Source organism: Castellaniella sp. (assembly GCF_049673105.1).
In the GTDB taxonomy this organism is placed as follows: Bacteria; Pseudomonadota; Gammaproteobacteria; order Burkholderiales; family Burkholderiaceae_B; genus Castellaniella.
This window is the reverse complement of record NZ_JBATXG010000021.1, coordinates 1-112,653: the sequence shown is the minus strand read 5'-3', so window position 1 is coordinate 112,653 and position 112,653 is coordinate 1. Positions and strand designations below refer to the sequence as shown.

Sequence of the window (112,653 nt, the reverse complement as noted above, 5' to 3'; positions counted from 1 at the left end):
TGATAAGATCGTGTTCAGGTCGCTGGATAACGGTCAGCCTGCCTCGCATGCTGACAACAGCGACTTCGCTGTCAAGAGCATTACCTTCTTGGGAACATCCGAAGCTCAGCCCATTGCATACGCGCATGGCACCATTGCGCTGGCGTATGGTGCAGATGGCCCTGGTGATCTGAATCTGACCGGCGCCGAAGCCGGTCTCAAGACGGCCAGCGGCCTTGATGTCACGTCGACAGTGTCGGCGAACGGCAACACCATCACCGGTCGAGATTCCAATGGGAATCTGGTCTACGAGATCCGTCTGACGCCCGCTGATGGAAAATGGGAGTTCTATCAGTACCAGGCAATGGACAAGACCACCGATGGTCATGTCGATTTCAACTACTCGCTATCTGATCGTGATGGCGACGGTGCACCGGGTCATGTGTCTATTGTTGTTAACACCGCGCCGGAGTTCCTCAGCGGTACCGACACAGTGGATACACTGCCCAATACTGATGCCTATCACTTTGAGTCTGTGGATCCCCAGTCTGGTTCGCCTGTTGTGGGCCAGGTGCGAGCTCATGATTCGGATAATGATTCGCTGACCTACGAAATCACGGGTGGCAATCCCAACGGGGTCTACAGCATCGATTCGTCGACAGGAAAGATCCGTGTTGATTCTAGCAAGGACGGCAACCTGTTTAATTCTGAACGTACGGATCAAATCCAGGTTCAAGTATCCGATGGTAGAGGAGGGGTGGATACAGCCACCGTGGATGTTCACCTGGTGGGCGATCAGATCAGGATTGGCGCTAATGGTGTGGACAATTTGTCCGGGAATATTGGATCGGATATTCTCCTGGGTGACCCCGGTGGGATTAAGCAGAATATTGAGAAGGGTACCAGTTATAACATTGCATTGGTGCTGGATCTATCAGGCTCCATGGGTGATAAGTGGGGTTCTGGGTCGGATGAGGAATCTCGCTTGGCTACGGCTAAAAAGGCCTTGATTTCCTTGCTGCAGAATCATCTGGCGGATCATGATGGCACCATTAATGTTTCTTTGATTACATTCGCTGGATCTTCTAGTAAGACTGTCTATGAAATTGACGGCTTGAACAGCGGTAATGTTGATCAGATGGTCGCGAAGATCAATGGCCTGAGTGCTGATGGTTCCACTCCCTACGGAGCCGCTTTCAAGGAAACCAAGTCCTGGTTTGATGGGCAGCCGTCAACGGATGGTAGTAATGATAATAAACCATTTAAGAATGTGACTTTCTTTCTGACGGATGGGGAGCCGACCGATAATGCGAATAATCGAGATAGTGCGTTCAGTTTGTTGAGTAACAAGAGTGATGTTTATGCGATTGGGATCGGGGATGGTGTCTCGGTTTCCACTTTGGATAAATATGACGATACTGGCAGCACCTTTACAACTGGAGGGGCTACTCTTGTCGATTTCGAAGGTAGTAATGGACGTAATAATCTGAATGCATGGGTTCGAGGTGGTGGCCAAGGGTCTCTGAGTAAAGTTGATAAGGCCCCCTCTTGGGCGTGGTGGGAAGAGAATAGTATGCGCATCACTGACACATCATCCAGTGATGGTAAGGCCGTGGTTGTCTCAATGGCCGAATCTCAGAAAATCACCGTCACAGAAGCAAATGGCGTATCTTTCGGATTTGACGCAACATTAAACAACTATAAGGCTGGCGACTCTTTCAAATGGAATCTTTTGATGTGGGATGCTCAGTCTGCCAAGTGGGAGGTTGCCGAGAGCGGGACGAATGCTGATACGGTGACGCAGATCCATGGTCCTGGAGAATATCGCTTCTCGTTCGAGGTGAACGATGGTAGTAACGGGGGTACGTTCTCTGTAGATATTGATAATATCCGGACTTACACTTCTGGCAAGGTAGGGGCATCCGAGGTTGTGCTGGACCCTTCTGACTTGAGCGCAGCCCTCGTCGGCGGGACTCATCATACCGAGCCAGCCCCGGTCGGCAATGATCATTTGTCAGGTGGTGCAGGTGATGACATTCTGTTCGGTGACGTCATCAATACCGACAGCCTGACTTGGGCAGGGCGTCCGGCCAATCTGCCCGATGGTTCAGGTCTGGATGCGCTGAAGGCCTATCTGAAGGCTGATCTCGGTCATGATGCCACTAGCCAGGACATCTACGACTACATCAAGGGTCACGCCGATCAGTTCAACGTCGCTGGCGATACTCGCGGCGGGAACGACACCCTGGATGGCGGCGCTGGCAACGACACCCTCTATGGACAGGGCGGCAATGACACCCTGATTGGTGGCGCAGGGAACGACACGCTGTACGGTGGCGAGGGCTACGATGTATTCCAGTGGAGACTCGGTGATCAGGCCGAAGCCGGGCAGCCAGCGGCGGTGGACCATGTCAAGGATTTCGGCGTAGGGAATACATACGGCATCGGCGGGGATACGGACAAGTCTCATCAGGACGTGCTTGATCTGAGCGACTTGTTGTCGGAACATACGTCGAGTGGTGATTTGACTCAGTATCTGCAGATTACTGGTGATGGTAGCAAGACGACCATCAATGTGAAGGTTGACGCAAACGGCGACGCTTCCAGTACGGTGACTCAGCAGATCGTTATCGACAACGTTGATTTGACCGTGGGCCATGACAATCTGGATACGACCAGCGGCCAAGCAGCATTGATCAACAGCCTCATCAACGATGGTAAGTTGAAGGTCGAACAGTAAGCCTCACCGCTTTTTTTGCCAGACCTTGCACCCGCGCCCCGGTTTTCCGGGGCGCGGGCGTTTTGAGTGTCGTTTTGTGGAAATGGGCAAGAGGAGAGGATAGCCCCCAAGGCATCAGGACAGCCGGGTGGCCGTCAGGTCGTTACCCTGTCTTTCCCGCCAATAGGCGCTCCGGATCCATGCCGTTAACATGGTCTTTTGCGTGGAACGCGCGTCCATCTTCCGGCACGGCTTCCTCTCAGTCGGGTTTTGTATCAAAATCTATGAATGTCTGATCGTCGGCCGGCTTCCGCCAGGTTCCGGGGCCTGCTGCAGGGGCTGACCGTTCTGGTTTTTGGACTGGCGTTGGCCTGGGGGTCGGCGCCAGCCCTGACGTTCGACCCCGATCAACTGGCCCAATATGCCCGCCAGCACTATGGCGCCAAGGCCGAGCGGGGGGTCAAGGCCTGGCAGGCCATGCTGACTCAGTCCGCCGGGCTGGACGAACAAGAAAAACTACGCGCGGTCAACGACTTCTGGAACAACATCTTGATCGGTGGGGAAGACATCACCATCTGGGGCCAGACCGATTATTGGGCGACGCCGCTGGAATCACTGGGAAAAGGGACAGGAGACTGTGAAGATTATGTCACCGGGAAATATTTTTCCCTGCTGCGCCTGGGGGTGTCGCCCAGCAAATTGCGCTTCGTCTATGTCCGGGCCCAGATCGGCAGCCAGAGCATTGCGCACATGGTATTGGGCTATTACCCGACGCCGCAGGCGGAACCTTTAGTGCTGGACAGCTTGGTGGACCGGATCCAGCGGGCCGGTCATCGGCCCGATCTGACGCCGGTCTTCAGTTTCAATGCCGAAGGGGTCTATGTGCCCGGCGGCGCCCGGCGCTCTGTCGATCAGATCGGGCGCTGGCGTGATTTGATTGGCAAAATGCGGGCCGAAGGTTTTCAGCCCTGATTGTGTGGAAAAGGAATGTCATGTCCTTGTTAAGACAATTGCTGTTGAGTGTGACGCTGGCGATTCTGGTGATTCTGGTCGGGGCGACGGTGTTCAGCATCGGATCGGCCCGCCAGTATCTGGATGCGCAGCTACAGGCGCAAAGCGACTCGACAGCGACGTCGCTGGCGCTGACTTTGTCGCAGCCGTCCAATCAGGATCCGACGGTGCGGGAATTGCTGATTTCCGTGTTGTTCGACAGCGGCCAGTTTCAGGTGGTGGAATTTCTGGACCCGACCGGGCGGATTCTGATCCGTCGGGAAATCGGCGATGGCCAGGCAGAACAGGTCAATGCGCCGGGGTGGTTCAGTCATCTCTTGCCGCTGCAGCGTCACGAGGCTCAGCGCCAAGTCACGAATGGCTGGTCGCAATTGGGCGTGGTGCGTCTGCAGGCCAACGATGCCTATGCGCGCGAGGCCTTGTGGACCAGCACGGAACGGATCGTGGCCCTGACTGTGGGCGCCGGGATTTTATGGGGGCTGTTCGTCAGCCTGTTGATGCGTTGGCTGCGCCGGTCTTTGCATGACGATGTGATGGCCAGGGTGCGTGCGTTGGCGGATTCAGGCGGGCAGGCGGATTTGCCGCCGGTGCGCCATCCGGTGATCGCCGAACTGGAAGAGGTCTCTCAGGCCATTGTGCGCACGCATGAACAGGTCAGGGCGACGGTCAGCGAACGGGAAGCCCGGATCGAATCCCTGCAACTGGAATTGAATCAGGATCCGGTCACGGGCCTGGCCAATCGCAAATATTTCATGAATGAATTGCGGCGTGTGCTGGAACTGCCCGCCAATCAGGATGGCAGCAGCGGTCACGTGATGCTGTTTCGGCAGTGTGATCTGCAGGCGGTGAATCAGTCCATGAGCCGCGCAGTGGTCGACCAGTGGCTGCGCAACGTCGGTCAGTTGGTGCTGGAATTGCTGCGCGCGCGGGTTGGGCGGCAGGCCTGGCTGGCGCGGCTCAATGGATCGGATTTTGCCTTTGTGCTGCCGATGATGCCAGGGCCTGTCGCCGTGCGGATCGCCAAGGCGGTGGCTGACATGTTGCAGGCTCAGCGCATCCAGTTGGGGCAGGCGGGCTTGTGCCGCTGGCGCATGGTCCTGACGGACTACGAACCGACAGAAGACATGGTGGATGTGCTGGCGCGCCTGGACGAAGCCCTGATGCGGGCGGAAAGCGCCGGCAGCAACGAGGTCGAATATCTGCCCAGCCAGGATCTGCGCCGCGATGCGGGCCGGATGGGGGGCGAACAGGCCTGGCGCGGCTTGTTGCGCAACGCGCTGGACGAGGGCTGGTTTTCCCTGTCGATGCAGCGGGATGAGTCCGCCGTGGCAGGCACAGACTGCATGATGGGCACGCTGATGCTGCAAGAACCCAGTGCATCGGAACCCTTGTCCGGATATTTGTTCATGCCGCCCGCCGTGCGCCTGGGCATGTCGGGGGCCTGCGATGCGCAGGCGATCAGTCTGGGATTGAATTGGCTGTCGACCCACCCCGGCGACCTGACTCTGCGCATGTCCCTGGCGTCGATTCTGCAGGACGATTTCTGCGCCGAAATCGCCACCCGTTTGACGGGGCGCCCGGATCAGAGCGCCTGCATGATCGTCGAACTCGATTCCTATGGTCTGGTGTCGTATCGGACGCAGATCATCAAATTCGCCGGCATGCTGCGGGATCACGGTGTGCGTCTGGGCTTGCGGCGCTTTGCCGAACAGCCCGAAGCCCTGTTGTATCTGCATGAACTCAAGCCCGATTACGTGCGGATATCAGGCGCCCTGATGTCCGCGCAGGCGGACAGCCCCGGTGCGCGCAGGCTGCTGGAAGCCGTGCTGGAAACCGCCCGAGATATCGGCGCAAAAGTCGATCTGGAGACAGCGCGGGGGTAGGGCTGAGTGTGGCCGCCGCCCCGTGATTTATACTAGCGGACTTCGCCTGTCAGGCGACCGTTGTCTCCTTAGTTAAATGGATATAACTTTCCCCTCCTAAGGGAAGATTGCAGGTTCGATTCCTGCAGGAGACGCCAGAACCCTTGCCGCAGGGCATGGCTACCCAGCGTGATCCGCGTCGGATCCCAGCGCTACTTCCACCGGCTTCGCCCCTAATGCCCCCGTCAGCACGTCGGCAGCCACGCTGATCAGGTAACCCCGCCGCCCGCCGTTCAGGTAGACGGTGTCGTAGTCCAGCAGCGTCTTTTCCACCCAGACCGGCATGCGCTTGCGCGTGGCGAATGGGGACGTGCCTCCCACCTGATAACCCGAGTTGCGCTGGGCGGTATCCGGGGAGCAGGGGCTGATTTTTTTGGCGCCCGTCTGGCGCGCCAGGTTTTTGGTCGAGACCTCGCAATCCCCGTGCATCAGCACCACCAGCGGGTGGCCGTGTTCGTCTTCCATGATCAGCGTCTTGGCGACTTGATGCAGCGGGACGCCTAGCTGATGCGCGGCTTCGCGCGCGCCGCCATGATCCACGTAGTCATAGGGGTGCTCGCCAAAGGCGATTTTCTGCTGCCGCAGCCAGTGTGTGGCGGGTGTCTCGGATGTGTGCTTTGTTTTCGACATGACGGTGCCTGATGGACGGGAATTTCGCATCACGCCCGCGGATGATGCTGGGCGTGCAGGGCTTTCAGCCGTTCGCGGGCGACGTGGGTGTAGATCTGGGTGGTGGAAATGTCGGCGTGGCCCAGCAGCATCTGCACCACGCGCAGGTCGGCGCCGTGGTTCAGCAGGTGGGTGGCGAAGGCGTGGCGCAGCACGTGCGGCGACAGGGGGACGCGGATGTCGGCCTGCTGGGCGTATTTGCGGATCAGCAGCCAGAACGCCTGGCGCGTCATGGCGCCGCCGCGGGCGGTGGCGAACAGGGCATCGCAGGCGCGGGCGCCCAGGATGGCGGGCCGGCTTTCGCGCAGATAGCGTTCGATCCAGTGCAGGGCCTCGTCGCCCAGCGGAACCAGGCGATCCTTGGCGCCTTTGCCCATGATCACGCGCGCCACGCCGTCGCTCAGGCTGGTGTCGTGCACGTTCAGGTGGACCAGTTCGCTGACGCGCAGGCCGGTGGCGTACAGCGTTTCCAGCATGGCGCGGTCGCGCAGGCCCAGGGTGGTATCGGTATCCGGCGCGTTCAGCAGGTCGTCGACCTGGTTTTCGGACAGTGTTTTGGGAAAACGGGCCGGCTGCCGGGCGCTGTGCAGGCCCAGACAGGGGTCTTCCTGGCACAGGTTGCGGCGTAGCGCCCACAGGTAGAAACGCCGCAGTGCGGCCAGGCGGCGGTTGGCCGTGCTGGCCTTGGTCTGCAGGTATTGGCCTGCCATCCAGGCCTGGATGTCTTCCTTATGTGCGGATTCCGGCGAGCGTTTGCGTTCGGCCATCAGCCAGCCGGCAAAGGCATTCAGGTCACGCCGATAGGCGGCCAGCGTATTGTCCGCCAGGCCGTCTTCCAGCCATAGGGCATCCAGGAAGGCATTGATCGCGGGAAAGGGCGAAGCTTGGGTGGCCACGGCGTTCAGGGATTCTGCATGGTCATGAGCAGGATTTTACCTGCCTTGCTCACCCGTATGGGCGAATGCCTCTGATTGTCATCAAGGATCGATGATGATCATGAGCATTTGTTTCACGTCAAATTTCCGGTATTTTCGATAGCGGAATATACCTATATATATTACGATGACTTTACCTAATTCATAGGAGTGCCAAGATGTCGTTTCGCCGTGTATTGATCGCCTGCGCCTTGTCCTGCGTCGTGGCGCCCGTCCTGGCCGGTGAGGTGCTGGTGTCGGCTGCCGCCAGCCTGACCAACGCCTTCAAGGACCTGGCCGTTCAGTACGAGACTGCCCATCCGGATACCAGGATTTTGACGACGTTCGGCGCGTCGGACGTGGTGCTGCGCCAGATCACCGAAGGCGCTCCCGCCGACATCTTTGCGTCCGCCGATCAAAAGGCCATGGACAAGGCCGCCGCCGCGCAGGCCATCGATCCGGCCAGCCGGGTGAATTTCGTGCGCAACGAGGTCGTGCTGGTGGTGCCGTCCGACAATCCGCGCGGGATTCAGTCCCTGCGGGATCTGGCCAAGCCGGACGTGCAGCGGATCGCGCTGGGCAACCCGGATTCCGTACCGGTGGGGCGCTACACGCGGGCCGCGCTGGAACGGGCCGGGTCCTGGGATGTCGTTCAGGCGCATCAGATCCTGGGTCAGAACGTGCGCCAGGTGCTCAGCTACGTGGAACGCGGCGAGGTCGATGCCGGGTTCGTCTTCGCCACCGATGCCGCCATCATGAAGGGCAAGGTCAAGGTCGTGCAGGTGGTGGACACCCCGGAACCGGTGGTGTATCCGATCGCCCTGGTGAACCGCGAGGGCCGCGCGCCGGAAGCCACCAGCTTCCTGGACTATGTGGTGTCCCCAGAAGGGCAGGCGGTGCTGGCGCGATACGGTTTTGCCAAGCCGTGATGCGGGCTTTGAGAGCAGCCTTTCTGCCGGGGCTCTCCGGTGCAGCCGGTGCCGGTCATGGCTGAACTCTGGATTCCTTTGCTGCTGTCCCTGAAGGTCGCGGGTTGGGCCACGGCGCTGGCCTCTGTGGGGGGCATTGCGGTGGCCTATGGACTGTCGCGCTGGTCGTCGCGCTGGTGCGACGTGGTCGATGCCTTTTTGACCTTGCCGATGGTGCTGCCGCCCACCGTCACCGGGTATTACCTGCTGGTGCTGTTTGGCCGGCGCGGCTGGCTGGGGGCCTGGCTGCAGTCGCATGGGATCGAGCTGGTCTTTACCTGGCAGGGCGCGGTGGTGGCGGCGTCCGTGGTGGCGTTTCCCATGGTGCTCAAGGCCGCCAGGGCGGCATTTCTGGACGTGGATCATCGCCTGGAGCAGGCGGCAGCGGTGCTGGGGGTGTCGCCTGCCGCGGTGTTTTTCCGGGTCAGCCTGCCGCTGGCCGCCAGGGGTATTCTGGCCGGGGTCCTGCTGGCGTTCGCCAGGGCGCTGGGTGAATTTGGGGCCACCCTGATGGTGGCGGGCAATATTCCCGGCAAGACACAGACGCTGTCGATCGCCATCTACGAGGCCGTGCAGGCCGGCAATGACGAGACGGCCAATATTCTGGTGCTGGTCACATCGGCCACCTGCGTGGCGGTGCTGTGTCTGGCCGCCTGGCTGATGCCGGGGGGGCGTCGCGCGCGCCGTTCGCGGAGTGCGGCATGAGCCTGATCGTGGACATCCGCTGCCGCGTCGGCGGCCCCGACGGCTTTCTGCTGCAGCCTGTTTGGCAGACAGACGGGCGCCGGGTGGCACTGTTCGGGCCGTCCGGATCCGGCAAGAGTCTGACCATGCAGGCGATCGCCGGCCTGCTGCGCCCGGACGCTGGGCGGATCGTGGTCGATGGCCGCGTCCTGTTCGATCATGCAGCCGGCATCGATGTGCCGCCCCGCGCCCGGCGTCTGGCCTATCTATTTCAGGACTACGCCCTGTTTCCGCACCTGACGGTGCGTCAGAACATCGGTTTCGGCTTGCAGCGCGGCTGGTTGAACTGGCATGGCTGGGGCCGGCCTGCCGCGGACGGCGGCGTGGGCCGCTGGCTGCGCCGCCGGGATCTGCCGCCTGCCGCGATGCGCTGGGTGCGGGCGTTTCACCTGGGCGGCTTGCTGGATCGCTATCCGGCTGAACTGTCCGGGGGGCAGCGCCAGCGGGTGGCCTTGGCGCGGGCCTTGTCCACCGATCCTGGCCTGTTGTTGCTGGACGAACCCCTATCGGCGCTGGATGCGGATCTGCGCACGCAGATGCGCGGAGAGTTGCTTCAGTTGCAGCGCGACATCGACATTCCCACCATTTTGATCACCCATGACCCGGCGGATGTGCAGGCTTTGGCTGATCAGGTGTTTCAGATTGCCGAGGGCCGGATCCTGGGCCAGAAGGCGGTGGTCTGATCCGTATTTGGCCTGCCGTCCGGTTTGGCGGGGCCGACCGGATCAGTCCAGCGTGCAGATCAGCACGTCGGATGCCTGAAAGCAGGCGCGGGCGGGTGATCCCGGCACCAGATCAGCGGGGGCGGGAGTTCCGCGTGCGGGGGCTGCGGCAAGTCCGGTGATGCGGATGCGCGGCGTCACATCCAGGCTGATTTCTCTTAGGCCGTCACCCGCCACGAGATGGCTGACGCATCCGGCCCAGCAGGTATTTTCTGTGGCGGGATCGGCTGCATCCGGCTCGTCGGGCAGGATGCGCACGGCCTGGGCCTTGATGAAGGCGAGCGCGCGTCGATCCGGGGCCAGACCCAGCCGTTCGGTGCTGGCATGGGTCAGGGTGGCCGTCAGGGCGATGCCGGCGTCCAATGCCAGCGTCAGACGGTCATTCACCGGGCCGGACTCGATCCGCTGGATCACGCCTTCGAAGCGGTTGCGGGCAGAGGTCTGCAGCGCCATGCTGTGCAACAGATCCAGATGACGAGTGCTGTCGGGGCCAAAGCGCGACAGGACGTCCATGAAGCGCTGGTGTTCGGCCTGAACGGCCTGGTACCAGGCCACCAGTTCGCGGGCGCGGGCGGTCAGCAGGGCGCCGCCGCCGCGCTTGCCGCCCGTGACCCGTTCGACCAGCAGATCGCCGGCAGCGTTGTTCATCATGTCCACGGCATCCCAGGCGGCTTTGTAGCTCAGGCCAACCTTGCGGGCAGCGGCGCTGATCGAGCCTTCGGTGCCGATGGCGGCCAGCAGCGCCATGCGGCGTTCCGACCCCCAGCTCTGATCGCCGCTGCGCAGGCTCAGGGTCGTGCTCAGTTCAAGCGGCGATGTCGGGGTGCTGTTGCTCATGGAAGGCAGTGTACGCGGCGTAGTCGGGGCGGCTCAAGATTGAAAGGGGGCGGTCCGCCGTGTTCAGGGCCGGTGCGCGGCTGACGGGTTCAGGCAGGCTGCGTATCCGTCGATCGCGTCGGGCCAGGCGGGCGTCCAGCCGCTGGCCTTCAGTCGTGCATTGGACAGGCGCTTACCGTCGGGCGGGCGGTGTTCCCGGGCAGGCGGTGGTCCGCCCGCCATCCGGGCCAGGGCATCGTAGAGCGCCGCCATGGGCATCGGGTGGTCGTCGGTGCCGATATAGCAGGGCAACGGATCGGCCAGGGAGAGCAGGTGGGCGCAGGCACGCGCCGCATCATCGATGTGGATCCGGTTGGCCCAGTGGCCAGGGCCGTCCGGCACGGCGATCCGTCCGGCGCGCAGACCGTCCAGCAGGCGCAAGCGCTCCGGGCCGTACAGGCCCGACAGACGCAGGGCGACGCCGCGCCCAGGCAGCCGGGCCTGCAGCAGGGCTTCGGCTTCCAGCATGGCGGTTCCGCGAAAGTCCGCCGGATCGGGGGGGGTCTCTTCGTCCACCAGCCGATCGGCGGTGTCCGGCCCCCAGACGGCGGAAGAATCCACCAGCACGCAGCGCTGCAGTTGGTCAATATTGGGCAGTGCGTCCAGCAGGGCTTGCAGCCCCTGCGGATAGGCGCGGGCATAGGCCTCGGGAGCGCGGGTGTCGGGCGCCGGCGCGTACAGGATGTGAGTGATGGGGGCGGCGGCGATGTCCGGGATGGCGCCTAACGCCAGGGCCAGACCGCCCGCGTCGCCCAGATCGGCCTGCAGCCAGCGGATGCGCTCGCCGGGGCGTGAGTGCATGGCCCGCCGTCGCAGACCGATGCAGGCCCAGCGATCCGGGGCCAGTGCGTCCGCTGCGCGCAGGCACAGGTCGCCGCCCACCAACAGCAGGGTGTGCGCCGCCAGCGGGCGCGTACCTAATAGAATGTCTGTTTCCATGTCCGCACAGTCTATCCCATGAGCGATTCCTTTCCCTTGCAGCGCAGCCATCCCGATGAGCTGATCGTCGGCCTCGTATCGGTGTCCGACCGGGCCTCGTCGGGCGTCTATCAGGATCAGGGCATTCCGGCGCTGTCGGACTGGCTGCAGCGGGCCGTGACGCGGCCCCCGCGCATCGTGTCGCGGCTGATCCCCGATGACCGGGCGGGCATCGCCGCCACCCTGCGCGAACTGGTGGACCAGGCCCGCTGCGATCTGGTGTTGACCACCGGCGGCACCGGGCCGGCCCGCCGCGATGTGACGCCGGAAGCCACCCTGGACGTGGCCACGCGCGAACTTCCCGGCTTTGGCGAGCAGATGCGCCAGGTCAGCCTGGCCTTTGTGCCGACTGCCATCCTGTCGCGTCAGGTGGCGGTGATCCGCGAACTGGCGGATCATGCGGCCCTGATCATCAATCTGCCGGGTCAGCCCAAGGCCATCCAGGAAACGCTGGAAGGCTTGCGCGGGGATGATGGCGCCGTGCGGATTCCAGGCATTTTTGCTGCCGTACCCTATTGCCTGGACCTGATCGGCGGCCCGCATGTCGAGACGCATGGCGCGGTGGTCAAGGCTTTCCGGCCCAAGTCGGCCCGGCGGGACGGTGATCAGCAGTAATTCCCATTCCGCCTTAAAATCCCGGCAATCGGGTTTTTTCCACTATTTCATCCTTTGGAGGTTCAGCCATGGCCCTGGTTTCCATGCGTCAGCTTCTTGATCACGCCGCCGAACACGGCTACGGGATCCCCGCCTTCAACGTCAACAACCTGGAACAAGTCCAGGCCATCATGGAGGCTGCCGATCAGACCAACAGCCCTGTGATCATGCAGGCCTCGGCGGGCGCCCGCAAATACGCCGGCGAAGGTTTCCTGAAACTGCTGATTCAGGCGGCGGTCGATTCCTACCCGCACATCCCCGTCGTCATGCACCAGGATCACGGCCAATCGCCGGCAGTCTGCCAGGGTGCCATCGACCTGGGTTTTTCCAGCGTCATGATGGACGGCTCGCTGATGGCCGACGGCAAGACGATTGCCTCCTATGAATACAATCTTGACGTCACCCGTCAGGTCGTTCAGATCGCGCACAAGCTTGGCATCACGGTCGAAGGCGAATTGGGTTGCCTGGGGTCCCTGGAAACCATGAAGGGCGACAAGGAAGACGGCCACGGCGCCGAAGGCACCATGACGCGTGAACAGCTGCTGACCGATCCCGAACAGGCTGCCGATTTCGTCAAGCAGACCCAGCTGGACGCCCTGGCCATCGCCGTGGGCACCAGCCACGGCGCCTATAAATTCACGCGCAAGCCCACCGGCGACATCCTGTCGATCCAGCGGGTCAAGGAAATCCACGCCCGTCTGCCCAATACCCACCTGGTCATGCATGGCAGCTCCAGCGTGCCCCAGGAACTGCTGGCGGAAATCCGCCAGTTCGGCGGCGACATGAAGGAAACCTACGGCGTGCCCGTCGAAGAACTCCAGGAAGCCATCAAGCACGGCGTGCGCAAGGTCAATATCGATACCGATATTCGCCTGGCCATGACGGGCGCCATCCGCCGCTTCATGGCGGAAAACCCGTCCAAGTTCGATCCGCGCGAATATCTGAAGCCCGCTCGCGAGGCCGCGAAAAAGATCTGCGTGGCTCGTTACGAGCAATTCGGCACGGCAGGCAATGCGTCCAAGATCAAGGCGATTCCTTTGTCCGACATGGCGGCCCGCTATGCGTCGGGCGAGCTCAAACAACTGGTGAACTAAGCCGATGAAGGCCCTGCTCGAATCCACTATCCAGTCGCTGCCCCTGCTGGGGCGCGGCAAAGTCCGCGACATGTATGCCGTGGGTGAAGACAAACTGCTTATCGTCGCCACCGACCGGATCTCGGCCTTTGACGTGATTCTGGACGACCCGATTCCGGGCAAGGGCAAGGTCCTGACCGCCTTGACGGAATTCTGGCTGCAGCGCCTGGGCCATCTGGTGCCCACCCACGTCACGGGTATTGCACCCGAGGACGTGGTGTCGCCGGACGAACGCGAGCAGGTGGCGGGGCGGGCCATGGTGGTCAAGCGCCTGGACCCTGTTTTGGTCGAAGCCGTGGCGCGCGGCTACCTGATCGGGTCAGGCTGGAAGGACTACCAGGCCAGCGGTGCGGTGTGCGGGGTGGCGCTGCCACCCGGCCTGCGCCAGGCGCAGAAACTGGCCGAACCCATTTTCACGCCGGCGGCCAAGGCCGAATTCGGCCAGCATGACGAAAACGTGGATTTCAACTACGTGGTGGCTCAGGTCGGCGCCGACCTGGCGGCGGAAATCCGTCGCGTCACGCTGGCGCTGTATGCCGAGGCAGCCGACTATGCCGGTCGCCAGGGCATCCTGATCGCCGATACCAAATTCGAATTCGGTTTGGATGCGCGTGGCACGCTGCATCTGATGGACGAGGTCCTGACGCCGGATTCCTCGCGCTTCTGGCCGGCTGACGGCTATGCGCTGGGCATCAGCCCGCCGTCGTTCGATAAGCAGTTCGTGCGCGACTGGCTGGAAAGTCAGCATTGGAACAAGACGCCGCCGGCCCCGCGCCTGCCGGCTGACGTGTTGGAACGCACCGCTGCCAAATACCGCGAAGCCCAGGATCGTCTGACCCAGGGGGCGAAATGACAGGACCGGACGCTGCCCCCGTGGTTGGCCTGATCATGGGTTCGTCCAGCGACTGGGACGTCATGCGCCATGCGGCAGCTGTTTTCGATGAATTCGACATTGCCCATGAAACCCGCGTGGTGTCTGCGCACCGCATGCCGTTGGACATGGTCGAATACGGCGCTCAGGCTGTGGCGCGAGGCCTGCGGGCCATCGTGGCCGGGGCGGGCGGGGCGGCCCATTTGCCAGGCATGATGGCGGCCTTGACGCCGGTGCCTGTGTTTGGCGTGCCGGTGCCGTCGCGCTATCTGCGCGGCGAAGATTCCCTGCTGTCCATCGTGCAGATGCCCAAAGGGGTGCCGGTCGGCACCTTTGCGATCGGCGAGGCCGGGGCGGCCAATGCGGCGCTGCACGTCGTCGCCAATCTGGCCATGACGGACATCGATCTGTTGCAGCGCCTGCAGGCTTACCGGGCGCGCCAGACGCAGGCGGCCCGCGCCATGGTCGTGCCGCCGGAGGCTTCCTGATGGATGCCGGCAGCCTGCCGGCAGCGCCGGGATCCTGGCTGGGGGTATTGGGCGGCGGGCAATTGGGCCGCATGTTCTGTCATGCCGCCCAGGCGCTGGGCTACCGTGTGGCCGTGCTGGACCCCGACGAATCCAGCCCCGCCGGCATGGTGGCTGATCGCCACATTCGCGCCGCCTATGACGATCCACAGGCGCTGGATGCGCTGGGCCGCCTGTGCGTAGCGGTCACGACCGAATTCGAAAACGTGCCGGCGGGCAGTTTGCGCCGCCTGGCTGAACTGTGCCGGACGGCGCCGTCGGGGGACGCCGTGGCCATCGCCCAGGATCGCCTGGCTGAAAAGGCCTATCTGCAGGCCTCGGGGGTGCCCGTGGCCGCGCACGCGGGGGTGCGTCAGATCTCCGATCTGGATGCCTGCCCCGATACCCTGTTTCCCGGCATTTTGAAGACCGCCCGCCTGGGTTACGACGGCAAAGGCCAGGTCCGGGTGACGTCCCGCGAGCAGGCCCGCCAGGCCTTCGAGTCCCTGAACGCCGTGGATTGCGTCCTGGAAGCTCTGCAGCCTTTGTCCTACGAGATTTCCGTAGTGGTGGCGCGCGGCCTGGACGGCCACGCGGTCAGCTACCCGCCCTCGCGCAACGTGCATCGGGACGGCATTCTGGCGCTGTCCACGGTCGATGACACGATCGCGCCTGCCGTAGCGGATCTGGCCCGCGAATCCGCCTTGCGGGTGGCGCAGCATCTGGATTATCACGGTGTGCTGTGCGTCGAGTTTTTCGTGTTGAGCGATGGAGCCGTCATCGCCAACGAAATGGCGCCGCGCCCCCACAACAGTGGCCACTATACGCAGGACGGCTGTCTGGTCAGCCAGTTCGAACAGCAGGCCCGCATCATGGCCGGCCTGCCGCTGGGGGATACGGATGCCCTGCGTCCTGCCGCCATGTTGAATCTGTTGGGGGATTTGTGGTTCGGGGCCGATGGGCAGCGGCGCGAACCGGATTGGGCCGGCGTGTTGGCCGTGCCCGGCACCCGCCTGCATCTGTATGCCAAGGCCGATGCCCGCCCAGGGCGCAAGATGGGCCACATCAATATTCTGGGAGCTTCGGCAGCCGAATTGCTGGCGCGCATCGCCCTGGTCAGGGGCATACTGGGATTGCCGGATGCCTGATTCCATTCAGGCCCGGATCATCCAGGCCGCGCATCGGCTGGACCAGGGCCGCCTGGTGGCTTTTCCCACCGAGACGGTCTACGGTCTGGGCGCCGATGCTGAAAATCCTCAGGCCGTGGCCCGTATTTATGCGGCCAAGCGCCGTCCCGCCGATCATCCCGTGATTGTCCATCTGGCGCCCGATACGGACCCGGCCTACTGGGCGGCGGCAGTGCCGCCCCAGGCCCAGCAGCTGATGGCGATGTTCTGGCCAGGGCCATTGACCTTGATTCTGCCGCGCGCGCAGCGGATTCCGGACGCGGTCAGCGGTGGGCAGGCCAGCATCGGCCTGCGCTGCCCTGCGCATCCGGTGGCGCAGACCTTGCTGCATGTGTTTGCCTCGCTCAAGCCGCATGGTTGTGGCGGAGTGGCGGCGCCGTCGGCCAATCAGTTCGGCCAGGTCTCACCCACGCGGGCGGATCATGTGCGCCAGGAATTCCCGGACCTGGACGAGCAGGCCCTGATGATCCTGGAAGGTGGAGAATCGCAGGTGGGGATCGAATCGACGATCCTGGACCTGTCGCGCCTGGATCAGGGGGTCGGCCCTGTGTTGCTGCGCCCCGGCCAGATCACGATCTTGCAATTGGCGGAAGTGCTGGGCGATCTGCCCGCGCTGCCCGATGCGGCGGCGCCCAGGGTGTCGGGATCGCTGAAAGCGCACTATGCGCCGCGCACTCCGGTTGTCCTGGTCGATGCTGCTGCGCTGGCGACCTGGGCGGCGGCCGGCTCCGGCTCGGGGTTGGCGGATCCGGCAGGCCTTGCGCTGTCCGGGCGCCAGGCCGTCGTGGTGCTGGGCGATCCTCCGGGTCCTGCTCCGCAGGGCGTGGAATGGGTGGTCGTGCGGGCCGAACCGGCCCATTATGCCCGGCGCCTGTATGCTCTGTTGCGCGAACTGGATGCTGGCGGCTATGCCCGCATCGTGCTGCAACGCCCGCCGGATGAGCCGGCTTGGCAAGGGGTCAACGACCGGATCAGTCGGGCGGCTGCCGCCTTTTCACCTGGAAAATTGCAATGAAGTTCAAGGAATTCGAACCCGGCATGGTGATCCATCATGGGCCGGTGACGGTGCTGCAGGACGAGATGCTGGCCTTTGCCCGCGCCTATGACCCGCAGTGGTTCCATGTGGATGTCGAGCGCGCCGAATCCGGGCGCTGGGGCGGTCTGATCGCCAGCGGCTGGATGACCTGCGGCCTGGCGATGCGCATGGCGGTGGAATGCGCCCTGCATGATTCCGAATCCTTTGGTTCGCCGGGCTTGGAACGTCTGCGTTGGATGAATCCCGTACGGCCTGACGATCAGCTGCGCCTGGAAGCCACCGTGGATTCGAAACGGGTATCGTCGTCGCGCGATGATCTGGGGATTCTGCGCTGGACCTGGCGTCTGTTCAACCAGTTGGATCAGCAAGTGCTGGAAGTCGAAGCCACCAGCCTGTTCGAACTGGAACTGCCCGCCGGCTCGGACTGACGATCCGCCTGGCCCGGCGCGATGTCCGGGTGGTGATCTTAGCGGAACACCACCGTGCGCCGGCCATTGAGCAGGATGCGGTGTTCCACGTGCCAGCGCACCGCGCGCGACAGCACCACGGATTCGACGTCGCTGCCGATGCGGGTCAGGTCCTGCGGACTCATGGCGTGATCGACCCGTTCAATGTCCTGTTCGATGATGGGGCCTTCGTCCAGGTCCTGGGTCACGTAGTGGGCGGTGGCGCCGATGATCTTGACCCCACGGGCATGGGCCTGATAGTAGGGGCGGGCGCCCTTGAAGCTGGGCAGAAAGCTGTGGTGGATGTTGATGGCGCGACCCGTCAGCGCCTGACACAGATCGGATGACAGGATCTGCATGTAGCGGGCCAGCACAACCAGGTCCGCCTGTTCGCGTTCGACCAGATCCAGGATTTGCTGTTCTTGCGCCGCGCGGGTGTCGGCGGACACCGGCAGATGATGAAACGGTAGCCCGTGCGCCTGGGCCAGCGGCTGGAAATCAGGGTGATTGGAGACCACCCCGACGATTTCCGCCGGCATCTGCCCGCTGTGCACGCGAAATAGCAGATCGTTCAGGCAGTGTCCCTGTTTGCTGACCAGGATCAGCAGCCGCGCCTTGCGGCGGGCATCGTGAATCTGGAACTGCATGTCGAATCGTGCGGCGATCGGGGCGAAATCCTGCTGCAGCGCGTCGAGCGCGTCATCCGAAGGCAGAGAAAAATGCACCCGCAGAAAGAACTGCTGGCTGTCGGGATCGCCGAATTGCTGGGCGTGGACGATGTTGCCGTGGCGGGTCAGCAGCCAGCTGCTGACGGAATGAACGATGCCCATGCGATCTGGGCAGGAAAGTGTCAGGATGTAGTCGTGCATGGGCAGCGCCCAGAGGGCGTGTCTTTCAGTTGCGGGATAAAGGCTCACTGGCCTGGGTCAGTTCAAAATCCCCGGCGTGATAGATCAGGGGCGATAGCAACTGGCGCTGGCAGTGTTCCACCTGGCCGACGAAGATCGTGTGATCTCCCGCCTGGTGCTGCTGGGTATTATGGCATTCGAACCAGGCGGCGCAGCGCGTATCGCCCAGCATCAGGGTGCCGTTAGGGGCGTGTTCCAGCGGCAGGCCGGCGAACCGCTCGGTTTGCGGGCCTTTGGCGAAACGGCGGGCCAGATCGACCTGGCTGGCCGACAGGACGTGAATGACATAGCGATCCAGGGCCAGGAAGGCCGCCAGCGACGAGGCCGTGTGGGTCAAGGTCCACAGGACCATGGGCGGTTCCAGAGACACCGAGCTAAACGAGCTGATGGTCAGGCCCAGCGGGGCGCCGGTGTCCGGGTGTTCGGCGGTGACGATGGTCACGCCGGTCGGAAAACGGCCTAGCGCGGAACGGAAATACAGAGAGGGGAATTTCGCCGGGGTCGGAGATGAGGTCATGTCGCTGATCAGGGGGCCAGGCGATCCAGGACCCAGCCGCCGGCGGCGTCCAGGGAGTAGACCAGGCGGTCGTGCAGCCGGGATGGCCGGCCCTGCCAGAATTCGATGCGCTGCGCCTGCAGGCGGTAGCCGCCCCAGTGGGGCGGGCGCGAGGGCGTATCGCCCAGCGTCTGGGTCAGGTCCCGGACCCGTTGCGCCAGCGTCTCGTGATCGATGGGCTGGCTTTGGGGCGACGCCCAGGCGCCGATGCGCGACCCCAGGGGCCGACTGGCGTAGTAGTCGTCGGATTCGGCGGCGGACACGGGCGCGACGCTGCCTTCGATGCGCACCTGGCGTTCCAGTTCGGGCCAGAAGAACAGCAGACTGGCCTGCGGATTGACGCTCAGTTCCCGGCCTTTGCGCGATTGGTAGTTGGTGTAGAACACAAAGCCCTGGGCGTCGAAGCCTTTCAGCAGCACGATCCGGGACGAGGGGCGTCCGGCCTCATCGGCGGTGGCCAGCATCATGGCCGTCGGTTCGCGGACCTCGCTGTGCAGGGCCTGTTGAAACCATTGCTCGAATTGCGCGTAGGGGTCTGCGGCGGCGGCAGATTCCAGCAGTTCGAATTTTTGATAGGTTTGGCGGATATCGGCGATGGACATGAAGCCAGCTCAAGAAAAGGAGGAGAGAGAGGATTGCAGCGCCTGGGCGATGGCTCGTAGCCGCTGGTCGGGGATGCCGGCGGCGGTCAGGGCCTGGGCGGTCTGCAGCACGTAGTCGGTGCAAGCGCCGTATCGCCCGTGGCCCTGTCGCACGGCGTCCAGGATCTGTTCCAGCGACAAGCCCGAGGCATAGCCTGTGTCCTGACGGTTCATGGTGAACACCAGCCCTGGCACAATGCCGTCGGTCGTGTGGCAGCGCAGCCAGCGTGGAATATAGGCGGCGCTGGGCATTTCGCGCCGCCACAGGGCCAGCAGGGTATCGGGCGCCTGGGTGGCGGCGATACGAAAGACGCGACCGGTGCAGGAACCCCCCAGATCCAGCCCGAAGACCAGGCCGGGTTGTTCGGGGGTGCCGCGGTTGATGCGTGACCACAGGCACAGCGCCCGGTGGTAGCCGTGGATCCGTGCCTGGCGGGATTCGAGAAAATCGAATTCGGGCCGCCAGATCAGCGAGCCATAGCCAAACACCCACAAATCGTTGCGACCGTTCCAGTGCTGCAGGGTCTGCTGGATGGACGCCGCGTGCCAAGCATCGTCCCGCAGCCGGAATGCCTCGGGCGGCGGGGGCTGTCGGGAGGAGCGTTGCGCGGAGGCGTTCACAGGACAGAAGGCAGTGGAAAGGGAATGCATCCTATTGTAGAGGACTTGTACGGAATCTGAAGTCGGGGCCGTGGCAAAATGCCGTATTCCCGATTCGTCTTGCGCTACTGTCATCATGTCTGATCCCGATCTCATCGCGACTGCCTTGCCCGCATCCGCACCGTCCGGTGCCGATCTGGCGCGCCGATTTGGCGGATTGGACAGGCTCTACGGCGAAGGCGCCTGGCAGGCGCTGTCAGCGTTGCATGTGGTAGTGGCCGGGATCGGCGGGGTGGGCGCCTGGTGCGCCGAGGCCTTGGCGCGTTCCGGGGTGGGGGCGCTGACCCTGGTGGATATGGACCATGTGGCCGAATCCAATATCAACCGCCAGGCGCATGCCCTGGGCAGCACCCTGGGGATGGCCAAGATCCGTGCCATGGCGGATCGCGTGCGCGACATCCACCCCGGCTGCCGGGTCACGGAAATCGATGATTTCGTTAGCGCGGACAATCTGGATCAGATCTTGTCGGCGGGGCCGGCGGGCATCTTGCTGGACTGCACCGATCAGGTGCCTGCCAAGGTCGCCATGATTTTGCAGGCGCGCGCCAAAGGCTGGCCTTTGCTGGTATGCGGCGGGGCGGGCGGCAAGACGGATCCGCTGACGCTGCGCGCCGGGGATCTGTCGGCATCCGTGCACGATGCCTTGCTGGGCCGCATCCGCCAGGAACTGCGCCAGCGTCATGGCTATCCCAAAGGCGGCGCCGCCGGCGGCAAGCCCAAGCGCCGGGTGCCGCGCATGGGTGTGCCCTGCTTGTGGTTCGATCAGCCTGCCATCTTGCCGTCGGCGTGGACACAGTCGACGGCGCCTGATGCAGCGGCAGCGCCGCAGGGGCTGTCCTGCGCCGGCTATGGATCCGTGGTGACCGTGACGGCCAGCATGGGCCTGGCAGCCGCCAATTGGGCCCTGCAGCAGGGTTTGGCCCGGCTCGGCGGCTAGGCACACCGCCGTCGGCTGGCGGTCGGGACGGGCATCTGTCAGCCTCGTGTCAGCGAGCTCCTGTACGTTCTGCTGGTGTAGCATGTGGGCAGAAAAAATAATTCAGGAATCATCCGTAGTCCAGGTACCTGACACAATGCCTGTACTGCAGGATGGCAGGAGACGACATCATGCAGAAAATCCGCGAGTTCCACCGTCAATCGGTGCAGGACCGTGATGCTTTCTGGGCTCAAGAAGCTCGACGTATCCATTGGGAAACCCCCTTTACTCAGGTGCTGGATTTTTCCCGCCCGCCATTTGCGCGCTGGTTCGTGGGCGGGCGCACCAACCTGTGCTACAACGCGGTCGACCGCTGGCTGGATACCCAGGCGGATCAGCCCGCCCTGATCTGGGTCTCGACCGAAGTCGAACAGGAAATCGTCTATACCCGTTCCGATCTGGCGCGTGAAGTCAACGCCGCCGCCGCCATCTTGCAGCAGCTGGGGGTGGTGCAGGGCGATCGCGTGCTGATCTATCTGCCCATGATTCCCCAGGCGGCGTTTTTCATGCTGGCCTGTGCACGCATCGGCGCCATCCATTCGGTGGTGTTTGGCGGTTTTGCATCCCACAACCTGGCGCAGCGCATCGATGATGCCGAACCCAAGGTCATCATCTCGACGGATGCGGGGTCGCGCGGCGGGCGGGCCATTGCTTACAAGCCCCTGCTGGATCAGGCCATCGCGCAAAGCGCGCACGCGCCCGAACACGTCGTGCTGGTCAATCGCGGCCTGGCGCCCATGGACATGACCGCCGGTCGCGACCTGGACTACGCCACCCTGCGCGCTCGGCACCTGGATGCGCAGGTGCCGGTGGTCTGGCTGGAATCCAATGCGCCCAGCTATATCCTGTACACCTCGGGCACGACCGGCAACCCCAAAGGCGTGCAGCGCGATGTGGGCGGCTACGCCGTCGCCCTGTGCGCTTCCATGGAATACATATTCGGCGGCAAGCCGGGCGACGTCTATTTTTCCAGCAGCGACGTGGGCTGGGTGGTGGGACACTCTTACGTGGTCTACGGGCCGCTGCTGAACGGCCAGGCCACCGTCATGTACGAGGGCACGCCGGTGCGTCCGGATGCAGCCATCCTGTGGCGCATCGTCGAAACCTACCGGGTCAACGCCCTGTTTTCCGCACCGACCGCGATCCGGGTGCTGAAAAAACACGATCCGGCTTTGCTGACGCGCCATGACCTGTCCAGCCTGGACCGCATCTATCTGGCGGGCGAACCGCTGGATGAACTGACCGGGCAGTGGCTGTCTGAAGCCCTGGGCAAGCCGGTGATCGACAATTACTGGCAGACCGAAACCGGCTGGCCGATCCTGTCGGCGCAACCGGGGATCGAGGAAATTCCCCCGCGTTTCGGCAGCCCCACCGTGCCGGTCTACGGCTTTGACGTGCGGGCCGTCGACGAGGCCACCGGGCAGGATTGCGGCCCGAATCAAAAGGGGGTCGTGGCGATCGAACCGCCCCTGCCGCCCGGCGCCATGAGCACCATCTGGGGCGACGATGAGCGCTTCGTGCGAACGTATTTCCAGTCTTTTCCCGGTCGTCTGACCTACTCCACGTCCGATTGGGGCCTGGTGGATAAGGACGGCTACTGGTTCATTCTGGGGCGTACCGACGACGTGATCAACGTTGCCGGTCACCGCCTGGGCACTCGCGAAATCGAGGAATCCGTCAATACGCACCCTGCCGTGGCCGAATCCGCCGTGGTGGGGGTGGCGGATCAGTTGAAAGGCCAGGAAGCGATGGCCTTCGCGGTGCTACGCGATCCCGCCATGCTGGACGAGGCCGGCAGCCGCGACCGGCTGGAAGCTGAAATCAAGCGTGTGATCGAGCAGCGCAATGGCGCTGTGGCCCGGCCCGCCCGCATCCTGTTCGTCAACAATCTGCCGAAGACGCGGTCGGGCAAAGTTCTGCGTCGCGCCATTGTGGCCTTGTGCGAAGGACGCGATCCAGGCGATCTGACCACGATCGAGGACCCTGGCGCCCTCGAGCAGATCCGCTCAGCCCTGTGAGCACTGCCCAGAACCGGAGGCGTCCACTCGCAACAGGGGCGCCCGGTATCCTGATGCCCGGCGTGGGGCGGCGCGAGGTCTGGTCCTGGGCCATGTACGACTTCGCCAATTCCGGCTACACCACGGTCGTGCTGACGGCGGTGTTCAATGCCTATTTCGTCGGCGTCGTGGCGGCGGGTCATGCCTGGGGCACCTTGGCGCTGACGGCGGCGCTGTCGGTCTCGTATTTGATCGTGATGCTGATCATGCCGGGTCTGGGGGCGCGCGCCGATGCCCGCGCCGGACATCGGCGCTTGCTGTTCAGCAGCACGATTGGCTGCGTGCTGGCGACGGCTGTCCTGGTCTCGGTCGGGCCCGGCGATATCGCCTGGGGCCTGTTCTGGCTGGCCTTGTCGAATGCCTTTTACTGCATCGGTGAATCCGCCGTTGCCTCGTTTTTGCCCGGACTGGCCCGCCCGGAATCCATGGGACGCGTGTCTGGCTGGGGCTGGAGTTTCGGCTATTGCGGCGGCATGCTGACGTTGGGGCTGGCGTTGTGGGTGGCCGGGTCGGCGGCGGCGATGGATCTGCCCGCTCAGGCTTATGTGCCCTGGATCATGGCTTTGACGGCGGGGGTCTTCGCCCTGGCGGCGCTGCCCTCGTTTCTGTGGCTGCGCGAGCCGCGGCAGACAGCGGCTGCGCCGACGCCGGCGCCGGCGATGCTGGCGCAATTGCGCCGCGCCTGGCTGGAAACCCGCCGGGACTACCCGGATTTTCGGCGCCTGCTGATGTGCATCGCCTGCTATCAGGCGGGCATCGCCGTCGTGATCACGCTGTCGGCGGTCTATGCAACCGAGGTCATAGGCTTCGATATGCGCCAGACCATGTTGCTGGTGTTCCTGGTCAATATCGCGGCGGCAGTCGGCGCTTTTGGTTTCGGCTATCTGCAGGACCGCATCGGACACAAGCGGGCGCTGACCCTGACCTTGTGCGGCTGGTTGCTGATGGTGGGGCTGGCCGTCTCGGCGCAGACCCTGCCGGTGTTCTGGGCGGCTGCCGCGTTGGCCGGCCTGTGCATGGGCACCAGCCAGAGTGCGGGGCGGGCCATGGTGGGGGTGCTGGCTCCCACCCGGCGACCCGCGGAATTCTTTGCTTTGTGGACCTTTTCCGTGCAATTGGCGGCGGTCGTGGGGCCGCTGAGCTACGGCCTGCTGGTGTGGTTGACGCAGGGCAACCATCGGGCCGCGTTGTTGACGACAGGGCTGTTCTTTCTGGCGGGGCTCTGGTTGCTGGCGCGCCTGGATTTTGCCCGAGGCGAGCGGGACCGGGATATCGTGCGTCCGTCTGACCGCATTCCGTTGGCTTGATGGCCGCCGACGAGCGAGTTGCATTTGTCAGAATCAAGTAAGACTCGTGCAGTACGGTGACAGGTAACACAATTCAAACATGATGTGAATGACATCACTCAAAAGGAGCGAGCAAAATGGCTACGGAGATTGAATCCATATTGGTGGAGAATCGAGTATTCCCGCCTCCCGCCGATCTGGTCAAACAGGCCAACGTATCCGGGATGGAAGGCTACAAGGCCTTGTGCGACGAAGCCAATCGGGATCCGGATGCATTTTGGGCGCGGCTGGCCAATGAAAATCTGGTCTGGGACAAACCCTTTACCCAGGTGATAGATGAATCCAACAAGCCGTTCTACAAGTTCTATCCCGATGGGAAACTGAACGTCTCGGCCAACTGTCTGGACAAACACCTGGGTACGCCCGCCGAAAATCGCATCGCTCTGATTTTCGAAGCGGATGACGGCAAGGTCACCAAAGTCACCTATAAAGAACTGCATGCGCTCGTGTCGCAGTTCGCCAATGCGCTCAAGGCGCAGGGTTTCAAGACCGGCGAACGCGCCGTGCTGTACCTGCCGATGTCCATCGAGGCTGTGGTGGCCATGCAGGCCTGCGCTCGCCTGGGCATCATCCATTCCGTGGTGTTCGGCGGCTTCTCGGCCAAGAGCATCCACGAACGCGTGGTGGACGTGGGCGCGACCCTGATCATCACGGCCGACGCGCAAGCCCGCGGCGGCAAGATCATCCCCCTGAAGAACGCGGTGGACGAGGCCCTGGCCATGGGCGATTGCGAAGCCGTGCGCAAGGTCATCACCTACAAGCGCGCAGGCTCCGACGTCCAATGGGATGCCAGCCGCGACGTGTGGTGGCACGATGCGATCCAGGGTCAATCCTTTGACTGCCCGCCCGTGCCGGTCGATGCCGACCATCCGTTGTTCATTCTGTACACGTCCGGTTCCACCGGCAAGCCCAAAGGCGTACAGCATTCCAGCGCTGGCTATTTGCTGTGGTCCTTCATGACCATGCGATGGACCTTCGATGCCAAGCCCACGGACGTGTTCTGGTGTACCGCCGACGTGGGTTGGGTCACGGGCCACTCTTACGTCACCTACGGCCCCTTGGCGGCGGGCGTGACGCAGGTGGTCTTCGAAGGCGTTCCCACCTATCCGGATGCGGGCCGTTTCTGGAAGATGATCCAGGAGCACAAGGTCTCGGTGTTCTACACGGCGCCGACGGCGATCCGTTCGCTGACCAAGGCCTCCGAGGCCGACGCCAAGGTGCACCCGAAATCCTTCGACCTCAGTTCCCTACGCATCATCGGTTCGGTGGGCGAGCCCATCAACCCCGAAGCCTGGGTCTGGTATTACAACAACGTCGGCGGCCAGCGCTGCCCGGTGATCGACACCTGGTGGCAGACGGAAACCGGCGCCCACATGATCACGCCGCTGCCGGGCGTGACGCCGCTGAAGCCGGGTTCCTGCACGCTGCCGCTGCCCGGCATCGATGCCGCCATCGTGGATGAAACCGGCGAAGAAGTCGAACGCGGCAAGGGCGGCTTCCTGGTGGTGCGCCGCCCGTGGCCGTCCATGATCCGCACGGTCTGGGGCGATCCGGAACGTTTCAAGAAAACCTATTTCCCGGAAGAACTCAAAGGCTATTACCTGGCGGGCGACGGCGCCCAGCGCGACAAGGACGGCTATTTCTGGATCATGGGCCGCATCGACGATGTGCTGAACGTCTCGGGCCACCGCCTGGGCACGATGGAAGTCGAATCCGCCCTGGTGGCGCACGAACTGGTGGCGGAAGCCGCCGTCGTGGGTCGTCCGGATGCCACCACCGGTGAAGCCGTGGTGGCCTTTGTGGTGCTCAACGGCCCGCTGCCCCAAGGCGATGCCGCCGCCGCGATGGCCAAACAGCTGCGCGACTGGGTCGCCAAGGAAATCGGCCCCATCGCCAAACCGCGTGAAATCCGTTTCGGGGAAAACCTGCCCAAGACCCGTTCGGGCAAGATCATGCGCCGTCTGCTGCGCGTGGTCGCCAAGGGTGAACCCATCACCCAGGACGTCTCTACGCTGGAGAACCCCGGCATCCTGGATCAACTGTCCCAGGTGCAGTAAAGAGTGTTGAACGATGCCCTGTGATCCAGGGCACCGGACACAGCCAAAGGGGCGGGATGACATTCCCGCCCCTTTTTATTGGGTGCTTTGCAGGCTTCAGTCTGCGTGGCGGAATCCTGCGCCTGACGGCTACGCCAGGCCTGGCAGCAGGGCGCGCACGCCCGCAAACAGCATTTCGACGGCAATGGCCGCCAGGATGATGCCCATGACGCGGGCCATGATGACGCGCATTTTGGTGGACATCAGGCGGCCAATGGAGGCCGCAAAATACAGCACGACGAATAGCGCGGCCAGCACGGCGATCAGGACGACGCCAAAGCCGACGATGCGGGCCGAATCCCGCGCCTGGGCGCTGTAAATGATCAAGGTGGCGATCGTTCCGGGACCCACGATCATGGGGAAGGTCAAGGGATAGAAAGCGGGGTTGTCATCCGTGCCCTCGGCGGCAGCGGCGGCGGTGTTGGCACTTTTTTCCTGAGTGGCGCGTTCGTGCGAGGTAATCGGCTGGCCATTCAACATCGACATGGCGATGCCGATCAGTACCAGACCGCCGGCCACCCTGAAGGAATCCAGGCTGACGCCGAAAAAATCGATGATATGGCTGCCGGCCAGGGCGATGACCAGGCACATGACGGTGGTATAGCCCAGAATGGCAACCGCCAGGCTGCGTTGCTCGGCTACGGATTTGTGGGTGGTCAGGGCCAGGAACAGCGGCAAGGTGATGAAAGGGTTCATGATGGCGAACAAAGCGCCCAGGAACTTGGTGGCGAAGGTGATGTCCATCATGAGCGGGCCGTCGCCCGAAATCCTTGAGTCATAGAGACCGGGCGCTGCGTGGCGCTGCGCCCGGATCGCATTTTACATGCCGTTGTAGACGGGGCCTTCGCCGCCCTGAGGCGTGACCCAGACGATATTCTGTGTGGGGTCCTTGATGTCGCAGGTCTTGCAGTGCACGCAGTTCTGGGCGTTGATCTGCAGCTTGTCCTCGCCGGTTTCCGTCTTGACGAATTCATAGACCCCCGCCGGACAGAAGCGGGCTTCCGGACCGCCGAATTTCGCCAGATTGACCTTGACCGGCACCGCGTCATCCTTCAGGGTCAGGTGGACGGGCTCGTTTTCGTCGTGGTTGGTGTTCGAGATGAAGACGGAACTGAGCCGGTCAAAGGTCAGCTTGCCGTCGGGTTTCGGGTAGTCGATGCGCGCGCATTCGGCCGCCGGCTGCAGACAGGCATGGTCGGGCTTGGTGCGGTGAATGGTCCAGGGGATGTTGCCCCGCAGCAGCCATTGTTCGATGCCGGTCATCAGGGTGCCGACGGTGCGGCCCTTTTTGAACCACTGCTTGAAATTGCGCGATTTGTTCAATTCGGCATGCAGCCAGGACGATTCGAAGGCGGTCGGGTAGGCCGTCAGTTCGTCGTGGCGACGGTCGGCGATCAGCGCGTCGAAAGCGGCCTCGGCGGCCAGCGCGCCGGTCTTGATGGCGGCGTGGCTGCCCTTGATGCGCGAAGCGTTCAGCACACCGGCCTCGCAGCCCACCATCACCCCGCCGGGGAAGGTCATTTTGGGCAGCGACAGCAGACCGCCCGCCGTCAGCGAACGGGCGCCGTAGGCGACGCGCTTGCCGCCTTCCAGGGTGGCGCGGATGGCTGGGTGGGTCTTGTAGCGCTGGAATTCTTCAAAGGGCGACAGCCAGGGGTTGGCGTAGTCCAGACCGACCACCAGGCCGACGGCCACCAGGTTGTCACCCAGGTGATACAGGAAGGACCCGCCGTAGGTGTCGGAATCCAGCGGCCAGCCTGCCGTGTGCATGACCATGCCGGGGCGGGCCTGCGCGGGATCGACTTCCCACAGTTCCTTGATGCCGATGGCGTAGCTTTGCGGGTCACGCCCGGCATCCAGGCGGTATTTTTCAATCAGCTGGCGACCCAGGTGGCCGCGCGATCCCTCGGCGAAGATCGTGTAGCGGGCCAGCAGTTCCATGCCCGGCTGATAGGCATCGGTGTGGCTGCCGTCGCGGGCCACGCCCATGTCGCCGGTCAGCACGCCGCGCACCGCGCCCGATTCCGAGTACAGGATTTCAGCGGCGGCAAAGCCGGGGAAGACATCCACGCCCAGGGCTTCGGCCTGTTCGCCCAGCCAGCGGGTCACGTGACCCAGGCGGACGATGTAGTTGCCGTGGTTCTTGAAGCAATCCGGCAGCAACCAGGCTGGCGTGCTGCGGGACCCTGTTTCCGTCAGGAACAGGAATCGGTCTTCCTGCACCTGGACGCCCATCGGCGCGCCTTTTTCTTGCCAGTCGGGGATCAGTTCGGTGATGGCCCTGGGGTCCATCACACAGCCCGACAGGATGTGGGCGCCGATTTCGGCTGCCTTTTCCAGGACACAGACGCTGGTTTCCTGGCCGCGTTCGGCAGCCAGTTGCTTCAGCCGGATGGCGGCTGCCAGGCCGGCTGGCCCCCCTCCGACGATCACGACGTCGTATTCCATGGATTCACGTTCAGTCATGTGGATGGCTCCCGTATTCTGATGCTTCGATTGCCGGCCATTGTATTGCAGATCGGTATACTGCATGGTTGATTCGGGGCGGTTCGCGCGCCGGGAACCGGAGGTCGCATGTCCACGGAAAGCGTTGATATTCAAACTCATTCAGGAACGTTTGAAATTCCTGTCGAGGTTCGCTGGGGGGATATGGACGCCCTGCGCCACGTGAACAACGTCGCCTACTTCCGATATTTTGAAGAGGGCCGCGTACGTTTGTTTTCCGCCCTGCAGATGGAAGGCGGACAAGGCCGTTACGGCGTGTTGGCCCACGCCTCGTGTGATTTTCTCAAACCGCTGTTGTATCCTGGCCGTATCGTTGTGGGCATGGCCCTGTTGCGGATTGGGCGCACCAGTCTCGAATTGGATTCCTGGATCGCCGCAGAAGATGATGCGCGAAACCTGTATGCCAAAGGCCGAAGCGTGCTGGTTTGCACAGACAGCGCGACAGGCCGGCCCGTACCCTGGACCGATGCCGACCGGCAGGCGCTGATCCGCTGCTTTTCGGCATGAGCCGTATTTTTCAGTTCGTCTCAAAGGAAACGTCGTATGGATAAAGTCTATGAAAGCGCCGCAGCTGCCCTGCAGGGCATTGTGGCCGACGATCAGATGATCGCCGTCGGCGGCTTCGGGCTGTGCGGTATCCCCGAAGCCCTGATCGCCGCGTTGCGGGATTCCGGGGTGCAGGGCCTGACCTGCGTCAGCAACAATGCCGGGGTTGATGATTTCGGCCTGGGGCAGTTGCTGACCACGCGCCAGATTAAAAAAATGATCGCGTCGTACGTCGGCGAGAACAAGGAATTCGCCCGCCAGTACATGGCGAACGAATTGGAACTGGAATTCACGCCGCAGGGCACCCTGGCGGAAAAACTGCGGGCGGGCGGCGCCGGCATTCCGGCTTTCTTTACCCCCACCGGGGTGGGCACGGTCGTCGCCGAGGGCAAGGAAACCCGCGAATTCAATGGCCGCACCTATCTGATGGAACGATCGCTGACGCCGGACGTGTCCCTGGTCAAGGCCTGGAAGGCCGATCGCAGCGGCAATCTGGTGTTTCGCCGCACGGCGCGCAACTTCAATCCCAACGTCGCGATGGCGGGCAAGATCACCGTAGCCGAGGTCGAGGAAATCGTCCCCACCGGAACCTTCGATCCGGATGAAATCCACCTGCCGGGCATCTACGTGCACCGCATCGTCCTCAATGCGCATCCGGAAAAGCGCATCGAACAACGCACCATCCGTCAATAAGGGGGCACACAATGGCTTGGGATCGTGAACAGATGGCGGCGCGCGCCGCCAAAGAATTGAAAGACGGGTTCTATGTGAATCTGGGTATCGGCCTGCCGACCATGGTGGCCAACTATGTGCCCGACGGCATGGAAGTCTGGCTGCAGTCGGAAAACGGCCTGTTGGGCATCGGCCCGTTTCCCTCTGATGATCAGGTCGATGCCGATCTGATCAATGCGGGCAAGCAGACCGTCACCACGCTGCCGGGCTCGTCGATTTTCGCGTCCGCCGATTCCTTCGGCATGATCCGGGGCGGCAAGATCAATCTGGCCATTCTGGGCGCCATGCAGGTCTCCGAAAAGGGCGATCTGGCTAATTGGATGATTCCCGGCAAGATGATCAAGGGCATGGGCGGCGCCATGGACCTGGTGGCGGGCGTGGGCAAGGTCGTGGTCCTGATGGAACACGTCGCCAAAGGCAAGGACGGCACCGAATCCCTGAAACTGCTGCCGGAATGCACCCTGCCGCTGACCGGTGTGGGGGTGGTCAATCTGATCATCACCGATCTGGGCGTCATGGAAGTCACCGATGATGGTCTGCGCCTGACCGAACTGGCGCCGGGCGTGACGGTCGCCGACATTCAGGCCAAGACCACCGCCAAACTGGATATCTCCGCCGTCGCCTGAAGGAAACATCGTGACTTTGCAGCTTTCCCCGACGACGCCCGCTGAACGCATTGTCGCCCTGCGCGGGCAACTGGCCCTGTCGGGCCTGCAGGCCTGCCTGATTCCCACCGCCGATCCGCATTTGTCGGAATATCTGCCGGAACACTGGGCCGCCCGCGAATGGTTGTCGGGCTTCGACGGCTCGGCGGGCAGCCTGCTGGTGACGGCGGAATTTGCCGGGCTGTGGACCGACAGCCGCTATTGGGCGCAGGCCGAATCCCAGTTGCAGGGCTCGGGCATCACGCTGATGCGGGCAGGGGCGGCGGACGTGCCCGATATGCTGGACTGGGCCGCCGAACATCTGCGCCAGGGAGACCGGCTGGCAGTCGATGGCAGGGTGCTGGACTGGGGCGCCGCCGCGCGCTGGCGCGCGGGGCTGGATGCCGCAGGCGTGGCCTTGGTGCTGAATCAGGACCCGATCGGTCTCATCTGGTCCGATCGCCCGGCGCTGCCGATGGCGGCGGTATTCGAGCATGTGCCGCCGCATGCCTGCCGCAGTCGGGCCGAGAACCTGGAGGCGGTGCGCCGCGCCATGCAGGCGCATGGCGCCGACCATCATCTGCTGTCCTCGCTGGACGATATTGCCTGGCTGCTGAATGTGCGCGGCGCCGATGTGGATTACAACCCCGTCTTCCTGGCGCATGCGCTGCTGGATGCCGACCGGGTGCGCCTGTATGTGGCGCCTGGCAAGATCCCGGCGGATCTGGCGGCCCGTCTGGCCGCTGACGGGGTTGAGCTGCGCGCTGACACGGCGCTGGCCGCCGATCTGGCGGCGCTGGCGCTCAATGCCACGCTGCTGATAGACCCGGCGCGGGTGACGGCAGGCACGCTGTCGCACGCTCCCCAGGTCAATCTGATCGAGGCCATCAATCCGTCGCAATTGCTGAAATCGCTTAAAAACGCCGCCGAGGCCGACAATATCCGTCAAACCATGGCCCAGGACGGCGCGGCCCTATGCGAATTCTTCGCCTGGTTCGAATCGGCCTTGTCAGCCGGCGAGCGCATCACCGAAATCGATGTGGACGCCCATCTGTCCGCCGCCCGCGCCCGGCGACCGGGTTTCGTCAGTCTCAGTTTTGCCACCATTGCGGGCTTCAATGCCAATGGCGCCATGCCGCATTACCGGGCGACCGACGCGTCGCATGCGGTGATCCAGGGCGACGGCCTGCTGCTGATCGATTCGGGCGGGCAGTACCTGGGCGGCACCACCGACATCACCCGCGTGGTGCCGGTGGGCGCGCCATCCGCCGCTCAGCGGGCGGACTATACCGCCGTGCTGCAGGCTCATATCGCTTTGGCGCGAGCGCAGTTTCCGGTGGATACGGCGTCCTCGGTGCTGGACGCGGTCGCCCGCATGCCCTTGTGGCGCCGGGGGCTGGACTACGGCCACGGGACCGGGCACGGGGTGGGGTATTTCCTGAATGTGCACGAAGGCCCGCAGTCGATTTCCGTGCGGGCGCATGCGCGACCGCATCAGGGCATGCAGGCCGGCATGCTGACGTCCAACGAACCCGGCTTGTATCGCGACGGAAAATGGGGCATCCGCATCGAAAACCTGGTGCTCGCTGTACCTGCGGCCCAGACCGCCTTTGGGTCCTTCCTGGGTTTCGAGACCGTCACCTTGTGTCCCATCGATACCCGCTGCGTGGTGCGCGAACTGTTGTCGGCGGACGAAATCGACTGGCTGAACGGTTATCACCATCAGGTACGCGAGCGCTTGCTGCCCCTGGTGGACGGTGCGGCCAAGGATTGGCTGCTGGCGCGGACGGAACCGGTCTGATCTGAACCGCCGCGCCGGCGGTCTTGCCGATGGGCAGCCGGCGCAGCGCTGTGCCGGGTCAGGCGGCCCCTTGCGCCGCATCCCTGAAAAATTTCCAGAGCGCTGGATTCGCTGAATACGCCACATTGAAACGGAACCAGCCCTCGTCACGGCGGTCGGGGTGGAAATAGGCGCCGGGCGCCAGCCAGATGCCTGCTTTCAGCGCCTGCGCGGCCAGGCCGATGACCCCGTTCGGGTGATCGATGGCGGTGCGGGGCCGCGCCCATAGGAATAGACCCGCGCCAGGCTCGTGGGCGATCTCGAAGTCGGCCTCGTGCATCATCTGGCAGACCTGGTCGTGGGCCTGGCTCAGGCGTTCCCGCACACTGCGCAGGTAGGCGGCTTGGCGACCGTCGCGCAGCACCTGGCAGGCCGTGCGTTCCATGATTTCCGCAGACGTCAGCCCCAGCGACATCTTGGTCTGGGCGCAGCGCTGCAGCAGAGCGGGCTCGCACAGCAGGTAGCCGACCCGCAGCGACGGCATCACGCTTTTGGCGAAGCCCGACACATAGACCACGCGCCGTGTGCCGGCCAGCGCGGCCAGCAGGGGGGCGGAACCCTGCAGCAGCTCGCGCGACACGTCGTCTTCCACCACCAGCAGATCGTGGCGTTCCGCCAGTTGCAGCAGCCGGAAGGCGCCCGCCATGCTGAAGCTGGCGCCGGTCGGATTCTGCAGGACAGTGGTGACAAAGACGGCGCGCAGCGGATGCGTGCGGGCCAGCGTGTCCAGAATGTCTTCGTCCAGGCCATCGGCGGTGCGCGGGACGCCGTGCGTGACGATGCCGTTCATGGTCAGGATCTGCAACAGGTTGGCGTAGCAGGGGACCTCGACAGCCACGTGATCGCCCGGCTTGAGCGCGGTCCGGATCACGATGTCCAGCGCCTGCGTCGCCCCGTGGGTCAGCAGGACTTGCCCCGTATCTGCGTCCAGGCCGTAGCCGTTCAGGTGGCGGGCGATGTGTTCGCGCAGCGGGTGATAGCCCAGCGGATGGCCGTACGAGGCCATCTGGCCGATCGGCACCCGTACCAGCTGGCGCAGTGCGTGTTGCAGGCCGGTTTCGTTGTGCCAGTCCGGGGGCAACCAGCCGCAGCCCGCCTTGATCGAAATCGAATGGTCGGCGAAGACATCGGACAGCAGCCAGGCAGGGCCTACTTGCGGGGCTTCCCAGGCGGTTGGGGGGCGGTCGGGTTGCTGTCGGGCGACGCGGTAATCGATGCCGGGCCGGGACTGCAGCTGTCCTTGAGCCACCAGGCGGTTGTAGGCGGCCATGACCGTAAAGGTGGACAGGTGGTGGGCGCGTGCGAATTGCCGGATCGACGGCATGACCATGCCGGGGCGCAGGACGCGATCCCGAATGGCCTGATCGATGGCGTCGACCGTCTGGTTGACCAGGGAGTAGCCATCGGGCGAGCGGCGCCGGGGGGTGAACAGGATCATGGCCTGTGCCTGTTGCGATAGAGGACCTGGCTGCAGCCGGCACGGTGGACCAATACAGCAGGCTGGATGCGGCCAATACAGTTATGGACTCATCCTAACACCGTGACTGTCTTTTACGCCACTGTCACTCCAGAATGGATTTCATCCTGTCTGGTTTCCCACTTTTGTGAGGTCGCATCATGAGAGCCGATACTGCCGCCCCCTTGGATTTATCCCATTTGTGGATGCCTTTTACTGCCAACCGCCAGTTCAAGGCCCATCCGCGCCTGCTGGCGTCTGCCAAGGGGATGTACTACACCGCCACGGACGGCCATCAGATCCTGGACGGCACGGCGGGCCTGTGGTGCGTCAATGCGGGCCACGGGCGCAAGCCCATCGTCGACGCCCTGTGCAGGCAGGCGGAAACGCTGGATTATGCGTCCAGCTTCAATATCGGCCACGAGGATTCCTTCCGGGCGGCGACGGAAATTTCCGCCATGATGCCTGCCGGCATGGACCGCGTATTTTTTACCAATTCGGGGTCGGAATCCGTCGATACGGCGCTGAAGATGGCGCTGGCTTATCACCGCGCCCGGGGCGAGGGGGGGCGCACGCGCCTGATCGGGCGCGAGCGCGGCTATCACGGCGTGGGGTTCGGCGGGATTTCGGTAGGCGGTATTTCACCCAATCGCAAGGCGTTTTCGGGGGTGTTGCTACCGGGGGTGGATCACCTGCCGCACACGCACGATCTGGAACATAACGCCTTTTCGCGCGGGCAGCCGGCCTGGGGCGGTGAACATTTCGCCGACGCCCTGGAAAACATCGTCGCTTTGCACGATGCTTCTACCATTGCCGCCGTGATTGTCGAACCCCTGGCCGGGTCCACCGGAGTGTTGCTGCCGCCCAAGGGCTATCTGGAACGACTGCGGGCCATCACCGAAAAACATGGTATTTTGCTGATCTTCGACGAAGTGATCACCGGCTTTGGCCGCCTGGGCGCGGCGACGGCCAGCGAGTTTTTCGGCGTCAAGCCCGATCTGCTCACGTTCGCCAAAGGCGTCTGCAATGCGGCGGTGCCGGCGGGCGGCGTGGCTGTACGCCGCGAAATCTACGACACGGTCGTGGACGCCAGCCAGGGCGGCATCGAATTTTTCCACGGCTACACCTTCTCGGCTCACCCGATGGCGACTGCCGCCATTTTGTCCACGTTGGCCATCTACCGCGACGAGGATCTGTTCAATCGCGCCAAAGGCCTGGCCGGGCGCTTTGAGGACGCTGCGCATTCCCTCAAGGGCGTGCGGCATGTGATCGACGTCCGCAACCTGGGTCTGGTGGCGGGTATTGAACTCACGCCGCGTCCCGGAAAGCCCGGCGCGCGCGCGTCCGAGGTCTTCGCCAAGTGCTTCGACAAGGGAGTGCTGGTGCGCTATACGGGCGACATCATTGCCATCTCGCCGCCGCTCATCATCGAGGAAAAGCAGATTGCGCAGATCTTCGAGACGATCGGAGCTGTCTTGGCGACGGTGGATTGATCGCGACAAGGCATAAGTCTGGCTGTCGTGGCGGCGGCGCGTCCGCTACGCCAGCCAGCGCTTGAACCAGGCGATGCTGCGGTTCCAGGCCAGTTCCGCCGCATCCTTGTCGTAGCGTGGGGTCGAATCGTTGTGGAAACCGTGGTTCACGCCGGGGTAGAGGTGGGCTTCGTAGGTTTTGCCGCCGGCCTTCAGCGCTGCTTCGTAGGCCGGCCAGCCTGCATTGACGCGGGTGTCCAGGCCGGCATAGTGCAGCAGTAGCGGCGCCTGGATGCGAGGCACGTCTTCAGTGCGGGCTTGCATGCCGTAGAACGGCACGGCTGCCGCCAGTTCGGGGTAGGCGACGGCGGCTGCGTTGCAGACCCCGCCGCCGTAGCAGAAACCGATGATGCCGGTCTTGCCCGTCGATCCGGCCCCGGTCGGCAGAAATTCGATGGCGGCGAAGAAATCATTCATCAGCTTGACGGGGTCGATCTGCTGCTGCAGTTCGCGGCCCAGATCGTCGTTGCCGGGGTAGCCGCCCTTGGAACTGAGTCCATCGGGCGCCAGCGCCAGGAAACCGGCCTTGGCCAGCCGCCGGGCGACGTCTTCGATATAGGGGTTCAGGCCGCGGTTTTCGTGTACCACCACGACGCCGGGGATCTTGCCCGAGGCCTTGGCAGGGCGCACCAGATAGGCGCGCACCGTGCCGTTGCCCTTGGGGGAAGGGTAGTGGATGTATTCGGCCAGAATGTCCGGATCGGTGAAGGACACCTGCCCGGCCAATGCGTAATCGGGCGATAGCGTGGCCAGCAGGGCGGTGGCGCTGAGTCCCCCAGCGGCATAGCGGGCCGCCCGGTGCAGGAATTCACGCCGGTCGATCAGCCCGTGCGCGTAGAAATCATAGAGTTCCAGCAGTTCCGGTGCGAAGTCTTTCGCAGTCAACCTGGTCATGGCGTTCTCCCGACCATCATGGATGGGTGCTGGAATCATGGTAGGTGAGTCAGGCCACGCCGTAAAGCGCCGCTCTGTCCATTGAGCGCGAGCGGGGCAAACGCGTCATGCCGACGCGCTGGGTATCGTTGCCTTTTGCAAGCCTCCCGGCAGCCGGATCGAAGCGGTTATAATCTCAATTTCCCGCTGCGCCCGTCCACACCGGGCTCCTATAGAAATGACCAAATACGTATTCGTCACAGGGGGCGTTGTCTCCTCCCTGGGCAAAGGCATTGCTGCGGCATCGCTCGCCGCGATCCTGGAATCCCGCGGGCTGCGGGTCACCATGCTGAAGCTGGATCCCTACATCAACGTGGATCCGGGCACCATGAGCCCCTTTCAGCATGGCGAGGTCTTCGTCACCGAAGACGGCGCCGAAACCGACCTGGATCTGGGCCATTACGAACGATTCGTGTCGGCCCGCATGCACAAGGTCAACAACTTCACGACCGGCCAGATCTACGAATCGGTGCTGCGCAAGGAACGCCGGGGCGATTACCTGGGCAAGACCGTGCAGGTCATTCCCCACATCACCAATGAAATCCAGGATTTCATCGCGCGGGGCGCCAAAGCCGCCTATGACGGCCAGGCCGACATCGCCATCGTGGAAATCGGCGGAACGGTGGGCGACATCGAATCGCTGCCCTTCCTGGAAGCCGTGCGCCAGATGAGTCTGCGCCTGGGCCGCAATCAGTGCGCTTTTGTGCACCTGACGCTGGTGCCCTTCATTGCCTCCGCAGGCGAACTGAAAACCAAGCCCACTCAGCATTCCGTGCAAAAGCTGCGCGAAATCGGCATCTATCCCAATGCGCTGCTGTGCCGCGCCGATCGCCCGGTGCCGGACGACGAACGGGCCAAGATCTCCCTCTTTTCTAATGTGCCCCTGGATGCGGTGATTTCCGTCTGGGACGCAGATTCCATCTACAAGATCCCCGCCATGCTGCACGAGCAAGGCCTGGACAGCCTGGTGTGCGACGCGCTGGCCATCACGCCGCCGCCCGCCGACCTGACGGTCTGGGATCGCCTGGTGCGCGATCTGGAAAATCCCAGCGAAGCCATCACCATCGGCATGGTCGGCAAATATGTCGATCTGACCGAATCCTACAAATCCTTGTCCGAAGCCCTGGTGCACGCCGGTATCCACACGCATTCCCGGGTGCACATCGAGTATCTGGATTCCGAGGAAATCGAAACCCAGGGGACCGGCTGCCTGGTGGGATTGGACGCCATCCTGGTGCCGGGCGGTTTCGGCAAGCGCGGCACCGAAGGCAAGATCAAGGCCATCCAGTATGCTCGCGAGCATGGCATTCCCTATTTGGGCATCTGCCTGGGCATGCAACTGGCCGTGGTCGAATTCGCCCGTCATGTGGCGGGCCTGGGCGGGGCCAACAGCACGGAATTCGATCCCTCGGCGCCTCACCCGGTGGTGGCGCTGATCACTGAATGGCAAGACCGCGAGGGCAAGATCGAAAAGCGCGACGCCGCATCCGATATGGGCGGCACCATGCGCAAGGGCGCGCAGCGCTGCCCGGTGAAGCCCGGCACCCGCGCTTTTGACATCTACGGGGCCGAAGTCAACGAACGCCACCGCCACCGCTACGAAGTCAACAACGTCTACGTGAACCGCCTGGAAGAAGCCGGCCTGGTCATCAGCGCCCGCACGCCTACGGAAAATCTGCCGGAAATCATGGAAATTCCCAGCCACCCGTGGTTCATGGGGGTGCAGTTCCATCCGGAATTCACGTCCACGCCGCGTGACGGCCATCCGCTGTTCTCCAGCTACATCCAGGCGGCGCTGGCCTACCAGAAAAACCGGGCCAGCCAGCACACAAAGGGGTAGAACCATGCAACTGTGTCATTTCCAGGCGGGTCAGGATCAGCCGCTGTTTCTGATCGCCGGCCCCTGCGTGATTGAATCGCGCGAACTGGCCTTTGAAACCGCCGGCATTCTGCAGGAAATGACGCGGGCGCTGGGTATTCCCTTTATCTACAAAAGCTCTTTCGATAAGGCCAACCGCAGTTCCGGCGCCTCCTTCCGGGGGCCGGGCATGGACGAGGGCCTGAAGATCCTGGAAGACGTGCGCCGGCAACTGGGCGTGCCGGTGCTGACCGATGTGCATGAAATCGGTCAGGCCCGCGAGGTCGCCGCCGTCGTCGATGTGCTGCAGACCCCCGCCTTTCTGTGCCGCCAGACGGACTTCATCCAGGCCTGCGCCGCGACGCTCAAGCCCGTCAATATCAAGAAAGGCCAGTTTCTGGCGCCTGAAGACATGAAGCAGGTGGTGGCCAAGGCCCGCGATGCCGCGATCCAGGCGGGTGGCGACGGACAGAGCATCCTGGTCTGCGAACGCGGCGCATCCTTCGGCTATCACAATCTGGTGTCCGACATGCGGTCCCTGGCCATCATGCGCGATACGCATTGCCCGGTGGTGTTCGACGCCACCCATTCGGTGCAGTTGCCCGGCGGGCAGGGGACCAGTTCCGGTGGACAGCGCGAATTCGTGCCGGTGCTGGCGCGCGCCGCCGTCGCGGTGGGCGTGGCCGGGGTGTTCATGGAAACGCACCCGGATCCCGCCAAGGCCCTGTCCGATGGCCCCAACGCCGTGCCGCTGGACAAGATGCGAGTGCTGCTGGAAACCCTGGTGGCGCTGGACCGCTGCGTCAAGCAGGACGGGGCGCTGAATCTGGTTCTGTAGCGTTTTGCGCCGCCGGCGGCGGATGTCCTGTCCCTGCAGTGCATACTTCAGGTACGGGGCGCAACTCAGGGAAACCCCGCTACAATAGCGGGGTTTCATTTGTTATCCCCACCCACCCATCCAACACAGGCAGGACGGTCATAGCATGAGTGCAATCGTAGACATCATCGGGCGCGAAATTCTGGATTCGCGCGGTAACCCCACCGTAGAATGCGACGTCCTGCTGGAATCCGGCGCCATGGGTCGGGCCGCCGTGCCGTCGGGCGCATCGACCGGCGCGCGCGAAGCCATCGAGCTGCGTGACGGGGACAAGGCCCGCTACCTGGGCAAAGGTGTGCTGCGGGCAGTGGAACACATCAATACTGAAATTTCCGAGGCCTTGATGGGCCTGGACGCCCAAGAACAGGCCTTTATCGACCGCACCCTGATCGAACTGGACGGCACCGACGATAAAAGCCGCCTGGGCGCCAACGCCATTCTGGCCGCCAGCATGGCGGTGGCCAAGGCCGCCGCCGACGACTCCGGCCTGTCGCTGTACCGCTATTTCGGCGGCAGCGGCCCGATGCAGATGCCCGTGCCCATGATGAACGTCATCAACGGCGGGGCGCATGCCAACAACACTCTGGACCTGCAGGAATTCATGATCCTGCCGGTGGGCGCATCCAGTTTTCGCGAAGCCCTGCGCATGGGCGCTGAAGTCTTCCACGCCCTGAAAAAGATCATCGGCGATCAAGGCATGTCCACGGCGGTGGGCGACGAGGGCGGTTTCGCCCCGAACGTCGCCAACCACGAAGCGGCCATCGAACTGATCCTGAAAGCCATCAGCGCAGCCGGCTACGAGGCCGGTTCCCAGATCGTGCTGGGTCTGGACTGCGCCAGTTCCGAATTCTACCGGGACGGCAAATACCACCTGGCCGGCGAAGGCGGCATTGCCTTGAATTCCCAGGATTTCGCCAATCTGCTGGCGTCCTGGTGCGATAAATACCCGATCGTCTCCATCGAAGACGGCATGGCCGAAGACGACTGGGAAGGCTGGCGCATCCTGACCGAACAGCTGGGCCGCAAAGTCCAGCTGGTGGGCGATGATCTGTTCGTCACCAACACCAAGATCCTGAAAAAAGGCATCGACCAGGGCATCGCCAATTCGATCCTCATCAAGATCAATCAGATCGGCACGCTGACGGAAACCTTTGCCGCCATCGAAATGGCCAAGCGCGCAGGTTACACGGCCGTGATTTCGCACCGCTCGGGCGAAACCGAAGACTCCACCATCGCCGACATCGCCGTGGCCACCAACGCCATGCAGATCAAGACCGGTTCCTTGTCGCGTTCCGACCGCACGGCAAAATACAACCAGCTGCTGCGCATCGAAGAAGAACTGGCCGAAGTCGCCGCGTACCCGGGCGTCTCGGCGTTCTATAACCTGCGCTGATCGCGGCCATGCGCCTGCTCAGTCTCGTCTTGCTGGCTCTGGCGCTTGCTACCCAGTATCCCTTGTGGTGGGGTAAAGGCGGCTGGCTGCAGGTGCGTGACCTGCAGGCGCAGGTACAGCAAGAAACCGATAATAATCAGGCGCTGATGGCGCGCAACAATGCTTTGCAGGCCGAAGTCCAGGATCTGAAGACCGGGATTTCGGCGCTCGAAGAGCGCGCCCGCAACGAACTGAACATGATCCGCGAGGGCGAGTATTTCGTGCAGGTCCTGCCTCGCCCCCCCAAGGCGCAGTAGGTTTCAGGGCGCGCAGTTATCCAGCGCATCGCCGTCAGCGTCAGCGCTGCGGTGTGCTTCGCCCTGTCCGGAATGGACGGCGCCTGGCTCGCCGTCGGGGGCCGGGCCTGTATCGCTATCTGGCGTGTCCGGCGGCAAAGCCCCGTCGGGATTGCCCGTATGGGTCTCCGGGGGCTGGCTGCCGTCCGGTATTGATTCCGTCTGCGCGTGGCCGGGCCTGGATGTCCCGGTGGATGCTGCATGGATTACCCGGCCATCCGGTAGATCCGGCCAGGCGGCGGGATGGGACTGCATGGCCATGCGGATGCGCCGCCGAAAGGGCAGATGGCCGCTTTGCATCATGCGCTGTCCAATGGGGTCCGTATGCAGGGGCGCCAGGGCGCGGACAATCGCCGATACGCCGGGCAGCACCGGCGCTTGCGGCCACCAGAGATCCATCAGCAGCGTATTGGCCTGGAAAATCGTCATGCCCGATTGCGGCCCTCGTCCGTGGGGCCAGCCCTGGCCCATGCGGCGCGCGTGTTGCCGCGCTTGATAATCGTTGCGGATCAGCGTTTGCCCTGGCGGTTGGCGCAGGCTGGACAGGGATGCATCCGCGTGGTCCAGGAAGGCGGCGGGCGCGGGCTGCAGGATATGTATCCGCCACGGCACGCCCAGCGCTTGCTGCCGGCTATGCAAGGCCTGCGCCTGGGCGGCGGGCCGCACAAGGATCCGGCGCAGTCCTTGTTCAAAGGCATCGGCAATCGCCTGGGGCCGCGCCTGGCGGGTGGCGCCTGCGCGCGCGGCATCCATCAGGGCCAGGCTGAGCGCCTGGCGCAGATTCATCCAATGGGCCAGTTCCACGCCACCCATGCCCAGGCTCAGGACGGGGATCAGGACGGCCAGGAAACCGGCCATGCCCGCGCCGCGCTGGGATCGCATGTCGGGATGCCGCGCGGGTATCGTGTCGAAGCCTGTTGCCGGGAGGGTCGGAGAATCCGCCATATGCGCCTGCCTTGTGTCATGTCTGGTCCGGGCAGGGCAGTATCGCGCGGATCGGCAGCGCGGGGCAGTCTGGATACCCCGCTATGACAAAAGCATGCGCGGAGGTCAGTGGATCGAGCTTGAACCCGGCGCTTGCAGGTGTTCGGCGGGTTTCAGGAACAGGCTGGCGCAATCCACGGCGTCGAATTCGTAGGGCTTGCCGCAGAAATTGCAGGCGATATGGACGTGTCCTTGTTCCGCCAGGATGGAGTCGATTTCCGCCTGGCCCAGGCCGCGTAGCATGCCGGCGACGCGTTCGCGCGTGCAGGGGCAGTGCCAGCGCACCGCCTGGTCGGGGAAGGCCAGCAGATCGTCTTCCCAGAACAGTTTGTGGATCAGGGCTTCGGACGTATCCGCCAGCAGTTCAGCAGGCTTGAGCGTGTCGGCCAAGGCCTGGCAGTGGGCCCAGGTGGCATCGGCGGTATCGGACGATCCGGGGACGCCGTCGGCGGCGGTATGGCCCGGCATGCGTTGCAGCAACAAGCCGGCGCACTGGGTCTGGTCGGCGGCCAGCCAGAGCCGGGTGTCCAATTGTTCGGAATGCTTCATATAGTATTCCAGCGCCTGCGCCACGGTGTCGCCTTCCAGGGGGACGATGCCCTGGTAGGCGGTGGAGCCTTCCTGGCGACCGGCGGGATCCAGCAGCACCGTGAAGCGGCCTTGGCCATCGGTATTCAGCAGTGCTTGCAAAGAAGAGGCGTCGTCGGGAATTGTGGCTGATTCCTGCACGTGGGCCGTCGCCCGCAGCGCCAGGTCCGCAGTGCATTCCACCATGATCAGACGCACAGGGCCATTGCCCTGCAACTGCAGGACCACCGAGCCGTCGAATTTGATGTTGCTGGCCAGCAGCACGGCGGCAGCCGCCAGTTCACCCAGCAGGCCGGCGACCCGTGGCGGCAGGTCCTGGTGGGCGAGGCCGGTCCGCCAGGACTCGTCCAGCCGCAAAATCTGAATGCGGGTGCTGTGATCGGTGGTCAGATATTTTTTTAGCAGGTCGCTCATGGTGTGGACAGTCGTAGATCATGCAGTTCGGTGCCCAGCAGGCGGTCATGCAGGAATTGACCGTGCGGATCGAACCAGGTCCAGATGAAGATCGAAAAAGGCGCCGCCACGATCAGCAGATCCAGCGAGGGCCAGCCAAAGGCTTGCGACAGGGCGCCGATCAGCAGCGCGGTCAGCAGCGGCAGCGGCCACAGCAATACATAGCGCAGCGCCATGCGTGTGCCACGCAGCGGCTGGCCGCCCCGGTCGGTCAGGCGGATATTCCAGGTTTTCATGGGCAGCGTCTGGCCGCCTCGGCGCCAGCAGGCCAGAAAATACACGCCCATGGCAAGAAACAGAAACCCTTGGCGGGCATGGCGCAGCATCAGGCCGCTGCGGCTTTGCGTCAGGGTGTCAAATAGATAACCAGCCAGGAAGATGACGCCGAACAGCAGCACGCCTTCGTACATCATGCAGGCAAAACGGCGTAGACGGGAAGGGGCGGTGGGAATGGCAGGAGCGGTATGGGTATCGGACATGGCGGCGGCAGGCGAAAAAGCGCTCCATTATCCCATGTCTTGGTTTGCCGCTCATGCGATGCGGCGCCCATGCGCAGTGGTGCGGGAAGATGAGGAACAAGAGAAAGGCCGCCTGATCGAGGCGGCCTTGCAGCAAAACCCTAAGCGGCTCGCGCGATCAGTGAGCGGTGCTCACTTTGTGGTGCATGCTGGTCTTGGGGGCCTTGAAAAAGCTGATGATCTTCTGGAAGAACTGCTTGACGGCGCGATCCAGAGCATAAGCCTGCTGCGATTCGATGGCTTGGGCCAGCAGTTGGCGTTCCAGAGCGTCGGTCAGGCGAATATCAGAGTTCAGGTTTTTCATGGCAGGCCTCTTGGCGTGGTGAGAGCGTTTCGCTCGGGTTAACCCTATTATAGGGTTTTCCCTAGTCAAAAAGCAAGCATCGAGGCAGGGCCAGTGGACGGGCTGTTGTAAAAAGGCGGCCAAAGGGCCGCCTGTGCCGGGATATCCGGGTGCCGTCACCGACCGCGATAGCCGGCCGATACCAGATCGAACTGGAACAGGCGGCAGTCCAGCGCGCCGTTGTGCAGGGGGTGGCGGCGCTTGGCTTTCAAGCGCAGCTGCCCTGGCAGCTCCAGATCGCTGGTGATGATGTTCAGTTGCCAGCCGCCGTACTGCTGTTTCAGCTGGGTGGCCCATTGCGGCCAGAGATCGGCATCATGGTCGCCCAGCCGTTCGCCGTAGGGCGGGTTGGTGACGATCCAGCCGGCTTCGGCAGGGGGCGGCAGATGCCGGGCATCGCAGACCTCGAAGCGGATGGTGTCCGGGCTGAGATGCGCGCGATCGATGTTGGCGCGGGCGGCTTCGATGGCGGCGGGATTCAGATCGCTGCCGACCAGGGGTTGATCCAGCCGGGGTGCGATATGGGTGCGGGCGTCGTCCTTCAGGTCGCGCCAGCGCCGCGCATCGTGGGCGCGCAGCCGCTCGAAGCCGAAAGGTCGCCAGATGCCGGGCGGTACGCCCAGGGCGATCCAGGCGGCTTCGATCAGGATGGTGCCGCTGCCGCAAAAAGGGTCCAGCAGCGGTGCCTCGGGCATCCAGCCGGATAGCGCCAACAGTCCGGCGGCCAGGTTTTCGCGCAAAGGGGCCTCGCCCTTGTCCAGCCGCCAGCCGCGTTTAAACAGAGATTCGCCGGAGACATCCAGGTACAGGGTGGCTTGGCGCTCGTCCAGAAACAGATGGACGCGGGCGTCGGGCCGCACCGTGTCGATGTCGGGGCGGGCACCCTCGCGTTCGCGCAGGCGGTCGCAGATGCCGTCTTTGGCCCGCAGATTGCAGTATTGCAGGCTGCGCATGGGGCTGTGGATGGCCGAGGTGTCCACCCGCAGGGATTGTTCGGGGCCGAACCAGCGTTCCCATTCGGTCTCGCGGGCCAGCGCCAGGATATCGTCTTCGGTATGGACGTCGGCTTGCGCGACGCGTACCAGAATACGGGTAGCCAGCCGGGAATACAGATTCGCCCGCAGCACGCCCGTCCAGTCGGCCAGGAAATGGCAGCCTGCGCGTCCGGCGCAGACGCCTTCGTAGCCCAGGGCCTGCAATTCCAGCGACAGGGCTTCTTCCAGGCCGTGCGGGCAGGGCGCAAAGACATGAAAGGTCTCGGCGGGGCGCGGGGTGCGCGGCAGGCGCTGGATGCGGGGCTGCTCGTCGGTATCCATGCGGCGGGCGGGCCTGTCCGTCCTGGCGGCGCTTGGCCGCTCGGTCCTGTGGCCCGCGTCGGTCCGTTCGTATCGCCGTTCACTATCCTTGGAGCGCGCGGGTTTGTCTCCGGCGGGGCGGTTCCCCGCAGGGCGGTCGCGGGCAGCGCCCGCCTGCCGGGGGCGTTCCGTGTCGGCGCCTGAGCGGTAGCCGGCTTTTGCTGGACGCGGGGCGGCAGGCGCAGTGTCGGCGGGCGGTGTTTCCCCGCGAGCCTGTTGCGCGCGTTCCTGCATGGCTGCCTGGCGAGCACGGGCGCCGGAGCGTTTACGGGGCTCGGTGTCAGGGGACGCGTGCGTCGCCGACCGGGGTTTCGGCTTCAGACTGAGCGTCTTGCGGGAAGGGGAATCGGTCATGGTATTTCAGAAAGGTTTGACGACCACCAGGATCAGGATCAGCAGCAGCAATAGCACCGGGATCTCGTTGAACCAGCGGAAATATGTATGGCTGCGGTGGTTGGCCCCTGCGAGAAAGGTTCGCAGGTGGTGTCGACAGGCCAGGTGAAACACGGCCAGCGCCAGCACCGCCAGTAGTTTGGCATGCATCCAGCCCTGGCCCTGGCCGATGCCATAGTGCAACCACAGGACGTTGCCCAGGATCAGCGCCAGCACGCCCAGCGGCGTCATGAAGCGGTACAGACGTCCGGCCATGCCCAGCAGGGTGGCGCGACTGGCCGGATCATCGGTCTGCGCCAGATTGACGTAGATGCGCGGCAGATAGAACAGGCCCGCGAACCAGGACACCACGAACAGGATGTGAAAGGTTTTGATCCACAGCATGTCAGCCTCGTAGCTGGCCTTCGCCGGTCAGCACCCATTTCTGGATCGTCAGGCCTTCCAGGCCGACGGGGCCGCGCGCGTGCAGGCGGTTGGTGGAAATGCCGATTTCCGCCCCCAGGCCGTATTCGAAGCCATCGGAAAAGCAGGTGGGCAGATTGACGTAGACAGAGCTGGAATCGACCTCGCGCTGGAAGCGTTGGGCAGCGGACAGATCCTCGGTCACGATGGATTCCGTGTGTTCGGAACTGTAGCGGGCGATGTGCTCCATGGCCTCGTCCAGCGTATCCACCACGCGCACAGCCAGGATCGGCGCCAGGAATTCCGTCGCCCAGTCCTCGTCGGTGGCGGGGACAGAGCCGGGCATCAAGGCGGCGGCGCGGGGACAGCCGCGCAGCTCGACGCCCAATTCCGTCAGGCGGGCGGCGACGCGGGGCAGCCACGAGGCCGCGATATCGGCATGCACCAGCAGCGTTTCCATGGCGCCGCAGATGCCATAGCGGTAGGTCTTGGCGTTGATGGCTATATCCAGGGCGCGGTCCGGGTCGGCGGCGCGGTCCACATAGACATGGCAGTTGCCTTCCAGGTGCTTGATCAGCGGTACGCGGGATTCCGCCGCCAGCCGGGTGATCAGGCTCTTGCCGCCGCGCGGGATGATGACGTCGATGTAGTCGGTCAGCGTCACCATTTCGCCCACCGCGGCGCGATCGGTGGTGCCCACCATCTGCACAGCCTGGGGCGGCAGCCCGGCGGCCTGCAGGCCCGCCTGGATGATGTCGCCCAGCGCCTGATTGGAATGAAAGGCTTCGCTGCCGCCGCGCAGAATAGTGGCATTCCCCGATTTCAGGCACAGCGCCGCCGCGTCGATGGTGACGTTGGGGCGGGATTCGTAGATGATGCCGATGACCCCCAGCGGCACTCGCATCCGCGCGACTCGCATGCCATTGGGACGGATGACGGTTTCGCTCAGGCCGCCGATGGGGTCGGGCATGGCGGCGATCTGCGCCAGGCCGGTCGCCATGGTGTCCAGGGCTTTATCCGACAGGCGCAGGCGGTCCATCAGAGGCGCCTCCAGGCCGCGCTGAGCGGCGACCTGCAGATCCCGCTCGTTTTCCGCCTGCAGCCAGGCCCGACGGCTTTGCAGCTGATCGGCCATCGCCAGCAAGGCGGCGGACTTGGCGGCGCCGGATGCGGTGCGCATCTGCCGGGTCGCCTGGCGGGCCTGCCGGCCCAGGATTTCGAGCGGGGAAAAAGCGGAAGCGGGTGCGTTCATGGCGGTTCAGTCAAAAATAGACGGTTCAGTGGCGACGTGCGCCGGCGCTGGCGACGCGCAGGACCAGTCGGGCCAGTTCGTCCCAGGGGTCGTTCAGTCGGCCCGGGACCGGAATGCCTTTGATCAACCGGTCGACTTCGTGGGCGTGGCGCAGGGCGGCGGGCCAGGCGCGGGCCGGGACGCGCTGCAGCGCCTGGCGCACCAGTCGTTCGCGCGGACCAAAGATGCGGTAGCCGCGCAGGGCGCCGTCGGGATTGGCGTCGGCGCTGATGCGGGCCAGGATGCGGATTTCCTCGCCCACGGCCCACAGGACCAGCGGCAGGGCTTCGCCTTCGGCCCGCAGGCCACTGAGCACGGTCAGGGCGCGGTCGGCCTGGCCGGCCAGCATGGCGTCGCGCAAATCATAAATATTGTAGCGGGCCACGTTCAGCACGGCGGCCTGGACTTGATCCAGTGTCAGGAGACCGGCGGGATGCAGCAGCGCCAGTTTCTGGATTTCCTGGTGGGCGGCCAGCAGATTGCCTTCGACCTTGTCGCTTAGCCAGGCCAGTGTATCGGGATCGGCGGTGTGATCCTGGCGGGCCAGACGCCCGGCGATCCAGCGCGGCAGCGCTGCGCGCGCAATGGTCGGCACCTCGATCCACGTGGTCTGCTGCTTCAGGGTTTGAACCCATTTGGCCTTTTGCGTCGCCCAGTCCAGCGCAGGCAGCCGGATCAGGATGCGGACGTCGGGCAGTTGCCCTTGTGCGGCCATATTGCTTAGGGATTGCAGCGTGTCGGCGCCCGTCTTGCCGGGTTTGCCGGTGGGCAGGCTGATTTCGACCATGCGCAGATCGCCGAACAGCGACGTGTTGCGCGCCGCCATCAGGGCTTCGCTCCAGTTGCTGCGGGCGTCCATCATCAGGTGGGTGCGTTCGCTGCAACCCAGGCGCGTGGCCGCGGCGCGAAAGGCATCGGCGGCTTCGGTCAGCAGCAGGATTTCGTCGCCCGACAGGACGGTGCACGGCGGCAGTTCACGACCGGACGCGAACTGTTCGATGATCTGATCGGCGTCGGGTGCGCGGCTGGACATTGATCAGTAGGACAAACTGCCCGCGCTGCCAGGATTGCCGATCCGGGAACCCTGACCGCTGCGCTGGATGCCCTCGTCGGGTATCGGGACGACGGGACGGTCGGCTGCGTTGCGGTAGGCGGCCTGGACCTCGGGGGAACTGAGACGGCGCAGGATCTGGTCGATCTGGCTGTCGCGCATGTCGCTGAAGGTGCGGGTGATTTCGCTTTCCTTGGCCTGGATGATGCGGTCGTTATAAGGCAGCTCGCGGGTGCTGTGCAGCGTGGTCGGGGCCAGCAGCACATGGCCGGCCTTGTCCAGCAGTTGGAAAGTGAAATCCAGATTCAGTTCGTATTCCTCGACCCGGCCTTCGGCGTCGATCGACAGCTGGCGCAGGTTCTGGGTTTCGGAGATCTGGTGCAGGTACACATCGGCCTGCGCGAGCTTGGGCACGAAGCGCGTGTCGGGCGAGTTGGCCTGGATGATGCGCTGCAGCCGGGCGCCGAAGGCGGAATCCAGATCGATATTGGTGTAGATGCTGTGGAAGGGCAGCGGGGTGGCCCCTTTCAGATGAAAGCCGCAGGCGCCCAGCGCCAGCAGGCATGCCAGCCCCAGGGTCAGGCGCAGATGGCGGGCAAAAACGGGAAAAAGGGCCATGAGAATTATCCGACGACGTTGACCAGGCGACCAGGGACGACCACCACGCGTTTCGGGTCGCGGCCTTCCAGGAAGCGTTCCACGGCTTCGTGGGCGCGCGCCAGGGTTTCGATAGCGGCCTTGTCGGCTTCCTGGGGCACGCTCAGTTGCCCGCGGACTTTGCCGTTGACCTGTAGCACCAGTTCGACCGTGTCGGCGCGCAGGGCCGCGTCGTCCACATCGGGCCAGGGCGCGTCCAGCAGATCGCCCTGAGCGGCGGCAAAGCCCAGATCGCGCCATAGCTGCCAGGTGATGTGCGGCACCACCGGGTACAGCACACGCAGCAGGATGGACGCGGTTTCCGCCAGCGCCGGGCCGCCCACACCCGCCTGCGCGGCGGATTCCAGAGTGTTCAGCATCTTCATGGCGGTGGACACCACGGTGTTGTACTGGATGCGCTGGTAGTCGTAGTCGGCCTGCTTCAGCAGGCTGTGGATGGCGCGGCGCAATGCGGCGGCATCGTCGTCCAGATGGGACCAGTCCGACGGTGGCGTCGGATGGCTGCGCAAGACCGCCTGCTGCGACTGGCAGAAGGCCCATAGGCGGCGCAGGAAACGATTGGCCCCGTCCACGCCGGAGTCCGACCATTCCAGGGTCTGTTCCGGCGGGCTGGCGAACATGACGAACAGGCGGGCCGTGTCGGCGCCCATGCCGTCGATCAGGGATTGCGGGTCCACGCCGTTGTTTTTCGATTTGGACATGGTGCCGATGCCGCCGTATTCGATGGCCGAACCATCGGATTTCAGGCGGGCGCCGATGATGGAGCCTTTTTCATCGGTGATGTTGTCTACCTGGTCGGGCCAGAAATATTCGATCCCGCCGCGTTCGTTCTTGCGCGAATAAATATGGTTGAGCACCATGCCCTGGCACAGCAGCTTGGTGAAGGGTTCGGAAAATTTCAGCATGCCCAGATCGCGCATGACGCGGGTCCAGAACCGGGCATACAGCAGGTGCAGCACCGCATGTTCGATGCCGCCGATGTACTGGTCCATCGGCATCCAGTAATCATTGCGGGCATCCACCATCGCCTGGTCATTGCCCGGCGAGGTGTAGCGCATGAAATACCAGGATGAATCGATAAAGGTATCCATCGTGTCGGTTTCGCGTCGCGCCGCTTTGCCGCAGGACGGGCAGTGGCAGGACAGGAAGCCTTCGTGCTTGGCCAGCGGGTTGCCGCTGCCGTCGGGCACCAGGTCGTCGGGCAGCACCACAGGCAGGTCCTTTTCGGGGACCGGCACCGGGCCGCAGTCGGCGCAGTGGATGATGGGGATGGGGGTGCCCCAGTAGCGCTGGCGGGAAATCCCCCAGTCGCGCAGGCGCCAGGTGGTGCGCAGTTCGCCCAGCCCCTGGGAGGCCAGGTCGGCGGCGACGGCCTGGATGGCCTGGGCCGTGGTCAGGCCATCGAATTTGCCGGAATTGATCGTGTGGCCGATCTGTTTGTCGCCGTACCAGTCCTGCCAGGCATCGTCGGACCAGGTCTGACCCTGGGCATCGATTACCTGATGGATGGGCAGGCCGTATTTGCGGGCAAAGGCGAAATCGCGTTCGTCGTGCGCGGGCACGCCCATGACGGCGCCGTCGCCGTAGCTCATCAGCACGTAGTTGCCGACCCAGACGGGAACGGGTTCGCCCGTCAGCGGGTGGGTGACGAACAGGCCTGTGGGCAGGCCTTCTTTTTCGCGGGTGGCCATTTCGGCTTCGGTCGTGCCGCCGTGCTGGCAGGCCTCGATGAAGGCGGCAACCTGAGCATTGCTCTGGGCGGCGTGAACCGCCAGTGGATGTTCCGGGGCCACCGCGCAGAACGTGACGCCCATGATGGTGTCGGCGCGGGTGGTGAAGACGTGCAGCAGGCCGTCCTGGATCAGTGCGCCGTCGGCATCCCGGATATCGTGGCGAAAGGCGAAACGCACGCCGTCGCTGCGACCGATCCAGTTTTCCTGCATCAGGCGCACGCGGTCAGGCCAGCCGGGCAGACCGTCTTCCAGGGTATCGAGCAGTTCTTCGGCGTAGTCGGTGATGCGCAGGTAGTAGCCGGGGATCTCGCGCTTTTCGACCGGGGCGCCGGATCGCCAGCCGCGCCCGTCGATGACCTGTTCGTTGGCCAGCACGGTCTGATCGACCGGGTCCCAGTTGACGACCTGGGTTTTACGGTAGGCGATGCCTTTTTCCAGCATCTTCAGGAACAGCCATTGATTCCATTTGTAGTACGACGGGTCGCAGGCGCACATTTCGCGCGACCAGTCGATGGCCAGCCCCATCGCCTGCATCTGCTTTTTCATGTAGGCGATGTTGTCGTAGGTCCATTTGGCGGGCGGCACCCCGGATTTCATGGCGGCATTTTCCGCCGGCATGCCGAAGGCGTCCCAGCCCATGGGCATCAACACGTTGTATCCGCGCATGCGCAGCTGGCGGGCCATCATGTCGTTGATGGTGTAGTTGCGCACGTGGCCCATGTGCAGCTTGCCGCTGGGGTAGGGCAGCATCGAGCAGGCGTAGAACTTGGGCTTGGGGGATCCGTCGGCGTTGACGGCATGTTCGGTGACGCGATAGACGTCGCCTTCGCGCCAATGGGCCTGGGCTTCGGATTCGACCTGGTTCGGGATGTAGCGTTCCTGCATGGATCTGTCTGGGTTGTGAAGGGTTGGAAAGGGCCAGCCAGACATTATAGGGTGCAAACAGCGGCTGCCATGCCAGAGTGGTGCCGGCATGTGTTCGGCGATCCTTTGCTGGAAACATGGCTGCCAAGCTCGCGCCCGCCGATGCTCAGGGCCAAAGTCGGGCCGTGCTCCAGGCCGTGCTGTCTTGCGAGGCCGTATAACGCCAGCGCTTGTGGTTGCGGTCCGTGGCTCCCTGCCAGAATTCCACGACCGTCGGTGTAACGGCATACACGCGCCACCCTGGCTCCACGTGAGTGGGGTGGGCCTTCAGGAATGCCTGTGCATCGGCAAGGCGTTGCGCCAGTGCCTCATGATTGTCCAGAATCTCGCTCTGGGTCGAGGCGATAGCGCTGGCGCGCGAACCGACAGGGCGGCCCAGGAAGTCCTCGGAACATTCTTGTGCGGACAGTGCCACCGCTTCCCCACGTAAACGAATCTGCCGCCCAAGTGCGGGCCAGTAGAACGTGAGCGAGACCCTTGGCTGGTTTTCAATCTGCCGTGCCTTCGGGCTTTCACCTCTGATGGCGAAATGCCACCCGCGCGCATCGACATTCTTCAGGATCAGCACGCGGGCATCGGGCCAGCCGTGCTCATCGACGGTCGAAAGCGTCATGGCGTGCGGCTCGCGCACCCCTGCGGCCAGCGCCGAATCCAGCCAAAGCGCAAAGGCCTCGTGCGGCGTGGCCGGCATGGCCGATAGGTCAAGATCGGGCAGCGGTGCTTCAAGCGATGGAATCTGTCGCAGCTTTTCTTTGATGGGCAAGGTGTCTGCAGCGGTATGAACCATGAAGGAGCGACCCCCGGTAATCAAACAAGGTGAGTGAAAGAAGAGCATATGAAAACACGAAGTGGACACCCTCATTCTATTCCGTTGACTTTCTTTCACTTGTGAAGTCGCCAGCGTCGGCGTTCGTTCCGCACTGGAGTCACCCTGAAATGAAAAATCCCCGCTCGAAGGCGGGGATCTGGCGAAACCGGTGAGACGGTCCGGGAGAGGCACCCCGGATTATTTCAGCTTGGTTTCCTTGTATTCGACATGCTTGCGCGCGACCGGATCAAATTTCTTGATCAGCATTTTTTCCGGCATGTTGCGTTTGTTTTTCGTGGTCGTGTAGAAATGACCGGTGCCAGCCGTGGATTCCAGCTTGATTTTTTCGCGGATACCTTTTGCCATGATGTGCTCCTAGGGCCGATCAGGCCAGTTCGCCGCGGGCACGCAGGTCGGCCAGCACGGAATCGATGCCGTTCTTGTCGATGGTGCGCAGGGCCTTGGTGGATACGCGCAGGCGCACCCAGCGGTTTTCGGATTCAACCCAGAACCGGCGCGATTGCAGGTTGGGCAGGAAACGACGCTTGGTCTTGTTGTTAGCGTGCGAAACGTTGTTACCCACCATCGGGCCTTTGCCGGTTACTTGGCATACGCGTGCCATGGTCTCACCTCTGTGTATGTATATCAGGAAAGCCTAGCATTCTATACTGAAAACAGCTTTGTAATCAAGCACTATGAATGCCAGAACAAACAGTCAGGCAGCGGGTGGCGCGTTGCGCCCCGTCGCCAGACGGCCGGACAGCCATGATAGGGCCGCGCAGACCGCCAGCACGGCGGTCAGTGGCAGGGGGGTGCTGGTGTGCCAGACGCTGACGGCAAAGCCCGCCAAAGCGCCGCTGAACATCTGCAGGGAACCCATCAGCGCCGACGCGGTGCCCAGGCGTGGCCCCTGTTCCGCCAGCGCCAGGGCGGCGGCGTTCGGGCTGACAAAACCCTGGCTGGCCATGAATCCCATCAGGCAGAGCATCAGCAGGGGCAGATTGATCCAGCCAGTCAGGGTCAGGATCAAGGCGGCGATCGTCATCAGCACCAACGTGATCTGGGATCGGATCAGCAGGTCCAGCGGTCGGTATCGGTTCAGCAGGCGGGCGCTCAGTTGTGCGGCCAGGATCAGCGAGATCGCATTCAGGCCAAACAACAGACCGAACCAGCGCAGGTCGATGCCATAGATCTGGATGAAGACCAGGGGCGACCCGGAAATGTAGGCGAACATGCCGGCGGACCCCAGGCCGCCCGCCAGGGCGTAGCCCATGAATCCCCGGTGAGTCAACAGCAGCCGGAAATTGGCCGCAATGACGTCGACGGCCAGGGGTGCGCGTTTTTCAAGGGGCAGGGATTCGCGCATATGGCGCAGCACCGTCAGCCATAGACCGGCGCCAGCCAAGGCCATCAGATAGAACACGGTGCGCCATGACCCCAGGCTGACGGCCTGGCCGCCCATCAAAGGCGCCAGAATGGGCATCACGCCCATCACCAGCATCAGCAGGGACAGGGCCTGAGCGGCCTCGCGGGTGTCCAGATGGTCGCGGATCACGGCGCGGGGAATCACCATGCCGGCGGCGCCGCCGAAGGCCTGCGCGATGCGCCACAACAACAAATGGTCGATGTCCTGACTGGTGGCGCAGGCTAGCGAGGCGATGGTGAACAGGGCCAGGCCGATCAGCAGTGGCAGTTTGCGGCCGTAGCGGTCCGCCATCGGACCGTAGACCAGTTGCGCGGCAGCCAGGCCCAGCAGATAGCTGGCCAGCGTGCGTTCCACCATGCCTTGGGATGTGCCGAGATCGTGCGCGATGGCGCCGAAGGCGGGCAGGTACATATCGATCGCCACCGGCCCCAGGGCCGCCAGGGCGCCCATCAAAACCAGCCACGAAGGCATCAAAGCAGGGGTTTTAAGGGGCATGAAACGCGAGAATAGGGCTTGAAGCGTGCATGATTGGGGCTACTATAACAATGTCCATTGTGAACTCAGGGAGGCTCTGTTGACTGCAATCGCATCCATCATTGAGAACAAGCTGGGGTCTTTGTCCATACCGGTGTCCATGGACCTGCCGGATGGGGAAAGGGTTGGCGTCGCTGACGCGCAATTGCACTTTATCATCCGGGATGCCGCCGTCCTGAAATACTTTGCGGCGGGCGAAGTCGGTGCTCTGGGCGAGGCCTACGTCGATGGCAAACTGGACTTCAATGGATCCATGCGCGATCTGATGCGGCTGGCTGCGGGCATTTTGCCGGGTTCGCCCGTCGACGCCGCGCAGTTGGGCTGGCTGACCAGCCTGGTGCAGCGCCTGGTGTCGGTCTGGCGTCATTCGGTAGATCGCGATGCGCGGCAGATCGAATTTCACTATGACCTGTCCGACGATTTCTATGCGCTGTGGCTGGATCCGCGCCGGGTCTATTCCTGCGCGTATTACCGTGAACCCGACATGACGGTGGCCCAGGCCCAGGAAGCCAAGCTCGATCACATCTGCCGCAAACTGGCCTTGCAACCGGGCGAGCGCTTTCTGGATGTGGGCGGCGGCTGGGGCGGGCTGATGCTGTGGGCAGCCGAGCACTACGATGTCGACGTGACGGGCATCACTTTGTCGCGCAACCAGCATGCTTATGTGAATCGGCTGATCCAGGAAAAAGGCTTGGCGGGCAGGGTGCGCATGGAATTGCTGGATTACCGCAAACTGGACGAATCCCGGCCTTACGACAAGATCGCATCCGTGGGCATGTTTGAACACGTCGGGCGGGCGCAGCTCAAGAGCTATTTCAGCAAACTGCGCCGACTGGTGCGCCCCGGCGGCCTGATCATGAACCACGGCATCACGGCGGGTGGCGTCAGAAATACCGAACTGGGCGCCGGCATGGGGGATTTCATCGAGAAATTCATCTTTCCAGGCGGTGAACTGTCCCACATCCACTATGTCTTGCAGGCCATGACCGAAGCCGGCCTGGAAGATCTGGACGTGGAAAACATCCGCCCGCACTACGCCCGCACCCTGTGGGCCTGGAGCGATGCCCTGGAGGCCCGCCTGGACGAGGCCCGTGCGATCTTGAACACCGCGCAGGGCGAAAGGTCATTGCGGGCCTATCGCATGTATCTGGCCGGCTGCGCGATGGGCTTTGAGCATGGCTGGATTGCGCTGCACCAGATCATCGCCCAACCCCAGCCCCCGGGCCGTTCGGATGAGCTGGATTACCCCGACGGGCAGGCCTATCCCTGGCGCCGGGATTACATTTATGCGTCACGCTGAAATCCCCGTTACATCGGGTGTCGTCAGCTCTGCCGGAATGCTGTTCCGGCAGGGCTGAGTGTGCCAATTTTCGGTATTCATCTTTATTTTCTGGCATTTTGCGTGTAAAATAACATTTCTGCTGTATTACAGATTTTCAATTCTGTTCGCGACGGTTCCCGTTTTCCGGTGAACCGCCTTCGACTGTCTACGGTGCACCGCACCTGCAGTGTCGGTATGTATTGGCGGTCTTCACCGTCTTCCGCACACCCTCCCCTAAGCTATGGCGTCAGGCAGCGCATTGCTGCGTTTGGCGTCTCCGTAACCCAAAGGAGGCATCAATGTCTATCTCTCTTTTTGCGTCGCGCAAGGCGACTGTATCTCCCCGTTGGTCAACGTCCGTCCTGGGGCTGGCGCTGGCCGCTGCCGCAGCGGGACTGTCTCTGGCGCCGACCGCCGCTCAGGCGGCGGATGCGCTTCAGTGTGAACTGGACCGGCCCATGCGCTTTGGCGGCATGAATTGGGAATCCAATCTGGTCCTGGTCGAAGTCGAGCGCTTCATCGTCAAACATGGCTACGGTTGCGATTCGGAAGTCCTGCCGACGGAAACCCTGCCGGCGCTGGCCGCCCTGCAACGCGGCGATCTGGACATCAATAGCGAGGTCTGGCTGAACAGCACGCTGGAACCCTGGACCCAGGCCGAAGCCTCGGGCAAGGTCAAACGCATCGGCGACATCTACATGGGCGGCGAAGCCTGGTTCATCCCGAAATACACGGCAGAACGCCTGCCGGATCTGAAAAAGGCTGCAGATCTGCCTAAATATTGGGAAGCCTTCAAAGACCCGGAAGAACCCTCCAAGGGCCGGTTCTACGGTTGTCCGGCAGGCTGGGGCTGCGAGGTCGTCAGCACCAATCTGTTCAAGGCCCTTGGTCTGGAAAAGACCTTTACCCTGCTTTCCCCCGGCACGGGCGCCACGCAAAAAGCTGCCCTGACCGCCGCCTATCAGCGCAAGGAAAACGTGGCGTTCTACTACTGGTATCCGACGCCGCTGGTGGGTTCCATGGATCTGGTGAAACTGGAACTGCCCCCCTATGACGCGGCCAAGCAGCAATGCCTGACCGATCCCAACTGCGACAATCCACAGGCGACGGATTATCCGGAAAACCCTGTCTTTACGGCAGTGACGACCCAGTTCACCGAACAGGCTCCGCAATTGACGGCCTTTCTGTCCAAGGTCAAGGTTCCGCTGGACGTCATGAACCAGACCATGGCCTACATGGAAGAAAACGAAGCCGAACCCCAGCCGACGGCGCAGTGGTTCCTGCAGAACAAGCAGGATGTCTGGACCCAGTGGCTGCCGGCCGATGTGACGGAACGGGTCAAGGCCGCTCTGTAAGAGGCTCTGACCATGTTTCCTGAACTGATTTCAGCCCGGGAACTGCAGCGGCCCATTGACGCGTTCGTCAATGGGCTGGTGATGCAGTATTCCGATGTGCTGCGCGCGATTACCCAGCCTTTGCTGGACCTGCTGATTTGGTCTGACCATGTCCTGCGCCAGTCTCCGTGGTGGGCAATCGTCGCCGTCGTCATGGGGATTGCCTGGCTGAGCAGCCGCAAATGGCGTTTCACCCTGGCGATGGGGGGGCTGCTGTGCCTGCTGGGGGCCATCGGTCTGTGGGAAGCGTCCATGCAGACCTTGTCCTTGATGTTGGTGGCGGTGCTCTTTTCCGTGATGATCGGCATTCCCGTCGGGATCGCCATGGCCAGCTTCCGCTGGGTGCGCACCGTGATGCTGCCGGTATTGGACGTCATGCAGACCATGCCCAGTTTCGTGTATCTGATTCCGGTGGTGATGCTGTTCAATCTGGGCAAGCTGGCCGCGTTGTTCGCCACCGTGATCTATGCCGTGCCGCCCGTCATCCGCCTGACGGATCTGGGCATCCGCCTGGTCGATGCGGAAGTCCTGGAGGCATCCCGTTCCTTTGGCGCCAGCCGCAGCCGCCAGTTGTTTGGCGTGCAGTTGCCGCTGGCCCTGCCCAACATCATGGCGGGGATCAACCAGACCACCATGATGGCGCTGGCGATGGTCGTCATTGCGTCCATGATCGGGGTGCGCGGCCTGGGTTACGAAGTGCTGCAGGGCATCAACCGCCTGCAGGTGGGCCGGGGGCTGCTGGCAGGCCTGGGCATTGTGGTGTTGGCGATCATCTTTGATCGGATCACGCAGCAGTTCGGCCAACGGCAACAAGCCCGGAGGGCCTGACAATGAACAAGATCGAAGTCCGCAATATCTACAAAATCTTCGGACCGCATCCGGATCGCTGGTTGTCCGCCGCCCGCGACGGCCTGTCAAAAGAGGACCTGCTGCAGCGCAGCGGTCATACTCTGGGTCTGCGCGACATCAGCCTGTCCATCAAAGAAGGCGATATCCACGTCATCATGGGGCTGTCGGGTTCCGGCAAATCGACCCTGATCCGCCATTTCAACCGCCTGATCGAGCCGAGCGCGGGCCAGATTCTGGTGGACGGCCTGGATGTGGTGGGCTTGAAACCCAGGGAACTCGAACAGTTTCGCCAGCAAAAAATGAGCATGGTGTTTCAGCGTTTCGGCCTGCTGCCGCATCGCACAGTGCTGGACAATGCCGCCTATGGCCTGGCGGTGCAGGGCGTGCGCCGCACCCAGCGCAACGAACGGGCCTTGCACTGGCTGGAGCAGGTCGGTCTGTCCGGTTTCGAGTCCCAGTACCCGCATCAGCTGTCGGGCGGCATGCAGCAGCGCGTCGGCCTGGCGCGGGCCTTGGCGACCGATGCCGAGATCCTGCTGATGGACGAGGCGTTTTCGGCCCTGGACCCCCTGATCCGCCATGAAATGCAGGATCAACTGCTGGCGCTGCAGGCGAAGCTGAACAAGACCATCGTCTTCATTACTCATGATCTGGACGAGGCCTTGCGCCTGGGCAACCGCATCGCCATCCTGAAGGACGGCGAATTGATCCAGGAAGGTACGCCGGAAGACATCCTGCTGTCGCCCGCGAATGACTACATCGAAGCCTTCCTGCAAGACGTCAACCGGGGCAAGGTGCTGAATGCTTCGCATGCCTGCACGGAACGTTCGCTGACGCTGACGATGCGCAGCAAGCCGGCTCATGCCCTGGAACGCTTGGTCGCGCGGGACTACGACTATGCGGCGGTGCTGGATGGCAAGCGCCTGGCGGGGGTGCTGATGCGGGCCGATGCCCAGCGGGCCATGCAGGACGGGGCCCGCGATATCGCCCGCTATTTGAGCGATATGGCGTCAGTGCCGGCTTCCGCCGGCATGGATGAAGTCCTGGCCAGCTTGTTGCGCACGCCCGAGCCGGTCGCGGTGACGGGCGATCAGGGCGAATTCATCGGGGTGCTGTCACGCAGCAAGGTCGTCGAGCTGGTGACGCCGTGCACGGCTGGCGATGCCGGCGCCGACGCGGCTGATCCGCCGCCCGCAGCCGTCCCCAAGGACGTGGCGGGTTCCAAGGCGGCATAGCCGCAGAGGCGCTATGTCGTTGGGGCTGCGGGTCGGGGGGGTATCAGCGCCCGGCAGCCTTGCTCTGGCGGCGCAACACGTGACCGTACCACGCGAACAGCAGCAGCGATGTCAGGGCCAGCCCCGCCATGGCCATGATCCACATGGTCGCGGCGCCCACCGGGGCGCCTGGCATGAACCAGGCCGCCACCGGGGCCAGGGCGCCGGCCTGAGGCCCGTAGCCCAGCCACCAGCCGCCCAGCAGCCCCAGGCCGGTCAGCGCCGTGATTTGCAGGATCAGCGGCACCATGGCGATCTTGTAGGCGCGCAGAATATAGGCGCTGATGCAGTGCATGGCGTCCCAGAAATGGAACCAGGGCGCGATCTGCAGCAGCGTCAGAGCAATGACGGCGACCTGCAGGTCGTCGGTGTACAAACGCACGATGGGCCCCTGGGCGCCGATCAGGATCAGGTTGGTCAGGATGGCGCCCAGCAGGACCAGCGCGATGCCGTGCATCCCGGTGCGCCGGGCGGCGGCCATCTGGCGCGCCCCGACCGACTGTGCTGCCAGAGACGCCGTCGACAGACTGAGCGACATGGGCAGCATGTAGCAAAGGGCGATGAGGTTGGCCAGGATCTGCTGGGCGCCGCTGGCGTATAGTCCGTCGCGCGCCACCAGCAGGGCCATGAAGCTGAAAGCGCAGACTTCGATCAGGTACGATCCGCCCATCGGCAGGCCCAGGCGCAGCAGTTCTTTTTGGTCATGCCAGCGTGGCCTGCCCACGCGCAGGCGCAGGGCCAGAAAGGCCGGATGGCGCCGGATCATCCACAGGCCGGCGGCCAGCATCATCCAGTTCACCACCAGGGTCGCGACACCGGCGCCAACGGCGCCCATGGGCTGCAGTCCCCATCCGCCAAAAATGAACCAGGTATTGAACAGCAGCTTGAAGACGACGCTGCCCACGTTGATCATCATGACGCCGCGCGTCTGCGAAATCGCCGTTGCCATGGCATAGATGGTGCGAAACAGCAGGGCGGACGGCAGGGCCAGCGCAAGGGCGATCAGGTAGCCTGCGATGCGTTCGCGCACCGCGGGTTCGATGCTGCCCGACAATGCCAGCCAGGTGTCGGGGAACAGCAGGCTGGCGCCCCCCAGGACGGACAGCGCCAGCGCCAGCCAGACGCCTTGGCCCCAGGCGTGGCCGGCCTGATCCAGGTGCCCGGCGCCGAAGTGCTGGGCGATGATCGGAATCAGCGCGTGGATCACCCCCATCAGCCCGACGAAGACCGTGATGTAGATGGAGGCCCCCAGCGCCATTGCCTGCAGGTCGATGGCGTCGGTGTGGCCGACCATGGCGGTGTCCAGGACGGCAAAAATGATGCCGGCCCAGGCGCTGATCAGGATGGGCCAGGATTGCTGCAGAATCGTGCGCCACGGGGCGGTGTTCGCCGTAGGGGAAAGCGGCATGGTGGTCGGTGCTGGAATGTCGGGGTCAGGCGTCCGGTCGGATCCGCATCAGGCGGAACATCTCGTGTCGTTCCGGGACGCGTCGGCCTTCCCAGAGGATGTCGTAGCCGGGAGGGGCGGCCCGGTTCATCGTCAGGTCGCGTCGATCCAGCTGTTGGAGCAGCAGCGGGCAGCTGCTGTCAAAGGATAGTTGGATATTGTTGAACACCAGGAACGAGGCCCGCTGCCCGCTGCCCAGCCCCTGGGTGTGGATGCATTCCCCCGGTCGCTGATCGCGGGCCAGCGCCTGCGCCAAAGACGCCGAGACGTCGCGGTAGCTGCGTGCGTAATCCAGCGCCGGCATCCACAGCGTGGCCAGCAACAGCCAGGTGGTCAGCAAGCCGCCGGCGGACAGGGCCGTGCCGCGCCAGAGCCCTGCCGGGTGGCTGCGCAGCCGCCAGCGCACCAGTGCGATCCAGGCAATCGTGCCCAGCAGGGCGATGACCGTGGCCGGCCAGGCGATGTGGATGCCGAAGCCCTGGGTCTGGCGGGCGATGTTGGCCGATATCTGCGTCGGCCAGCCGGTCTGCAAGGCAATCCAGCCCAGCCAGACGGTGGCCGCCGTCAGGGAAAAGCACATGACGGCGAACCAGTCCAGGGTATTGACTACCCCGCGTCTCAGGGTAGGCAGAGCGAAGGCGGCCAGGATGGCGCAGGGCACGGCCAGGGTGCTGTATTCGGGTTCGAAGGGATCGGTGTTGGCCAGCAGCAGCAGGCTGGCACTGAGGGCAAAAGCCAGCGGAATGAGAATGTGCGGCGCGCCGAACCAGCCGCGCCAGCGCCAGAGCGCCAGCAGGGCCAGCGGCCAGGTCGGCCACAGGAACCAGGGCAGGTCGCGCACGATGCTCAACCAGGCGCGCGAGCTGGGCCAGCCGTAGGCATTGCCCGCCCAGCTCAACCAGCTGGCGGTCCAGTAGGGGCCGAAGGTGCGCGCCGGAATCCACCATAGCAGCATGAGGGTGGCGGCGATCAGCAGACTGAGCACCAGCCATTTGCGCGCATCCGCCAGCGGCCCTCTGGGGGTAAAGGCGATCAGAGCGGCCAGAATCAGCGGCAGGCTGCCCAGCCAGCCGCGGGCCAGAAAGGCGGCGCCGATCGCCACGCCCAGGGTGATCGCCCCGGACAGCGGGTGGTCCAGCATGCGGGCGACGGCATAGAAGGCCAGGGCCTGGCAGGCGATGACCACCGGCACTTCCGAGGTTTCGTGCATGCGCCAGATGATGCCGACGGTGGCCACGATGAGCAGCAGCGCGGCGTCGGCCAGCATGCGGCCATAGTCGCGTTCGTCGGGTTCGCCCCCGAATGGCAGGGCCAGGGGCTGGGCCTCGCTGCGCCGCCCCAGCAGGTAGGTGCCGTACCAGATGGAGCTGGTCAAAATGGCGAACCACAGAATGTTGGGCAGGCGCGATGCGATGATGGCGGCGTTGAGCGGGCTGAAGAAGAATTCCAGGGCGGGGCGCAGCGCCCAGATGAACAGAGCGCCTACCCAGGTGACCAGCGGGCCGTCCTGGGCCTGCGCCAATGCGCCCACCTGGGGCAGCAGCCAGGCGTGAGCCTGGTCGGACAGGGCGGTCAGCATGGTGGCCAGGCCGATGACGTCGTCGGTTTTCCAGGGGTCGCGATAGAACAGGCCGGCCAGAATGTAGACCAGTCCGACGATCACCAGGAACAGGCGGGGCAGTTTGGCCGCGGCCGTTGCGGTCAGCCGGGCGGGGGTGGATCGCAGGTCTTCAGTGCGCACTGGTTCGGTCACCGAGTAGGGGGTAGCTCATGTTAAATGAAAAAGGCAGCCTGTCGGCTGCCTTTCCGGGAAAGCTGCATCCCTGGTACGCTGTGCGGCGCGGGGGCATTTTTGCCGCCGGCTGCGCAGCGTGGGGCTTTCTTATTTTTTGATGGTGCCAGCAGTGCGCGCGAAGCGGACGCGGAATTTTTCCACGCGGCCCGTTTCGACGATGCGGGTCTGGGCGCCGGTGTAGAACGGATGCGATTCCGACGTCACGTCGCACTTGAACAGCGGGTAGCTTTTGCCGTCGATTTCGGTGGTTTCACGAGCCGACAGCGACGAGCGCGAAATGAATTTGTTGCCGGTCTGCAGGTCCAGGAACACGACCTCGCGGTATTCGGGGTGGATGCCTTCTTTCATGATGAAGTCCGTAAGTGGTAGTAGGGGTCGCCAGCCGGATGGATGCAGCGCAAATGGCCGTATCAAAATCCTGGCAACGTATCCAAGGTTAGCCGCGCATTCTATCACACCTGTCCGCGCTCAGCCAGGGACGTGACCTCGGTAGCGCCTACGATCAGGTGATCCAGCAGGCGTACGTCCACCAGGGCCAAGGCCTGCTTCAGATGCCGGGTCAGGGCCAGATCGGCCGGGCTGGGTTCAGCCAGACCGGAGGGGTGATTATGCGCCAGAATCAGAGCCGCCGCGTGGTGGTTCAGCGCGGCCCGGGCGACTTCGCGCGGATAGACCGAGGCATGCGACAGGGTGCCGCGCGCTACTTCCGTGCAATCGATCAATTGCAATTGGGTGTCCAGAAACAGGGCGATGCAGTGTTCCACCCGCAGATGCGCCAGGCGCATGGCGCAAAATTGTTTGACCCGTTCGGGCTGGCTCAGCGCCCGGCCATTGCGCAAGGATTCTTCCAACGCCCGGCGGCCCAGCTCCTGCACCGCCAGCAGTTCGCAGGTCTTGGCCGCGCCCAGGCCCGGAAAGGCCATCAGGGCGCTGGATTCAGCCGATAGCAGGCGCCGCAGCCCGCCGAAATGCGTGATCAGGTCGCGGCCCATCTCGACCGCATTGCGTTCGCGCGTGCCGGTGCGCAATAGCACCGCCAGCAGCTCGGCCGAGGTCAGCGCCTGGGGGCCATGCCGCAGCAGGCGTTCGCGAGGACGTTCGCTGCAGGGGGATTGGCTGTCTTGTGGCATGATAGGCCTTAAAATAAAAGAGTTTGTCTGATTTTCCACGGGTGATTCATTTTGACCTCTTCCCCTGATGTCGCGCACGTTCGTGCGGACTCTTATGTCACGCTGCACTACCGCATCGAACCCTTGTCGGGGCCTGCTGCCGGCACGGCGTTCGTCGACACGTTCCTGGATCGGCCCGCCACCCTGCAGATGGGTATCGGCCAATGGGCGCCGGGCCTGGAATCGCTGCTGATGGGGCAGCCCGAAGGCGCGCATTTCACGCATGACGTGCCGGCGGCCCAGGCGTACGGCGATCGCAACCCCGAACTGCTGCGCTGGATCTCGCACGACGAAATGGTGCGCAATGCGCCGCCGGATACCGAATTCGAGGCCGGCGACATGGTCGAATTCGTCGCCCCCAACGGCGGGCGTTATTCGGGTGTCCTCAAGACCCTGAAAGGGGATTCCGCCTTGTTCGACTTCAATCACCCCCTGGCGGGCATCGATCTGCAGGTGGAAATCCGTATTCTGGGGGTTTTGTAATGACGGCTCGTACTGATCACCCGGTTGCCGCCCCCGATGTCGTGCTGGCGCAGCCACGCGGGTTTTGCGCCGGTGTCGACCGTGCCATCGAGATCGTCGAACGCGCCCTGGAAATTCACGGTGCGCCGATCTACGTGCGCCACGAGATCGTGCATAACCGCTATGTGGTCGAGGACCTGAGAGCCAAAGGCGCCGTCTTCATCGATGAACTCGAAGACGCGCCCACCGGCGCGATTGTGATTTTTTCGGCGCATGGGGTGTCGCGCGCCGTGCGGGCCGAGGCTGAACAGCGCGGCCAGCGCATTTTCGACGCTACCTGCCCGCTGGTCACCAAAGTACACGTCGAAGTCGCGCGCATGCGCAAAGAAGGCCGCGAGGTCATCATGATCGGGCATCGGGGTCACCCCGAAGTCGAGGGCACCTTGGGCCAGGCAGACGAGGGCATGTACCTGGTGGAAACCGTGCAGGACGTGCAGGCCTTGCAGGTGCGCGATCCGCACCATCTGGCCTTTGTCACGCAAACGACGCTATCCATCGACGACGCCGCCCAGGTGGCCGATGCCTTGCGTCAGCGCTTTCCCGACATTGCCGAACCCAAGAAAAGCGATATCTGCTACGCCACCCAGAACCGGCAGGACGCCGTGCGCGTCATGGCGCCGCAGTGCGATCTGGTGCTGGTGGTCGGCAGCCCCAACAGCTCGAATTCCAACCGTCTGCGCGAAGTGGCTGAACGCAAGGGCGTGACGGCGTATTTGCTGGATCATCCCGATATGATCCAGCCAGAATGGCTGCGCGACGTCCAGCGCGTGGGGGTGACGGCTGGCGCTTCGGCCCCCGAAGCCCTGGTGCAGCAGGTGATAGAGCGGCTGCGGGAATTGGGCGTGGGCAAGGTCCGCCCCCTGGACGGGGTGCGCGAGCAGGTGTCCTTTCCCCTGCCGCGCGAACTGTCGCGCAAGAAGCCAGGCGCCTGACGCTGCTGGCCGCCCATCATCCATTTGCCCGTCGCTGGGCGGGAGAACCCGATATGCACATTGGATTTTGCGGCCTGGGTCGCATGGGGGCGCCGATGGTGCGGCGCCTGTTGCAGGCGGGCCATCGCGTCAGCGTCTGGAACCGATCGCCAGGCCCGGCGCAGCAGCTGGCGGCGGATGGCGCCCAGGTCTGCGCGACGCCTCGCGAAGTCGCCGACCGATGCGCTTGGGTGGCGCTATGTCTGTTCGATGCGGATGCCGTGGAGGCCGTGGTGTTCGGCCCGGACGGTTTGGCGCAGTCAGACGCGCTGGCGGTGCTGATTGATCATTCCTCGATCGCACCGGATCGGACGCGAACCTTTTCCGATCGCCTGTTTCAGGCTAATGGAGCGGTGTGGCTGGATGCCCCGGTATCCGGCGGGACGGGCGGGGCGGCAGCCGGCACGCTGGCCATCATGGCCGGCGGCCCGGTCGATCTATGCGCCCAGGTAGAACCCGTGCTGCTGCAAGCCTACGCGCAGCGCGTGACCCATATGGGGCCGGTCGGGGCAGGGCAGGTGACGAAGCTGTGCAATCAGACCATCGTCGCCACGACCATTGCGGCCGTTGCTGAAGCCGTCGCCCTGGCGCAGGATGCTGGGGTGGCTGCCGAACGGCTGCCGCAGGCCCTGGCGGGCGGCTGGGCGGATTCCACTTTGCTGCAGATGTTCGTGCCGCGCATGACGCAGGCGGCGGCGCCCGCGCCCCAGGCCAGCCTGGGGACGGTCCTGAAGGACCTGGACACCGTGGCCGACCTGGCCCGGCGGCAGGGCACGCCCATTCCGGTGGCGGCGGCGGTGGGGCAGACCTACCGCCTGGCGAACCGCCAGGGGCTGGGGCCTGCCGATACCTCTCAATTGATTCGTGTGTATGACTCTAGCGGAGACCTTGTATGAGTCGGCGTTTGAAAGTAGTCGCCGGTGCGGCGTGTGTTTTGGTGATCGCCTATGGCGCTGCGTCCTGGTATGCGGGGCGGGCGGCTCAGCAGTCCATCGAATCCTGGGTGGCGCAGGCCAATCAGGAAATCAAGGCGCAATGGGCCTCTGACGACGCCCCGCCCGTGCTGCGGCTGGAAGACTACCAACGTGGGATTTTTGCCTCGCAAGTCCAATACGTCTTCGAATTCCATGACGAAGAAGACAAACCCCAGGCCCTGAGCCTGCAGGATGATCTGCAACATGGTCCTTGGCCCCTGGCGGCACTGGGCGATGGGCATTGGCAGCCTCTGATTGCCTACAGCCGGGTGCGACCATTGCCCGGCGGTCTGTGGCAGCCCTGGTTCGATGCGGTGGATGACAAGGCCGGCCTGCCTTGGCGGGCGGATTCCCTGGTCGAATTCGGCGGTCATGTGGCATCGCGTGTAACTCTGGCGCCGGCGCGCGCAGACGACGGATCGCTGGATTTCAGCGGTGGCGCCCTGCAGCTGAGCTATCAGCAGGATACCCGGCATCTGAATTTGTCCGCCCAGGCGCAGTCCCTGGCGGTTCAGGATACCGACCTGTCGATGCGGATCCGGGTGGAAGGCCTGCAATTCGACAGCCAGACCACCCGCAGCGGCGATGCCGATCTGCAGTCGCACCAGCAGCTGAATCTGACGCAGATCCAGGTGACAGGCGCGGACGGCCCCGCGCTTCGTTTCCAGCAGCCATCCATGCAGATGGACGCCGCCCGCACGGGCAGCCTGCTGGACAGCCGGGTTCAGTACGATCTGGGCCAGTTGCAGGCCGGCGAACAGGATCTGGGCGCCTTGCAGCTCAAGGCCTCGGTCGAGCAACTGGATGTGCCGTCTTTCCAGGCGCTCATGATGGCGCTGGAACGCATGCAGGCCGATCAGGATCGCGATGGGCAGCCGCTGTCCGCCCAGGACGAACAGCAGCTGCGGTCCCTGGTGACGGCTGCGCTGGTCTCGTCTCCGCGCCTGTCGCTGGATACGTTGAACTGGACGACGCCCAGCGGCAAGACCGAACTGCAGGCAAAAGCGCAGTTCCGTCCGGCGCCAGACGATGCGCCTCAGGACCTGGGCGGTTTGCTGGAACGGGGGGTCGCCCGGCTCGCCATTCATATCGGGGTGTCCAAGCCCATGCTGCTCGACGTCCTGCGCCGCAGTCAGGCCGATGCCGATCCGGAGATGATGGTGGCTTTGGTCAGCATGATGTTCGATCAGTATGCCGGGCGCCTGACGCGGGCGGGCCTGGCGCGTGAACAGGATGGCAGGCTGCAGACGGATGTGTCTTATGCCGATGGGCAGGTGACGGTCAACGAGCGGGCCATGACGCCGGAGGCGTTCGTTCAGCAGGTGGACGAGACGCTGGGACTGGGCGGACTTTAAGGAGACCACGATGGAGACCGTCTTTACCCGTATTCTGTCAGGCGATATCCCCGCCGCCATCGTGTATCGGGATGAGCAGATCTTTGCCTTTATGGACGCGGGTCAGCTCAATCCGGGGCACGTGCTGGTGGCGCCCTGTCATCCGTACCCCACGTTGCTCGACATGGATCAGGACCTGGCGGCGGATCTCATGCGCCTGGCCTGGCGCGTGGCCCATGCGGTGCAGGACGCCTTTCATCCCGAAGGCCTGACCTTGCTGCAGGCCAATCGCCCCGCCGGTTGGCAGACCGTGCCGCATGCCCACATTCATGTCTTGCCCCGTTATGAAAACGACGGGGTGGGCCTGGTCTGGCCGCGCAAGGATCCGGGTGTCGACGTCCTGCGAGAGTACGCGGCGCGGATCGTTTTGCGTTGACGCCGCCGGCAGTCCGGTAATCCCCGGATCGCCGTTCAGCAGATATTTTCAGCTTGAATCAAAAGAGGCCTTCCAGGCCTCTTTTGATTTGTGCGGCGCAATATAAGAGGAAATATCATCCTGATGATTTCCCTTAAGCATTAACCCTTATTTATTGCATTGCATCAATTTTTTAAGTCATCAAAACAATATATACATCAATGACTTAATTGTGCTTTTTAAAGGGTTGAAAGACGTATTGGAAGGCGTCTGATTCAGGCTGTTCCAGCCTGTAAAAATCTGCGTAAGCTCTGCGTAAGTTTCAAATTTCTTAATAGCATCACGCAGAAATCTGGCTGTCCATTTCTCTGCTCAGCCACAAAAACAAAGCTGGACCATTCATAAAAATAAATCGCGGGTAATTGTGACACGCAGTACCTTCGCCGGGTGTTTTCAGCGCCCGGGGCAACTCAAAAACCAGGAGACAAAGCAATGAAGGACAAGCAAACGTTGGGTCAAGCCATGCAGACGCAGGTCAAACGCCGTTCCGTGCTGAAGGCGGGGGTGGCTGGGGTGGCTGGCGGCATGCTGCTGCCCGGCACGGCCAGTGTGGCGTTGGCACAGGATAAAAAACCCCTGGGGGCCTGGCCCGCCGGTGCCGAGGGCGACACCATCTTTCTGGGCGCGACCGTCGACCTGACCGGCCCGTATTCGGCCCAGGGCGCGGCGCAGCAGCGCGGCTACGAACTGGCCGTCGAACACATCAACAACGGCGATCCCATCCTCCAGAAAATTTCTCCCGATCTGAAAAAAGGGGTGCTGGGCAAGCAGCTGAAACTGGGTTCCGCCGATGCTGAAACCAAGCCCAATACGGGTGTTCAGGCGGCGACGCGCTTCATTCACGACGAAAAGGCCATGATGATTTCGGGCAGCACCAGCAGCTCGGTGGCCATCGCCCTGGAAAAGGTCTGCAACCGCGAACATACGCCGTATTTCACCGCCATCTCCGGCTCCAACGAAACCACCGGCGTCGATTGTCAGCGCTATGGTTTCCGTCCTTGCTACTTCGCCTACATGGCCTGCAAGGCGATCGCCCCCGTGGCCGCCAAGGAATTCGGCAAGACTCGCAAAGCCGCCTACCTGACGCCTGACTACACCTACGGCCACACCACCACGCAGTCGATGAAGGAATTCACCGAAAAAGAAGGCTGGACGACCGTCACCAACCAGGTTCATCCGCTGGGCGCCAAGGACTACAGCTCGTACCTGATCAACATCGCCAACACCGATGCCGACGTGCTGGTCTGCGTGGCGTACGGGGCGGATGCGGCCAATGCCATCAAACAGGCCAAGCAGTTCGGCCTGCTCGACAAGATGAAGGTCGTGGTGCCCTACAGCTCGGCCTACATCGAGGAAGAAGTCGGCCCCGATCTGATCGCCGGCGCACTGGTGGCGCAGGGCTTCTGGTGGACCATGCAGGACACCTACCCCGAAGCCAAACATTTCGTCGAGTCCTACCAGAAGAAATTCAAGGGCATGCCGCGTGATTCGTCCTTTTACGCCTATCTGGCCGTCATGGTCTGGGCGGCGGCCGTCGAGCGCGCAGGGGGTCTGTATCCGCCTGATGTCATCAAATCCCTGGAATCGGGCGCCGTCTTGAATCTGGCTACCGGGCCGTTCTCGATTCGCGCCGAGGATCACCAGGGCGTCGTGAACTTCCCGATCATGCGCGGCAAGAAAAAGGCCGACATGCAGAACCCCAACGACTACTACGAAATTGTCCAGATCGTTCAGGGCAAGGATGTAGTTCCGGATCTCGGGGTGCTGGGCTGCAAGCTGGGTGATTACATCTAAGTAGGGGCGCGCCTGGGGCGGCGGCATTGCTCCAGGCGCACCGTTGTCCGGGACTTTAAGGAGGCACCCGAGCATGTCATTGTTTCTATCGCAGCTATTCAACGGCTTGGCCACGGGCTTGTTGTTGGCGCTGATCAGCACCGGCCTGACCATCATCTACGGCACGCTCGGTGTCATCAACTTTGCCCACGGCGCGCTGTTCGTCGTGGGGGGCTATGCGGGCTACACCGTCTATGGCCTGACGGATTCTTTTGTGCTGGCCATCGCCGGCGGCGCCGCCGTGGCGCTGGCCTGCGGTCTGGTCATGGAACGCGGCCTGATGCGTAAGTTCTACAGCCGCCCGCCCGAGGACCAGATTCTGGTGACGTTCGGCATCAGCATCATCCTGGTCGAAATCGTGCGCGGCCTGTACGGCGGCGTCAGCCTGTCGGTCACGCCGCCGGAATGGGGGCAGGGGATCGCCAAGATCGGTTCGCTCATCTATCCGATGTATCGGCTGGAAACGCTGGCTATTTCGGCGGGCACCCTGCTGGTCCTGTATTTCATCCTGTATCGCACCAGCCTGGGTCTGGTCGTGCGCGCAGGGATCGAAGATTCGCAGATGGTCGATGCCCTGGGCATCAACATCAAGCGGGCCTTCCTGGTGGTGTTCGGCCTGGGCGCCATGGCTGCCGGCTTTGCCGGGGTCGTCAATTCGCCCATCGTGGCGCTGACGCCCGATATGGGTTTTCGCTATCTGGTTGAATCCTTTGTCGTGGTGGTGATCGGCGGCGTGGGCTCCTTCCCAGGCGCCATCGTGGGCGGCATCATTGCCGGCGAAATCCTCAGCCTCACGGCCATGGTGAATCCCCAGTATTCCGATGTGATGCTGTTTGTCGCCATGGCGCTGGTGCTGGTGTTCCGTCCGCAAGGTCTGATGGGGCAGGAGGGTCGGGAATGAGCACGTCACAATCAACCACGGTCGACGCCGCCGGCGCGAACGGTTCTATCAAACGAGGGGGTGGCGGCATGATCATGCGCGGACGGCTACCTGAAATGTGGGTGGGATTGGGCCTGATCGTGGCGCCCTTCATCTTGCCTGCGATCGGCATGAGCCCTGATCTTCTGACCCGTATTCTGATCTTCGGTCTGTTCGGCCTGGGTTTCGACCTGCTGTTCGGCTATACCGGCTTGCTGTCCTTCGGGCAGGCGGCGTTTTATGGCACGGGCGGTTTCGTCACGGCCTATCTGATGACCGATGGAATCGTGCCCAATATGCTGCTGGCGCTGCTCATCGGCACGGTGGCGGCAGCCGCCATGGGGTTGGTCATCGGCTATCTCACCTTGCGGCGCACCGGCATCTACTTTGCCATGAGCACGCTGGCCTTCGGGGAAATGTTCTTCTTCATGGAGAACTCGGTCTTCAAGGAATACACCGGCGGTGAAAACGGGATTGCCGGGGTGCCTTCGCCTGAAATCGCACTGGGCTTCATCAATATCCAGATCGGCAGCGGCTGGCCCATGTACTGGTTCGTGGCGTTTGTCTTCTTCGTGGGTTATCTGATTGCCCGGCGCATCGTGCGTTCGCCGTTTGGCACCGTGCTCAAGGCCATTCAGGGCAACCCCAAACGCGCCACCGCGCTGGGCCATTCGATCCAGTCCTACAAGCTGATGGTGTTTGTCGTGGCGGCTGCCTATGGCGGTCTGGCCGGCGGGCTGCTGGGCTTGTTCCAGTCCTATATGCCGCCCGACGCCTTCGCGCTGGCCACCTCGGCTGAAATCGTCATCCAGACGGTGATGGGCGGGGCCGGCACGCTGCTGGGGCCTTTGCTGGGCGCGACCATCTGGCTGTATCTGTACGAAGGCCTGCAACAAGTCGGCGGCCTGGGGCCTTATTGGAAACTGATTCTGGGCGTGGTGTTCGTGGTGCTCGTGACGGTCTTCCGCCACGGGGTGGCCGGCGCCGTCATCCAGATCTGGAACCGCACCCGCAAGCTGCCCGCCGGCATCGATTCCGACGCCAGCAACAAGGTCGCCAGCACGCTGGATATCGTGCCTCCGCTGGCCACCACCCGCGAAGGCGCCCCGGTGCTGGAAGCGCGCGGCATCAGCAAGCACTACGGCGGCTTGAAAGCCAACTCCGACATCGACTTTACTTTGCGCGATGGTGAATTGCACGGGGTGATCGGGCCTAACGGTGCGGGCAAGTCCACCTTCTTCGCCATGCTGGCGGGTGAATTGCCTACCACGTCCGGCAAGGTCTTCTTCCGCGGCCAGGACATCACCGGCATCGGGGTGACATCGGTCTGCCAGCTGGGCATGAGCAAGTCCTACCAGATCAATCAGCTCTTCGAGCAGCTGACGGTCCGGCAGAACATGATGATTCCGGTGCTGGCGCGTTTGCGTGGACGCTATCGCAGCGACCTGTTGTCCAGGCTGCATTCAGAACATCTGGATACCCAGGTCAATGCCGCCATCGCGCTGGTCGATCTGACCTCCCATGCCGATGTGCTGGTGTCGGATATGTCCTACGGTGAAAAACGCCGCCTGGAAATCGGCCTGGCGCTGGCCACCGGTGCCAATGTGCTGCTGTTTGACGAGCCGCTGGCAGGCCTTGGGCCCGAGGAACGCGTGCTGGTCGTCTCGCTGCTGAAGTCGATCCGCAAGGGCCGCAGCATGGTCATCGTCGAACATGACATGGATGCCATGTTCGAACTGGCCGAACGTATCACGGTGCTCTACGAAGGCCGCAAGCTGGCCGAAGGAACGCCGGATGAAATCCGCTATGACGCCTCGGTCCAGGCGGCTTATCTCGGGGGGATGGACGATGAGTCTGCTTGAAGTCGATAAAATCAACAGCTATTACGGGGATTCCCATATCCTGTTCGATGTCTCCATGCGCATCGAAGAACACGAAGTCGTCGCTTTGCTGGGGCGCAACGGCGCCGGCAAGAGCACCACGCTGAAATCCCTGATGGGGATGGTCGAAGTCAAATCCGGGGCCATCCGTCATCGCGGGGTGGAAATCCAGCATCTGCCGCCTTACGGGCGGGCGATGCTGGGCATCCAGCTGGTGCCGGAAGAGCGTCGCGTGTTCGGCTCGATCACTGTGCAGGAGAATCTGCAGCTGGCGGCCATGACCGCCGAAAACCCCCGGTCGCTGGACGACATCTATGCCACCTTTCCCCGCTTGGCCGAACGCAAGCGCAATCGGGGCAAGCAGCTCTCGGGCGGGGAACAGCAGATGCTGGCCATCGCCAGGGCGATGATCCGCAATGCGGACATCATCATGCTGGATGAGCCCTTCGAAGGTCTGGCGCCGCTGATCGTCAAAGATCTGATGCGGGTCTGCCGCGAGCTGGCCGATGCGGGGCAGACGATCGTCATCGTCGAACAAAACGTGCGGGCGGCGCTGTCGCTGGCCGACCGCGCCTATATCGTCAACAACGGACATGTGGTGTACGAGGGCACGCCCAAGGACCTGCATGAAAACGGTGAAATCATCGAGCGTTATCTCGGGGTCAAAGCCTGATTCATGCCGGCCCGGACGGGCGCTTTATGGGGTCTCGCATTGGCGAGGCCCTTTTTTTTCCGAGTGTCCGGGGTGTTAATCTATAGTCCGTTTCATTTTCTTGCTCGTTGTCCATGTCCACGTCTCCCGATGTCGGCGCTGCAGACAGTGATCTGTTGCGGTATGTCGCGTCCAGCCTCTTGCCCACGCCCTGGGCCGTCTTTCAGATTCATGCCTTTGTCGAGCCGGTCACGGACAAGGAACACGTCGCCTTGACCCTGGGCGATGTGGGGCCGGATGCGCCGGTGCTGGCCCGCATTCATTCCGAATGCCTGACGGGCGATGCCTTGTTCAGCCAGCGCTGCGACTGCGGCGCGCAGCTGGAAACCGCGCTGCAGCGCATTGCCGAGGAAGGGCGGGGCATCCTGATGTACCTGCGCCAGGAAGGCCGGGGCATCGGCCTGGTCAACAAGATTCGCGCCTATCAGCTGCAGGATCAGGGCGCCGACACGGTGGAGGCCAATGAGCGCCTGGGCTTCCCCGCCGATATGCGGCGCTATGATCTGTGCCGTCCCATGCTGGCGCACTTTGACATCCGCAGCGTGCGGCTGATGACCAACAATCCGCGCAAAGAACGTGTGCTGGCGGATCTGGGGATCACGATCGCCGAACACATCCCGCTGCAGGTGAACCGCAACCCCTATAACGAGCAATACTTGCGGACCAAAGCCCGCAAACTGGGCCATCAGTTCAAGGAATACTTCGGCGAAGCTCCCTGAAGCGGACGTCAAATCCCGGTGCTGTTTGAATGTCCCCTATGGATATTACTGATAGTGACGACCCTGACTGCATGTTAAAAAGCCGAGTGTTGCAGTTTTCTCCGGAAGTGCCGTCATGGTCCTAGCGCTGCATTCACTTGTCTTTCCGTGATGGCTCTCTCTACCCCCTCATTTCATTTCCCCGAGGGCCAGACGCTTGGTGCTCGGGCCGAGGCGCTCTTGCCCACCAGACCCTCCGATCGCTCCCACATCCTGGCCTTGCTACGTCTGGGTGATTTTTCGCAGGATGCCTTTCTGGCCACGGATACACGTGGCGCCATCGTCTATATGAATCGCAGCGCCGAGCGGCTGTTCGGCTATCAGCGTGAGACCGCCTTGGGCATGCCCGTCTCCACGTTGTTGCCGGATATCGGCGACGTCAATGCGCGGCTGGATCAGGATGGCGTCCGTCATACCTTGCTGTGGCGAGGGCCGGGGCAGCATTGCGAGTCCCGGATTTTCCCGCTGGCGGGCGCGGCGACGCAGATTCCTTCTTCTTCGGGCCGCAGCCATCTGTATGTGATGCGCCAGCGCCACAAAGATCAAGACGACACCGATCGCCAGGCGGAACTGGCCTCGCTGGTGTATCGCAATACCAGCGAAGGCATGCTGGTGCTGGACCCGAAAGGCATCATCCTGGATGTGAATCCGGCCTTTGTCAGTTTGCGTGGCCGTTCGGAAGCCGACGTCATCGGTCGCCATGTGCGCTGTCTGAATTCCCCCTGCCATGATCGCGAGTTCTACCGCACCATGTGGCGCGCGGTGATAGAAACCGGCAGCTGGCAGGGCGAGCATTGGGGCCAGCACGTCAATGGCGAACTCTACCCGGAATGGCTCAGTATCAATACCTCGTTCGGCGATGATGGCGAAGTCCATCGCCGGGTGATGATTTTTTCCAATATCGCTGAAATCAAGCAGGCGGAAGCCATCATCTGGAAGCAGGCCAATTTCGACCGGCTGACCGATCTGCCCAATCGCCAGATGTTCCATGATCGTCTGGAACAAAGCATCCGCAAGGCCCAGCGCAGCAATGGGCGGCTGGGCCTGTTGTTTCTGGACCTGGACCGCTTCAAGGAAATCAACGATACCCTGGGTCATGCCATGGGCGATGATCTGCTGAAAGAAGCCGCCCGCCGCCTGAGCGCCTGCGTGCGCCAGAGCGATACCGTGGCCCGTCTGGGCGGCGATGAATTCACGGTCCTGCTCGACGACGTGCGCGAACCGCGCGATGTCGAACGCCTGACGCGGTCCATCCTGCGCACCCTGGCCGAACCTTTCCGTCTGGGGGTGGAGACCGTCTTCATTTCCACCAGCATCGGGGTGACGTTCTTTCCCGAAGACGCCACCGATGCCGAATCCCTGTTGAACAACGCAGACCAGGCCATGTATTCGGCCAAGGCCGATGGCCGCAACCGCAGCCGCTATTTCACTGCGTCCATGCAGGAACGCGCCCAGACGCGTATGCGCCTGGTCAACGATCTGCACTTGGCGCTGGATCAAAACCAGTTTTCCCTGCATTTCCAGCCCATCGTGGATCTGCAGGACGGCAGGGTGGCCAAGGCCGAAACCTTGCTGCGTTGGCATCACCCCGTGCGGGGGCTGGTGTCGCCCGCGGAATTCATTCCGCTGGCCGAGGAAACCGGCATCATCCGGGCGCTGGGCGATTGGGTGTTTTGCGAGGCGACGCGCCAGGCAGCCGAATGGCGGCAACGTTTCAGCCAGGACATCCAGGTCAGCGTCAATATTTCCCCGGCCCAGCTACGCCACGAAGGCCTGGATCTGGCATTCTGGGCGGCGCATCTGGATACCTTGGGCCTGCATCCGCGTCACGTCATCGTGGAAATCACCGAAGGCCTGCTGATGGATTCCGATGATGAACGCATCCGTCAGCAACTGGAAGCCTTCCGCAATGCGGGCGTGCGCGTCGCGCTGGATGACTTCGGTACCGGGTATTCGTCGCTGTCCTATCTGCGCAAATTCAATATCGACTTCCTGAAGATCGACCAGTCCTTCGTCGCCAACCTTTACCCTGGCGGCGCCGATCATGCCCTGTGCGAGGCCATCATTCTGCTGGCCCACAAACTGGGCTTGCAGGTCGTGGCCGAAGGCATCGAGACCGCCCAGCAGTACGAATTGCTGGCGGCGGCGGGGTGCGATTACGGGCAGGGGTATCTGTTTGCCCGTCCCATGCCTGCGCATGCCTTCGAGGCCCTGCTGCAGGCCGGCACCGACATCCGCCCTGGACAATTCCAGGGGCGCACGGCAGTGGGTTGATCAGTCCGGGCGCTGGCTTTTCAGGCAGTCGGCAGTAGCCGGCAGGACAGCCCAGTGCAGATCGATCAGGCGGCCCTTGGGGCCGGACCAAGGCACTTCATCCACCCCTTTCCAGGGGGCTGCATCGTATAGCGCCTGCAGCTTGGCCGAGGGGGCGGCCCGCCCTTGGGGGCTGTAGGCGACCACCGCGCCGCAGTGCAACGCCGTGCCGGGGGCGAACCAGGGGGATTGTTCGTCGCTGGCGTCGATGTAGACCTGGGTCTGTGGGCTGACGTGCACGGCGATATTGCCGCCCAGCCAGGTGTTGGACACGATGACGCGCAGCGGGCGGCCTGGCTGGTGCTGCTGCCAGTGCTGCACGGCCAGGGCGGCCAGCGCCGGCCCCGGATAGGTGGAACGGGATGCCTGTCCCAAGGATTGGGCCAGCGGTCCGCGTGCAGCGGCGTAGCCCAGTGCCATGATCAGGTGCAGGGCGGCTGTCAGGATCAGGATGCGACGCAACTGCACGGATTCAGGGCCGCGCAGCCACCACAGGCCGTAAAAGCCAAACAGCACGAAGAACGTGCTGGCCCAGGATGCTTCCAGCCGTGATCCCAGCAGAATCGAGACCAGGATGGTGGAGACAAACGGCGCCAGCCCGACCCAGAGCAGAAACTGGCGGTCGCTGGCGTTGAAGTCCTGGATATAGCGTGGCGCATCCTGCGCATCGGCAAAGGACTCGTCGTTGGCGGCATGGCCCGGCGCCCGATCCCCGCAGCGGCGGCGCCACAGCGCCCAGGCGCCCAACACGACCAACATGGGCGCCAGCCGCCCCGCCTGATCCAGGATAAAGGACAGCAGCGCGCCCAGCGCCGCCAAACGACCGCCCGCCTCCAGCGAGGCGTCGGCATACAGCAGGGGCTCGAAACGGTGCTGGATCAGCCACCACACATGCGGGCTGATGATCAGGGCGAAGGCCAGAGCGGCCCAGCCCAGGCCGATCCAGGTGCGCCGCTGACGCCATGCGCCGCTGCGCAGCAGATACAGGAAAAAGGCGGTGAACTGGATCAGGACGCTGTATTTGGTCATCATGGACAGCCCGCCGACCACCCCGAGCAGCACCCAGTCGCGGGTCTGTTGACCGCGCAGCGCCCGGTAAAACAGCCAGATGGATGCCGTGATGGACCATAGCTGCGCCGTGTTGTGGTTGTAGATCGTGCCGCGCAGCGAAAAATACGCGGTGACGGAGACCAGCAGGGTCGCCATCAGCGCCCGGCGACGGGAGGTCAGCTCGCAGCCCAGTTTCCAGACGAACCACAGGCCCAGCGCCGAAAACAGCTGTCCCATCAGGAACGGCAGCCAGACCGGACGCCCCAGCAGTTCGGTGGCGAAGTGCATGATCCACGAAGGCAGGGGCGGATGTTTGGTATAGCCCAGTTCCAGGCTGGCGGCCCAGACCAGTTCTTCCATGCCGTCCAGATCAGGGGCCGAGTGGCTGATCCCGCACAAAGTGGTCCACAGCGTCGCCATGCCCAGCAGGCAAAGCAACACCAATGCGTCCCCAGGGGGGCGTGCCAGAAGGGGGATCGTGGGGCGTAGGGCCTGCTGCATGGCCGCCAGTATACGATCCCGGTTCGCATCAGGGGAATCCGTCGCGTGCGCCTGGCTGCGTGGTACTATCGCCGCAGGCGTGCGCCGGGGCTGACGCGCGTCCGATCATCATCTTGCACAGGTTTCTCCATGACGACTGAAGTCCCCATCATCCGCGCCCGTTCGGGGTCAAAATTCATCAGTCCGCAGGGTACTCGCGCCGTCAAGGACGGCATGCGGCCCAGCGAACTCGCTGACATTCCTGATTCAGCCCCCAAGCCCTCATGGCTGCGGGTACGGGTGCCGTCCGGCGCCCGCTACCAGGAAGTCCGCGATATCGTCGAAACCCACAAACTCAATACCGTCTGCGCAGAATCCAAGTGCCCGAACATCGCCGAATGCTGGGGTCGCGGCACCGCGACCCTGATGCTGATGGGGTCGGTCTGCACCCGCGCCTGTAAATTCTGCGCGGTCAGCACCGGCAATCCCCACGGCTGGCTGGATCATGAAGAACCCGCCAGCGTGGCAGACGCCGTCGCCCTGATGCAGCTGAAATACGTCGTGCTGACGTCCGTGGATCGTGATGATCTGATCGACGGCGGAGCAGGGCACTACGCCGCCTGTATCCGGGCCATCCACGAACGCTCGCCGCACACGGCGGTCGAGGCGCTGACGCCTGATTTTCAGGGTAATCACGGTTGCATCGAAACCATCCTCGATGCCGGCTTGACGACGTTTGCCCAGAACGTCGAAACCGTCGAACGCCTGACCCATGTCGTGCGCGACGTGCGGGCCGGCTATCGGCAAACGCTGGATGTGCTGGCGCATGCGAAGTCCTACGCGCCGCAGACGCTGACCAAGACCAGCATGATGCTGGGCCTGGGGGAAACCGACGATGAAATCGAACAGGCCATGGATGACATCCGTGCGGCCAATGTCGATATCCTGACCTTTGGCCAGTACATGCGGCCCACGGCCAATCACCTGCCGGTGCGCCGCTTCGTCACGCCAGACGAATTCCGTGCGTATCGCGATCTGGGTCTGTCCAAGGGTTTTCGTGAAGTCGTGTCCGGGGCGCTGGTGCGTTCCAGCTACCGTGCTGAACAAGTGCTGGAAAAAGAAAACGTCGGGCTCTGATCCCGTCGCGGCCTACGGCGCGCGGCGGGCATGGGTCGGGACGATGTGATCCATAATGACGTGTATCAGCATTCAAGACGGAGTGTGATCATGACGACCCGAGCTATCACCCGCATTCTCCCGGCTCAGGCGACTCAGGACGGGGCCGGTGTCCGCCTGTTGCGTGTCCTGGGATATCAGCATCATGTGCGGATGGACCCATTCCTGATGCTGGACGCCTTCTCGTCCGATGATCCCGACGATTACATCGCCGGGTTCCCGCCCCATCCGCATCGCGGCTTTGAAACCGTCACCTACATCGTCGACGGCCATATGCGCCATCGCGATCATCTGGGCAACGAAGGCGACCTGCGCGCCGGCGGCGTCCAGTGGATGACGGCGGGACGCGGCATCATCCACGAAGAAATGCCGCAACAGGAAAACGGCTTGCTGCGCGGTTTCCAGATCTGGCTGAATCTGCCGGCTACCGAAAAAATGCAGCCGGCCCACTACCGGGACATTCCCGCCGCCGACATCACGACCGCCGAGCTGCCCGAGGGCGGTTTCATCAAGCTGATCGCCGGGACCATTCCCTGGGCGACCTGTCCCTTGGTCGGTCCGGGGCAGGGGGCGGAGCAATCCGTCACGCAACCCCTGATCGCCGATATCTGCGTCATGGCTGGCCAGTCCGTGGATATTCCCGTCCCCGCCACGCACCAGTTGCTGCTGTACGTGTTCGAGGGCCAGTTGGCTGCCGAAGACCAGGCGATCGCCGCCGGACATAGCGTCTGGTACGGCGAACAGGGCGAAGTCGTGCGCATCGCCCCGGCGGCTGAGGCTGCCAACGGGGTGCGCGTTCTGTTGCTGGCCGGCAAGCCGCTGAACGAACCCATCGCGCAATATGGTCCGTTTGTCATGAATACCCAGCAGGAAATCGAGCAGGCCCTGCGCGACTATCGCGACGGGGTATTGGCGCAGCCGGCGCAAGGCGCTTAGCAGCGCTGCATCATACCGCCAGCGCTGGATAGGGTTTTGTCGTCCGTCGGACGTCGATACAACAAGGGCGGGTGAGACACCTCATCCGCCCTTGTTGTATTCAATCGTCGTCCCAATCGCGGTCCCGGTGGCCGCGATAATGCTTCCAGGCCTTTTTTCGGTATTTCCGTTCGTAGCGTTCGTAGTGGCCGCGATCCACCCAGCCGCGACGATAGCCGGGGCCGGGGACGTAGACCGGTTCGGGCACGACAACGACCCTGGGGGGGTGGTAGTAGCGAGGTGGCGGGGGCGGATAGTAGGCCGGGCCGCCCCAGATCATGCCGGGGATGCCGATGGAAATCCCCACGTCGATGTCGCCTGCCTGGGCGACTGGCCCCCCGACCAGAGCGCCAGCCAGCACAGCGGCTGCGATGATGCTTTTTCTCATTGGTTTCTCCTGCCAGTTGATGGTCATGATTGTGGCCGACAGGGCAGGAGAAAGCATGGACGTCTTGCGTAGAGTCGCATCAAAAGGCTACCTGGAGATGCATCAGGCGGCGATTCGGCACAAATCCTAACGTTTGTTGCCGCCGTGGTGTGAAAAAAACGTCAGTGTCCGATCCCAGGCCAGTTGGGCGGCCTCCGGGCGGTAGGCAGGCGTGGCATCCCTGCCGAACGAGTGTCCGGCGCCGTCGTAGACATGTATTTCCACTTGGGTTTGGGCTGCCCGGATCTGATCCACATCCGACAGGGGGATGGAAGGGTCCTGTCCGCCAAAGTGCATCTGCACCGGGATGCGGGCCGTGTCGTGGCAATGTTTGGTGATGCCGCCCCCGTGCCAGCACGAGGCGGCAGCAAAGACATCGCTGAGACACGCCATGCGCCAGGACAGATAGCCGCCCCAGCAATAACCGGTCAGCAGCTTGACCGTTTGCCCCTGCAGGGCGGCGGCAGCCGCTTCGATATCCAGGCGGGCAGTGTCGTCCGGGATGGCTTTTTTGTAGCCCAGGCCGCGCTGGATGTCGTCGGGGCTGTAGCCTAGCTGCAGCCCGGTGTCGGGCGCAGTCTTGCGATCGAACAGGGACGGGCTGATCGCGCGGTAGCCCTGGGCGGCATAGCGGTCCACCACGCTGCGGATGTACGGATTGATGCCGAATATTTCCGGCAGCACCACCACGCCGGCGTGGGCATCGTCGGGGCCGTTGACATAGGCTTTCAGGGGATGGCCATCGCGGGCCGTCAATGTGATATCCATCAGCGTGCTCCAGAATCAGAGAGATGCGTTTGATCGTACCCCATTGCGCATGGGTCGCGGCTGGGTCTTAGGGGGCGGTCTGGCCGGACACGCCCGCCTGTTCCAGGCGTTGCAGAGGATCTTGCCGGTAGTATTGGACCAGCAATCCGTACCAGTCCGGCCAGGCTGCCGCCATCGCCCAGGGTTCGATGAAAAAACTTTCCGAGCTGACCGCGAAGAATTCCGCCGGGTCCTGGGCCGCATAGGGGTCCAGCGGCAGATCCGCGTACCAGTCTGCGGCGGCATCGGATTCGGGGTCCATGTGGGACGGGATGGCGGCTTCGATCTCGTCGACCCACGCGTTGAAATCGTCGAAGGTCGTCTCCAGCACGTCGCGCCAGTGGCGGGCATCCAGGTCCCGGTGCGCGCGCAGGCCCGGCATGCCATCCGCACCGCCCGCCCGCTGATCGAGTTTATGGGCGAACTCATGGATCACCACGTTCGCCAGGGTGTCCGGATCGGGCCGGGCGTCTTCCCAGGACAGGATCACCGGGCCGCCTTCCCAGGATTCCCCGGATGTTTCCTGGACGTATTCATGGACCACGCCCGCCTCGTCGGTATCGGTGCGCGCCACCAGGAAACCGCCCGGATACACCACGATCTGCGTCCAGCCCCGGTATAGCGACGTGTCCAGGCCCAGAATCGGCAGGGCCGCCTGCACCGCGATCGAACGGCGCATGTCCGGCGTCACCTGCAGGCCGTGGGCGCCGTGAAAGGCTTTGTTCGCCAGAATCCAGGCGGTGTGGTGGCGCAGCGTCTCGGCGCTGTGCTCGTCCAGGCCCAGCAGGAACCGGTGCTGTGCGAGAAGCTGCGGCCAGACCTGCGCATCCAATGACGCCAGGGCCTGGTCGATGGCCCGATCCCGGGCGGCGCGCCCCGTCAGCCAGCGCAGCATGATGGGCGCCCAGGCAGGGCAGGGGTGTGGTGAATGGTCCTCATGGGACCTGATTGTAATTTCATTATCCGAAAAAGACCGGTACAATAAGGAGGTATGGGGCCGACATGGCTTCGACGTGGGTCACAAAACAAGATAGTGCATACCGAGCCCCAGTTCGCTCGTAAATCCACTGGAAAACTACAAACGCCAACGACGAGCGTTTCGCTCTGGCCGCTTAAGCGGTGAGCCGCTGCACCGATCTGTCCCTGGGTCGGGTGGGGTAAAACCCACAGCAGCGTCACTTACAGGGAATCGGATTCGACCAGGTCACTGGGTCGCCTCTTAAATCAGTGTGAATCGCTGCGGAAGGGCCTGTCGTCCGGCATGATCCAAAGCTAAAAAATTAAAATAGGCCGACTAAGTATGTAGATCTACTTGCAGAGGGCTTGCGGACGGGGGTTCAATTCCCCCCGGCTCCACCAGCTATTTGAAGCCCGTCATCCGGTTCCAGCCAGATGGCGGGTTTTCTTTTTGGGCTCTGCTCGTGGGCGGATGTGTGTTCGGGACTGTGCGGGGGCTGCGTGGATCTCCCCTGGCCCATTTTTATAGGCGCCTCATGATGTTTAGAGACTTGCTGGATGACCTTGACGATTATTCTCCCGCGCCGGGCAAACTATTGGACGTGCCTTTTGTCCCTAGCGATGATGATGTGATCGAAGGCCTGTTGAGCTTGGGGGAAGTCCGCTCGACGGACTTGCTGTACGACCTGGGCTGCGGCGATGGCCGTATTGTGATCGCTGCGGCACGGACGCGGGGCGCACGCAGCATCGGGGTGGAGCTCGACCCGCTGCGTATCGCAGACGCCATGGAAGAGGCCGGTCATGTCCGCGTGGAATACCTGGTCGATTTCATTGAAGAGGACATCTTCACCGTAGACATCCGCGACGCGACCGTCATCACGTTGTATCTCCTGGAAGCGGTCAATCTCCAGTTGCGGCCCCGTCTGCTGAAAGAACTCCGGCCCGGTACGCGCATTCTGTCGCATGTGTTCAAGATGGGCGACTGGCGGGCGGATGAACAGATCGAATTGCGGGGCGGGAACCAGCGAGGCGTGAACCTGTACAAATGGATCGTGCCGGCTCAGGTGGCAGGCGTGTGGGAATGGGAAGGCATGGAAGGCGGGCAGTACCGGGTGCAGCTCGAGCAACGCTTCCAGGACGTGACCGGCAGCGCCTGGCTGGATGACGCTGTCGTCAAAGTGGACAGCGCGACGCTGTGCGGCGCTGCCCTGACGCTGCGCATCCAGACCGGCAAGACGGCTGTTCCTCAGGCTTTCATCCTGAATTTTGAAAACAATGCGCTGGCGTCGGTCTGGGTCGATGAATAGATGAACGCCGGCGGAATGACATGGTCCGCGGTTTACCCGTCACTGGTGAGCGGGCATTCCTGGGTCGTCGTCTTGGGGCAGGATTTCCCGGACGACGTCCAGGGGCCGGCACAGACGGGCGCCCAACGGGGTGACCACGATGGGCCGGTTCATCAGGATGGGATGCTGGATCATGAAATCAATCAGCTGCTCGTCGGTCCATTTCGGGTCGTCCAGGCCCAGCTCGGCGTAGGGCGTGCCTTTTTCGCGCAACACGGATCTGACCGGCACGCCCATTTGGGCAATCAGTGTCGTCAAGGTAGCGCGGTCGGGTGGCGTTTTCAGGTATTCGATGACGGTGGGTTCTTCGCCCCTGTCGCGCAGCAGCGCCAGGACATTGCGCGAGGTGCCGCAGGCGGGATTATGGTAGATGGTGATTTGGCTCATGCCGTTGCCTCGGTGTGATTGGAAAAAAGACCCGATGGTCCTACATAATAGCGAACTGGCGATAGCATAAGCCGTCCGTTTGGCAGCCAAAGGATTGACATGGATTTGACCTCTGCCGCGAAACCCAGTTTTCGCGAACTGTACACCCCCAAGATCGTGTCTGTGCTCAAGCAGGGCTACAGTCTGGCGAATCTGCGGGCGGATGCGTTTTCGGGCTTGACGGTGGCGATCGTCGCCTTGCCGCTGTCCATGGCGATTGCCATTGCCTCCGGTGTGACGCCCGACCGTGGCCTGTATACCTCCATCGTCGGCGGCTTCATCGTGTCCGCTTTCGGCGGCAGCCGTTTCCAGATCGGGGGGCCGGCGGGGGCTTTCATTGTGCTGGTGGCGGCGGCGGTGGCCCAGCACGGGGTGGATGGGCTGTTGCTGGCGACCTTGTTGTCGGGATTGATGCTGGCTGCCATCGGTTTTCTGCGGCTGGGCACCTTCATCAAATACATACCGTATCCGGTGACGGTGGGTTTTACCGCCGGGATCGCCGTCATCATTTTTGCCAGCCAGATCAGGGATCTGTTCGGCTTGCGCCTGGAACACGAGCCGGGACCGCTGCTGCCCAAATTGCAGGCGCTGGGCGCCGCGATGCCGACGGCCAGTCCGATGGCGATGCTGGTGGCGGCGGTCACGATCGGCGTCATCATCGCTGTGCGGCGGGTGCGGCCGCAATGGCCTTCGTTTCTGATTGCGGTCGTGGTGACTGCCGCGGGCGTGGCGGTATTCGGCCTGCAGGTGGAAACCATCGGCACCCAGTTTGGCGGCATCCCGCAGGCGCTGCCTATGCCTCATTTGCCTGATGTTACGGTCGACAAAGTCCTGGCCGTGATGCCCAATGCCTTGGCTTTTACCTTGCTGGGTTGCATCGAAAGTCTGCTATCCGCCGTGGTGGCGGATTCGATGGCCGGGGGGCGGCATCGCTCCAATTGCGAACTGGTCGCGCAGGGCATGGCCAATATCGCATCCCCCTTGTTCGGCGGCATCTGCGTGACCGGCAATATCGCGCGCACGGCGGCGAATGTCCGTTCCGGCGCGCACGGACCGGTGTCGGGCATGCTGCATGCCGTGTTCCTGCTGTTGTTTGTGCTGGTCGCGGCGCCGGTGGCGTCCTACATTCCGCTGGCCAGTCTGGCGGGCGTGTTGACCATCGTGGCCTGGAATATGGTGGAAAAACACGCTTTTGCGCGTTTGTTGCGCGTGTCCTGGGGCGATGCCGTGGTGCTGCTCGTGACCTTTTTGCTGGTCATTTTCCGCGATCTCAGCGAAGGCATCCTGATCGGCTTTGCCCTGAGCGCCTTTCTGTTCATGCACCGCATGGCGGGGATGGTGGCGGTGGAACGCGTCCATCCCTCGTGGATACCGGATGACCGGCCCGACGAGATCGCGGACGTGGCCCTGGGCGACGAGGAACTGGCGGTCGCAGCCGATGCGGATATCGCGGTCATCCGTGTCAGCGGGGCGTTCTTTTTTGGCGCTACGTCGGCTGTCCAGGCGGCGTTGGATCGCATCGGCGATCAGCCCAAGGCCTACATCGTCGATCTGTCGGATGTGTCTCTGCTGGATTCCACCGGGGTCGCCACCATCGAGGATCTGGCCGGCAAGGCCAGTCGGCGGGGCGCCGCCGTCTATATCGCCGGGGCGAGCCGATCTGTCCGGCATACCTTGTTGCGTCACGGGGTACAGCATGCCTCGGCGCAGTTCTGCAAAGACGTGGGCCGCGCGGTCGCGTCCGCCCGCCAGGCTATCAGCGCATCGTAGCGCGATGGCGTGCGGGCGGATCGAATCCGCCCGCCGCCCGCTACTGCAAGGCGAAATCCACGCGGGTCGCCGGGCCGCCGTCGTCCGTGTCCGACGCATCGGTCTTGGGCGCCACGATGAAGACCCGGTTGGTCAGGTCCTGAGCAGTCGTCAGGATCTGTTCGTACACGGCTTGCGCACGGGCTTCGGCCAGGGTTTCCAGGGACTGTTGATTCAGCGGGGCGGCGGCCAGCAGCAGGGCGCTCATTTGTTCCGGCGGCAGCGATTTGGCAAAGCCGATGGCGTTGCGCGGCTTGTTCTTTATTTTGGTGTCGTCATAGACGTCTTCCAGATATTTGGCGCGGTCGGCGTCGCTCAGTGTGATGCTGGCCGGATCGGTTTTCTTGCCGATGTCGCGCGCCTTGAGCGCGCGCAGCTTGTCATCCACCCAGGCCTGGCGCAGGCCGGCTTCGTCGGCTTGGGGATCGGCGCGGCCAATGATGTCCATCTTCAGCGAGGGGCGGTCGTTCAACGCCGTGACCAGGGTGGCGATGCTGGATTTGGCGGTGTCGTCCAGTGCTGCGCTACCGGGCGCAAAGGCGATGTGCGACAGATCGTTGTCGCTGCCGAAAGCGGAAGCCAGCAGCGAGAAAGGCGCAGTCACGGCCTTGACCAGCGTGTTCATGATCACCTTGACGATGATGCCGCCCACCGAAAACTCAGGGTCGTCCAGCGAACCGGAGATCGGCAGATTGATGTCGATATTGCCGTTGGCGTCTTTCAGCAGGGATACCGCCAGCAGCACCGGCAGCTGGATGGCGTCGGGACTATCGGACGGTTTGCCGAAGGTCAGCTGATTGAGTTGCACCTTGTTGCTGGCCTGCAGGGCGCGGTCCTTGATTTGATACTGCAGATCGACCGACAGCTTGCCGCGTTCGATGGCGTAGCCGACGTATTTGGATGCGTAGGTGGTGAAGCGGGGCAAGTCCACGCCCTGGGCGGATGCCTTCAGGTCCAGCGCCAGGAAGCGCGCGAAAGGCTGCACCGTGCCCGACACGGAAAAGGGCGCCGTGCCATACACGCGGCCTGCGATGCTGACCTTGGCCGGTGTGGGTTTGGACGAGGACACGGCAGTGAGTGTGCCGTCGATGGACGACAGTTCGGCGCGGTAGTTGGGCCGCACGAAATGGTCGTTGAACGTCATGCGCCCGCGCGAGAGCTTGACACTGCGGATCGAGATGTCGGGGGCGGCGGCTTGGCGAGCGGCAGGCCTGCTGCTTGTGGCCGCGCGGCGGGTTTGCGTGTTTTGCGTGATGGATCCACCCGCCTGGCCTTTGTCCACCAGGATATCCATGACGTTCAGCCGCGCATCGCTGTTCAGCAGGACGTTGCCGTAGAAGTCTTCCAGGGCGATGTCGCCCAGGTCCAGGCTGAGCGCCTGTCCCGTCATCGAGACGCGCATATTGTTCAGGCCCAGGCGCTTCCAGTTCAGGAATGCCGCCTTGTTGATGCGGTCCTGCAAGTCCAGATCGTTGACCTGGACTGCGCCGCGCCAATCCACCCGCATCGGTTTGCCGTTTTGTTCGGGGGCGAATTCCGCGTTGCCGCGCGCGCCCAGGGATACGCTGCGCACCGTGGCGTTCAGGCTGGAAGCGATGTAAGGCGCCAGGGAAGCCACGTCGAATTTCTTGAGATCGACGGATGTTTTCAGTTGCAGCGGCTGTGTCGTCAGGGAACCCTTGAGCGCCAGGGTGCCGTGCTTCTGCAGGCCATCGGCCTGCAGACTGAAGCTCGTCGGCTGGGCATCCAGCGCCAGACGATCGGCTTCCAGCGTCAGCGAGTGAAGCGACAGGTTCACACCGGGTTTGACGGAATCATCGCGCGCGGCAAATTGCTGCAGGGCCAGCTTGAGCTCGCGGGCTTCTATGCGCGTATCGGCCACGTTGACCTTGCCTTCCAGGCTCAGCCGTCCATCCTGCACGGTCAGCGGCGCGACATGGCGAACCGCCGCCGCGAAGGGCGTCAGCGCCAGTTGGTCCAGCCGGACCTGCGCTTGGACCGACAGGGGCTGCAGCACGACGGGCGCCTGGATCTGCAGCGAACTGCCGTCCGTGGGGTTGTCCATGTCCAGGTGCACCAGCATGGGCTGGTCCGCCGCCTGCGGCAGGGCGATGTGCTGGATGTCCGCGCCCAGCTCGTTTAAGAGGTAGTCCAGGCCGGAGGGATCGTCGCGCAGGCGTACCTCGCCGGCCTGCATCTTGAAGGCGTCGATGGCGATCTTCCAGGCGGGGGCTGCCGGTGCTGCGGGCTGTTCAGCGGTCTCGGCGGGCGCAGGTTCAGTCTGCGCGGGGGCGCCCAGTTTGGCAAAGCCCGCCGCGACGCGCTGCCAGTTCAGTTGTTTGGCGTCGCGGTGTGCTTCCACATGCGGTTTGTCCAGACGGATGGTGCTGATGGAGACGGTGCGGGCGCTCAGGTCGGCGGACAGACCCTGAACCTGCAGGCGATCCCAGTTCAGCAACGGTTCGCCCGAAGATTCGATCATGTCGAGTTGACGCAGACCCGCGTCGCCCTGCACTCGGACCCGTGGCGCTGCGCCTGCGGGTTGTTCGAAGAGCACCTGCAGCTTGGAATCCAGCAGGGCGCTTTTGAGTTGGACGGGCAGGGCCAGCGGCCAGAAATCGGCCCACGGATCGAGTTTCAGACCATCCAGCGTCACGTTCAGCGTGGACGAGGGGACGTCGTCGAACGGCAGCGCCGTGCCGGTGAGCTCGAAGGGGCTGCCGTTGATGTGCATCCGCACTTGGGGCAGCACATCGATCTTTGTGGCGTAGCCTAGCGAGGAAATGAAAGGGATCCCCAGCGTCAGGTCGTCGATTTTCTGTTGGCGGCCCGTGACCTGGTCGTCTAGCTGGATGGCGCCCCCGGTCAGCGACAGATTGTTCAGGGAAAAGCGCGGGGGTTCCTGGGCCGAGGGTTCGGCGGGCGGTGGCGTGGGTTCGCTGGCCAGGCGGTCGACGATATCGGAAAAGTTGAAGCGCGCCGTGTCCAGGCGCGTCAACGCGAGACGGGGTTGGTCGATGTGGATGCGGTCGAGCACCGGCGCGAACAGCACCAGGGAACGCCAGGCCACGCGCAGGTCGATCTTGCCGATCTGCAGCAGCGGCGCGGATTCGGGCTTGGCGATGACGAGATCCTGAGCGCTCAGCGCCAGCGTGAAGGGATTGAAGCGGATCTCGCCCACGTCTACCTGGCGGCCCAGCAGTTCGGCGACGTTCCGGGTGAGCGCATGGTGCACGGCCTTGGGCACCAGCCATGCCGACAGCGCGGCCAGCAGGAGCAGGGTGAGCGCGATGCCGCCCAGAATCCTGATCGCCCGTCGGCTGAGTGTCAGCACTGGCATTCTGAATGACATGATCCGCGCCTCTCTGTTGTGATGCCGCGCCCGGCGCCATTGGACGCACGCTGGCATCAGGCCAGTCGGGACTTTTGCTCATTATCGCTACGCGGACTCGATGAGTCCATTGCGGGAAGCCCGTTTTTGCATTCTTTGAATGCCGGCGCCCGGCGGGCAGGGGGTGCGATGCTGCGCCGGCAGGCGCAGACGCGGTGTCAGTGGGCGCGTCGGCTGCGCTGCCAGTCCAGCAGCACACTGGAGGCGTGCGCCAGGATGGTTTTGTAGTGCTCGGGCGGCAGAGCCTGGCGGAGCGCATCCAGCAATTGCTGGGTGCCGCTTTGCGCCAGCGGCGGCAGGTCGGTCCCCAGCAGGCGGATCTGGATGTGAGCCAGGGTGTCGGCTACCAGCCGCCAGCCCAGCGTCGGCATGCGGGCATCCAGCGTCAGCAGCAGGCTGCCCAGGGTGTGCAGGATCGCCTGGACGGCCTGCATGTCGGCGCCCGATGCCAAGGCATGCCAGAGCGCCAGGTGGATATCGCGGCGCAGGCTGATCTTGAAATCGATGGCGTTGCCATCCTGCGCATCCAGCCGTTCCAGTTGCTGCTGCAGACGGGCGTCTTCGGCGGCATCGGTCTGGGCCCGCAGATCCCCGATCAGCCGCGTCAGAGACGGAATGGCGGTGATGCCGAAGGCCTGGCTGAAGGCCAGTCCCCACTGATCCAGCCCCGATAACAGCATCGCCAGTCGCAAAGCGGCGGCATCCGGAGAGGGGGCCGCCGCGATCCAGTCCAAACAGCGCGCCGGGAGATCGGCGGTCTGGTCCGTGGAGGAATCAGCGGCTGCCTGCCGGAATACTTGCGTGAAGGCTTCGCGCGCCAGGGCGGCGGCGTGGCGCTGGTCGTCCGCCGAGGCCAGATCGGCCAGGGCGTCGGTAAAGATGACGGCGTCCGGCATGTGTTCACATACCCCGCAATCGGATCAACTGGGCCTGGTTCAGGCGTCTGGCTTCCTGTTCGGCGTAAGCCGCTTCCCCTGGCTCGTATGAGCCTTTGTACAAGCAGCTGCTGGGGCTGACGGCGCACAGCGGTTTGCTGAGGGCGGTGCTGATGCTGTCACCGAGGCTGCTGGTGGTGCTGTCGGATGCGCATCCTGAGGCCAGCATGGCCAGCGCCACCACGGCGCCCAGGCGGCTGAGAGTTCGTATGGGCATGGTCCCTGATCCTGCTGGGTGAAACAGCCTTTTATACCATGCGCGTTCGGCCCTATATAATGAAAAATTCCTGCAAAGTATGTCCATTTTCTGTGACCACCCCCTCCGCCGACACTGATGACCGCCCCGGTCTGCTGCTGAAACTGACTGTCGTGCTGGTGGGCATGTTCGCCTTCATCCAGGTCTATTCGATCCAGTCGATTCTGCCGCAGCTGCAGCACGATCTGAATGCTTCTGTGGTAGAGATCGGCAACGCAGTGGGAATGACGGTGCTGGCGGTGGCGCTGATTTCACCCTTTGTCGGCATGCTGTCCGATGCGATCGGTCGTAAATGGCTGATTGTCGGGTCGGTATTCGCGCTGGCGATCCCGACAGCGCTGATCCCGTGGGTGGAATCGATACAGGGTTTGCTGGTGCTGCGGTTCTTGCAGGGGCTGGCGGTGCCGGGGGCGTCGGTGGTGACCATCGCCTATATCGGCGAGGAATTTCGCGGCCCCAGCATGGTGCGTTTTGTGTCCTTGTATGTGTCCGGCAGCGTGTTGGGGGGATTTTCCGGGCGCTTCATCCTGGGGCATTTGACGGAATACATGGCGTGGCAATCGGCCTTTGGCGTCATGGCCCTGTTGAACCTGGCCGGGGCGGCGATCATCTGGCGCGGCCTGCCCGATTCGCGACATTTCGTGGCCAATGCCCGGTTTCGATCCAGTATGAACGCCCTGGGACAGCTGCTGCGCAATCCCTCGCTGCAGGCCGCCTGCGCCTTGGGCTTCACGGTGCTGTTCGTCCTGATCGGGCTGTTCACCTTTGTGAATCTGCATCTCGCGGCGCAGCCCTATCATTTCAGCTCCGGCCAATTGGCCAATATCTTTGCCGTCTATCTGCTGGGGGTGGTCGTGACGCCGCTGGCGGGGCGTCTCATTCCCCGCCTCGGCGCGCGCCGCACGGTTTTCTGCACGCTGGCGATCTCCGCATTGGGGGTGGCGCTGACCCTGGTGCAGCCATCCTGGGGCATCGTGGTGGCGTTGGCGCTGGCGGCGTGCGGTACGTTCGTCACCCAATCCGCCATCATGAGTTTCATTGCCCGTCGCATCACCAGCGGGCGGTCGCTGGCCAGCGGCCTGTACTATTCCGCCTACTATTGCGGCGGCTTTACCGGGGCCTGGCTGTGCGGCGTGGCCTATGCCTGGGGAGGCTGGCATGGCACAGTGGCGATCCTGCTGCTGACGCAAACCCTGGGCGGACTGATCGCCTGGCGTTTTATGCCGGGGCCTGCGACAGCGGCCTGACGGGGTTTCACTCCGGTCGGCTTGCTGCGCGGCTGTGATCGACATTCGCTGCCCCGGTGCGGAGTTTTTCCTATATACTTGCGCCTTCAAGGGGAGTAGCTCACTTTCCGTGACATCGTCATGACGGTCGTTTGCTTCAGGCAGACACCCGGTGTCCGGGCAACTTGCAGTTGCGAGCAAGACCTTGCCAATACGGGCAAGGTGCGTCTCTACTTAAGAGTGGCCTGGCCCCGATGGGTTTCAGGCCATTTTTCATAGAGACTGACACATGATCGAATTTTTAGAGACCCTGCACTGGGGCGCGGTATTCCAGATCATTCTGATCGACATCCTGCTGGGTGGCGACAATGCGGTGGTGATCGCCCTGGCGTGTCGCAATCTGCCGCCCAAACAGCGCATGCAGGGCATTTTGTGGGGCACCGCCGGCGCCATCATCTTGCGCGTGGCGCTGATCGCCTTCGCACTGACACTGCTCAGCGTGCCGTTCCTGAAAGTAGTTGGTGCTCTGCTGCTGCTGTGGATCGGGATCAAGCTGCTGCTGCCCGACGATGATGCGCACGACAAGATCAAGGGCGGGGCGTCGATCATGGCAGCCGTCAAGACCATCATCATTGCCGATTTCGTCATGAGTCTGGATAACGTCATCGCCATCGCCGGCGCCGCCCAGAACGCGCATGCCGATCATCAGATCGGGCTGGTGGCGTTCGGTCTCATCGTCAGTGTGCCCATCATCGTCTGGGGCAGCACCTTGGTGTTGAAGCTGATCGATCGCTTCCCGGTCGTGGTGACGCTGGGCGCCGGTCTGCTGGGCTGGATTGCGGGCGGCATGCTGATCACCGATGTGGTCGTGGTCGAGCAGTTTGGCACGCCCCCCACCGCCTGGAAGATCGGGGCTGAAGTGGTCGGCGCGTTGCTGGTGGTGGTGCTGGGTCAGTTCCTGGCCCGCCGCAAGAAACTGGCGGCTGCGGCTGCGGCTGCGGAATAATTCGTGTGGCGCGCGGCTACGCCGGCAGGCGTAGCCCTGACCTGCGGGACGGCGGCTCAGGCCGACGTCAGTATTCTGATCATGGCGACTGTGCCGATGCCTAGCAGCGTCATGCCCAGGGATCCCCCCACGTGGACCAGGATGGATGTCGCCAGCCAGCCGAATCGGCCTTCTTGCAGCAAGATCGCCAGTTCGGCTGAAAAGGTCGAAAACGTCGTCAGCCCGCCACAGAAGCCGGTAATGATCAGCAGCCGCAGTTGCGGCGACAGGTGCGGGGATGAGCCAAAGACCGCGATCGCCAGGCCAACGACATAACCGCCCAGCAGATTGGCGGCCAGGGTGCCGGGCGGCAGCAGCGGAAACAGCGCGTTTAATGCGCGCCCCAGCCACCAGCGCAGGATGGCGCCGCCGGAGGCGCCGACGGCAATGGCAAAGATCGGGTGGTAGAAAAAGGACATGCTTGATGCTACTGGCGTTTTACTGGGGCTGCAAGGCGGCATTCAGCATGGCGCGCTACACTGAATTCAGTCATTTCCATGAACTGTTTCAGCAGGAGTCATCCTATGCTCAAAGGCAAAAAAGCAGTCGTTACCGGGTCCACCAGCGGCATCGGCCTGGCCATCGCTCAGGAACTGGCCCGACAGGGGGCCAATGTGGTGATCAATGGTTTCGGGGATGCGGACGCTATCGAACGAGAAAGGGCCGGGCTGGAAAAGGATTTCGGCATCAAGGCCGTCTATCTGAATGCCGACCTGATGAATGCCCAGGCGGCGCGCGACTTCATCGCGCAGTCCATCCAGGCGCTGGGCGGCATCGACATCCTGGTCAATAACGCCGGCATCCAGCATACCGATCTGATCGAGGACTTCCCCGTCGACAAATGGAACGCCATCATTGCGCTGAACCTGTCGGCGGTCTTTCATTGTTCGGCGGCAGCCCTGCCGGCCATGAAGCAGCAGAAATTCGGACGCATCATCAATATCGCTTCGGCGCATGGCCTGGTGGCATCGGCCAATAAATCCGCCTATGTGGCTGCCAAGCATGGGGTGGTGGGGCTGACCAAGGTCACGGCGCTGGAAAATGCCGGCACCGGCGTGACCTGCAATGCCATCTGCCCCGGCTGGGTGCGTACGCCGCTGGTCGAAAAGCAGATCCAGGCGCTGGCGCAGCAAAAGGGGATAGGCGTCGAGGATGCCGCTCGTGATCTGCTGGCCGAAAAGCAGCCATCGCTGCAGTTCGTGACTCCGCAGCAACTGGGGCAGGCGGCGGTGTTCATTGCATCGGACGCGGCGGCGCAAATGACCGGCACCACGCTGTCCATCGACGGCGGCTGGACGGCACGCTGATTTCCAAGGGTCTGCGCCGGGCGGTCGGGTGCCGCTGGCAGGATGGTTTTTTTGCCGCCGGGCCGCCCCAAGGCAAAAACGCCCCCTTGGGGGGCAGCAAGCAGCCGTCAGGCTGCGCGGCGTGGGGGTGTTTTATGCCTTTACTTCGTTGACCCGTCCGGCAACTCTACATGGCCGCCGAAAGCATGGCGCATGGCCGACAGCACCCGGTTGGCGAAGTCGTCCTCGCCGCGCGAGGCAAAGCGGGAATACAGCGCAGCGCTGAGCACCGGCGTGGGCACGGCCTCGTCGATGGCGGCCTGGATCGTCCAGCGGCCTTCGCCGGAATCGGATACCCGGCCCTCGAAGCCCGACAGCGCCGGATTGGCGGCCAGCGCCGTTGCGGTCAGGTCCAGCAGCCAGGAACTGATGACGCTGCCGCGTCGCCAAAGTTCGGCGATGTCCGGCAGGTTCATGTCGTATTGATAGTGTTCCGGGTACCGCAGCGGTGTTGTTTCCGCCGTCGCTGCGTGCGTCTGCTGCCCGATGTTGGCGTGGCGCAGAACGTTCATGCCTTCGGCGTAGGCGGCCATGATGCCGTATTCGATGCCGTTGTGCACCATCTTCACGAAGTGGCCCGCGCCGTGCGGGCCGCAATGCAGCCAGCCCTGGTCGGCGGTGCTGTCGCCGGGGCGGCGACCGGGGGTGGGTGGCAGCGTGCCGGCGCCGGGGGCCAAGGTGGTGAAAATCGGGGTCAGCCGCTCGACGGCCTGATCACCCCCCACCATTAGGCAGTAGCCGCGTTCCAGCCCTGCGACGCCGCCGCTGGTGCCGACGTCCACATAATGGATGCCCAGCGAGCGTAGCTGCTTGGCGCGCCGCAGATCGTCGTGGTAGTGGGAATTGCCGCCATCGATGACGATATCGTCCGCCTGCAGCAGCGGAGTCAGCTCGGCCAGTACCGTGTCGACGGTGCCCGCCGGCACCATCAGCCAGATGGCGCGCGGCGCGGCCAGGGCCGACACCAATTCCTGCAGAGAAGCGGCGCCGGTCGCGCCCAGCGCCGCCAGTTGAGCGATGGCTTCCGGGCTTTGGTCATGCACGACGCAGTCATGGCCGCCGCGCAATAGCCGGGTAGTCATATTGGCGCCCATGCGCCCCAGTCCGATCATGCCGATTTGCATTGCGTATATCCTGTGGTTCCGGATAGGGGCGCGTCCCGACCGCACGGTCGTGCGCTGTCGCAACTAGGAACGGGCTGGCTCGATGGGCCGGCCTGCGTTTCTGGCGGTGAGCGCCCCTAGGGTAAAGGTCAGCAGCAGTGTGGGTAGCGCACTGCCGTAATCAGGTGCCCATTGTGCCAGGGAATGAAAGCAGACAATACCCAGCAGCCAGATCAGCGCGGGGGCGGCGTGGACGCTGCGCGGCGCGGCCTCCAGCGCGGTGGCCTGCAGGCCGGTGCGCCCCAGGATCGTCCCGAACAGCGGCACGAATACTGAACTGAGCGTCAGCAGGAAGGGTTCGAGCGAATGCATGGGCAGGAACATCGCCAGCCCCATCGACAGCACCGCCAGGACGGTGCCCCAGGTCTTCAGGCTAAGACGCGGCAGCAGGCTGTGGCTGTTGACGGACCCGGAATACAGGTCGCCATAGGTGTTGTCCAGCTCATCGATCAGGATCAGGCCCAGCGCCAGCAGGCCGCCTTGCGCCATCAGCAGGGCGCTGACCATGTCGGTGTCCGGCCCCGTCACCGTGATGACCAGGATGCCCAGGGTGTAGCACCAGATGTTGGCGAGGGTGTAGCCGAACCAGGTGCCGGCCAGCGCCCCCTGGCTGCTGCGGCCATGGCGCGCGTAATCGGCCACCAGCGGCAGCCAGGACACAGGCATGGCGATCACCAGGTCCAGGGCTTGAAAGGTGTTCATGCTGCCGTCGCCCGCGCGCTGCCACAGCGCCTGGATGGCGTTGGTGTCCAGCTTCAGGCCGAACTGCACGCTCAGCCAGATCAGCGACAGCACGACCAGGGGCAGGCCGATGCGGCTGACGATGCGCCGCACCAGCGTCACCATCGACCCGCGCAGCAGCAGCAAGACGACCAGCCCCCAGAACAGGGTGGGCAGTATCAGGCCGATATCCAGCCCCAGCGCTCGCTGGCCGATGGCGCGGGTGCCGTCGCGCATGATGACCAACTCGAACGTCGCCCAGCCCAGCAATTGCACCACGTTGAGCAGGACCGGCAGCCGGGCGAAACGCTGGCCGTAGACCGCATGGATCAGGCCGGCGCTGGACAGACCGCTGTCGCAGCCCAGCCGCGCCACCCAGGCCAGCAGGCCCGCTCCCAGAATGGAGCCGGCGGTCACGGCGACGAGGGCTGCTTGCGTGCCTAGTGCCGGGACCAGATAGGCCCCGACCTGGATGACCAGCAGGCCCACGCCCAGGCTGAACCACAGGGCCATGTGATCGTGCCAGCCGAAGACACGCTCGATGGCGGGCTGCGCGGTTGCGCCGGGGTGGGGGGAATGTGGAGTCTGTTGCATGGTGCGCCTGTCTGTCTATAGGCAGGATGCAGGCGCACGCGACGGAAAGCCGTCGCCGTGGCGAGCTGCTTTCCTGCGCGAGGATGATCTCAATCAGGTTCGAAGGGACTGTCTCAGCCGCCGTGGCGGCACCCCTAGCGAGGCTCGAAAATGGGCAAAACGGTCTTCATTGTAGAGGCCGTGCTGCGGTCGGACAAGGGCGGCGGCGCGCCGGGTAGGCTACTGGGTGGTCGCGGTCGCGCGGATCAGCTGTGCTGCACGATCTCGAAACTCAAGCGGCCCTGAGCGTCGCGGCCCACCGAATACCCCAGATGTTCGCGGATGCTGTTGTCCGGGTGGAAGGTCAGCACGACGGGTTTGATATGTTCCAGCTCGGATGTCTGGATATATTCCGCATTGGCGATGATCACCTCGTCGCCGCGCTGGCAGGTGCGGGCTGCTGCGCCATTCAGAATGCAGCAGCGCGAGCCGCGTTCGCCATAGATGACGTAGGTGCTGATGCGGGCGCCGGAATTCTTGTTCCAGATGTCCACGAACTCCATGGGCAGGATGCCGGCTGCTTCGCAGTGGTCCGGGTCCAGTGTGATGGAGCCGTGATAGTCCAGATCGGCGCCGGTGACGCGGATGCCATGCAGTTTGGCGCGGACGATTTTTCTCATGGTGTGTTTCGAGATTGGTATTGAGCAGGCCGTATTCTAGCGCGTTGCAGTGCAGCATCGCAGGCCGCTCGATTGCCGCCAGACTGGCGGGCAGGGGCTGCGCGTCTCGGCTCAGGGGTGGGCAGGGGTGTCGCGCAGCAGAGAGGCCAGACGCGCCTGAAAGGCGTCGGGAAATCCGGTGCGCTCGGGCGGGGGCAAGAAGGTGTCAAGCGACAGGATCTTATCCGGATCGTAGCGCCTGCGATTGCCCAGAGCGGCTTCCAGCGCATTGGCCTGCGCAGTCACCGTGGACGGATCGCACTGCAGCAAAATCAGCGCGTGCGCCAGTCCGATATGGCGTTCCGTTGTCTGTTCGGCTTGCGTGGGCAGCGTCGGGCGCGGGAGGCGCCGCCAGAGCTGCGCCGTGCCGGCGACTTTGCGGGCGGGGGAACCGACCGCCAGATTGTAGCGGCCATCGCAGAAAGAGCCTTCTACCGTCTGGGCGCGCGTATCGATGCCGAAAAATAGCAGCGCGGCGGAGATCAGGCCGCACAGATGTTGATACAAGGCGTCGGCATGGTCCAGCGGCCTGCCGTCGAATACCTGCGCCAAGCTGATGTTCAGGATGCCGGGCCCTTGCGGCACGACTCCGCCGCCGGACTGGCGGACGTGGATCGGCCACCCCCGCGCGGCAAACGCGGTTTGCACATCGGGAAACCCGGCCTGCGCGGCATAGGTGCGCGGCACGACCAAGCCCTGATCGGCCTGCCAGAGACACGCGACCGGGCCTTTGCCGGCCTGCGCCAGCAGGGCTTCGTCAGCCAGCGGGCCGTCGCCTGGGCCGGAATCCAGCAGGCGATAGCGCGTGGTCTGCGGCGCGGGCATCAATTCAACTGCGTGGCGGCGAAGGTCTCGTCATCCATGAACAGATAGCGGATGGCGTCGATCAAACCCAGCACGGCGGCCAGCGGCACGAAGATCCAGGCGAGCAGCAAAAAACCCAGGCCCCAGCCGACCTGCCCCAGAAAGAAGCGGTGCGCCCCCAGCCAACCCAGGAAAATGGCCAGCACGATGGCGATGCGTCGCTGAGAGGCGGGCTTGCCCAGGGATTCGCGGCGCGTCCCCAGAATCCAGATGCTGGCGGGCACGGTCAGCAGCAGGGCCAGCAGGACCTTGCCGGTATGGATTTGCAGGTAGCTGCCGATGGCGGTGAACAATTCGTCGAAATTACGGATCAGCACGCCCGTCAGGCGGGAAATCCAGTCGAATATCTGACCGAAGGCCAGTTCGCCAAAGCTGAGCGCCAGCAAAATGACGACGAAGACGGCGGCGATCAGGATGATTTTTTTGAACATGGAAATGGACCGGTATCCGGAATCGGTCCGCCCGCGGCTCAAGGGTGGCAGGCGGTCTGAATCATCATTCTATCGGGATTGGATGTCCTCAGTGAGCGACGGTCTGACGGATGGCGCGATCCCACTGGGCAAGCCGCTCTGCCGCCTGATCGCGGGGCATGGCCGGATCGAACTGGCGTTCGACGCGCCACAGGGATTCCAGTTCCTGCAAATCGGCGTAGACGCCGGCCTGCAGCCCCGCCAGAAAGGCGGCGCCCAGGGCGGTCGTTTCCACCATGGTGGGGCGCAGCACCGGGATGCCCAGCAGGTCGGCCTGGAACTGCATCAGCAGATCATTGACGCAGGCGCCGCCGTCCACCCGCAGGGCTTGCAGGGGGGCGGCGCCCGCCGCCTGGGCGTCGCGGCTCATGGCCTGCAGCAGGGCGGCGCTCTGGTAGGCGATGCTTTCCAGCGCGGCGCGGGCGATGTGCGCCATGGACGTGCCCCGTGTCAGCCCGGTGATCGTGCCGCGCGCGTCCGGGTCCCACCAGGGGGCGCCCAGGCCGGTGAAGGCGGGCACGAACATGACTCCGCCAGAATCGGGCACGCTGCGGGCCATTGCCTCGATGTCGCTGCTGCGCGTAAAGGCACGCAGCCCGTCGCGCAGCCACTGGACCACAGCCCCGCCGACGAACACGCTGCCTTCCAGTGCGTAGGCCGGTTGCTGGTTGATTTGCGCGGCGCTGGTCGTCACCAGGCCGTTTTGCGAGACTTGGAACTGTTCGCCGGTATGCATCAGCATGAAGCAGCCGGTGCCGTAGGTGTTTTTTGCCATGCCGGGGCGAAAGCAGGCCTGGCCGAACAGCGCGCTTTGCTGGTCGCCGGCGACGCCGCTGATGGGGATGGCGTGGTCCAGGATGTCAGGCGCGGTCAGGCCGAAATCGGCGGAAGACGGCAGGATCTGCGGCATCATCGCCGCCGGGATGTCCAGATGGCCCAGCAGTTCCGCGTCCCAGGTATTGCTGTGCACGTCCATCAGCATGGTGCGGGCCGCATTGCTGACGTCGGTCAGGTGGCGCTGACCGGCGGTCAGTTGCCAGATCAACCAGCTGTCGATGGTGCCGAACAACAGTTCGCCGGCCTCGGCGCGGGCGCGGGCGCCGGGCACCTGGTCCAGGATCCATTTCAGTTTCGTCGCTGAAAAATAGGCGTCTACGCGCAGCCCCGTGCGCTGCAGAATCGTCGATTCCAGCCCCTGGGCCCGCAGCTCGGCGCAGGTGGGTTCGGCGCGCCGGTCCTGCCAGACGATGGCGTTGTGGATGGGCTGGCCGGTGCGGCGATCCCACACCACGGTGGTCTCACGCTGATTGGTGATGCCGATGGCCCGGATATCGCGGGCGGATATGCCGGCCCGGTGCAGGGCCTCGCGCATCGTCTCACGCTGCGTCTGCCAGATTTCGGTTGCGTCGTGCTCCACCCAGCCCGGTTGCGGATAGTGTTGCGCGAATTCGCGCTGGGCCAGACCGACGATGCGGCCCATGCGGTCGAACACGATGCTGCGGGTGCTGGAAGTGCCCTGATCCAGGGCAAGCAGGTACGTCATGAGAAATCCTCGGGAGCGATCACACAGTCGACTTCGGCGGCTTTCAGCAGGCCGGGGAAGGGTTCGGGGGGGCGGGCATTGGTGAACAGGCGGTCGATTTGGGGCAGATCCCCCAGGCGCACCATCGCGGGGCGGTGGAATTTACTGATGTCGGCGGCCATCCAGACCTCGCGAGCCGACTGCATGATGGCCTGCGAGACTTTCACCTCGCGGTAATCATAATCGCGCAAGGTGCCGTCCGCCTCGATGCCGGATATCCCCATCAGGGCGATGTCGACGCGGAACTGGCGGATGAACTCGACCGTGGCCTCGCCCACGATGGCCAGGTCGCGCGGGCGCACGTTGCCGCCCGCCAGGATGACCTCGCAGCCTGGCTGGTGCCCCAGGGTGCAGGCCACATTGATGTTGTTGGTGATGATGCGCAGCCCCGTGTGTCCGCTGAGCGCATGGGCGATGGCCTCGGCGGTGGTGCCGATATTGATCATCAGCGAACAGTCGTTGGGAATTTCCCGGGCGATGGCCCGCGCGATGCGCTGCTTGTGATCGGCATGCAGTTGCGCCCGTTGGCGATAAGCGATGTTTTCCGTGCTGGACGTGGGCAGGCGCGCCCCGCCGTGAAAGCGGATCAGCTGATTGTCTTCAGCCAGGCGCTGCACGTCGCGTCGCACGGTCTGGACCGTGACCTGCAGGTGACTGGCCAGGTCTTCCAGGCTGCATGAGCCGGTGATGTGCAGGTGTTTGAGCAGCCGGATCTGGCGCGGATTGAGGCTCATGATGGCAATCGGAGTTCGAACGAAAAGACTGTACAACGAAACAAAAAGAACCGATCTTAGGGTTTATATGGACAGTAAAACAATCAGAAACGAACAATAATGCTCAAAATAGAATCTTAAGGAGAAGCAGTCCATGCTGCTCGAATTGGCTGGAATCGATAAACAGGTGGGGCCGGATACCTGGTTGTATCCGATGGACCTGACATTGCAGGAATCCGCTGTCACGATCCTGCTGGGGGCCACACGCGCCGGCAAGACCAGCCTGATGCGCATCATGGCCGGTCTGGATGCGCCGACGAACGGGCGCGTCCTGGTCGACGGCCAGGATGTGACCGGCGTGCCGGTGCGCCGCCGCAATATCGCCATGGTGTATCAGCAGTTCATCAATTACCCCTCCATGACGGTGGCGGACAACATCGCCTCGCCTTTACGGCTCAGCGGGCAGCGTGACGTGCTGCCCCGGGTCCGGGATATCGCCCGTACCCTGCACATCGAGGAATTCCTCGACCGTCTGCCGGCTGAGCTGTCCGGCGGCCAGCAGCAGCGGGTCGCCCTGGCCCGCGCCTTGGCCAAGGACGCTCCCCTGATGTTGCTGGACGAACCCTTGGTGAATCTGGATTACAAATTGCGCGAAGACCTGCGCGAAGAACTGGGCGATATGTTTTCCCAGGGCCGTTCCACCGTGGTGTACGCCACGACCGAACCCGCAGAGGCCTTGCTGCTGGGCGGTTATACGGCTGTGATGGATCGCGGCGAACTGCTGCAGTATGGTCCCACCATCGATGTCTTTCGACGGCCAAACTCCATGCGCGTGGCGCGCGCCTTCAGCGACCCTCCCATGAATTTCATCGAAGCGCGGGCCGATGGCGCTGCGCTGCGCTGCCAGGGTATGGGCGCTGTGGCCCTGTCCGGCAGTCCCGTGCCGTCCGGCGACGTGACCATCGGCCTGCGGGCTGCCGACCTGTCGCTGCAAGACCAGGGGGGCGACTGCCGGATCAGCGGGCAAGTCCAGCTGGCGGAAATTTCCGGCTCGGCCACGTATGTTCATGCGCAGACTCCGGTGGGCAATCTGATCGCTCAGGTCCCTGGCGTCAGTCATCATGCGCTGGGCGATGCGATCACCCTGCATTTTTCCAGCCGCCAGGTCTATGTGTTCGGTCCGGATGAATTCCTGTTGCGGGCACCGCAGGAGGTCAATCATGGCGCGCATTGATCTGGACCTGGCGCACAGCTATCAGCGCGTCGTGCAGTCCGATGCGGACTATGCGCTGCTGCCGCTGAAAATCACTTTTGAAAACGGCGGGGCGTATGCTTTGCTGGGGCCCTCCGGCTGCGGCAAGACCACCATGCTGAACATCATTTCGGGCTTGGTCACGGCCTCGCACGGCACTGTGCGTTTCGACGGAGTCGATTGCACGCGCTCGACGCCGCAGCAGCGCAACATCGCCCAGGTGTTCCAGTTTCCCGTGATCTACGACACGATGACCGTGGGCGAAAATCTGGCCTTTCCCCTGCGCAACCGCAAGGTCCCCGCTGCGCAGGTGCGTGAACGGGTAGGGCGCATCGCCGAAATGCTGGACCTGTCCCCCGTGCTGGATCAGCGGGCGGCCAATCTGGCGGCGGACGCCAAGCAGAAAATTTCCCTGGGGCGAGGGCTGGTGCGCCCCGATGTATCGGCGGTGCTGTTCGACGAACCTCTGACCGTGATCGATCCCCACCTGAAATGGGAACTGCGCCGCAAGCTCAAGCAGATCCACCAGGAATTGGGCCTGACCCTGATTTACGTGACCCATGATCAGGTCGAGGCCATGACGTTTGCCGATCAGGTGCTGGTCATGGCCCGTGGCCGGGTCGTGCAGCAGGGCACGCCGGCGGAATTGTTTGAACGGCCCCGCCATACTTTTGTGGGTCATTTCATCGGTTCGCCCGGCATGAACCTGCTGCCGGTCGAACGGCGTGCGGACCGGTCCCTGTGGCTGGCCGGCCATGCGCTGGCCGGATCTCATGTGCTGGCGCTGCCCGATGGTCCCTTGATCCTGGGCATCCGCCCCGAATATCTGCGGGTCCTGCCTGCTGCCGAATCCGGCACGATGCCGGCCATCGTGCAGCGGGTGCGGCACGTGGGCACCAGCCAGTTGATCAGCGCCAAGATAGGCGATCAGGAACTCAAGGCGCATATCGCGCCGGATGCTCCTGCCCCCGATGTCGGCGCCCAGGTGCATCTGGCCTTGCTGGACTCCCATACCTGCTTCTATCAGAACGAGGAGCTCATCGCATGAGCGCAACCGTCAAACCCGTCAATCAGAAAGCCTGGTGGCTGATCCTGCCGGTCATTCTGTGTGTGTCGTTTTCGGCCATCATTCCCCTGATGACCGTCGTCAATTATTCGGTGCAGGACATCCTGGGCCCCAATCAGACTGTATTTGTCGGCACGGAATGGTTTGCCAGCATCATGCGCGACGAAGACCTGCACGCCGCTTTGTGGCGCCAGCTGATGTTTTCCGGCGCCGTGCTGGCCGTCGAAATCCCCCTGGGCGTGATGCTGGCGCTGTCCATGCCGGCCAAAGGCTGGCGGGCCTCGGCGGTGCTGGTGGTGGTGTCGCTGTCCCTGCTGATTCCCTGGAACGTGGTGGGCACCATCTGGCAGATCTTCGGGCGCGCCGACATCGGCTTGTTCGGCTGGGTGCTGACGCAGCTGGGCATCAGTTACAACTATGTGGGCAATCCCACCCAGGCCTGGCTGACCGTGTTGCTGATGGACGTCTGGCACTGGACGCCGCTGGTGGCGCTGCTGGCTTATGCCGGCCTGCAGGCCATCCCGGAAGCCTACTACCAGGCCGCCAGTATCGATGGCGCCAGTAAATGGGCGGTATTCCGCTATATCCAGCTGCCCAAGCTGCGCGGTGTGCTGATGATTGCCGTGCTGCTGCGCTTCATGGACAGCTTCATGATCTACACCGAACCGTTCGTGCTGACTGGCGGCGGGCCGGGCAGTTCCACCACCTTTTTAAGCCAGTACCTGACACAAAAGGCCATCGGGCAATTCGACATGGGCCCGGCGGCGGCGTTCTCGCTGGTTTATTTCCTGATCATCCTGCTGTTCTGCTTTGTCCTCTATAACTGGATGCTCAGGGTCGGCACGAGCACCAAGGAGACCCATCATGACTGAGCGCAATTGGCTGCCGCGCAAACGGACGGTCTTTCTGTGGCTGTATCTGTTGTTCGCTCTGGTTCCCATCTATTGGATGGTGGTCATGAGCTTCAAGACCAACCAGGGCATCCTGGCGGAATTCTCGATCTTGCCGCGTGAATTCACGCTGGCCAACTACCGCGCCATCCTGACGGATGCGTCCTGGTACATGGGCTACGTCAACAGTCTGGCCTACGTCTTTCTGAATATGGTCATGGCGATTGCGGTCGCCTTGCCGGCGGCGTATGCGTTTTCACGCTATTCCTTCCTGGGCGACAAACACGTTTTCTTCTGGTTGCTGACCAACCGCATGACGCCGCCGGCGGTCTTTTTGCTGCCGTTCTTCCAGCTGTATTCGACGCTTGGCTTGCTGGATACCTACTGGGCGGTGGCGCTGGCCCATCTGCTGTTCAACGTGCCGCTGGCGGTCTGGATCCTGGAAGGCTTCATGAGCGGGGTGCCCCGCGAAATCGACGAAACCGCCTACATCGACGGCTATAGCTTTCCGCGCTTTTTCCTGACGATCTTCCTGCCCCTGATCAAATCCGGGGTTGGGGTGGCCGCGTTCTTCTGCTTCATGTTCAGCTGGGTGGAACTGCTGCTGGCGCGCACGCTCACCAGTGTCGATGCCAAACCCATCGCCGCCATCATGACGCGCACGGTCTCGGCCTCGGGCATGGACTGGGCCACCCTGGCGGCAGCCGGCACGCTGACCATCGTGCCGGGCGCCATCGTCATCTGGTTCGTGCGTCACTACATTGCCAAGGGCTTCGCCATGGGGCGGGTCTAAGGGGGAATACATCATGTTCGATTGGATGGTTTGGACTGTGCCGACCGCCGTGTTTTTCATTTGCGTCGTGCTGCTGCTGGCCGGCATGACGATCTGGGAAACCCGCTCGCCCACGGTGCTGCGCAAAGGCTTTCTTCCCATGCAGACCACGCGCGGAGACCGCCTGTTCATCGGTCTGCTGCTGGCTGCGTACATCAACCTGGGCTTTCTGGGCTTGGGCGAGCAGTTGATGGACTGGTTCGCCTTGCAGGAAGAACCCTCGATCTGGATCAGTTTTGTGCTGTCCATGGGCGCGCTGGTCTTCGTCATGCGCAAAGGTTAGGAAAAGGCAGGCGGCGCTGGTGTCTATCAGTGCCGCTGCTCAGTGGATCGCCGTCCCCCGCGGCGCAGCCATTCAGCAGGACCCGGGGATATTCAAACCAGAGGAGATCATCATGAAATTTCGCTATACCGCTGTGGCGTTGGCGCTGGCCTGCGCCATGGGCAGCCAGGCCGCCTGGGCCGGCATGCCCGAGGCCGAAAAATGGATCGATACCGAATTCCAGCCCTCGACGCTGAGCAAGGATCAGCAAAAGGCGGAAATGCAATGGTTCATCGATGCCGCCGCCAAACTCAAGGCCCAAGGCGTCAATGAGATTACCGTGGTGTCTGAAACCATCACGACGCATGAATACGAATCCAAGGTCCTGGCCAAAGCCTTTTCCGAAATCACCGGGATCAAGGTCACGCATGACCTGATCCAGGAAGGCGACGTCGTTGAAAAGCTGCAGACCTCGATGCTGTCGGGGAAATCCATCTATGACGGCTGGATCTCGGATTCCGACCTGATCGGCATGCACTATCGCTACGGTGAAATCCTGTCCCTGACCGACTACATGAAGGGTGCGGGCAAAGACTACACCAATCCTGGTCTGGATCTGAAGGACTTCATCGGCACATCCTTCACCACGGCGCCCGATGGCCAGATGTACCAGTTGCCCGACCAGCAGTTCGCCAATCTGTATTGGTTCCGCTATGACCTGTTCAATCGCCCGGACCTGAAGGAAAAGTTCAAAGCCAAGTACGGCTACGAGCTGGGCGTGCCCGTCACCTGGTCAGCCTATGAAGACATCGCCAAGTTCTTCACCGACGACATCAAGACCCTGGACGGCAAACCGATTTATGGTCATATGGACTACGGCAAAAAAGATCCGTCTCTGGGATGGCGCTTCACCGACGCCTGGCTGTCGATGGCCGGTTCCGCCGACAAGGGCAGCCCCAACGGCCTGCCGGTCGATGAATGGGGCATCCGGGTGGCAGCCGACAATTGCACGCCGGTCGGCGCTTCCGTCGAGCGGGGCGGCGCCACCAACTCGCCCGCCGCCGTTTATGCCTTGACCAAATACATCGACTGGATGAAGAAATACGCGCCGCCGGTGGCGCAGGGCATGACCTTCTCCGAATCCGGCCCCGTGCCGGCGCAGGGTGAAATCGCCCAGCAGATCTTCTGGTACACCGCCTTTACCGCGGACATGACCAAGGCCGGCCTGCCGGTCGTCAACGAAGACGGTACGCCGAAATGGCGCATGGCGCCGGCTCCGCACGGCCCCTACTGGAAGGAAGGCATGCAAAACGGCTACCAGGATGTGGGTTCGTGGACCTTCTTCAAGAACCACGATGCCAACAAGGTCGCCGCTGCCTGGCTGTATGCCCAGTTCGTCACGGCCAAGACCACGTCCCTGAAGAAATCCATCACGGGCTTGACCTTCATCCGCGACAGCGATATTCATAGCGAGTATTTCACGAAAAACGCCAATAAATACGGCGGCTTGATCGAGTTCTACCGCAGCCCCGCGCGTGTGGCCTGGACCCCGACCGGCACCAACGTGCCCGACTATCCGAAGCTGGCTCAGCTCTGGTGGCGCAGCATCTCCGAAGCCATCGCCGGAGAAAAAACGCCCCAGCAAGCCATGAACGGTCTGGCCTCCGAGATGGACAAGGTCATGGCCCGCCTGGAACGCGCCGGCATGCAGCGCTGCGCGCCCAAGCTCAATCCCAAGAGCGATCCTTCCAAGTGGCTCAGCGATGAACACGCCCCCTGGAAGAAACTCGCCAATGAGAACCCGAAACCGGAAACGGTCTCTTATGATTCACTGTTGCAGGCCTGGAAGGAAGGCCGCGTCAACTAAGCTCTCAATGGTGCAATAACGATGTCCCAACCTGCTGACCACTCTCCGGCCCTGACTGATCGGGCTCAATTGCTGGACTCCCTCGATGCCTTGCACGAGGTCGATCTGATCGTCATCGGGGGTGGCGCCAGCGGGTTGGGGGTCGCTCTGGATGCCCGGCTGCGGGGCCTGTCGGTCCTGCTGCTGGAATCCCATGATTTTGCAGGCGGTACCTCGTCGCGCGCCACCAAACTGGTGCACGGCGGGGTCCGTTATCTGGCCCAGGGCAATATCGGCCTGGTGCGCGAAGCCTTGCACGAAAGGCGCGCCCTGCTGAACAATGCGCCGCATCTGGCGCAGCCCTTGGCTTTCATCATGCCGGCCTACCGGCCTTGGGAATTGCCGTTCTATGGGATCGGCCTGAAGGCCTACGATACGCTCGCCGGCGCCGCCAGCCTGGGCAAGACCCAGTGGCTGGGGCGTGCCAGCACGCTGCGGGAATTGCCCGGGGTCAACAGCAGCCATCTGTATGGGGGCGTCAAATACTGGGATGGCCAGTTCGATGACGCGCGCCTGGCCCTGACCCTGGCGCGGACTGCCGCTGCCCAGGGGGCGTTGGTGCTGAACTACTGCCCCGTGATCGATATCCTGCACGAGCAGGGGCAGGTCCGCGGCGTGCGCTGGCAGGATGCTCTGGCGCCCGATGATGCGCCGCGCACAGGGCAGGTGCGGGCGCGTTGCGTCGTCAACGCCACCGGTGTCTGGGTGGACGAGGTCCGTCAACTCGACGACACGGCCAGGGGGCAGACGATGCGTCCGATGGTCGCCCCCAGTCAGGGGGTTCACCTGGTCGTCGATCGTTCCTTCCTGCCATCTGACCATGCCTTGCTGGTCCCGCATACGCGGGATGGCCGGGTGCTGTTTGCCGTGCCCTGGCTGGGGCATGTGATTCTGGGCACCACCGATACCCCGCGTGACCGGGTAGAGCGCGAACCCCGCGCCTTGGCCGACGAGGCGGCCTTCATTTTGAACGAATCCGCCCATGTCCTGGCGCGGGCGCCGAAGGCCGGCGATGTCCTCAGCGTCTGGGTGGGCTTGCGGCCTCTGGTGCGTCCTGACGATCAGGATGGCGGCAACACCAAGTCCATTAGCCGCGAACATACCGTGCGCATCAGCCCTTCCGGAATGGTGACCGTGACGGGCGGTAAATGGACGACCTACCGGTCTATGGCCGAAGACGTCCTGCAGCAGTGCGTGCGGGCCGGGCGACTCGACCCTTTGCCCGCCTGCCGTACCGCCCGGTTTTCTCTGGTGGGGGCGCCGGCCCCGGATCAGGCTGTCGCTCGTCTCAGCGTCCTGCCCGGATTGCAAAGCTACGGCACCGAAGTCGCTGCCGTTCAGGCGCTGCCTGGCGCCGAGAGATCTTTGGGAATGGGGCTGACCGAGGCCATGGTGCGCTACGCCGTGCGCCATGAATACGCGCGTTGCGTCGAGGATGTGTTGGCTAGGCGCCACAGAATGCTGTTTCTTGACGCCGCTCAGGCGGCCCGGGTAGCCCCTGATGTATCGTCTATTCTTCAGGACGAAATCGGCACAGACGGTGGCTTGAACAGCTTTATGGCTCTTGCTGCCCAGTATCGGCAGGTGCCGGCCTGAACCGGCGGAGCAAATCTGAATATTTCTTGTAATTTTAATAATTAGAAACAAGTTTGATATCTGTAACCAGATGAGTAAGGGCAAATTCCCCGCTAGTTAAGGCTATACTAGCCCCGTCTATGCCAAATGTGCATGGAAATGTTTCTTTGATGTCTGAATTTGATTTTTGTAGCGCTCTGAAACGTGACAAATATCTTCCAGCCAGTGGCTTAAAGCTGAAAGATCATCTTCCAGGACTGCTGCATCAAGACAGTCATTAACCTAAGGGATCCCATGTCCGCTATTGATTCTGCGTTGTTGGATGATATTCGCGAAGTCAACCTCTCCTATCTGATGCTGGCGCAGCGCCTCTTGCGCGAGAACCCGGCCGCCGGCATGTTCCGGTTGGGGTTTGGTGGTGATGTCGCAGAAATCATCCTGAACCTGTCGCCTGCCCAAATCGTCAAACTGGCCAGTTCCAATTCCGTTCTGTGCGCCTTCCGCCTGAACGATGCCCAACTGCTCACGTCCTTGACTCAAGAAGTCCTGGGGGGGGTGCTGCAGCAAGCGCATTCAACCATCCTGATGAGCCGTCAGGAAGCAGTTTCTGCTTGATCTATGACTGGTAAGAGTGTCTCTCGCGAGGCCGATGATATTTTGTTGGCCACGGACATGATCCGTTTGGGCGCCCGCCTGCAGGTGCTGCAGGCGGAAACGCAGCTCAGCTACGATCGCCTGGCCCGCCTTTACCGGGAAGTCAAAGGCGCTTCGCCCCCCAAGGGCATGCTGCCGTTTTCGGTTGACTGGTTCATGACCTGGCTGCCGAACATCCATTCCAGCCTGTTTTACAACATCTACCGTTATCTGGATACCTTCACCCCGGCCAAAAAGTCGCATGCGCTGGTTCAGGCCTATCGTCTCTATCTAGAGCAGTCTGAAACCGGCCTGCATCCCGACGCGACGCCTGCCGAACCCGTGCTCAGCTTCACGCGGGCCTGGATGCTGGTGCGGTTTTTCGATAGCGGGCTGGTGCAATTGTCTTGTTGTCAGCAGTGTCATGGCCAGTTCGTGGCCCATGCTCATGATCCGGAATCCGCGTTCGTTTGCGCCATCTGCAAACCGCCGCCCAGAGCCGGAAAAACCCGTGCGCGACGTAAGGCTCATGCTTCCACCACCGCCTGATCGGTGCCAGATACCGGATTTGTGGACAAAAAGACCTGTTTAACCATGCTTTTAAAAGCATGAAAACAGGCGAACATTGACAGCATTCTGACGACTAACAAGGCGCGCGCACGTGTTTATCATTCTGGGGTATCTGATCGTCACGGTCGGGGTGTTTGCCAGCTTCATCGGGGTAGGCGGGCATCTGGGGGCTTTGTACCAGCCTTTTGAGTTCTTGCTGATCGGCGGTTGCGCTCTGGGGGCTTACATCGGCGGCAGCAATGGTGCTTCGATCAAGCTGTTGTTCGAGGCCATTCCCAAGGCTGTCAAACGCAATCCTTACGGCAAGCCCCTCTATATGGAGCTGCTGGCTTTGCTGTACACCTTGCTGACCAAGGCCCGGCGCGATGGTCTGATGTCCATTGAATCCGACATCGAAGACCCGAAATCCAGCGCCATCTTCGCGCAGTATCCCCAGGTTCAGAAAGACGCCAAATTGATGGAATTTCTGACCGATTACCTGCGCATCATGATTAGCGGCAACATGAATCCCTTCGAGATCGAAACCCTGATGGATCAGGAAATCGAGGCTCTGCACAGCGAACACAACACTCCGATCAATGCCGTCCGGGCCGTGGCCGATAGTCTGCCGGCCTTCGGTATCGTGGCGGCGGTGCTGGGCGTGGTGCATGCTCTGGCCGCCGTCGACCAGCCGCCCGCCGTGCTGGCTGACCTGATCGCCAAGGCCATGGTGGGTACGTTCCTGGGTATCTTATTGTCCTACGGTTTTGTCTCGCCGTTCGCGGCTGCGGTCGAACGCCAGTCCATCGCCGCCGTCAAAGTCCTGGAATGCATCAAAGTCACGCTGCTGGCCAGCATGAATGGCTATCCGCCGCCCTTGGCTGTGGAGTTCGGTCGCAAGGTTCTGTTCTCGACGGTCCGGCCCTCGTTTGCCGAACTGGAGTCCCACGTTCGCCAGGCCAAGAGCCAGGCCGCTAAATAAAAGGGGCGCAGGGCTATGGCTAAGCAGGATACCGGCCGGGTTGTCGTTCGCCGTAAGCGTGCTTACGGCGAAGGTCATCACGGGGGTAGCTGGAAAATCGCCTACGCTGACTTCATGACGGCGATGATGGCGTTTTTTCTGGTCATGTGGCTCTTGCTGCTGGTCCCGAAAACGGAATTGGAAGGCATTGCGGAATACTTCCGCACGCCCTTGATCACTGCCGTGACCGGCGGGCCCAAGGTCGACAGCAGCAGGTCGGTGATCCCCGGCGGGGAACCTAGCGTACTGCCCAATGATCATTCGACGCCTCCGCAGTCGCCCCTGAGCGACATGGACCAGGAAGATCAGATGGACCAGGAAAGCCTGGAAAATCTGAAACAGCAATTGGAAAGCCTGATCGAACACAACCCGGTGCTGAAACAGTTTCGCCCGCAGCTTTTGCTGGATATGACGCCCGATGGGCTGCGCATCCAGATCCTGGATCAGCAGAATCGCCCCATGTTCGCCACGGGCAGCGCTCGGGTCCAGCCCTATATGCGCGACATTCTGCGTGAATTGGCAGTGCCCATCAGCCAGTTGCCCAATTCGATCACGATTTCCGGTCACACGGACGCGATGCAGTACGCATCCGGCGACCGTAGCTACAGCAACTGGGAATTGTCCGCTGATCGGGCTAATTCGGCCCGGCGCGAGCTCGTGGCAGGCGGGCTGGTCGAAAGAAAGGTCAAGCGCATCTTGGGGCTCGGAGAAACCGTCAACCTGATCGAAGACGACCCCATGGCTGCCGTCAACCGACGCATCAGCGTTTTGGTGCTGAATCGTCGGGCCGAACGGCGTATCGACGCGCAGAATGCGGCAGGCACCACCGGGAAGCAGGTTCGTCAATTGCTCGAGGAACTCAGCCATCCGGGCCAGACGGGCAACGGTTCGGTGGCTTCTCCCAATGCTTCAGTCATGCCGCCGTCAGGCGTGACAGGCAGCGGAACCGCGGGCCTCAATGGGGGCGCGCCGTCAGCGACGGTCGCGCCTTCCGCCCCTGCAGAAGCACCCGGCAATGCAGCAACCCAGGCGGGTTCAGCGCCGCCTGTGGAAAACCAATCATCCGGCGTGCCGGCGGCAGCGCCCGCTCCGGCAGCCAGCAATTAAAGCGAGGGTAATCATGAGCGCAGGTGTGGACCTCAGCGAATTCTACGATACGTTTTTTGACGAGGCCGACGAGCTGTTGGCCAATATGGAACAGCTGTTACTGAATCTGGATCTGGCAAACCCCGACTCGGATGAACTGAACGGTATTTTCCGGGCGGCGCATTCCATCAAAGGCGGGGCCGGCACGTTCGGCTGTTTTGAAGAACTCGCCAAAACCACCCATTTACTGGAAAACCTCCTGGACCTGATCCGTCACGGTGAAATACCCCTGCGTCAGGATATGATTGATCTCTTTCTGGAAACCAAGGACGTGTTGACTGATCAAGTCGCCGCGTATCGCGGCGCGGAAAAGCCTGACCAGCAGGTCTACGAGCGCATCTGCGCCCAACTGCACCAGCTCGCAATGGAGCACCAACAAGGCGGCCAGGCCGCCGAGCCGGCGGCAGCGCCCGCCGCCGCGCAGGCTCCTGTGCCGCCG

General features: G+C 63.2%; 106 protein-coding genes, 1 tRNA gene, 1 other RNA gene and 1 riboswitch (1 of these 109 only partly in view). Of the genes, 62 read left to right on the top strand and 46 right to left on the bottom strand.

What is annotated here, in order from left to right; genetic code table 11:
- The 4 genes from WBF69_RS08700 to WBF69_RS08685 all read left to right on the top strand — a co-directional run.
- Positions 1–2,719, top strand: partial view of a type I secretion C-terminal target domain-containing protein gene (locus WBF69_RS08700; protein WP_424263245.1) — the 3' portion only. Its footprint begins 1,223 nt before the window's first position; 2,719 of the gene's 3,942 nt are visible here — the last part of the coding sequence; its start codon lies off the left edge, out of view; its stop codon occupies positions 2,717–2,719.
- A 267-nt stretch (positions 2,720–2,986) separates the two neighbouring features.
- A complete protein-coding gene (locus tag WBF69_RS08695) occupies positions 2,987–3,670 on the top strand; it encodes a transglutaminase-like cysteine peptidase (RefSeq protein WP_424263243.1) in 684 nt (227 codons plus the stop codon).
- Between the two features lie 20 nt (positions 3,671–3,690).
- A complete protein-coding gene (locus WBF69_RS08690) occupies positions 3,691–5,592 on the top strand; it encodes a LapD/MoxY N-terminal periplasmic domain-containing protein (RefSeq protein WP_424263241.1) in 1,902 nt (633 codons plus the stop codon).
- Positions 5,593–5,654: 62 nt separating this feature from the next.
- Positions 5,655–5,729, top strand: a tRNA-Arg gene (locus WBF69_RS08685).
- A 22-nt stretch (positions 5,730–5,751) separates the two neighbouring features.
- Here the strand turns inward: WBF69_RS08685 and WBF69_RS08680 are convergent.
- Together WBF69_RS08680 and xerD are read right to left on the bottom strand one after the other, a co-directional pair.
- Positions 5,752–6,261, bottom strand: coding sequence for an aminoacyl-tRNA deacylase (locus WBF69_RS08680; protein ID WP_424263239.1), 510 nt, complete (start codon positions 6,259–6,261; stop codon positions 5,752–5,754).
- 29 nt (positions 6,262–6,290) lie between these two features.
- Positions 6,291–7,196: a site-specific tyrosine recombinase XerD gene (xerD, locus tag WBF69_RS08675; protein WP_424263237.1), complete on the bottom strand. Its 906-nt coding sequence runs from the start codon at positions 7,194–7,196 to the stop codon at positions 6,291–6,293.
- A gap of 197 nt (positions 7,197–7,393) precedes the next feature.
- Here xerD and modA point away from each other — a divergent pair, with 197 nt between their 5' ends.
- The 3 genes from modA to WBF69_RS08660 are packed head-to-tail and all read left to right on the top strand — an operon-like array spanning position 7,394 to position 9,609.
- Entirely contained in the window at positions 7,394–8,143 is a 750-nt protein-coding gene (modA, locus tag WBF69_RS08670) for a molybdate ABC transporter substrate-binding protein (protein ID WP_424263235.1), read from the top strand.
- Between the two features lie 57 nt (positions 8,144–8,200).
- Positions 8,201–8,887 carry a molybdate ABC transporter permease subunit gene (modB, locus tag WBF69_RS08665; RefSeq protein ID WP_424263234.1) on the top strand — a complete coding sequence of 229 codons (687 nt, stop codon included), beginning with the start codon at positions 8,201–8,203 and terminating at the stop codon, positions 8,885–8,887.
- The gene (locus WBF69_RS08660; RefSeq protein ID WP_424263233.1) at positions 8,884–9,609 is read left to right on the top strand and encodes a sulfate/molybdate ABC transporter ATP-binding protein; all 726 of its coding nucleotides are present in this window, start codon (positions 8,884–8,886) and stop codon (positions 9,607–9,609) included. Before modB ends, WBF69_RS08660 begins: the two co-directional genes overlap by 4 nt.
- A gap of 42 nt (positions 9,610–9,651) precedes the next feature.
- Here WBF69_RS08660 and WBF69_RS08655 read toward each other — a convergent pair whose 3' ends face one another.
- Together WBF69_RS08655 and WBF69_RS08650 are read right to left on the bottom strand one after the other, a co-directional pair.
- Positions 9,652–10,485 carry a TOBE domain-containing protein gene (locus WBF69_RS08655; protein WP_424263232.1) on the bottom strand — a complete coding sequence of 278 codons (834 nt, stop codon included), beginning with the start codon at positions 10,483–10,485 and terminating at the stop codon, positions 9,652–9,654.
- A gap of 63 nt (positions 10,486–10,548) precedes the next feature.
- Entirely contained in the window at positions 10,549–11,463 is a 915-nt protein-coding gene (locus tag WBF69_RS08650) for a hypothetical protein (protein ID WP_424263230.1), read from the bottom strand.
- Positions 11,464–11,481: 18 nt separating this feature from the next.
- Between WBF69_RS08650 and mog the strand changes: the two genes are divergently transcribed.
- The 7 genes from mog to WBF69_RS08615 all read left to right on the top strand — a co-directional run bounded on the left by mog (position 11,482) and on the right by WBF69_RS08615 (position 17,317).
- On the top strand, positions 11,482–12,117 hold the full coding sequence (gene mog, locus WBF69_RS08645) for a molybdopterin adenylyltransferase (protein ID WP_424263228.1): 636 nt from the start codon (positions 11,482–11,484) through the stop codon (positions 12,115–12,117).
- A 68-nt stretch (positions 12,118–12,185) separates the two neighbouring features.
- A complete protein-coding gene (fba, locus tag WBF69_RS08640; RefSeq protein WP_424263226.1) occupies positions 12,186–13,250 on the top strand; it encodes a class II fructose-bisphosphate aldolase in 1,065 nt (354 codons plus the stop codon).
- Positions 13,251–13,254: 4 nt separating this feature from the next.
- A complete protein-coding gene (locus WBF69_RS08635; protein WP_424263224.1) occupies positions 13,255–14,142 on the top strand; it encodes a phosphoribosylaminoimidazolesuccinocarboxamide synthase in 888 nt (295 codons plus the stop codon).
- Positions 14,139–14,648, top strand: a complete 510-nt coding sequence (purE, locus tag WBF69_RS08630; protein ID WP_424263222.1) for a 5-(carboxyamino)imidazole ribonucleotide mutase — start codon at positions 14,139–14,141, stop codon at positions 14,646–14,648. The genes WBF69_RS08635 and purE overlap by 4 nt, the downstream gene beginning before the upstream one ends.
- Positions 14,648–15,814, top strand: a complete 1,167-nt coding sequence (locus tag WBF69_RS08625; protein WP_424263221.1) for a 5-(carboxyamino)imidazole ribonucleotide synthase — start codon at positions 14,648–14,650, stop codon at positions 15,812–15,814. The genes purE and WBF69_RS08625 overlap by 1 nt, the downstream gene beginning before the upstream one ends.
- Positions 15,807–16,868 carry an L-threonylcarbamoyladenylate synthase gene (locus tag WBF69_RS08620; RefSeq protein WP_424263219.1) on the top strand — a complete coding sequence of 354 codons (1,062 nt, stop codon included), beginning with the start codon at positions 15,807–15,809 and terminating at the stop codon, positions 16,866–16,868. Before WBF69_RS08625 ends, WBF69_RS08620 begins: the two co-directional genes overlap by 8 nt.
- Entirely contained in the window at positions 16,865–17,317 is a 453-nt protein-coding gene (locus WBF69_RS08615; RefSeq protein WP_424263217.1) for a MaoC family dehydratase, read from the top strand. The genes WBF69_RS08620 and WBF69_RS08615 overlap by 4 nt, the downstream gene beginning before the upstream one ends.
- A gap of 38 nt (positions 17,318–17,355) precedes the next feature.
- Here WBF69_RS08615 and purU read toward each other — a convergent pair whose 3' ends face one another.
- From purU to WBF69_RS08595, 4 genes are read right to left on the bottom strand one after another with little or no spacing between them, the layout of a single operon-like run.
- The gene (purU, locus tag WBF69_RS08610) at positions 17,356–18,204 is read right to left on the bottom strand and encodes a formyltetrahydrofolate deformylase (protein ID WP_424263215.1); all 849 of its coding nucleotides are present in this window, start codon (positions 18,202–18,204) and stop codon (positions 17,356–17,358) included.
- 25 nt (positions 18,205–18,229) lie between these two features.
- On the bottom strand, positions 18,230–18,760 hold the full coding sequence (locus tag WBF69_RS08605; RefSeq protein WP_424263213.1) for a flavin reductase family protein: 531 nt from the start codon (positions 18,758–18,760) through the stop codon (positions 18,230–18,232).
- 8 nt (positions 18,761–18,768) lie between these two features.
- Positions 18,769–19,401, bottom strand: a complete 633-nt coding sequence (gene pdxH, locus WBF69_RS08600) for a pyridoxamine 5'-phosphate oxidase (protein ID WP_424263211.1) — start codon at positions 19,399–19,401, stop codon at positions 18,769–18,771.
- A 9-nt stretch (positions 19,402–19,410) separates the two neighbouring features.
- Positions 19,411–20,091, bottom strand: a complete 681-nt coding sequence (locus WBF69_RS08595) for a gamma-glutamylcyclotransferase (protein WP_424263209.1) — start codon at positions 20,089–20,091, stop codon at positions 19,411–19,413.
- A gap of 85 nt (positions 20,092–20,176) precedes the next feature.
- On the opposite strand from WBF69_RS08595, the gene WBF69_RS08590 reads away from it, so the two are divergent.
- The 4 genes from WBF69_RS08590 to acs all read left to right on the top strand — a co-directional run bounded on the left by WBF69_RS08590 (position 20,177) and on the right by acs (position 26,536).
- A complete protein-coding gene (locus WBF69_RS08590; protein ID WP_424263207.1) occupies positions 20,177–21,037 on the top strand; it encodes a tRNA threonylcarbamoyladenosine dehydratase in 861 nt (286 codons plus the stop codon).
- 170 nt (positions 21,038–21,207) lie between these two features.
- Entirely contained in the window at positions 21,208–23,094 is a 1,887-nt protein-coding gene (locus WBF69_RS08585) for a propionate--CoA ligase (protein WP_424263205.1), read from the top strand.
- A gap of 53 nt (positions 23,095–23,147) precedes the next feature.
- Positions 23,148–24,440, top strand: a complete 1,293-nt coding sequence (locus WBF69_RS08580; protein ID WP_424263203.1) for an MFS transporter — start codon at positions 23,148–23,150, stop codon at positions 24,438–24,440.
- A 116-nt stretch (positions 24,441–24,556) separates the two neighbouring features.
- On the top strand, positions 24,557–26,536 hold the full coding sequence (gene acs, locus WBF69_RS08575; protein ID WP_424263201.1) for an acetate--CoA ligase: 1,980 nt from the start codon (positions 24,557–24,559) through the stop codon (positions 26,534–26,536).
- 129 nt (positions 26,537–26,665) lie between these two features.
- On the opposite strand, the gene WBF69_RS08570 is transcribed toward acs, so the two are convergent.
- Entirely contained in the window at positions 26,666–27,322 is a 657-nt protein-coding gene (locus tag WBF69_RS08570; RefSeq protein WP_424263199.1) for a MarC family protein, read from the bottom strand.
- Positions 27,323–27,394: 72 nt separating this feature from the next.
- Entirely contained in the window at positions 27,395–29,041 is a 1,647-nt protein-coding gene (locus WBF69_RS08565; RefSeq protein ID WP_424263197.1) for an electron transfer flavoprotein-ubiquinone oxidoreductase, read from the bottom strand.
- Positions 29,042–29,149: 108 nt separating this feature from the next.
- On the opposite strand from WBF69_RS08565, the gene WBF69_RS08560 reads away from it, so the two are divergent.
- From WBF69_RS08560 to WBF69_RS08545, 4 genes are read left to right on the top strand one after another with little or no spacing between them, the layout of a single operon-like run.
- Positions 29,150–29,587 carry an acyl-CoA thioesterase gene (locus WBF69_RS08560; RefSeq protein WP_424263195.1) on the top strand — a complete coding sequence of 146 codons (438 nt, stop codon included), beginning with the start codon at positions 29,150–29,152 and terminating at the stop codon, positions 29,585–29,587.
- Between the two features lie 36 nt (positions 29,588–29,623).
- On the top strand, positions 29,624–30,319 hold the full coding sequence (locus tag WBF69_RS08555) for a CoA transferase subunit A (RefSeq protein ID WP_424263193.1): 696 nt from the start codon (positions 29,624–29,626) through the stop codon (positions 30,317–30,319).
- Between the two features lie 11 nt (positions 30,320–30,330).
- Complete coding sequence (locus tag WBF69_RS08550; RefSeq protein WP_424263191.1) at positions 30,331–30,984, top strand: CoA transferase subunit B; 654 nt, start codon at positions 30,331–30,333, stop codon at positions 30,982–30,984.
- A 10-nt stretch (positions 30,985–30,994) separates the two neighbouring features.
- Positions 30,995–32,803 (top strand): M24 family metallopeptidase, encoded by a 1,809-nt coding sequence (locus WBF69_RS08545; RefSeq protein ID WP_424263189.1) that lies wholly within the window; start codon positions 30,995–30,997, stop codon positions 32,801–32,803.
- Positions 32,804–32,861: 58 nt separating this feature from the next.
- Here the strand turns inward: WBF69_RS08545 and WBF69_RS08540 are convergent, their stop codons facing one another.
- Positions 32,862–34,280 (bottom strand): PLP-dependent aminotransferase family protein, encoded by a 1,419-nt coding sequence (locus tag WBF69_RS08540; RefSeq protein WP_424263187.1) that lies wholly within the window; start codon positions 34,278–34,280, stop codon positions 32,862–32,864.
- A gap of 224 nt (positions 34,281–34,504) precedes the next feature.
- Here WBF69_RS08540 and WBF69_RS08535 point away from each other — a divergent pair, with 224 nt between their 5' ends.
- Positions 34,505–35,791, top strand: coding sequence for an aspartate aminotransferase family protein (locus WBF69_RS08535; RefSeq protein ID WP_424263185.1), 1,287 nt, complete (start codon positions 34,505–34,507; stop codon positions 35,789–35,791).
- A 45-nt stretch (positions 35,792–35,836) separates the two neighbouring features.
- Here the strand turns inward: WBF69_RS08535 and yghX are convergent, their stop codons facing one another.
- A complete protein-coding gene (gene yghX, locus WBF69_RS08530; RefSeq protein ID WP_424263183.1) occupies positions 35,837–36,724 on the bottom strand; it encodes a YghX family hydrolase in 888 nt (295 codons plus the stop codon).
- 217 nt (positions 36,725–36,941) lie between these two features.
- On the opposite strand from yghX, the gene WBF69_RS08525 reads away from it, so the two are divergent.
- The 4 genes from WBF69_RS08525 (at position 36,942) to ftsB (ending at position 41,187) form a co-directional block, all read left to right on the top strand.
- Positions 36,942–38,603 (top strand): CTP synthase, encoded by a 1,662-nt coding sequence (locus WBF69_RS08525; RefSeq protein ID WP_424263181.1) that lies wholly within the window; start codon positions 36,942–36,944, stop codon positions 38,601–38,603.
- Positions 38,604–38,607: 4 nt separating this feature from the next.
- Entirely contained in the window at positions 38,608–39,459 is an 852-nt protein-coding gene (gene kdsA, locus WBF69_RS08520) for a 3-deoxy-8-phosphooctulonate synthase (RefSeq protein ID WP_424263179.1), read from the top strand.
- A 145-nt stretch (positions 39,460–39,604) separates the two neighbouring features.
- Positions 39,605–40,891, top strand: a complete 1,287-nt coding sequence (gene eno / locus WBF69_RS08515; protein ID WP_424263177.1) for a phosphopyruvate hydratase — start codon at positions 39,605–39,607, stop codon at positions 40,889–40,891.
- An 8-nt stretch (positions 40,892–40,899) separates the two neighbouring features.
- Positions 40,900–41,187 (top strand): cell division protein FtsB, encoded by a 288-nt coding sequence (gene ftsB, locus WBF69_RS08510; protein WP_424263175.1) that lies wholly within the window; start codon positions 40,900–40,902, stop codon positions 41,185–41,187.
- A 3-nt stretch (positions 41,188–41,190) separates the two neighbouring features.
- Here ftsB and WBF69_RS08505 read toward each other — a convergent pair whose 3' ends face one another.
- The 14 genes from WBF69_RS08505 to WBF69_RS08440 all read right to left on the bottom strand — a co-directional run bounded on the left by WBF69_RS08505 (position 41,191) and on the right by WBF69_RS08440 (position 54,623).
- The gene (locus WBF69_RS08505; protein WP_424263173.1) at positions 41,191–42,108 is read right to left on the bottom strand and encodes a TadE/TadG family type IV pilus assembly protein; all 918 of its coding nucleotides are present in this window, start codon (positions 42,106–42,108) and stop codon (positions 41,191–41,193) included.
- Positions 42,109–42,276: 168 nt separating this feature from the next.
- Positions 42,277–43,212 (bottom strand): Hsp33 family molecular chaperone HslO, encoded by a 936-nt coding sequence (locus tag WBF69_RS08500; RefSeq protein WP_424263171.1) that lies wholly within the window; start codon positions 43,210–43,212, stop codon positions 42,277–42,279.
- The gene (locus WBF69_RS08495) at positions 43,209–43,730 is read right to left on the bottom strand and encodes an RDD family protein (RefSeq protein WP_424263169.1); all 522 of its coding nucleotides are present in this window, start codon (positions 43,728–43,730) and stop codon (positions 43,209–43,211) included. The genes WBF69_RS08500 and WBF69_RS08495 overlap by 4 nt, the downstream gene beginning before the upstream one ends.
- 157 nt (positions 43,731–43,887) lie before the next feature.
- Entirely contained in the window at positions 43,888–44,073 is a 186-nt protein-coding gene (locus WBF69_RS08490) for a hypothetical protein (RefSeq protein ID WP_424263167.1), read from the bottom strand.
- 155 nt (positions 44,074–44,228) lie between these two features.
- Positions 44,229–45,821, bottom strand: a complete 1,593-nt coding sequence (locus tag WBF69_RS08485; protein ID WP_424263165.1) for a THUMP domain-containing protein — start codon at positions 45,819–45,821, stop codon at positions 44,229–44,231.
- Between the two features lie 6 nt (positions 45,822–45,827).
- Positions 45,828–46,244, bottom strand: coding sequence for a CopD family protein (locus WBF69_RS08480; RefSeq protein ID WP_424263163.1), 417 nt, complete (start codon positions 46,242–46,244; stop codon positions 45,828–45,830).
- 1 nt (position 46,245) lies between these two features.
- Positions 46,246–47,514 (bottom strand): glutamate-5-semialdehyde dehydrogenase, encoded by a 1,269-nt coding sequence (locus WBF69_RS08475; RefSeq protein ID WP_424263161.1) that lies wholly within the window; start codon positions 47,512–47,514, stop codon positions 46,246–46,248.
- Between the two features lie 25 nt (positions 47,515–47,539).
- Positions 47,540–48,586: a DNA polymerase III subunit delta gene (holA, locus tag WBF69_RS08470; RefSeq protein ID WP_424263159.1), complete on the bottom strand. Its 1,047-nt coding sequence runs from the start codon at positions 48,584–48,586 to the stop codon at positions 47,540–47,542.
- Between the two features lie 3 nt (positions 48,587–48,589).
- Positions 48,590–49,222, bottom strand: coding sequence for an LPS assembly lipoprotein LptE (lptE, locus tag WBF69_RS08465; RefSeq protein ID WP_424263157.1), 633 nt, complete (start codon positions 49,220–49,222; stop codon positions 48,590–48,592).
- 5 nt (positions 49,223–49,227) lie between these two features.
- A complete protein-coding gene (leuS, locus tag WBF69_RS08460) occupies positions 49,228–51,879 on the bottom strand; it encodes a leucine--tRNA ligase (protein ID WP_424263155.1) in 2,652 nt (883 codons plus the stop codon).
- A gap of 145 nt (positions 51,880–52,024) precedes the next feature.
- Entirely contained in the window at positions 52,025–52,705 is a 681-nt protein-coding gene (locus WBF69_RS08455; protein ID WP_424263153.1) for a pyridoxine/pyridoxamine 5'-phosphate oxidase, read from the bottom strand.
- 219 nt (positions 52,706–52,924) lie between these two features.
- Positions 52,925–53,092 carry a 50S ribosomal protein L33 gene (gene rpmG / locus WBF69_RS08450; RefSeq protein WP_094854780.1) on the bottom strand — a complete coding sequence of 56 codons (168 nt, stop codon included), beginning with the start codon at positions 53,090–53,092 and terminating at the stop codon, positions 52,925–52,927.
- Positions 53,093–53,111: 19 nt separating this feature from the next.
- On the bottom strand, positions 53,112–53,348 hold the full coding sequence (gene rpmB / locus WBF69_RS08445) for a 50S ribosomal protein L28 (protein WP_066453342.1): 237 nt from the start codon (positions 53,346–53,348) through the stop codon (positions 53,112–53,114).
- 93 nt (positions 53,349–53,441) lie between these two features.
- Positions 53,442–54,623 (bottom strand): multidrug effflux MFS transporter, encoded by a 1,182-nt coding sequence (locus WBF69_RS08440; protein WP_424263247.1) that lies wholly within the window; start codon positions 54,621–54,623, stop codon positions 53,442–53,444.
- Positions 54,624–54,726: 103 nt separating this feature from the next.
- On the opposite strand from WBF69_RS08440, the gene WBF69_RS08435 reads away from it, so the two are divergent.
- The 4 genes from WBF69_RS08435 to WBF69_RS08420 all read left to right on the top strand — a co-directional run bounded on the left by WBF69_RS08435 (position 54,727) and on the right by WBF69_RS08420 (position 59,485).
- On the top strand, positions 54,727–55,986 hold the full coding sequence (locus WBF69_RS08435) for a class I SAM-dependent methyltransferase (protein WP_424263151.1): 1,260 nt from the start codon (positions 54,727–54,729) through the stop codon (positions 55,984–55,986).
- 320 nt (positions 55,987–56,306) lie between these two features.
- Entirely contained in the window at positions 56,307–57,362 is a 1,056-nt protein-coding gene (locus WBF69_RS08430) for an ABC transporter substrate-binding protein (protein ID WP_424263149.1), read from the top strand.
- 12 nt (positions 57,363–57,374) lie between these two features.
- Positions 57,375–58,229, top strand: coding sequence for an ABC transporter permease (locus WBF69_RS08425; protein WP_424263147.1), 855 nt, complete (start codon positions 57,375–57,377; stop codon positions 58,227–58,229).
- 2 nt (positions 58,230–58,231) lie between these two features.
- Positions 58,232–59,485 carry a quaternary amine ABC transporter ATP-binding protein gene (locus WBF69_RS08420; RefSeq protein ID WP_424263145.1) on the top strand — a complete coding sequence of 418 codons (1,254 nt, stop codon included), beginning with the start codon at positions 58,232–58,234 and terminating at the stop codon, positions 59,483–59,485.
- A 43-nt stretch (positions 59,486–59,528) separates the two neighbouring features.
- Here the strand turns inward: WBF69_RS08420 and WBF69_RS08415 are convergent, their stop codons facing one another.
- The 4 genes from WBF69_RS08415 to radC all read right to left on the bottom strand — a co-directional run bounded on the left by WBF69_RS08415 (position 59,529) and on the right by radC (position 63,896).
- Positions 59,529–60,932 (bottom strand): MATE family efflux transporter, encoded by a 1,404-nt coding sequence (locus tag WBF69_RS08415; protein ID WP_424263143.1) that lies wholly within the window; start codon positions 60,930–60,932, stop codon positions 59,529–59,531.
- A 25-nt stretch (positions 60,933–60,957) separates the two neighbouring features.
- Positions 60,958–62,712, bottom strand: a complete 1,755-nt coding sequence (locus WBF69_RS08410; protein WP_424263141.1) for an ArnT family glycosyltransferase — start codon at positions 62,710–62,712, stop codon at positions 60,958–60,960.
- Positions 62,713–62,853: 141 nt separating this feature from the next.
- A complete protein-coding gene (locus WBF69_RS08405; RefSeq protein ID WP_424263139.1) occupies positions 62,854–63,114 on the bottom strand; it encodes a type B 50S ribosomal protein L31 in 261 nt (86 codons plus the stop codon).
- Positions 63,115–63,218: 104 nt separating this feature from the next.
- The gene (radC, locus tag WBF69_RS08400; RefSeq protein ID WP_424263137.1) at positions 63,219–63,896 is read right to left on the bottom strand and encodes a RadC family protein; all 678 of its coding nucleotides are present in this window, start codon (positions 63,894–63,896) and stop codon (positions 63,219–63,221) included.
- Between the two features lie 51 nt (positions 63,897–63,947).
- Between radC and WBF69_RS08395 the strand changes: the two genes are divergently transcribed.
- The 11 genes from WBF69_RS08395 (at position 63,948) to WBF69_RS08345 (ending at position 76,587) form a co-directional block, all read left to right on the top strand.
- Entirely contained in the window at positions 63,948–64,418 is a 471-nt protein-coding gene (locus WBF69_RS08395) for an FKBP-type peptidyl-prolyl cis-trans isomerase (RefSeq protein WP_424263135.1), read from the top strand.
- Positions 64,418–65,389, top strand: a complete 972-nt coding sequence (gene ispH, locus WBF69_RS08390; RefSeq protein WP_424263133.1) for a 4-hydroxy-3-methylbut-2-enyl diphosphate reductase — start codon at positions 64,418–64,420, stop codon at positions 65,387–65,389. Before WBF69_RS08395 ends, ispH begins: the two co-directional genes overlap by 1 nt.
- Positions 65,390–65,442: 53 nt before the next feature.
- Positions 65,443–66,324 (top strand): NAD(P)-dependent oxidoreductase, encoded by an 882-nt coding sequence (locus WBF69_RS08385; protein WP_424263131.1) that lies wholly within the window; start codon positions 65,443–65,445, stop codon positions 66,322–66,324.
- Positions 66,321–67,757, top strand: coding sequence for a YdgA family protein (locus tag WBF69_RS08380; protein ID WP_424263129.1), 1,437 nt, complete (start codon positions 66,321–66,323; stop codon positions 67,755–67,757). Before WBF69_RS08385 ends, WBF69_RS08380 begins: the two co-directional genes overlap by 4 nt.
- Before the next feature lie 10 nt (positions 67,758–67,767).
- The gene (locus tag WBF69_RS08375; protein WP_424263127.1) at positions 67,768–68,172 is read left to right on the top strand and encodes an HIT family protein; all 405 of its coding nucleotides are present in this window, start codon (positions 67,768–67,770) and stop codon (positions 68,170–68,172) included.
- A gap of 471 nt (positions 68,173–68,643) precedes the next feature.
- Positions 68,644–70,005, top strand: coding sequence for a substrate-binding protein (locus tag WBF69_RS08370; protein WP_424263125.1), 1,362 nt, complete (start codon positions 68,644–68,646; stop codon positions 70,003–70,005).
- Positions 70,006–70,078: 73 nt separating this feature from the next.
- Complete coding sequence (locus tag WBF69_RS08365; protein ID WP_424263123.1) at positions 70,079–70,945, top strand: branched-chain amino acid ABC transporter permease; 867 nt, start codon at positions 70,079–70,081, stop codon at positions 70,943–70,945.
- Positions 70,942–72,825 (top strand): ABC transporter permease subunit, encoded by a 1,884-nt coding sequence (locus WBF69_RS08360; protein ID WP_424263121.1) that lies wholly within the window; start codon positions 70,942–70,944, stop codon positions 72,823–72,825. Before WBF69_RS08365 ends, WBF69_RS08360 begins: the two co-directional genes overlap by 4 nt.
- Positions 72,812–73,516 carry an ABC transporter ATP-binding protein gene (locus WBF69_RS08355; protein WP_424263119.1) on the top strand — a complete coding sequence of 235 codons (705 nt, stop codon included), beginning with the start codon at positions 72,812–72,814 and terminating at the stop codon, positions 73,514–73,516. The genes WBF69_RS08360 and WBF69_RS08355 overlap by 14 nt, the downstream gene beginning before the upstream one ends.
- A gap of 113 nt (positions 73,517–73,629) precedes the next feature.
- A complete protein-coding gene (gene ribA, locus WBF69_RS08350; RefSeq protein WP_424263117.1) occupies positions 73,630–74,274 on the top strand; it encodes a GTP cyclohydrolase II in 645 nt (214 codons plus the stop codon).
- 219 nt (positions 74,275–74,493) lie between these two features.
- A complete protein-coding gene (locus WBF69_RS08345; protein WP_424263115.1) occupies positions 74,494–76,587 on the top strand; it encodes a putative bifunctional diguanylate cyclase/phosphodiesterase in 2,094 nt (697 codons plus the stop codon).
- Here the strand turns inward: WBF69_RS08345 and WBF69_RS08340 are convergent, their stop codons facing one another.
- Positions 76,588–78,117, bottom strand: a complete 1,530-nt coding sequence (locus WBF69_RS08340) for a glycosyltransferase family 39 protein (RefSeq protein ID WP_424263113.1) — start codon at positions 78,115–78,117, stop codon at positions 76,588–76,590.
- 189 nt (positions 78,118–78,306) lie between these two features.
- On the opposite strand from WBF69_RS08340, the gene lipA reads away from it, so the two are divergent.
- Complete coding sequence (gene lipA / locus WBF69_RS08335) at positions 78,307–79,293, top strand: lipoyl synthase (RefSeq protein WP_424263111.1); 987 nt, start codon at positions 78,307–78,309, stop codon at positions 79,291–79,293.
- Between the two features lie 90 nt (positions 79,294–79,383).
- Entirely contained in the window at positions 79,384–80,268 is an 885-nt protein-coding gene (locus WBF69_RS08330; protein ID WP_424263109.1) for a pirin family protein, read from the top strand.
- 100 nt (positions 80,269–80,368) lie between these two features.
- Here WBF69_RS08330 and WBF69_RS08325 read toward each other — a convergent pair whose 3' ends face one another.
- The 3 genes from WBF69_RS08325 to WBF69_RS08315 all read right to left on the bottom strand — a co-directional run bounded on the left by WBF69_RS08325 (position 80,369) and on the right by WBF69_RS08315 (position 82,436).
- Complete coding sequence (locus tag WBF69_RS08325; RefSeq protein ID WP_424263107.1) at positions 80,369–80,695, bottom strand: hypothetical protein; 327 nt, start codon at positions 80,693–80,695, stop codon at positions 80,369–80,371.
- A 126-nt stretch (positions 80,696–80,821) separates the two neighbouring features.
- A complete protein-coding gene (locus WBF69_RS08320) occupies positions 80,822–81,502 on the bottom strand; it encodes a dienelactone hydrolase family protein (RefSeq protein WP_424263105.1) in 681 nt (226 codons plus the stop codon).
- A gap of 67 nt (positions 81,503–81,569) precedes the next feature.
- Positions 81,570–82,436, bottom strand: a complete 867-nt coding sequence (locus tag WBF69_RS08315) for a zinc-dependent peptidase (RefSeq protein WP_424263103.1) — start codon at positions 82,434–82,436, stop codon at positions 81,570–81,572.
- A 98-nt stretch (positions 82,437–82,534) separates the two neighbouring features.
- On the opposite strand from WBF69_RS08315, the gene ssrA reads away from it, so the two are divergent.
- Both ssrA and WBF69_RS08305 read left to right on the top strand, forming a co-directional pair.
- Positions 82,535–82,900: a transfer-messenger RNA gene (gene ssrA / locus WBF69_RS08310) on the top strand.
- A 134-nt stretch (positions 82,901–83,034) separates the two neighbouring features.
- The gene (locus WBF69_RS08305) at positions 83,035–83,805 is read left to right on the top strand and encodes a class I SAM-dependent methyltransferase (RefSeq protein ID WP_424263101.1); all 771 of its coding nucleotides are present in this window, start codon (positions 83,035–83,037) and stop codon (positions 83,803–83,805) included.
- Between the two features lie 39 nt (positions 83,806–83,844).
- On the opposite strand, the gene arsC is transcribed toward WBF69_RS08305, so the two are convergent.
- Complete coding sequence (gene arsC / locus WBF69_RS08300; RefSeq protein ID WP_424263099.1) at positions 83,845–84,231, bottom strand: arsenate reductase (glutaredoxin); 387 nt, start codon at positions 84,229–84,231, stop codon at positions 83,845–83,847.
- 99 nt (positions 84,232–84,330) lie between these two features.
- Between arsC and WBF69_RS08295 the strand changes: the two genes are divergently transcribed.
- Positions 84,331–86,040: a SulP family inorganic anion transporter gene (locus WBF69_RS08295; RefSeq protein WP_424263097.1), complete on the top strand. Its 1,710-nt coding sequence runs from the start codon at positions 84,331–84,333 to the stop codon at positions 86,038–86,040.
- A 40-nt stretch (positions 86,041–86,080) separates the two neighbouring features.
- Here the strand turns inward: WBF69_RS08295 and WBF69_RS08290 are convergent, their stop codons facing one another.
- The 3 genes from WBF69_RS08290 to WBF69_RS08280 all read right to left on the bottom strand — a co-directional run bounded on the left by WBF69_RS08290 (position 86,081) and on the right by WBF69_RS08280 (position 90,622).
- Positions 86,081–89,431, bottom strand: coding sequence for a DUF748 domain-containing protein (locus tag WBF69_RS08290; protein ID WP_424263095.1), 3,351 nt, complete (start codon positions 89,429–89,431; stop codon positions 86,081–86,083).
- Between the two features lie 197 nt (positions 89,432–89,628).
- A complete protein-coding gene (locus WBF69_RS08285) occupies positions 89,629–90,366 on the bottom strand; it encodes a hypothetical protein (protein ID WP_424263094.1) in 738 nt (245 codons plus the stop codon).
- Between the two features lie 4 nt (positions 90,367–90,370).
- Positions 90,371–90,622: a hypothetical protein gene (locus WBF69_RS08280; protein ID WP_424263092.1), complete on the bottom strand. Its 252-nt coding sequence runs from the start codon at positions 90,620–90,622 to the stop codon at positions 90,371–90,373.
- A gap of 92 nt (positions 90,623–90,714) precedes the next feature.
- Here WBF69_RS08280 and WBF69_RS08275 point away from each other — a divergent pair, with 92 nt between their 5' ends.
- Positions 90,715–91,908: an MFS transporter gene (locus WBF69_RS08275; protein ID WP_424263090.1), complete on the top strand. Its 1,194-nt coding sequence runs from the start codon at positions 90,715–90,717 to the stop codon at positions 91,906–91,908.
- A 268-nt stretch (positions 91,909–92,176) separates the two neighbouring features.
- On the top strand, positions 92,177–92,893 hold the full coding sequence (locus tag WBF69_RS08270) for a TerC family protein (RefSeq protein WP_424263088.1): 717 nt from the start codon (positions 92,177–92,179) through the stop codon (positions 92,891–92,893).
- Positions 92,894–92,949: 56 nt separating this feature from the next.
- Here WBF69_RS08270 and crcB read toward each other — a convergent pair whose 3' ends face one another.
- Positions 92,950–93,351, bottom strand: coding sequence for a fluoride efflux transporter CrcB (gene crcB / locus WBF69_RS08265; RefSeq protein ID WP_424263087.1), 402 nt, complete (start codon positions 93,349–93,351; stop codon positions 92,950–92,952).
- Positions 93,352–93,456: 105 nt separating this feature from the next.
- Here crcB and WBF69_RS08260 point away from each other — a divergent pair, with 105 nt between their 5' ends.
- Positions 93,457–94,239 (top strand): 3-hydroxybutyrate dehydrogenase, encoded by a 783-nt coding sequence (locus WBF69_RS08260; RefSeq protein ID WP_424263085.1) that lies wholly within the window; start codon positions 93,457–93,459, stop codon positions 94,237–94,239.
- Between the two features lie 140 nt (positions 94,240–94,379).
- Here WBF69_RS08260 and gnd read toward each other — a convergent pair whose 3' ends face one another.
- From gnd to WBF69_RS08225, 7 genes are all read right to left on the bottom strand, one after another.
- The gene (gene gnd / locus WBF69_RS08255) at positions 94,380–95,402 is read right to left on the bottom strand and encodes a phosphogluconate dehydrogenase (NAD(+)-dependent, decarboxylating) (RefSeq protein ID WP_424263084.1); all 1,023 of its coding nucleotides are present in this window, start codon (positions 95,400–95,402) and stop codon (positions 94,380–94,382) included.
- Between the two features lie 63 nt (positions 95,403–95,465).
- A complete protein-coding gene (locus tag WBF69_RS08250) occupies positions 95,466–96,755 on the bottom strand; it encodes a purine-cytosine permease family protein (RefSeq protein WP_424263082.1) in 1,290 nt (429 codons plus the stop codon).
- 53 nt (positions 96,756–96,808) lie between these two features.
- Positions 96,809–96,901: riboswitch (TPP riboswitch) on the bottom strand.
- Positions 96,902–97,000: 99 nt separating this feature from the next.
- A complete protein-coding gene (gene panD / locus WBF69_RS08245) occupies positions 97,001–97,414 on the bottom strand; it encodes an aspartate 1-decarboxylase (protein ID WP_424263080.1) in 414 nt (137 codons plus the stop codon).
- Between the two features lie 111 nt (positions 97,415–97,525).
- Positions 97,526–98,278 carry a lipoyl protein ligase domain-containing protein gene (locus WBF69_RS08240; protein ID WP_424263078.1) on the bottom strand — a complete coding sequence of 251 codons (753 nt, stop codon included), beginning with the start codon at positions 98,276–98,278 and terminating at the stop codon, positions 97,526–97,528.
- Positions 98,278–98,748, bottom strand: a complete 471-nt coding sequence (locus WBF69_RS08235; RefSeq protein WP_424263076.1) for a TM2 domain-containing protein — start codon at positions 98,746–98,748, stop codon at positions 98,278–98,280. The genes WBF69_RS08240 and WBF69_RS08235 overlap by 1 nt, the downstream gene beginning before the upstream one ends.
- Before the next feature lie 88 nt (positions 98,749–98,836).
- Complete coding sequence (gene glpK, locus WBF69_RS08230) at positions 98,837–100,330, bottom strand: glycerol kinase GlpK (RefSeq protein WP_424263074.1); 1,494 nt, start codon at positions 100,328–100,330, stop codon at positions 98,837–98,839.
- On the bottom strand, positions 100,327–101,103 hold the full coding sequence (locus tag WBF69_RS08225; protein WP_424263072.1) for a DeoR/GlpR family DNA-binding transcription regulator: 777 nt from the start codon (positions 101,101–101,103) through the stop codon (positions 100,327–100,329). Before WBF69_RS08225 ends, glpK begins: the two co-directional genes overlap by 4 nt.
- Positions 101,104–101,236: 133 nt before the next feature.
- Between WBF69_RS08225 and WBF69_RS08220 the strand changes: the two genes are divergently transcribed.
- From WBF69_RS08220 to WBF69_RS08165, 12 genes are all read left to right on the top strand, one after another.
- Entirely contained in the window at positions 101,237–102,316 is a 1,080-nt protein-coding gene (locus tag WBF69_RS08220; protein ID WP_424263070.1) for an ABC transporter ATP-binding protein, read from the top strand.
- Positions 102,303–103,382, top strand: a complete 1,080-nt coding sequence (locus WBF69_RS08215) for an ABC transporter ATP-binding protein (protein WP_424263068.1) — start codon at positions 102,303–102,305, stop codon at positions 103,380–103,382. The genes WBF69_RS08220 and WBF69_RS08215 overlap by 14 nt, the downstream gene beginning before the upstream one ends.
- Entirely contained in the window at positions 103,379–104,272 is an 894-nt protein-coding gene (locus tag WBF69_RS08210) for a carbohydrate ABC transporter permease (protein WP_424263066.1), read from the top strand. The genes WBF69_RS08215 and WBF69_RS08210 overlap by 4 nt, the downstream gene beginning before the upstream one ends.
- A complete protein-coding gene (locus tag WBF69_RS08205) occupies positions 104,265–105,083 on the top strand; it encodes a carbohydrate ABC transporter permease (protein ID WP_424263064.1) in 819 nt (272 codons plus the stop codon). The genes WBF69_RS08210 and WBF69_RS08205 overlap by 8 nt, the downstream gene beginning before the upstream one ends.
- 13 nt (positions 105,084–105,096) lie before the next feature.
- Positions 105,097–105,405: a DUF2160 domain-containing protein gene (locus WBF69_RS08200; protein ID WP_424263062.1), complete on the top strand. Its 309-nt coding sequence runs from the start codon at positions 105,097–105,099 to the stop codon at positions 105,403–105,405.
- Positions 105,406–105,517: 112 nt separating this feature from the next.
- The gene (locus WBF69_RS08195; protein WP_424263060.1) at positions 105,518–107,251 is read left to right on the top strand and encodes an ABC transporter substrate-binding protein; all 1,734 of its coding nucleotides are present in this window, start codon (positions 105,518–105,520) and stop codon (positions 107,249–107,251) included.
- Positions 107,252–107,272: 21 nt separating this feature from the next.
- Positions 107,273–108,886: an FAD-dependent oxidoreductase gene (locus WBF69_RS08190; RefSeq protein WP_424263058.1), complete on the top strand. Its 1,614-nt coding sequence runs from the start codon at positions 107,273–107,275 to the stop codon at positions 108,884–108,886.
- Between the two features lie 273 nt (positions 108,887–109,159).
- The gene (gene flhD / locus WBF69_RS08185) at positions 109,160–109,480 is read left to right on the top strand and encodes a flagellar transcriptional regulator FlhD (RefSeq protein WP_424263056.1); all 321 of its coding nucleotides are present in this window, start codon (positions 109,160–109,162) and stop codon (positions 109,478–109,480) included.
- Positions 109,481–109,483: 3 nt separating this feature from the next.
- Positions 109,484–110,047 (top strand): flagellar transcriptional regulator FlhC, encoded by a 564-nt coding sequence (flhC, locus tag WBF69_RS08180; protein ID WP_424263054.1) that lies wholly within the window; start codon positions 109,484–109,486, stop codon positions 110,045–110,047.
- A gap of 112 nt (positions 110,048–110,159) precedes the next feature.
- Positions 110,160–111,029, top strand: a complete 870-nt coding sequence (gene motA / locus WBF69_RS08175) for a flagellar motor stator protein MotA (protein ID WP_424263053.1) — start codon at positions 110,160–110,162, stop codon at positions 111,027–111,029.
- 15 nt (positions 111,030–111,044) lie between these two features.
- A complete protein-coding gene (gene motB / locus WBF69_RS08170; RefSeq protein WP_424263051.1) occupies positions 111,045–112,175 on the top strand; it encodes a flagellar motor protein MotB in 1,131 nt (376 codons plus the stop codon).
- A 13-nt stretch (positions 112,176–112,188) separates the two neighbouring features.
- On the top strand, positions 112,189–112,653 hold a 465-nt coding region (locus WBF69_RS08165; protein WP_424263049.1), incomplete at its 3' end, for an Hpt domain-containing protein.

Excerpts from the sequence above, each read along its gene's own strand:
- WBF69_RS08695 (WP_424263243.1), top strand. The coding sequence starts at position 2,987 with ATGTCTGATCGTCGGCCGGCTTCCGCCAGGTTCCGGGGCCTGCTGCAG.
- WBF69_RS08690 (WP_424263241.1), top strand. The coding sequence starts at position 3,691 with ATGTCCTTGTTAAGACAATTGCTGTTGAGTGTGACGCTGGCGATTCTG.
- WBF69_RS08680 (WP_424263239.1), bottom strand. The coding sequence starts at position 6,261 with ATGTCGAAAACAAAGCACACATCCGAGACACCCGCCACACACTGGCTG.
- modA (WP_424263235.1), top strand. The coding sequence starts at position 7,394 with ATGTCGTTTCGCCGTGTATTGATCGCCTGCGCCTTGTCCTGCGTCGTG.
- modB (WP_424263234.1), top strand. The coding sequence starts at position 8,201 with ATGGCTGAACTCTGGATTCCTTTGCTGCTGTCCCTGAAGGTCGCGGGT.
- WBF69_RS08660 (WP_424263233.1), top strand. The coding sequence starts at position 8,884 with ATGAGCCTGATCGTGGACATCCGCTGCCGCGTCGGCGGCCCCGACGGC.
- WBF69_RS08655 (WP_424263232.1), bottom strand. The coding sequence starts at position 10,485 with ATGAGCAACAGCACCCCGACATCGCCGCTTGAACTGAGCACGACCCTG.
- WBF69_RS08650 (WP_424263230.1), bottom strand. The coding sequence starts at position 11,463 with ATGGAAACAGACATTCTATTAGGTACGCGCCCGCTGGCGGCGCACACC.
- mog (WP_424263228.1), top strand. The coding sequence starts at position 11,482 with ATGAGCGATTCCTTTCCCTTGCAGCGCAGCCATCCCGATGAGCTGATC.
- fba (WP_424263226.1), top strand. The coding sequence starts at position 12,186 with ATGGCCCTGGTTTCCATGCGTCAGCTTCTTGATCACGCCGCCGAACAC.
- WBF69_RS08635 (WP_424263224.1), top strand. The coding sequence starts at position 13,255 with ATGAAGGCCCTGCTCGAATCCACTATCCAGTCGCTGCCCCTGCTGGGG.
- purE (WP_424263222.1), top strand. The coding sequence starts at position 14,139 with ATGACAGGACCGGACGCTGCCCCCGTGGTTGGCCTGATCATGGGTTCG.
- WBF69_RS08625 (WP_424263221.1), top strand. The coding sequence starts at position 14,648 with ATGGATGCCGGCAGCCTGCCGGCAGCGCCGGGATCCTGGCTGGGGGTA.
- WBF69_RS08620 (WP_424263219.1), top strand. The coding sequence starts at position 15,807 with ATGCCTGATTCCATTCAGGCCCGGATCATCCAGGCCGCGCATCGGCTG.
- WBF69_RS08615 (WP_424263217.1), top strand. The coding sequence starts at position 16,865 with ATGAAGTTCAAGGAATTCGAACCCGGCATGGTGATCCATCATGGGCCG.
- purU (WP_424263215.1), bottom strand. The coding sequence starts at position 18,204 with ATGCACGACTACATCCTGACACTTTCCTGCCCAGATCGCATGGGCATC.
- WBF69_RS08605 (WP_424263213.1), bottom strand. The coding sequence starts at position 18,760 with ATGACCTCATCTCCGACCCCGGCGAAATTCCCCTCTCTGTATTTCCGT.
- pdxH (WP_424263211.1), bottom strand. The coding sequence starts at position 19,401 with ATGTCCATCGCCGATATCCGCCAAACCTATCAAAAATTCGAACTGCTG.
- WBF69_RS08595 (WP_424263209.1), bottom strand. The coding sequence starts at position 20,091 with ATGCATTCCCTTTCCACTGCCTTCTGTCCTGTGAACGCCTCCGCGCAA.
- WBF69_RS08590 (WP_424263207.1), top strand. The coding sequence starts at position 20,177 with ATGTCTGATCCCGATCTCATCGCGACTGCCTTGCCCGCATCCGCACCG.
- WBF69_RS08585 (WP_424263205.1), top strand. The coding sequence starts at position 21,208 with ATGCAGAAAATCCGCGAGTTCCACCGTCAATCGGTGCAGGACCGTGAT.
- WBF69_RS08580 (WP_424263203.1), top strand. The coding sequence starts at position 23,148 with ATGCCCGGCGTGGGGCGGCGCGAGGTCTGGTCCTGGGCCATGTACGAC.
- acs (WP_424263201.1), top strand. The coding sequence starts at position 24,557 with ATGGCTACGGAGATTGAATCCATATTGGTGGAGAATCGAGTATTCCCG.
- WBF69_RS08570 (WP_424263199.1), bottom strand. The coding sequence starts at position 27,322 with ATGATGGACATCACCTTCGCCACCAAGTTCCTGGGCGCTTTGTTCGCC.
- WBF69_RS08565 (WP_424263197.1), bottom strand. The coding sequence starts at position 29,041 with ATGACTGAACGTGAATCCATGGAATACGACGTCGTGATCGTCGGAGGG.
- WBF69_RS08560 (WP_424263195.1), top strand. The coding sequence starts at position 29,150 with ATGTCCACGGAAAGCGTTGATATTCAAACTCATTCAGGAACGTTTGAA.
- WBF69_RS08555 (WP_424263193.1), top strand. The coding sequence starts at position 29,624 with ATGGATAAAGTCTATGAAAGCGCCGCAGCTGCCCTGCAGGGCATTGTG.
- WBF69_RS08550 (WP_424263191.1), top strand. The coding sequence starts at position 30,331 with ATGGCTTGGGATCGTGAACAGATGGCGGCGCGCGCCGCCAAAGAATTG.
- WBF69_RS08540 (WP_424263187.1), bottom strand. The coding sequence starts at position 34,280 with ATGATCCTGTTCACCCCCCGGCGCCGCTCGCCCGATGGCTACTCCCTG.
- WBF69_RS08535 (WP_424263185.1), top strand. The coding sequence starts at position 34,505 with ATGCCTTTTACTGCCAACCGCCAGTTCAAGGCCCATCCGCGCCTGCTG.
- yghX (WP_424263183.1), bottom strand. The coding sequence starts at position 36,724 with ATGACCAGGTTGACTGCGAAAGACTTCGCACCGGAACTGCTGGAACTC.
- WBF69_RS08525 (WP_424263181.1), top strand. The coding sequence starts at position 36,942 with ATGACCAAATACGTATTCGTCACAGGGGGCGTTGTCTCCTCCCTGGGC.
- kdsA (WP_424263179.1), top strand. The coding sequence starts at position 38,608 with ATGCAACTGTGTCATTTCCAGGCGGGTCAGGATCAGCCGCTGTTTCTG.
- eno (WP_424263177.1), top strand. The coding sequence starts at position 39,605 with ATGAGTGCAATCGTAGACATCATCGGGCGCGAAATTCTGGATTCGCGC.
- ftsB (WP_424263175.1), top strand. The coding sequence starts at position 40,900 with ATGCGCCTGCTCAGTCTCGTCTTGCTGGCTCTGGCGCTTGCTACCCAG.
- WBF69_RS08505 (WP_424263173.1), bottom strand. The coding sequence starts at position 42,108 with ATGCGATCCCAGCGCGGCGCGGGCATGGCCGGTTTCCTGGCCGTCCTG.
- WBF69_RS08500 (WP_424263171.1), bottom strand. The coding sequence starts at position 43,212 with ATGAGCGACCTGCTAAAAAAATATCTGACCACCGATCACAGCACCCGC.
- WBF69_RS08495 (WP_424263169.1), bottom strand. The coding sequence starts at position 43,730 with ATGTCCGATACCCATACCGCTCCTGCCATTCCCACCGCCCCTTCCCGT.
- WBF69_RS08490 (WP_424263167.1), bottom strand. The coding sequence starts at position 44,073 with ATGAAAAACCTGAACTCTGATATTCGCCTGACCGACGCTCTGGAACGC.
- WBF69_RS08485 (WP_424263165.1), bottom strand. The coding sequence starts at position 45,821 with ATGACCGATTCCCCTTCCCGCAAGACGCTCAGTCTGAAGCCGAAACCC.
- WBF69_RS08480 (WP_424263163.1), bottom strand. The coding sequence starts at position 46,244 with ATGCTGTGGATCAAAACCTTTCACATCCTGTTCGTGGTGTCCTGGTTC.
- WBF69_RS08475 (WP_424263161.1), bottom strand. The coding sequence starts at position 47,514 with ATGAACGCACCCGCTTCCGCTTTTTCCCCGCTCGAAATCCTGGGCCGG.
- holA (WP_424263159.1), bottom strand. The coding sequence starts at position 48,586 with ATGTCCAGCCGCGCACCCGACGCCGATCAGATCATCGAACAGTTCGCG.
- lptE (WP_424263157.1), bottom strand. The coding sequence starts at position 49,222 with ATGGCCCTTTTTCCCGTTTTTGCCCGCCATCTGCGCCTGACCCTGGGG.
- leuS (WP_424263155.1), bottom strand. The coding sequence starts at position 51,879 with ATGCAGGAACGCTACATCCCGAACCAGGTCGAATCCGAAGCCCAGGCC.
- WBF69_RS08455 (WP_424263153.1), bottom strand. The coding sequence starts at position 52,705 with ATGGTTCATACCGCTGCAGACACCTTGCCCATCAAAGAAAAGCTGCGA.
- rpmG (WP_094854780.1), bottom strand. The coding sequence starts at position 53,092 with ATGGCAAAAGGTATCCGCGAAAAAATCAAGCTGGAATCCACGGCTGGC.
- rpmB (WP_066453342.1), bottom strand. The coding sequence starts at position 53,348 with ATGGCACGCGTATGCCAAGTAACCGGCAAAGGCCCGATGGTGGGTAAC.
- WBF69_RS08440 (WP_424263247.1), bottom strand. The coding sequence starts at position 54,623 with ATGCCTTCGTGGCTGGTTTTGATGGGCGCCCTGGCGGCCCTGGGGCCG.
- WBF69_RS08430 (WP_424263149.1), top strand. The coding sequence starts at position 56,307 with ATGTCTATCTCTCTTTTTGCGTCGCGCAAGGCGACTGTATCTCCCCGT.
- WBF69_RS08425 (WP_424263147.1), top strand. The coding sequence starts at position 57,375 with ATGTTTCCTGAACTGATTTCAGCCCGGGAACTGCAGCGGCCCATTGAC.
- WBF69_RS08420 (WP_424263145.1), top strand. The coding sequence starts at position 58,232 with ATGAACAAGATCGAAGTCCGCAATATCTACAAAATCTTCGGACCGCAT.
- WBF69_RS08415 (WP_424263143.1), bottom strand. The coding sequence starts at position 60,932 with ATGCCGCTTTCCCCTACGGCGAACACCGCCCCGTGGCGCACGATTCTG.
- WBF69_RS08405 (WP_424263139.1), bottom strand. The coding sequence starts at position 63,114 with ATGAAAGAAGGCATCCACCCCGAATACCGCGAGGTCGTGTTCCTGGAC.
- radC (WP_424263137.1), bottom strand. The coding sequence starts at position 63,896 with ATGCCACAAGACAGCCAATCCCCCTGCAGCGAACGTCCTCGCGAACGC.
- ispH (WP_424263133.1), top strand. The coding sequence starts at position 64,418 with ATGACGGCTCGTACTGATCACCCGGTTGCCGCCCCCGATGTCGTGCTG.
- WBF69_RS08385 (WP_424263131.1), top strand. The coding sequence starts at position 65,443 with ATGCACATTGGATTTTGCGGCCTGGGTCGCATGGGGGCGCCGATGGTG.
- WBF69_RS08380 (WP_424263129.1), top strand. The coding sequence starts at position 66,321 with ATGAGTCGGCGTTTGAAAGTAGTCGCCGGTGCGGCGTGTGTTTTGGTG.
- WBF69_RS08375 (WP_424263127.1), top strand. The coding sequence starts at position 67,768 with ATGGAGACCGTCTTTACCCGTATTCTGTCAGGCGATATCCCCGCCGCC.
- WBF69_RS08370 (WP_424263125.1), top strand. The coding sequence starts at position 68,644 with ATGAAGGACAAGCAAACGTTGGGTCAAGCCATGCAGACGCAGGTCAAA.
- WBF69_RS08365 (WP_424263123.1), top strand. The coding sequence starts at position 70,079 with ATGTCATTGTTTCTATCGCAGCTATTCAACGGCTTGGCCACGGGCTTG.
- WBF69_RS08360 (WP_424263121.1), top strand. The coding sequence starts at position 70,942 with ATGAGCACGTCACAATCAACCACGGTCGACGCCGCCGGCGCGAACGGT.
- WBF69_RS08355 (WP_424263119.1), top strand. The coding sequence starts at position 72,812 with ATGAGTCTGCTTGAAGTCGATAAAATCAACAGCTATTACGGGGATTCC.
- ribA (WP_424263117.1), top strand. The coding sequence starts at position 73,630 with ATGTCCACGTCTCCCGATGTCGGCGCTGCAGACAGTGATCTGTTGCGG.
- lipA (WP_424263111.1), top strand. The coding sequence starts at position 78,307 with ATGACGACTGAAGTCCCCATCATCCGCGCCCGTTCGGGGTCAAAATTC.
- WBF69_RS08330 (WP_424263109.1), top strand. The coding sequence starts at position 79,384 with ATGACGACCCGAGCTATCACCCGCATTCTCCCGGCTCAGGCGACTCAG.
- WBF69_RS08325 (WP_424263107.1), bottom strand. The coding sequence starts at position 80,695 with ATGAGAAAAAGCATCATCGCAGCCGCTGTGCTGGCTGGCGCTCTGGTC.
- WBF69_RS08320 (WP_424263105.1), bottom strand. The coding sequence starts at position 81,502 with ATGGATATCACATTGACGGCCCGCGATGGCCATCCCCTGAAAGCCTAT.
- WBF69_RS08315 (WP_424263103.1), bottom strand. The coding sequence starts at position 82,436 with ATGCTGCGCTGGCTGACGGGGCGCGCCGCCCGGGATCGGGCCATCGAC.
- WBF69_RS08305 (WP_424263101.1), top strand. The coding sequence starts at position 83,035 with ATGATGTTTAGAGACTTGCTGGATGACCTTGACGATTATTCTCCCGCG.
- arsC (WP_424263099.1), bottom strand. The coding sequence starts at position 84,231 with ATGAGCCAAATCACCATCTACCATAATCCCGCCTGCGGCACCTCGCGC.
- WBF69_RS08295 (WP_424263097.1), top strand. The coding sequence starts at position 84,331 with ATGGATTTGACCTCTGCCGCGAAACCCAGTTTTCGCGAACTGTACACC.
- WBF69_RS08290 (WP_424263095.1), bottom strand. The coding sequence starts at position 89,431 with ATGTCATTCAGAATGCCAGTGCTGACACTCAGCCGACGGGCGATCAGG.
- WBF69_RS08285 (WP_424263094.1), bottom strand. The coding sequence starts at position 90,366 with ATGCCGGACGCCGTCATCTTTACCGACGCCCTGGCCGATCTGGCCTCG.
- WBF69_RS08280 (WP_424263092.1), bottom strand. The coding sequence starts at position 90,622 with ATGCCCATACGAACTCTCAGCCGCCTGGGCGCCGTGGTGGCGCTGGCC.
- WBF69_RS08270 (WP_424263088.1), top strand. The coding sequence starts at position 92,177 with ATGATCGAATTTTTAGAGACCCTGCACTGGGGCGCGGTATTCCAGATC.
- crcB (WP_424263087.1), bottom strand. The coding sequence starts at position 93,351 with ATGTCCTTTTTCTACCACCCGATCTTTGCCATTGCCGTCGGCGCCTCC.
- WBF69_RS08260 (WP_424263085.1), top strand. The coding sequence starts at position 93,457 with ATGCTCAAAGGCAAAAAAGCAGTCGTTACCGGGTCCACCAGCGGCATC.
- gnd (WP_424263084.1), bottom strand. The coding sequence starts at position 95,402 with ATGCAAATCGGCATGATCGGACTGGGGCGCATGGGCGCCAATATGACT.
- WBF69_RS08250 (WP_424263082.1), bottom strand. The coding sequence starts at position 96,755 with ATGCAACAGACTCCACATTCCCCCCACCCCGGCGCAACCGCGCAGCCC.
- panD (WP_424263080.1), bottom strand. The coding sequence starts at position 97,414 with ATGAGAAAAATCGTCCGCGCCAAACTGCATGGCATCCGCGTCACCGGC.
- WBF69_RS08240 (WP_424263078.1), bottom strand. The coding sequence starts at position 98,278 with ATGCCCGCGCCGCAGACCACGCGCTATCGCCTGCTGGATTCCGGCCCA.
- WBF69_RS08235 (WP_424263076.1), bottom strand. The coding sequence starts at position 98,748 with ATGTTCAAAAAAATCATCCTGATCGCCGCCGTCTTCGTCGTCATTTTG.
- glpK (WP_424263074.1), bottom strand. The coding sequence starts at position 100,330 with ATGACGTACCTGCTTGCCCTGGATCAGGGCACTTCCAGCACCCGCAGC.
- WBF69_RS08225 (WP_424263072.1), bottom strand. The coding sequence starts at position 101,103 with ATGAGCCTCAATCCGCGCCAGATCCGGCTGCTCAAACACCTGCACATC.
- WBF69_RS08220 (WP_424263070.1), top strand. The coding sequence starts at position 101,237 with ATGCTGCTCGAATTGGCTGGAATCGATAAACAGGTGGGGCCGGATACC.
- WBF69_RS08215 (WP_424263068.1), top strand. The coding sequence starts at position 102,303 with ATGGCGCGCATTGATCTGGACCTGGCGCACAGCTATCAGCGCGTCGTG.
- WBF69_RS08210 (WP_424263066.1), top strand. The coding sequence starts at position 103,379 with ATGAGCGCAACCGTCAAACCCGTCAATCAGAAAGCCTGGTGGCTGATC.
- WBF69_RS08205 (WP_424263064.1), top strand. The coding sequence starts at position 104,265 with ATGACTGAGCGCAATTGGCTGCCGCGCAAACGGACGGTCTTTCTGTGG.
- WBF69_RS08200 (WP_424263062.1), top strand. The coding sequence starts at position 105,097 with ATGTTCGATTGGATGGTTTGGACTGTGCCGACCGCCGTGTTTTTCATT.
- WBF69_RS08195 (WP_424263060.1), top strand. The coding sequence starts at position 105,518 with ATGAAATTTCGCTATACCGCTGTGGCGTTGGCGCTGGCCTGCGCCATG.
- WBF69_RS08190 (WP_424263058.1), top strand. The coding sequence starts at position 107,273 with ATGTCCCAACCTGCTGACCACTCTCCGGCCCTGACTGATCGGGCTCAA.
- flhD (WP_424263056.1), top strand. The coding sequence starts at position 109,160 with ATGTCCGCTATTGATTCTGCGTTGTTGGATGATATTCGCGAAGTCAAC.
- flhC (WP_424263054.1), top strand. The coding sequence starts at position 109,484 with ATGACTGGTAAGAGTGTCTCTCGCGAGGCCGATGATATTTTGTTGGCC.
- motB (WP_424263051.1), top strand. The coding sequence starts at position 111,045 with ATGGCTAAGCAGGATACCGGCCGGGTTGTCGTTCGCCGTAAGCGTGCT.